Genomic DNA, 114011 nt, shown 5'->3' on the forward strand with positions numbered 1-114011 from the left:
ACCCGTGTGGGGAAGCCGTAGCGAAAGCGAGTCCGAACAGGGCGATCGAGTTGCACGCTCTAGACCCGAAGCGGAGTGATCTAGCCATGGGCAGGTTGAAGCGGAGGTAAGACTTCGTGGAGGACCGAACCCACCAGGGTTGAAAACCTGGGGGATGACCTGTGGTTAGGGGTGAAAGGCCAATCAAACTCCGTGATAGCTGGTTCTCCCCGAAATGCATTTAGGTGCAGCGTCGTGTGTTTCTTGCCGGAGGTAGAGCACTGGATAGGCGATGGGCCCTACCGGGTTACTGACCTTAGCCAAACTCCGAATGCCGGTAAGTGAGAGCACGGCAGTGAGACTGTGGGGGATAAGCTCCATGGTCGAGAGGGAAACAGCCCAGAGCATCGACTAAGGCCCCTAAGCGTACGCTAAGTGGGAAAGGATGTGGAGTCGCAGAGACAACCAGGAGGTTGGCTTAGAAGCAGCCACCCTTGAAAGAGTGCGTAATAGCTCACTGGTCAAGTGATTCCGCGCCGACAATGTAGCGGGGCTCAAGCGTACCGCCGAAGTCGTGTCATTGCAGCAATACTCCCAACGGAGGCTGTGATGGGTAGGGGAGCGTCGTGTGCCGGGTGAAGCAGCAGCGGAAGCTAGTTGTGGACGGTTCACGAGTGAGAATGCAGGCATGAGTAGCGATACACACGTGAGAAACGTGTGCGCCGATTGACTAAGGGTTCCTGGGTCAAGCTGATCTGCCCAGGGTAAGTCGGGACCTAAGGCGAGGCCGACAGGCGTAGTCGATGGACAACCGGTTGATATTCCGGTACCCGCTTTGAAACGCCCAATATCGAATCAGGCGATGCTAAGTCCGTGAAGCCGTTCCGGACCCTTCGGGGAAAGGAAAGTGGTGGAGCCGACGAACCAGACTTGTAGTAGGTAAGCGATGGGGTGACGCAGGAAGGTAGTCCAGCCCGGGCGGTGGTAGTCCCGGGGTAAGGGTGTAGGCCGAGGGGTAGGCAAATCCGTCCCTCATCAAGGCTGAGACCTGATGCCGAGCCGATTGTGGTGAAGTGGATGATCCTATGCTGTCGAGAAAAGCCTCTAGCGAGTTTCATGGCGGCCCGTACCCTAAACCGACTCAGGTGGTCAGGTAGAGAATACCGAGGCGTTCGGGTGAACTATGGTTAAGGAACTCGGCAAAATGCCCCCGTAACTTCGGGAGAAGGGGGGCCATCACTGGTGATCGGACTTGCTCCGTGAGCTGGGGGTGGCCGCAGAGACCAGCGAGAAGCGACTGTTTACTAAAAACACAGGTCCGTGCGAAGCCGTAAGGCGATGTATACGGACTGACGCCTGCCCGGTGCTGGAACGTTAAGGGGACCGGTTAGTGACCTTTCGGGGTTGCGAAGCTGAGAACTTAAGCGCCAGTAAACGGCGGTGGTAACTATAACCATCCTAAGGTAGCGAAATTCCTTGTCGGGTAAGTTCCGACCTGCACGAATGGCGTAACGACTTCTCGACTGTCTCAACCATAGGCCCGGTGAAATTGCACTACGAGTAAAGATGCTCGTTTCGCGCAGCAGGACGGAAAGACCCCGGGACCTTTACTACAGTTTGATATTGGTGTTCGGTTCGGCTTGTGTAGGATAGGTGGGAGACTTTGAAGCAGCCACGCCAGTGGTTGTGGAGTCGTCGTTGAAATACCACTCTGGTCGTGCTGGATGTCTAACCTCGGTCCGTGATCCGGATCAGGGACAGTGTCTGATGGGTAGTTTAACTGGGGCGGTTGCCTCCCAAAGGGTAACGGAGGCGCCCAAAGGTTCCCTCAGCCTGGTTGGCAATCAGGTGTTGAGTGTAAGTGCACAAGGGAGCTTGACTGTGAGACCGACGGGTCGAGCAGGGACGAAAGTCGGGACTAGTGATCCGGCGGTGGCTTGTGGAAGCGCCGTCGCTCAACGGATAAAAGGTACCCCGGGGATAACAGGCTGATCTTCCCCAAGAGTCCATATCGACGGGATGGTTTGGCACCTCGATGTCGGCTCGTCGCATCCTGGGGCTGGAGTCGGTCCCAAGGGTTGGGCTGTTCGCCCATTAAAGCGGTACGCGAGCTGGGTTTAGAACGTCGTGAGACAGTTCGGTCCCTATCCGCTGTGCGCGTAGGAATATTGAGAAGGGCTGTCCCTAGTACGAGAGGACCGGGACGGACGAACCTCTGGTGTGCCAGTTGTCCTGCCAAGGGCATGGCTGGTTGGCTACGTTCGGGAGGGATAACCGCTGAAAGCATCTAAGCGGGAAGCCTGCTTCAAGATGAGTATTCCCACCTCCTTGAGAGGGTAAGGCTCCCAGTAGACGACTGGGTTGATAGGCCAGATGTGGAAGCCCGGTAACGGGTGAAGCTGACTGGTACTAATAGGCCGAGGGCTTGTCCTCAGTTGCTCGCGTCCACTGTGTTAGTTCTGAAGCAACGAACAGTTGCTGGTTTCTAGAGCTAGAACATAACTACAAAGTGTGCTTGTTCGCTCGAAACCGATAGGGTTTCGGTGGTCATAGCGTTAGGGAAACGCCCGGTTACATTCCGAACCCGGAAGCTAAGCCTTTCAGCGCCGATGGTACTGCAGGGGGGACCCTGTGGGAGAGTAGGACGCCGCCGAACAATCTTTCAAAGGACCCTTGGTCCAGCGTTCAACGCTGGACCAAGGGTCCTTTTTGTTTTTCACCTTTTTACGCCGAAGCGCGGCCATGGGTTGGTTGCGCGAGAATGACTAGCGGTACCCCGAAGACAGGAGTCACACCCATGTCCAACTCTCCCGACGATCGTCCGGAGCGCGAGCCTCGGCGCAACGACGGCGGTGACAGGGGCGGCTACCGCGGGGGCCGTGACGACCGTGGTGGCGACCGTCCCCCGTTCCGTCGTGACGACCGTGGTGCCAGTGGCCGGCCGTCCAGCAGCGGTGGCGGCTTCCGTCGCGATGACCGTGGTGGGCGTCCCTCCGGCGGTGCCGGCGGCGGTGGCGGCTTCCGTCGTGATGACCGTGGTGGTGACCGTCCGTCGTACCCGCGTCGCGATGACGACCGTGGTGGGCGTCCCTCCGGTGGTGGCGGCGGTTTCCGCCGTGACGACCGTGGTGGTGACCGTCCGTCCTTCCCGCGTCGTGATGACCGTGGTGGCGACCGTCCGTCGTACCCCCGTCGCGATGACGACCGTGGTGGGCGTCCCTCCGGTGGTGGCGGCGGTTTCCGCCGTGACGACCGTGGTGGCGACCGTCCGTCCTTCCCGCGTCGTGATGACCGTGGTGGCGACCGTCCCTCGTACCCCCGTCGCGACGACGACCGCAGTGGATTCCGTGGCGGCCGTGACGACCGTGGCGGCGACCGCCCCTCGTACCCCCGTCGTGATGACCGTGGTGGTGACCGTCCCTCGTACCCGCGCCGTGACGACGACCGTGGTGGGCGTCCCTCCGGTGGTGGCGGCGGCTTCCGCCGTGACGACCGTGGCGGTGACCGTCCGTCGTACCCGCGTCGCGATGACGACCGTGGTGGGCGTCCCTCCGGTGGTGGCGGCGGTTTCCGCCGTGACGACCGTGGTGGCGACCGTCCGTCGTACCCGCGTCGTGATGACCGTGGTGGCGACCGTCCCTCGTACCCGCGCCGTGACGACGACCGCGGTGGGTACCGTGGCGGCCGTGACGACCGTGGTGGCGACCGTCCGTCGTACCCGCGTCGTGATGACCGTGGTGGGGACCGTCCCTCGTACCCCCGTCGGGATGACGACCGTGGTGGGCGTCCCTCCGGTGGTGGCGGCGGCTTCCGCCGTGACGACCGTGGTGGCGACCGTCCCTCGTACCCCCGTCGCGATGACGACCGCGGTGGGTACCGTGGCGGCCGTGACGACCGTGGCGGCGACCGCCCGTCCTACCCCCGTCGCGATGACGACCGTGGTGGCCGTCCTTCCGGTGGTGGCGGCGGCTTCCGTCGCGACGACCGTGGTGGCGACCGTCCCTCGTACCCGCGCCGTGACGACGACCGCGGTGGGTACCGTGGCGGCCGTGACGACCGTGGCGGCGACCGCCCGTCCTACCCCCGTCGCGACGACCGCGGTGGCGACCGTGGCGGGTTCCGTGGTGGCCGTGACGATCGCGGTGGTGACCGTGGTGGCTACCGTGGCCGCGATGACCGTGGCGGCGACCGCGACTTCCGCGCGGACCGCGACCGGGACCCGGTCAAGCGGCTTCCGATCGACGAGGACGTCACCGGCTTCGAGATCGACGCCGATGTGCGCCAGGAGCTGCTGAGCCTGCCCAAGGGCCTGGCCGAAGAGGTTTCCAAGAACCTCGTCATGGTCGCGCGGCTGATCGACGACGAGCCCGAGCAGGCGTACGCGTACTCGCGCATCGCCCTGCGCCTGGCCTCCCGCGTCGCCGCCGTCCGCGAGGCCGCCGGCTTCGCCGCGTACGCCACGCAGAAGTACAGCGAGGCCCTCGCGGAGTTCCGTGCCGCCAAGCGCATGACCGGCTCCGTCGAGCTGTGGCCCGTCATGGCCGACTGCGAGCGCGGCCTCGGCCGTCCGGAGCGGGCACTGGCCATGGCCGGCGAGCCCGAGGTGCAGAAGCTGGACAAGGCCGGTCAGGTCGAGATGCGTCTCGTCGCGGCCGGTGCCCGGCGGGACCAGGGGCAGCTCGAAGCCGCCATCGTGACCCTGCAGAGCCCGGAGCTGGCCTCCAGCTCCGTCCAGCCCTGGACCGCGCGCCTGCGGTACGCCTACGCCGACGCCCTGCTGGCGGCCGGTCGTGAGGACGAGGCGCGCGAGTGGTTCGCAAAGACCCTGGAGGCGGACAAGGACGGGTCCACCGACGCCTCCGACCGTCTCGCCGAGCTCGACGGTGTCGAGTTCGTCGACGCCTCGATCGACCTGTCCGACCTCGCCGATGACCAGGACGAGGACCAGGACGAGGACGACATCGACGAGGACGACGAGGACGACGACGAGGACGCTGCGGAGATCGCAGCGGCCGAGCGCGCCTCCGACGTCGCCGAGTACTACGACGAGGACGACGAGGAGTACGAGCCGCTGGAGCAGTCCGCGGCCGACGCCGACCCCGACGCCGAGGGCGACAAGGCCTGAGGCACGGTGACATGAAGAAGGGCGGTACCCCGACCGGGGTACCGCCCTTCTCCATGTCCGGAGGAGATCAGCCCAGGCCGCGCAGGACCAGGCCCGTGGCCGGTTTCGGTCCGAAGGACGTGGACTTGCGGGGCATGGTGACGCCTTGGCGGGCCAGGTCCCGTACGACTTCCTCGCGTACGGGATGCAGCAGCACCGCCGTACCGCCGTGCCGCTCGGCCATGGCCACGGTGGACGCGGCGTCGTGGATGTACGTGATCTGGTCCGGGGCGTCCGGGATGTGCCAGAGGGCGTCGAGCAGGGTCGCGTGCAGGACGGTGGCGTCCAGCCGGCGCCAGGCCTCGGGCCGGTCGTGGCGGACCGTGCTGTCGAGGAGCGCCAGATCGGGGTCGGTGACCAGGTGGAAGGCACCGTCACCGGCGAGGAGGAAGGCGTTGCCGCGTTCCGAGGCGTCCGCGAGGGCGTCCAGGGCCAGCGGGAGCGGTCCGTCGACCGGGCGGACGCGGAAGTGGCCGTCGAGGGCGGCGAGGGCGTCCGCCACCGGGAGGCGGCGCAGCATCCGGTGGATGGCGCGTACCTGGAGCGGGTAGCGGGCCGTGTCCACGAGGAGGACCAGGCCGAAGTCCCAGGCGGTGGGGGAGCCGTGCTCCTCCTGGAGGCGCAGGTACGTCGCCCAGCGGTGGTGGCCGTCGGCGATGAGGGCCTGGCGGTGGCTGAGGTCCGCCGTGACGGTGGCGAGTTCGGCCGGATCCGTGATGGCCCACAAGCGGTGCTGGAAGCCGTCCTCGGTGGTCGTCGACAGGAGGGGGGCGAGCCGGGCGGTCCGTTCGACGACCGCGGCCGCTCCCGTGCCGGGGTCGTCGCCCCGGTAGGTCAGCAGGAGGGGTTCGAGGTTGGCGGAGGTCGCCCGCATCAGGCCCGCCCGGTCGGTGACCACGTCCGGCATGACGTCCTCGTGCGGCAGGACGATGCCGGCGTCGGCGGCGGACAGGGCGAGGGCGCCGATCACACCGCGCTGGAGCAGGCCGGCCCGGCGCTGCTCGTACACGTAGAGCGCGGGCTCGGGGTCGGCGCTGAGGATGCCGTCGGCGAGCCAGTCGTGCAGAGTGCGCGCGGCCTGCTCGTTGCGCGCGGCCGGGGTACCCGCCTGGGGGAGGATCAGGCGGACGATGTTGTGCGGGTCGGCGGATTCGAGGTGGTCGACTCCGTCGGGGCGCACGACCACGTCGTACGGCGGCGAGGTGACGGCGGCGAGGCTGCCGACACGCTCAGGGACGTAGCGCAGGCCATGGAACGGGATCAGGCGCAGCCCATGCTCCGCGGTACCAGATGTGGTCATTGGTGCATGGTAAGACCCGTCTCGCCATGCGGGATGATCGGGGCAGTACGGAATCGGACAAGGTCGATCTCATGAGGAGCGGACAGGATGACCCGGCAGAACAGGACCAGTCCCGCGGCGAGTGAGCAGAGTCTGCACCAGGCCTACGACACCGCCCTCCTGGACCTGGACGGGGTGGTGTACGCGGGCGGTGAGGCCATCGCGTACGCGGTGGAGTCCCTCGCCGCGGCCCGGGCGGACGGGATGCACCTCGCGTACGTCACGAACAACGCGCTGCGGACGCCCGACGCGGTCGCGCAGCACCTGGGGGAGCTGGGCATCCCGACGGAGGCGGCCGAGGTGATCACCTCGGCGCAGGCGGTGGCCCGGCTGATCGCGGAGCAGGTGGAGCCGGGGTCGAAGGTGCTGGTGATCGGCGGGGACGGGCTGCGGGTCGCGCTGCGCGAGCGGGGTCTGGTGCCGGTGGACTCGGCCGAGGAGGAGGGGCTCGCGGCGGTCGTCCAGGGGTACGGGGGTCCCGACCTGCCGTGGGGACGGTTCGCGGAGGCCTCGTACGCGATCAACCGCGGGGTGCCGTGGTTCGCGTCCAACACCGACCTGACGATCCCGGGGGCACGGGGCATCGCGCCCGGCAACGGGGCCGCGGTGGAGGTCGTACGAATCGCCACGGGCGCGGAGCCGCAGGTGGCGGGCAAGCCGCTGCCCCCGATGCACCGGGAGACGGTGCTGCGGACCGGGGCGGAGCGGCCGCTGGTGGTCGGGGACCGCCTGGACACCGACATCGAGGGTGCCTTCAACGGGGAGGTGGACTCGCTGCTCGTGCTGACCGGGGTCACGGACGCCGAGCAGCTGCTGCGGGCCGAGCCCAGGCACCGCCCGACCTATGTGGACCGGGATCTGCGGGGGTTGCTGTCCGGGCAGCCGGAGGTGGAGCCGTTCGCGGAGGGCTTCCGCTGCGGCGGCTGGACGGCGGTCGCGACGAACGGTGGCGTGCTGGAGCTCAGGGAGAACGGAGAGACCGGGGAGAACGGGGAGACCGGACAGGGCGCGGAGAGCGGGGGGACGGGGGATCCGCTCGACGGGCTGCGGGCGTTGTGCGCGGCGGCCTGGACGGCGGCCGGCGACGGGGCCTGCACGCTCGACGCGGCGAAGGCACTGGCCAGGCTGGGTCTTTAGGGCCGTCCGGGGGACCCGACCGTGCGGAGGGTAGGTTAGCCTAACCTGCGTGTTGGTCGAGAGTCCCCCTGAACCCGAACGGAGCGCGGCGCCCGACAAGGGCGCCGACGCCGCCGTAGCCCGCCCGCGCCATGCCGCGCGCGCCGCCGGTCTGCTCGCCGCTCTCGCGGTGCTGGCACTGGTCGCCGTCGTGAGCATCGCCGTGGGCGCCAAGCAGATGTCCCTGGACGAGGTCTGGCACGGCCTGTTCGCCTACGCGGGAACGCCCAACGACGTGGTGGTGCGGGACCTGCGGATCCCACGCACCCTGCTCGGTCTGATGGTCGGGCTCGGACTCGGCCTGTCCGGTGCCGTCATGCAGGCGCTGGCCCGCAACCCGCTGGCCGAACCCGGCATCCTCGGCGTCAACGCCGGCGCCGCGGCCGCCGTGGTCTCCGCGATCAGCTTCTTCGGCGCGAGCTCGCTGAGCGAGTTCGTGTGGTGGGCCTTCCTCGGCGCCGCCCTCGTCTCGGTCCTCGTGTACGTGCTCGGCGGCAGCCGCAGCGCCACCCCGGTACGCCTCGCGCTCGCCGGTACGGCGGCCAGCGCGGCGCTCGTCGGCTACATCAACGCCGTGCAGCTGATGGACAGCAAGGCGCTGGACAAGCTGCGCTTCTGGACGGTGGGTTCGCTCGCCTCGGCCAACATGGACACCGTCCGACAGGTGGCCCCCTTCCTGCTCGTCGGCGCGGTGCTCGCGCTGGCGCTGGGCCGGCCGCTCAACGCGATGGCGATGGGCGACGACACGGCACGGGCGCTCGGTGCGCACCTGACGCGGACCCGGATCGGCGCCATGGTCGCCATCACCCTGCTGTGCGGTGCGGCGACCGCCGCGTGCGGGCCCATCGTGTTCATCGGGCTGATGGTCCCGCACCTCGTCCGCTCCTTCACCGGTCCCGACATGCGTTGGGTGCTCGCCTACTCGGCCGTCCTGTCGCCGGTCCTGCTGCTCGGCTCCGACATCATCGGCCGGGTCGTCACCCGGCCCGCCGAACTGCAGGTCGGCGTCGTGACCGCGCTCATCGGCGGCCCGGTCTTCATCTACCTGGTTCGGCGCAAGAGGATGGCCCAGCTGTGACCGCGACCGCGACCGAGACGTCGACCGGAACCGCGACCGACACCCCGCGCAAGGGCCGCCGGCCCGGACCCCGTCCGCTGCGCCTGCCCGGCGGGGTCTCGCTGCGCGTCGAACGGCGCGCCCTGGCCGTCGGCGTCCTGCTGACCGTCGCGACGCTCGCGATGTCCGTCGTCCTCATCGGCACCGGCGACTTCGAGATCGCGCCGTGGGACGTCGTACAGACCCTGCTCGGCAACGGCACCCCCGCCACCGACTTCATCGTCAACGACCTGCGGCTGCCGCGGGCCCTGGTCGCGCTGCTCGTCGGCGCGGCGCTCGGGATCTCCGGAGCCGTCTTCCAGTCCGTCTCCCGCAACCCGCTCGGTTCCCCGGACATGCTCGGCTTCGGATACGGATCGGCGGTCGGCGCGCTCGTCGTCATCATCCTGTTCAAGGGCGGCGCCACCGAGGTGGCCGTCGGCGCCCTGGCCGGCGGAGTGTTGGCCGGTGCCGCCGTCTACCTGCTCGCCTACAAGCAGGGCATCCAGGGCTACCGGCTGGTGCTGGTCGGCATCGGCGCCTCCGCCATGCTCATCGCCGTGATCCAGTACCTGATCACGAAGGCCCAGCTGATCGAGGCCACCCGGGCCATGGTGTGGCTGACCGGCTCGCTGGCCGGCCGGGACTGGGCGCAGGTGTGGCCGCTGCTCGCGGTGTGCGCGGTGCTCTTCCCCCTGGTCCTCGGGCAGGGCAGGGCCCTGCGGATGATGGAGATGGGCGACGACGCCGCGTACGCGCTCGGGGTGCGGGTGGAGCGGACACGGCTGCTGCTGATGCTCGCGGCGATCCTGCTCACCACCGCGGCGAGCGCGGCGGCCGGGCCCATCAGCTTCGTCGCCCTGGCCGCGCCGCAGCTGGCCCGGCGGCTGACCCGCTCGCCCGGCGGGAACCTGGTGAACGCCGCCCTGATGGGCTCGGTGCTGCTGATGGTGTCCGACTGGGCCTCGCAGCGGGCCTTCGGCGCCGACCAGCTGCCGGTGGGTGTGGTGACCGGCCTCGTCGGCGGTGTCTACCTGCTCTGGCTGCTCGTCACCGAGCGCAAGGCGGGACGTATATGAACCTCATGAGGAGTACCCAAGTGCAGCGGCTGACCGCGGAGAACGTGACCCTCGGCTACGACCAGCGGGTCATCGCCGAGAACCTGTCGGTGGAGATCCCCGACAACTCCTTCACGGTGATCGTCGGCCCCAACGCCTGCGGCAAGTCCACGCTGCTGCGGGCCCTGTCACGGATGCTGAAGCCGTCCACCGGGCGGGTGCTGCTGGACGGCCAGGCCATCGGGTCGATGCCCGCGAAGAAGGTCGCCAAGACCCTGGGCCTGCTCCCGCAGTCCTCGATCGCGCCCGACGGCATCACGGTGGCCGACCTGGTCTCGCGCGGCCGGTACCCGCACCAGGGGCTGCTGCGGCAGTGGTCGGCCGAGGACGAGCGGATCGTGAACGAGTCGATGGCCTCGACCGGGGTCGCCGAGCTCGCGGACCGGGCCGTGGACGAGCTGTCGGGTGGGCAGCGGCAGCGCGTGTGGATCGCGATGGCGCTGGCCCAGCAGACGCCGCTGCTGCTGCTCGACGAGCCGACGACGTACCTGGACATCCAGCACCAGATCGACGTGCTGGACCTGTGCGCGGAACTGCACGAGACGCAGGGGCGGACGCTGGTGGCCGTGCTGCACGACCTGAACCACGCGGCCCGGTACGCGACGCATCTGATCGCGATGCGGGGCGGGAAGGTCGTCGCGGAGGGGCCGCCGGCGGAGGTGGTCACCGCGGAGCTGGTGGAGAAGGTGTTCGGGCTGCGCTGTCAGGTGATCCCGGATCCGGAGACGGGGACGCCGCTGGTGGTTCCGGCGGCGCGCAAGGCCCGTGCGGTGGCCCCTGCGGGGGCTCGGGCGCAGTAGCTCCGGCCTGCGGACCGGGCAGGCCGTGCCGTGCCGGTGCCCTGCCGGGTGCGGCGCCGTTGCCGGGGGCGCCGCCCCCGGACCCCCGCGCCTCGAACGCCGGCGGGGCTGGGGGGTGCCGGAGGGTCCTGGCGGGCTGGGAGTGCGGGCTCGGGTGGGTGTGGCTAGAGCATGCTCTTGAGGCGGAGCAGGTCGCGGAAGCCGGCTTCGAGTTTGACTCGGCCCGTGGCCCAGGCCTTCGCGAACTTCAGCTCGCCCGCGACGAGGGCCACGAGGTCGTCGCCCGTCATCGCGAGCCGGATCTCCGCCTTCTTCGCGGGCGGGCCCGGGGCGACCGCGTCCACCCGGATCCGGCCCGCGTCGAGGCGGCCCGTGAACGTCTGGTCGAGGTCGGTGATGTGGCAGCTCAGGGAGCGGTCGAACGCGGCCGCGCCGCGCACGCCGTCGTCGGCCCGTGCGAGATTGCCGGAGAGGTTGTCGAGTGCTTCACGGCACTCCTGGATCGTAGCCATCGTGATCACGACCGTACCGCAGAGCCATGCGTGGTCGCGGAGCGCTTCGGGGTAGCGTCGGGGCATGACCGACGAAGCCGCCGACCCGCCAGTCGAAGCCGCCGCCGAGCCCGCCGAGCCCGCCGAGCCCGCCGGGCCCGCCGGGCCCGTGGCGCTGGGCGTCGTACGGACGCCCACCGGCCACGCCGGCGTGGACGCGCACCTGGCGCGGCTGGCGGACGCCGACCACCTCGCGGCGGACGGACACGTCGAGGTGTACGAGGATGTCCACCAGGGGCTGCGTGAGGCGCTGACCGCGCTGGACGCACCGCCCGTCCCCGGACCGTACGAAAACAGGAGCTGAACCGAACGTGGCAGGAGTGGCACGCCGCCGCCTGGACGCCGAACTGGTACGCCGCAGCATGGCCCGCTCGCGCGAGCACGCCGCGCAGCTGATCGCCGCGGGCCGGGTGACCGTGGGCGGCACCACCGCGACCAAGCCGGCCACCCAGGTCGAGACCAGCGCGGCCCTGGTGGTCCGCAAGGACGACAGCGACCCCGACTACGTCTCCCGGGGAGGCCACAAGCTGGCCGGAGCACTGGCGGCCTTCCAGCCGCAGGGGCTGGTCGTCGAGGGCCGCCGCGCGCTGGACGCCGGCGCCTCCACCGGCGGGTTCACCGACGTGCTGCTGCGCTCGGGCGTGGCCCACGTGATGGCCGTGGACGTCGGCTACGGGCAGCTGGCCTGGTCGCTGCAGAGCGACGACCGGGTCACGGTCAAGGACCGTACGAACGTGCGCGAGCTGACGGTGGAGCAGCTCGACGGGCTTCCCGTCGATCTGGTCGTCGGCGACCTGTCCTTCATCTCCATCGGTCTGGTGCTGCCGGCGCTGGTGCGCTGCTGCGCGCCGGACGCGGACCTGGTGCTGATGGTCAAGCCGCAGTTCGAGGTCGGCAAGGACCGGCTGGGCAGCGGTGGCGTGGTGCGCAGCCCGGAGCTGCGGGCCGAGGCCGTGCGCGAGGTCGCGGCGCAGGCGGCGAAGCTCGGACTGGGTGTTCTCGGCGTGACGGCGAGTCCGCTGCCGGGGCCGTCGGGGAACGTCGAGTACTTTCTGTGGCTTCGGGCGGGGGCACCGGCCCTCGACCCGGCGGATGTTGACCGTGCAGTGGCGGAGGGGCCGCAGTGACAGATTCATCGGGTACAGCGGGATCGGGTTCGACTTCGGGTTCTGGGCTTTCGGGGGAAGGGCGGACGGTCTTCCTGCTCGCGCACACCGGACGGCCGGCGGCCATCCGCAGCGCCGAGCTGGTGGTGCAGGGTCTGCTGAGATGCGGGCTGGGCGTGCGCGTCATGGAGCACGAGGCGGTGGACCTGCCGCTGCCCGCCGAGGTGGAGCTGGTCACCGAGTTCACCCCGGGCGCACTCGACGGCTGTGAGCTGCTCATCGTGCTCGGCGGTGACGGGACCCTGCTGCGGGGCGCGGAGTTCGCGCGCGCCTCGGGGGTGCCGATGCTGGGCGTCAACCTGGGCCGGGTGGGCTTCCTCGCCGAGGCCGAACGCGACGACCTGGACAAGGTCGTGGACCGGGTGGTGACGCGCTCGTACGAGGTCGAGGAGCGGATGACCCTCGACGTGATCGTGCGGACGAACGGCGACGTCGTCCACCGGGACTGGGCGCTGAACGAGGCCGCGGTCCAGAAGGTGTCCCCGGAGCGGATGCTGGAGGTGGTCCTGGAGATCGACGGGCGCCCGGTGACCGGTTTCGGCTGCGACGGGATCGTCTGCGCCACGCCGACGGGCTCCACGGCCTACGCCTTCTCCGCGGGCGGGCCGGTGGTCTGGCCGGAGGTGGAGGCGCTGCTGATGGTGCCGATCAGCGCGCACGCGCTGTTCGCGAAGCCGCTGGTGACCTCGCCGACCTCGGTCCTGGCGGTCGAGGTGCAGAACGGTACTCCGCACGGCGTGCTGTGGTGCGACGGGCGGCGCACGCTGGAGCTGCCCGCCGGGGCGCGGGTCGAGGTACGGCGGGGTGCTGTGCCCGTGCGGCTCGCCCGGCTGCACCACGCGTCCTTCACGGACCGGCTCGTCGCCAAGTTCGCGCTGCCGGTGTCGGGGTGGCGCGGCGCGCCGCACTGACGGACGGGGATCACGGGGCGGGGGCGGCCGCGGCCCTTCGAAGCGGCCCCGGGCGAACACGCCGTGCGGGTCGAGGGCGTCGCGCGGCCGTGCCCCGGGTCGCCGCGACGGCTCGGGAGAAGACGGTCGGCCTCGGGCGATTCGGGCCGGTCGAGGTCCGGCCGCTGGACGCGGCGGGCGCGAATGCCGCACTTGTCGCCCGCAAGCCGGACCGAGTGCGAAAAGGTCCCCGGCGCCTAGTCCCGTGACACGAGGGGGAGTTCGGCCGGGAGAGTATAAATAGCACATGTGTTCGGAGAACTCGGGACGGGTGACGTCACATGGCACCCATGAAACCTCGGTATCGTCGTCCCGTGCTTGAGGAGATGCGGATACGGTCGCTCGGGGTCATCGACGACGCGGTGGTCGAGCTGTCGCCCGGATTCACCGCGGTGACCGGCGAGACCGGCGCGGGCAAGACGATGGTCGTCACCAGCCTCGGGCTGCTGCTCGGCGGTCGCGCCGACCCCGCCCTGGTGCGGATCGGGGCCAAAGCGGCGGTGGTCGAGGGGCGCATCGTCATGCGCCCGGACGCCCCCGCCGCCGTACGCGCAGAGGAGGCCGGCGCCGAGCTCGACGACGGCGCCCTGCTGATCAGCCGGACCGTCTCCGCCGAGGGCCGCTCGCGCGCCCACGTCGGCGGCCGCTCCGTGCCCGTCGGCCTGCTCGGCGAACTCGCCGACGACCTGGTCGCCGTACACGGGCAGACCGACCAGCAGGGGCTGCTGCGCCCCGCCCGGCAGCGGCAGGCGCTCGACCGGTACGCCGGGGACGCCGTCGCCGTCCCCCTGGAGAAGTACGGCTCGGCCTACCGCAGACTCCGCGCGGTCGCCGTCGAGCTGGAGGAGATCACCACCCGGGCCCGGGAACGCGCCCAGGAGGCCGACCTGCTGCGCTTCGGACTGGACGAGATCGCGGCCGTGGAACCGGTGGCCGGCGAGGACGCCGAGCTCGCGGCCGAGGCGGAACGGCTCGGGCACGCCGAATCGCTGGCCTCGGCGGCGCAGCTGGCCCACGCCGCGCTCGCGGGCAACCCCGAGGACCCGGAGGCCATCGACGCCAACATGCTCGTCGCGGGCGCCCACCGGGCGCTGGAATCCGTACGCTCCCACGACCCGGCCCTCGGCGCGCTCGCCGAACGGATCGGGGAGCTGGGCATCCTGCTGTCCGACGTGGCCGGGGAACTGGCCGGCTACGCCGACGACCTCGACGCCGATCCGCTGCGCCTGGCCGCGGTCGAGGAGCGGCGGGCCGCCCTGACGCAGCTCACCCGCAAGTACGGCTCCGAGGGCACCGTGGACGCCGTACTGGAGTGGGCCGAACTGGGCGCGGCACGGCTGCTCGAACTGGACGGCGACGACGAGCGGATCACCGAACTGACCGCCGAGCGTGACGGACTGCGCGACGAACTGTCCCTGCTCGCACAGGCGTTGACCGACGCCCGGGTGGAGGCCGCGACCCGCTTCGCCTCCGCCGTGACGGAGGAGCTGGCCTCGCTGGCGATGCCGCACGCCCGCGTGACCATCGACGTCCGACAGACGGACGACCCCGACGGGGTGGAGGTCGACGGCCGCCCCGTCGCCTACGGCCCTTCGGGCACGGACGAGGTCGAACTGCTGCTGGCCCCGCACCCGGGAGCCCAGCCACGGCCGATCGCCAAGGGCGCCTCGGGCGGTGAGCTGTCCCGGGTGATGCTCGCCGTCGAGGTCGTCTTCGCGGGCTCCGACCCCGTACCCACCTACCTCTTCGACGAGGTCGACGCGGGCGTCGGCGGCAAGGCCGCGGTCGAGGTGGGCCGGCGGCTGGCGAAGCTGGCCAAGTCGGCGCAGGTCGTGGTCGTCACGCACCTGCCGCAGGTGGCGGCCTTCGCGGACCGTCAACTGCTCGTCGAGAAGACCAACGACGGCTCCGTCACGCGCTCCGGGGTCACCGTCCTGGAGGGCGAGGACCGCATCCGCGAACTGTCGCGCATGCTGGCCGGCCACGAGGACTCCGCCTCGGCGCGGGCGCACGCCGAGGAACTGCTGGCGGCGGCACGCGCGGACGCGTGAGCCGAACGACCGTGGGGGCCCGGAACGCTCGGCGTTCCGGGCCCCTCGCCGTCCCCGGGACGGCCTCGGGATCGTCCGTGTGGGTGAGGCTGAGAGGCGTGCTGCGGTATCTCGTACGGGATCCGCACCCGTATGGTCCCGGAACGCGCGTGCGGACTGGCATCCTTGGCGACGTCTCTGACTCCCTCACCCTGGAGCTTCGGCCCGTGAGCAGCTCCCCGGTCTCCACCTCCCTTCCGGCCCAGCCCTACGGCCGGCCGCCGCTGCGCACCGTGCACGTACTCGGCACCGGTGCGGGCGCGGGCAGCAGCGCGCACGTACGCTCGCTCGCGACCGGCCTCGCCGCGCGCGGAGTCCGGGTCACGGTGTGCGCGCCCGTCCAGGCGGAGGGCGAGTACGACTTCACCGGCGCCGGGGCGGAGTTCGCCCCCGACGCGGTCAGCGTGCTGCGGGCCGCCTGCGCCGGCGCGGACCTCGTGCACGCGCACGGCGTACGCGCCGGAATGCGCGCCGCGCTCGCCATACGGGGGCGCCGGGTGCCGCTGGTGGTGAGCTGGCACGGCGAGGGTCCGACGGCGGCCGGAGCGCTCGGGCGGCTCAGCCGGATGCTGGAACGGCACGTCGCCCGCGCCGCGGCGGTGGTGCTCGGGGCCTCCTCGGACCAGGTGGACGTCGCACGGCTGCGGGGCGCCAAGGACGCGCGACTGGCCCCGGTGGCGGTCCCGACCGACCCGGCGGGCGGTCCGGAGACGGCGGCCGACCCCGGCAAGGTACGGGCGGAACTCGGCGCGGTGGAACGGCCGCTGCTGATCGCCGTCGGCAGCCTGGTGCCGCACCGGGGGTACTCGGTCCTGCTCGACGCGGCACGGGAGTGGCGCGGCCTGGACCCGGCACCGCTGCTGGTGATCGCGGGGGAGGGGCCGCTCCGGGCGGAGCTCTCCCGGCGGATCGAGGCCGAGGGGCTGCCGGTGCGGCTGCTGGGGCGTCGCCGGGACGCGGCACAGCTGCTGGCGGCGGCGGACCTGGCGGTCCTGCCGAGCCGGTGGGAGGCGCGGGCGCTGCTCGCGCAGGAGGCCCTGCGGGCGGGCGTACCGCTGGTGGCCACGACGGTGGGCGGTGTCCCGGAGCTGGTGGGCGAGGGCGCGGTCCTGGTCCCGCCGGGCGAGGCGGGACCGCTCGCCTCGGCCGTGACGGACCTGCTGTCCGACCCGGACCGCCGGGCGGCGCTGGTGATCGCGGGGCGCGCGCAGGCCGCGACGTGGCCGTCGGAGGACGACACGGTCGCGCAGGTCCTGTCGGTCTACGACGAACTGATGGAACGGACCCGCCGCCGCTAGCCTCCCGGCGGGGCAGCGCCGTGCCGTGGCGCGCCGCCGCTCCGGGGGCGCTGCCCCGGCACCCCCGCGCCTCGATCGCCGGCGGGCTCCCAAGGAGCCCGCCGGCGATCGAGGCGCGGGTCCGGGCGGAGCCCGGGAACGGCGTCAGGAAAGGGTGTGGCGGCGGGCGCGGAGGGCCAGGCTCAGGGAGAGGACCGTCTCCGGGTCGTCCAGGTCCGTGCCCAGCAGCTCCGAGATGCGGGCCAGCCGGTTGTACAGCGTCTGCCGATTCAGGTGCAGCTCCCGTGCCGTCTCCGCCTTACGGCCCGCATGGGCCAGGTACGTCTCCAGCGTCGGCAGGAGAGGAGGCCGGGACGTCGTGTCGTGCGTGCGCAGCGGGCCGATCGCGCGGTCCACGAAGGCCGCCAGGTCGGGGTGTTCGCGCAGCCGCCACAGCAGCAGGTCGATGTCCAGGCGCCGGGCGTCGTACCAGGGTCGGGCCGGCAGGCCGTGGGCCGCCGTGGCGGTCTCCGCGGCGTGCCGCAGGCCCGCCGAGGCGGCCGCCCAGCCACCCGCCACGCCGACGACCACTGCCGGCGGGGCGTCGGCCCGGTCCAGGCCCGCGCGTTCGACTCCCGCCCGCAGCGCGGCCGAGACCCGGTCCGCCACCGCCGTACGCTCCGACTCCGCGCGCAGCGAGACCAGCAGCGGCACCCGGCCCTCGACCGGGCGGACACCCAGCAGGACCGGGACGCCGACCGACGACAGCTCCTCCAGCACCGCACGGGCCAGAACGGCCCAGTTCCCGGACGGCCCGAGGTCCGAGCCCAGCCGCATCACCACCGGCAGCAGCGGACCGCCGCCCGGCTTGAAGCCGAGGACGCGGGCCTGCGCCGGGGCGTCGTCCGCCGAGATCCGGCCCTCCGCCAGGTCCGTCAGGAAGTCGCCGCGGCCGCGCGCCGCCAGCTCCTCCTCCTGCCGCGCCTGCATCAGGACGACGGCCAGGACGCCCGCCGTGCGTTCGGCCGCCATCCGGTGCACCGGGAGCAGCGGCGCCGAGACCCCGACCAGGACGACCCGGGCCCGGACCGAGCCGGTGCCGTGGCCCCCGCCCGGGACGTCGACCACCACCGTGTTCGTGGCGGGTTCGGCCTCGCGCTGGCCGCGCAGGCCCTCCCACACCTGGAGCGGGTCCGCCCCCGCGTCCCCCGCCGCGCTGCCGGCGGCGTACAGGAGCTGCCCGTCGGGGGTCTCCAGGAAGACCGGGTTCCCCGTGAAGTCCGCCAGGATCCGCAGGACCTGGGGGATGCCCCCACCGCCCAGCAGGGCCTCCGTACAACGGCGGTGGACCTCCTCGGCCCGCTGGAGCAGGGCGTAGTGGTGGTTGACGATCTCGGTGTGGACCTCCTCCGTGACCGCGACGAAGGGGACCTCCCGGTGGAGTTGGACCAGGGGCAGCCCCGCCGAGCGCGCGGTCTCCACGATCGTGGCGGGCAGCCGGGTGAAGCGCGGGCCCAGCTCGACCACCAGGGCGGCGATCCCGCGGTCCGCGAGCCGGCGTACGAAGGCCCGCTGCTCGGCCGGCCGGGTGCCGAGCCCCAGGCCCGTGGTCAGCAGCAGCTCGCCGCCCTTGAGCAGGGAGGCGATGTTCGGGACCTCGCCCGCGTGCACCCAACGGACGGTCCGCCCCAGGCGGTCGGCGCAGGCCACCACCTCCGGCAGTCCGCCGCGCAGCCCCGGCAGTTCCAGTGCCCGCTGAACCGTGATTCCGCCCTGGTTTTCCATAGCGCGGGACGCTACCGGCACACCGGTGCCCATCGTCAGGCGGGCTGGATGTTGTGGTTGTAGCGGAAGACGTTGTCCGGGTCGTACTGCCGCTTCAACGCGCCCAGCCGCCGCATGTTCTCGGTGCCGAGCCCCGAGACCACCCGCTCCGCGCCCTCGTCCCCGGTGAAGTTGAGGTAGACCGCGCCGGTGCTCCACGGCCGGGCATCGGCGCGGACGTCCTTGACCCACTGCCGGCAGCGCTCGTCGTCGGCCGGGTCCTCCCAGATCCCGAACGGGTGCACCGCCCACGGCGCGTCGCGGTACGGCACCGGGTAGTCGGTCGGACCGGAGGCGATGGCGCCGCCCTGCGGGAAGACCAGGTGCTGGGTGCCGGTCGGTACCGGCATGGACTCGGCGCGGGTGCAGAAGGCGTCCACGAACGCGTCGGGACAGCCGGTCAGGTACTCGGCCGACCAGTAGTTCCGCATCCCCGGAGGGTCGTCGATCATGCACTGGAGATCGGCGTACGGGATGGCCGTGACGATCTCCGACTCGTGGGGGATCGCCAGCAGCGGCTGCGCCAGCTCCCGCATCTCGTCCTCGGGGCCCGCGTACGTCAGCAGAGCCCCGGCCAGCAGCCGGCCGACCAGGTGCGGCGGGACGAACTCCTCGGGCGGGCCGGTGAGGTAGAGCGCGGCGCCCGAGGCCTCGGGCGGTGCGGCCTCGATGACGTCCCGGTACGTACGGACCACCTCGGGCCCGCGCTCCGGCAGGTACAGCAGGAACGCGATCGACATGGCGGGCAGCTCGTGCAGCCGCAGGGTCAGCGAGGTGGCGATGCCGAAGTTCCCGCCGCCGCCGTGCAGCCCCCAGAACAGCTCCGGGTTCTCCTCCGCGGTCGCGTGGACCGGTTCGCCCTCGGCGGTGACCAGGTCCACGCCGAGCAGGTTGTCCACGGCCAGCCCGAACTTCCGGTCCAGCCAGCCGCTGCCGCCGCCCAGGACGTAGCCGCCGACGCCCGTGGTGGAGGCGCGGCCACCGGTCGTCGCCAGGCCGTACGGCGCGCAGGCCCGGTCCAGGTGGCTCATCGTGGCCCCGCCCCCGATGTGCGCCGCCCCGGCCGCCGGATGGACCGTCACCTCGTGCATCCGCCGCAGGTCCACGACGAGGCCGCCGTCGTTGAGGGACATCCCGGCCACGCTGTGCCCGCCGCCGCGCACGGCGATGTTCAGATCCAGTTCCCTCGCGAAACGCACGGCGGTCACCACGTCCGCCGTGCTCTCGCACTGGGCGATCACGGCGGGTCTGCGGTCGATCATCGCGTTGAAGAGGGTCCGGGCCTCGTCGTACCCCGGATCCTCCGGGGCGAAGACCTCGCCGGACAGGTCCTCGCGGAGCGCGGTCAGGGCCGCGCCCGCCTTCGACAGGGGAGCCATGGCTGCCCCCTTCCACCGGAGGGAGGGCATAGGACCCTTCCAGCGTAGGCGCGGACGATCACCGGGGCGCGGCGAGATCGGTCCGCGCCCCGGGCGCGCCGCTACCCGCCGTACGCGCCGCTGGCCGTCAGCCGCAGGGCCGTGTCGATCAGCGGAACGTGGCTGAAGGCCTGCGGGAAGTTCCCGACCTGCCGCTGGAGCCGCGGGTCCCACTCCTCCGCGAGCAGCCCCAGGTCGTTGCGGAGCGACAGCAGCCGCTCGAACAGCCGCCGCGCCTCGTCGACGCGGCCGATCATCGCCAGGTCGTCGGCCATCCAGAACGAGCAGGCCAGGAAGGCTCCCTCGTCGCCCTCCAGGCCGTCCACGCCGGCCTCGTCGCCCGCCGTCGGGTAGCGCAGGATGAAACCGTCGGGGGTGGACAGCTCGCGCTGGATCGCCTCGATGGTGCCGATGACCCGCTTGTCGTCCGGCGGCAGGAAGCCCATCTGCGGAATCAGCAGCAGGGAGGCGTCCAGCTCCTTCGACCCGTACGACTGGGTGAAGGTGTTGCGTTCCTTGTCGTAGCCCTTCTCGCACACGTCCTGGTGGATCTCGTCGCGCAGCTCGCGCCACCGCTCCAGCGGGCCGTCCGCGTCCCCGCTCTCGATCAGCTTGATCGTGCGGTCCACGGCCACCCAGGCCATCACCTTCGAGTGCACGAAGTGGCGACGCGGGCCGCGCACCTCCCAGATGCCCTCGTCGGGCTGGTCCCAGTGGGTCTCCAGGTAGCGGATCAGCTTGAGCTGCAGCAGCGAGGCGTAGTCGCTGCGGGCGAGCCCCGTCATGTGGCCCAGGTGCAGGGCCTCGGTGACCTCGCCGTACACGTCGAGCTGGAGCTGGCCCGCGGCGCCGTTGCCGACGCGGACCGGACGGGAACCCTCGTAGCCGGGCAGCCAGTCCAGCTCGGTCTCACCGAGTTCCCGCTCGCCCGCGATCCCGTACATGATCTGCAGGTTCTCCGGGTCGCCGGCGACCGCGCGCAGCAGCCACTCGCGCCAGGCGCGGGCCTCCTCGCGGTATCCGGTGCGCAGCAGCGAGGAGAGGGTGATGGCCGCGTCCCGCAGCCAGGTGTAGCGGTAGTCCCAGTTGCGGACCCCGCCGATCTCCTCGGGGAGGGAGGTCGTCGGCGCGGCCACGATCCCGCCCGTGGGGCCGTACGTGAGGGCCTTGAGGGTGATCAGCGAACGGATCACGGCCTCCCGGTAGGGCCCGTGGTACGTGCACTGCTCGACCCACTCGCGCCAGAAGTCGGTGGTCGACTCCAGGGCCGCCTCGGCGTCGGGGGTCTCGGGCGCGTCGCGGTGCGAGGCCTGCCAGCTGATGCTGAAGGCCTTCCGGTCACCCGGTCCGACGGTGAAGTCGGAGTACGTCGTCAGGTCCTCGCCGTAGGTCTGCGCGTCGGCGTCCAGCCAGACCGAGTCGGGGCCGGCGACGGCCACCGTGCGCCCGTCGACCCTGTGCACCCACGGCACGACCCGCCCGTAGCTGAAGCGCATCCGCAGCGCCGAGCGCATCGGCACCCGCCCGCTGATGCCCTCCACGATGCGGATCAGCTGCGGCGCGTGGTCCTCGCGCGGCGGCATGAAGTCGATCACGCGGACCTTGCCGCGCGGGGTGTCCCACTCCGACTCCAGCACCAGCGAGTCACCGCGGTATCGGCGCCGTGTGGCACGCGGGGCCTCGGTCCCGGCCGGGAACGACGGGCCGATCCGCCAGAACCCGTGTTCCTCGGTGCCGAGAATGCTCGCGAACACGGCGTGCGAGTCGAAGCGTGGCAGGCACAGCCAGTCCACCGCCCCGTCCCGACAGACCAGTGCCGCGGTCTGCATGTCCCCGATCAGTGCGTAATCCTCGATGCGCCCGGACACGTGCATCTCCAGTCGAACGGCCACGTCCGCCCCGAAGGGCGCTTGCATTGCGCGGTTGCGCGGTCTCCTGTGTGCAGGGATCTCCGCGTGAGCCCATGATTCCGTATATCGGCTCGGTTAGGCCGTCCGACGGACTGCCCGGCGGTGATGTGTGCAATATCCGAGCAGGATATGACGGCACCCTAGTGATCTCCGTGAGCCCTCGAAGAATGCGGCTGGGCCGAACGGGTGAGCAGCGGCTTCGCCGCCCCGGCGCACTCGGGCGCCCCCGGACGGAGCGGGCGCGCCGCGTGCCCGGAGGCGGACCCCGCCGGGCGCTGATAGGCTGGTACCCCGTGGACCGGTGGTCTGCCTGTGCGAATCAGGAGCCCCGAAACCGCAGCTTCGGCGCCCCCTGAGACCCTTCCGGATCGACGGTGACCGGCGCCGGACGCACCTCACCTCGCGACCACGGGAGCCCCCTCTTGGCGATGCCGCCCAAATCCATGACGACCAAGCACATCTTCGTCACCGGGGGTGTCGCTTCCTCCCTCGGCAAGGGCCTGACGGCCTCCAGCCTGGGTGCGCTGCTCAAGGCGCGCGGTCTTCGGGTCACGATGCAGAAGCTCGACCCGTACCTGAACGTCGACCCCGGCACGATGAACCCGTTCCAGCACGGCGAGGTGTTCGTCACCAACGACGGCGCCGAGACCGACCTGGACATCGGCCACTACGAGCGCTTCCTCGACGTCGACCTGGACGGCTCGGCCAACGTCACCACCGGCCAGGTCTACAACACGGTCATCGCCAAGGAGCGCCGCGGCGAGTACCTCGGTGACACGGTGCAGGTCATCCCGCACATCACCAACGAGATCAAGCACCGCATCCGCCGCATGGCGACCGACGACGTCGACGTCGTCATCACCGAGGTCGGCGGCACCGTCGGCGACATCGAGTCGCTGCCGTTCCTGGAGACCGTCCGCCAGGTCCGCCACGAGGTCGGCCGCGACAACGTCTTCGTCGTGCACATCTCGCTGCTCCCGTACATCGGCCCCTCCGGTGAGCTCAAGACCAAGCCGACCCAGCACTCGGTCGCGGCCCTGCGCAACATCGGTATCCAGCCCGACGCGATCGTGCTGCGCGCCGACCGTGACGTCCCCACCTCCATCAAGCGCAAGATCTCGCTGATGTGCGACGTGGACGAGGCGGCCGTCGTCGCGGCGATCGACGCCAAGTCGATCTACGACATCCCGAAGGTGCTGCACACCGAGGGCCTGGACGCCTACGTCGTGCGCAAGCTCGACCTGCCGTTCCGCGACGTCGACTGGACGGTGTGGGAGGACCTGCTCGACCGGGTCCACAACCCCGACCACGAGGTCAAGGTCGCGCTCGTCGGCAAGTACATCGACCTGCCCGACGCCTACCTGTCGGTGACCGAGGCGCTGCGCGCCGGCGGTTTCGCCAACAAGGCCCGGGTCCAGATCAAGTGGGTCACCTCCGACGACTGCAAGACCCCGGCCGGCGCGGCGGCCGTGCTCGGCGACGTGGACGCGATCTGCGTGCCCGGCGGCTTCGGCGACCGCGGCGTCAACGGCAAGGTCGGCGCGATCACCTACGCCCGCGAGAACAAGATCCCGCTGCTCGGCCTGTGCCTGGGTCTGCAGTGCGTGGTCATCGAGGCCGCGCGCAACCTCGCGGGCATCGAGGACGCCAACTCCACCGAGTTCGACGCCTCGACCGCGAACCCGGTCATCTCGACCATGGAGGAGCAGCTGGCCTTCGTCGAGGGTGCGGGCGACCTGGGCGGCACCATGCGTCTGGGCATGTACCCGGCGAAGCTCGCCGAGGGCTCCATCGTGCGCGAGGTGTACGGCGACGAGGCGTACGTGGACGAGCGCCACCGCCACCGCTACGAGGTCAACAACGCCTACCGCGGCGAGCTGGAGAAGAAGGCGGGCCTCGTCTTCTCCGGCACCTCCCCGGACAACAAGCTCGTCGAGTACGTCGAGTACCCGCGCGAGGTGCACCCCTACCTGGTGGCCACCCAGGCCCACCCGGAGCTGCGCTCGCGCCCCACGCGCCCGCACCCGCTCTTCGCCGGCCTGGTGAAGGCCGCCGTGGAGCGGCAGCAGTCCGCGAAGTGAGAGCCTGACCGCATAACGTAGGCAGCCGGGGCACGGATCGTGCCCCGGCTGTCGCGTTCTCGGGGAAGGTATCGGCCATGGCCATGGGCAACGACATCGTGGACACACCGGAGTCGTGGGAGGTCGTCGCCTCACGGACGCCGTTCGAGGGCGCGAAGACGGCCGTCAAGTCGGATCAGGTCCGGATGCCCGACAGCTCGGTGGTGCGCCGCGACTACCAGGTGCACCCGGGCTCCGTGTGCGTGCTCGCCCTCGACGAGGAGCAGCGGGTGCTGGTCCTCAAGCAGTTCCGCCACCCGGTGCGGCACCGGCTGTGGGAGCTCCCGGCCGGGCTGCTGGACGTACCCGGTGAGAACCCGCTGCACGCCGCCCAGCGGGAGCTGTACGAGGAGGCGCACGCCAAGGCGGGCGAATGGCGGGTGCTGGCCGACTTCTTCACCTCGCCCGGCGGATCCGACGAGGCCGTCCGGATCTTCCTCGCGCGGGATCTGGCGGAGGCCGAGGGGGAGCGGTACGAGGTCTCCGAGGAGGAGGCGGACATGGAGATCGCCCGGGTCCCGCTCGCGGACCTGGTCCGCGGCGTCCTGGCGGGTGAGCTGCACAACCCGGGACTGGTGACCGGGGTACTGGCCCTGGCCGCCGCCCTCGCCGCCGAGGGCGGCATCGAGGCCCTGCGCCCGGCCCTCGCCCCGTGGCCGGCCCGCCCCTACGAGGCGTAGTCCCCGTGATCGGAGTCCGGCGCGGCCCCGGCGCGGGCCCGCGCCGGGCCCGCGCCGGGGCCGCGCCGGGGCCCGCCGTGCGAGCGGCGCGTGAAAAATAGGTCCATCTGCTGATCCGATCGGGGGATGTGCCCGCCGCGCTCCACACGGGTCGTCGCTCTGCGTGAACTACGCTCGCAATCCGGTGGCAGGGAGAGGAGCGGATCCGTGGCGGATTTCGTCGGGCGGCGGCGTGAGCTCAAGGAGCTGCGCGAGGACATCGCGCGAACCGGGCTCGACACCCTCTCCGGCCGCAAGGCCAAGGCGCCCCGGGCCCGGGTGCTGCTCGTCGCCGGACGGCCGGGGTCCGGACGCACGGCCCTCGCCGAGGCCTTCGTGCAGGAGGTCGCCGAGGAATACCCCGACGGAGTGCTCCGCACCCGGCTCACCACCCCCGGCGGGGCCACCGTGGCCACCGAGCGGGCCGTCCGCGGCCTGCTGGAGCAACTGGGGCGGCCCACCCCGCCCGGAGCCGGTGAGGACGAGCTGAGCTCCGTCCTGCGTACCGCCCTCGAAGGCCGCAAGGCCGTCATCCTGGTCGACGACGCCGTCGACCCCGAGCAGGTGGACGCCCTGCTCCCGGACACTCCCGAGTGCCTCGTCGTGGTCACCGCCGAGGGCCCCCTCACCGGCATCCCCGACGTCCGGCCCTGCACCCTCGGCGGACTCGACACCCCCTCCGCCGTGGAACTGCTCGTCCAGCGCATCGGAGACACCCGGGTCACCGCCGACCCCCGGGCCGCCGAGGCCCTCGCCGAGGAGTGCGGGGGCCAACCCGCCGCCCTCGTCCTCGTCGGAGGCTGGCTCGCCGCCCATCCCAAGGCCTCCGTCGCCGACGTGGCCAAGCAGCTGCACGACATGCCCGCCACCACCGGCGGCCCGCTCGCCCGCGGCTTCCGGCTCGTCTACGAGTCCCTGCCGCAGCCCGCCCAACGGACCCTGCGGCTGCTGCCGCTCGCCCCGGCCGGCACCGTCGACTCGCACACCGCCTCCGCGCTGGCCGGCTGCTCCGTGGCCGCCGCCCAGTCCACCCTCGACGACTTCGCCGGGCTGGGGCTCGTCCGCCCCGCCCGCGACGGCCTCTTCCTGCTGCCCGGCTGCCTCGCGCCGCTGCTCCAGGCCCTCCTGGAGGCCAAGGAGCGCCCCGCCGAGGTCCAGCTGGCCCGGGCCCGGATGCTGGAGCGCACCGTACGGCTGCTGCACTCCTGCCGGGCCATGGCCGAGGCCGAGGAGCCCGGGGTGGACGCCGCCGTCGACGACGACCTGCGCGAACTGCTGGACGGCCTGCCGCGCGCCCTGCGGTTCCCCGACCGACGGGCCGCCGCCACCTGGCTGGACACCCGGCTGCCCGCGCTCACCGCGGCCGCCTCGCTGGCCGTGGCCGACGGCGGGCTCGACACCCTGGCCCGCCGGCTGGTCGCGGCCCTGGTCCGGGCGCTGGCGGACCACCGGGGCACGGCCGGGGCCGCCCCCGAGCTGTACGGCCTGCACCGCCTGGTCCTGGACGTGGCCGAGCGGCGCAACCTGCACCGGGAGCAGGCCGCCGCGCTGCTGAACCTGGCCGACGTGGACGCGGCGACCGGGCGGACACAGGAGGCCCTGGAGCGCTACCGGGCCGCGCTCGACGCCGGACGGGCCGCGATGGACCCGTACGCCACGGGCCGCGCGATGGAATCCGTAGGAGGTGCCTACCAGGAGCTGGCGGACTGGCACCGGGCCTCCGACTGGTTCGGCCGGGCGCTCTCCCATGCCCTCGCCCGGGGCGAGCGCGCAGACGAGGCCCGGCTGTACGGGCGGCTCGGGAACGTCCACACCTACGCGGGGCGGTACGGGGACGCGCTGCGCAGCTGGCGGGCGGCCGCCGCGGGCTACCGGAAGTTGGCCGACGTCCCCGGCCAGGCCAAGGCGTTGAGCGAGATGGCGCGGGTCCAGGAGTACGCCGGCCGCCCCGAGGAGTCGCTGCACACCTGCCGCGAGGCGGTGGAGCTGGCGCGCCGGGCCGGGGACCAGCGGCTTCAGGCCGCACTGCAGGTCCGGCTGGCCGACACGCTGGACAGATTGGGAGACCCCGCAGCTGCCAGGCTGCACCGCTCCGCAGCCGACAGATTGCTGGGAGATGACCCCGCAGCCTGCGAAATCCGTAGTGATTCCGACTGAGATTATTTGTTTGCAAGGCTAGACAGCGCGTCGTCCTTCATTAGACTGGCTTCACCACGACATCCCGTGGTGCATCCCGTTGCGCGTTCTTGTGGGCGGGTATGTATGGAAGTGCCCCCGAAAATCCCCTGAGCCAAGGACCGTGATCGACGATGAAGGTCGGCATCCCCCGCGAGGTCAAGAACAACGAGTTCCGGGTCGCCATCACGCCCGCCGGCGTGCATGAGCTGGTCCGCAACGGCCACCAGGTCTTCATCGAGCAGAACGCCGGTGTGGGTTCCTCGATCACGGACGCCGAGTACGTCTCGGCCGGCGCCGAGATCCTCGGTACCGCCGACGAGGTCTGGGCCACCGCCGACCTGCTGCTCAAGGTCAAGGAGCCCATCGCCGAGGAATACCACCGCCTCCGCAAGGACCAGACGCTCTTCACCTACCTGCACCTCGCGGCCTCCCGCGAGTGCACGGACGCCCTGCTGGAGTCCGGCACCACCGCCATCGCCTACGAGACGGTCGAGCTCGCCAACCGCGCGCTCCCGCTGCTCGCCCCGATGTCCGAGGTCGCGGGCCGCCTGGCCCCGCAGGTCGGCGCCTACCACCTGATGCGCTCGGCCGGCGGCCGCGGCGTCCTCCCGGGCGGTGTCCCCGGCACCCACGCCGGCGAGTGCGTCGTCATCGGCGGCGGCGTCTCCGGCTGGAACGCCGCGCAGATCGCCATCGGCATGGGCTTCCACGTGACCCTGCTCGACCGCGACATCAACAAGCTCCGCGAGGCCGACAAGATCTTCGGCACGAAGATCAAGACGATCGTCTCCAACGCCTACGAGCTGGAGAAGGCCGTCGTCGAGGCCGACCTCGTCATCGGCGCCGTTCTGATCCCGGGTGCGAAGGCCCCGAAGCTGGTCACCAACGAGCTCGTCGCCAAGATGAAGCCCGGAAGTGTCCTTGTCGACATTGCGATCGACCAGGGTGGCTGCTTCGAGGACTCCCGTCCGACCACTCACGCCGAGCCGACCTTCACGGTCCACAACTCGGTCTTCTACTGCGTCGCCAACATGCCGGGCGCGGTGCCGAACACCTCCACCTACGCGCTGACGAACGCGACGCTGCCCTACATCGTGCAGCTCGCCAACCTCGGCTGGGTCGAGGCGCTGCGTCGTGACCCCGCGCTCGGCCTGGGCCTCAACACCCATGACGGCCAGGTCGTTTACGGTCCCGTCGCCGAGGCCCACGGCCTGGAGACCCTGGAGCTGAGCACGCTGCTCGGCTGACACGTCAACGACTGACGTCAATCTCACGTATCCGGCCGGACCTTGCTCGCGAGGTCCGGCCGGTCGCGTTTGCGCGGCGCCCCCGGACCCCGCTCAACTCGCCTCGAACGTAACCCTTTAACCCTTTCGCGCACCCGCGAAACTTCGCAGCGACGGCTCGTGCGCCCTTGACAGAGTGGTGTTCGGTTGCCGACACATCGTGCCGGGTCCGGTGGATTGTGTTGCCGCTGAGTGGTGACACGCCATAGAGTCGCCAACCGTCGGCATGGTGCCACGCTGACCTATCGATAAGTGTCCTGGTCACGTCCGAGGAGGTAAGACGACTTGTGAATGAGTCGACATTTGCTCCTGGGGGTGGTCGAGCAGGGATGCCTGAGCGGGGCCAGGGCCCTACCGGGCTCGAAGCTGTCGGCTCCGTCGCAGTACGCACCTTCGCAAACCACCAGCACATGACGACGCCCCAAAAGAGCATGGACGGCCTAGACGTGAACTCCAGGGCCGGCGACCTGAGCGGCGAAAAGCCCGTGGGTTTCGCCGACTACGACAATGTGCCCGAGGGGCACTTCTACGACCCCGACGCGGAGTACGAACCGGACCCCGAGTACGCGGCCACTCTCGCCCCCGACGCTGCCCGTCAGCGCCGTGAGCGGATCGGCCCGACCGGACGCCCGCTTCCGTACTTCCCGATCCCGGGTCCGCTGACCGACCACGGTCCGGCGAAGATCATCGCGATGTGCAACCAGAAGGGCGGCGTGGGCAAGACCACGTCGACCATCAACCTGGGTGCCGCGCTCGCCGAGTACGGGCGCCGCGTGCTGCTCGTCGACTTCGACCCGCAGGGCGCGCTGTCCGTGGGTCTCGGCGTGAACCCGATGGAACTCGACCTGACGGTCTACAACCTGCTCATGGAGCGGGGCATGTCGGCCGACGAGGTGCTGCTCAAGACGGCGGTCCCCAACATGGACCTGCTGCCGAGCAACATCGACCTGTCCGCTGCCGAGGTGCAGTTGGTCAGTGAGGTCGCGCGCGAGTCCACCCTGCAGCGGGCCCTGAAGCCCCTGCTGGCCGACTACGACTACATCGTGATCGACTGTCAGCCTTCGCTCGGTCTGCTGACCGTGAACGCCCTGACGGCGGCTCACAAGGTCATCGTCCCGCTGGAGTGCGAGTTCTTCGCGCTGCGCGGCGTGGCACTGCTGACCGAGACCATCGAGAAGGTGCAGGAGCGGCTCAACCCGGAGCTGGAGCTCGACGGCATCCTCGCCACGATGTACGACTCCCGTACGGTGCACAGCCGTGAGGTGCTGGCGCGCGTCGTCGAGGCCTTCGACGACCACGTCTACCACACGGTCATCGGCCGCACGGTGCGCTTCCCGGAGACGACGGTCGCCGGTGAGCCGATCACGACGTACGCCTCCAACTCCGTCGGCGCCGCCGCCTACCGCCAGCTCGCCAGGGAGGTGCTCGCCCGGTGTCACGCCGAGTGAGTCTGCCCGGAGCCGACGAACTGTTCCGTACGACCGGGGGGATGGCGCTCCAGTCGTCCTCACCGCGGCGCGGGGTCGAGGAGTCGCCCGCCGCGGAACACTCGGCCACGTCGGCCGAGGGCACGGGGAGCGAGGGTCGCGGCCGGGAGGCCGCGGCCGCCGCGGACACCGGCGGGCCCGTCGTGGGGCAGCCCAGGCGGCCGCAGGAAGGTTCTGCCGGCCCGGCGGGCGGCATGGGGTCGGCCCCGGCCGGCGCGGGCCGCCGGGGCAAGGGGCAGGGCCGGGGCGCGAACCGGCGCCCCAGTGGCCGTGAGCGCCACGACGAGAAGATCACGGTCTACGTCTCCGCCGAGGAACTCATGGACCTGGAGCACGCGCGGCTGGTGCTGCGCGGGGAGCACGGGCTGGCGGTGGACCGGGGCCGCATCGTCCGCGAGGCGGTCGCGGTCGTCCTCGCCGATCTGGAATCCCGCGGGGACGCGAGCATCCTCGTACGGCGCCTGCGCGGCCGCTGACCGCCCTGCGGGCCCGCCTGCCGCCCTGCGGGCCCGCCCCTGCGGTCGTCTCCCGCCCTCCTGGCCGCCTGCGCGCCGCTGCCGGACCTGCTCCTGCGGTGGCGGGGGCTTCCGGACGAGGGCTCCTCACGGTCCGGGTGGGTGCGGCGCCGCGCGGTGGTCCACGGGGGAGCGCCGAGGAGCCCGTACGCTGCTTGATGGCCGCGGCCACGGCGCCCGGCACCCCACACCGCCCCCATGCACCTCCTGGACCGCGATGCCCTTCCCCGCCGAATCCGGCCGACCGACCCGGCGCGTCCTGGGCCGAGGCCCAGGCGCCCCCGACCCGGACCGGGGACCGGAGGCGTACGACGGGGGAGCGGACCGGGAAGGCCCTGGAGCCCCCGAAAGCCCGGAAGCGGCCGCGGTCCCCGAAACCACCGGGGTCCACGACGTCCCCGAGAGCTCCGAAGCCCCTGAGGCGCCCGCTGAGAGCCCCGCGTCGGCGCCGGGCGGTACCGAGCCGGAACGTTCCCCCAAGCCCGCAGACGGCCCGCAGGAGCCGCCTGGGCCCGACCCTTCCCCGACGGCCGGGCCGGCCGTGGGCCAGGACGGCGCGAGCCCCGCGGGCGGCGACGGGCGGTTCACCCTGCGGCTCGCCAACTTCGAGGGCCCCTTCGACCTGCTGCTCCAGCTGATCTCGCGGCACAAGCTCGACGTCACCGAGGTCGCGCTGTCCGAGGTCACCGACGAGTTCATGGCGTACATCCGTGCCATGGGGCCCGACTGGGACCTCGACCAGACCACCGAGTTCCTCGTCGTCGCCGCCACCCTGCTCGACCTGAAGGCCGCCCGGCTGCTGCCGGTCGCCGAGGTGGAGGACGAGGCGGACCTGGCCCTGCTGGAGGCCCGGGACCTGCTCTTCGCACGCCTGCTCCAGTACCGCGCGTACAAGCAGATCGCCGAGATCTTCGAACGGCGCGCGGAGGCCGAGGGCAGGCGGTACCCACGGACGGTCGGGCTGGAGCCGCACCACGCGGACCTGCTGCCCGAGGTCGTCATCAGCATCGGGACGGAGGGGTTCGCCCGGCTCGCGGTGAAGGCCATGCAGCCCAAGGCCAAGCCCCAGGTGTACGTGGACCACATCCACGCCCCCCTGGTCAGCGTCCGGGAGCAGGCCGGCCTGGTGGTGCGGATGCTGAAGGCGCGCGGGGAGGCCACCTTCCAGGAGCTCACCGAGGACGCCGAGGACACCCTCACCGTCGTCGCGCGCTTCCTGGCCCTGCTGGAGCTCTACCGGGAGAAGGCGGTCGTCCTCGACCAGGAGGAGGCCCTGCGGACCCTCACCGTGCGCTGGAGCGGTGGGGACGGTGACGGTATGCCGACCGTGACCGACGAGTTCGACCGGATCGTGGAGGCGAAGGATTGAACGGCGACGTGAGCGCGGTGGCCGCGCTGGAGCTGAAGCCGGCCCTGGAGGCCGTGCTCATGGTCGTGGACGAGCCGGCCACCGAGGCGCACCTGGCCAAGGTGCTGGAGCGCACCCCGCGCGAGGTCGCGCAGGCGCTGCGGGAGCTGGCCGACGAGTACACGGCCGCGCGTCGGGGCTTCGAGCTGCGGCTGGTGGCCGGTGGCTGGCGGTTCTACACCCGGGCCGAGTACGCGCCCGCCGTGGAGGGCTTCGTCCTGGACGGCCAGCAGGCCCGGCTCACCCAGGCGGCCCTGGAGACCCTGGCGGTCGTCGCGTACCGCCAGCCGGTCAGCCGATCGCGGGTCTCGGCGGTCCGCGGAGTCAACTGCGACGGGGTCATGCGGACCCTCCTCCAGCGCGGTCTGGTGGAGGAGGCGGGGACGGAACCCGAAACAGGTGCGATCCTGTACAGGACGACGAACTACTTTCTGGAGCGGATGGGCCTGCGCGGCCTGGACGAGCTCCCGGAGCTCGCGCCCTTCCTCCCCGAGGCGGACGCGATCGAAGCCGAGACGCAAGAAGGTGTGCCGTCGTTCGATCCGGACGCACCGGACACAGATGCAGACGACGACAAGACGACGGAACTTTGATGCGAAGCAGCGGCAACGGCAACGGTGGCGGCAACAGGAACAGCGGCGGCGGAGGCGGCGGGCGCGGTAACTCCCGCGGTGGCTCCTCCAACGGCGGCGGTGGCTACCGCGGGAGCGGCTCCGGCGGTGGCAGCGGCTCCGGCGGCTCCCGTGGCGGCAGCTCCGGCGGCGGCTCCCGTGGCGGTAGCTCCGGCGGCGGCTACCGGGGCGGCAGCTCCGGCGGCTCGCGTGGCGGTAGCTCCGGTGGTGGCTACCAGGGCGGCGGCTCGCGTGGCGGTAGCTCCGGTGGTGGCTACCAGGGCGGTGGCTCCCGTGGCGGCAGCTCCGGCGGCGGGTACCAGGGCGGTGGCGGCTACCAGGGCGGCTCCGACTCGCGCGACCGCGACCAGCCGGCCCCCCGCATCCGCAACCCGCGTCCCGAGGAGCGCCGCTACGACGTCGGCCCCGAGGGCGAGCGCAGCGGACGCAGCGGCCCCAAGGCGGGCGGCGGCGGTGCCCGTGGCGCCGCGGCACGCGGTGGCGCCAAGGGCGGTCCGCGTACCTCCAGGACCCCCGGCATCGGCGGCGCCGGCGGCCCGCGCAGCGGCCCCGGCAGCCGGAGCGGCCAGTCCCGTCCGCGTGAGCTGGACGCGCGCATCGAGGAGCGCGTGCGCGACCGGTACGCCGACAAGCCCGTGGTCAAGACCCCGAAGACCTTCCCGGGTGCCGAGGAGGAGGGTGAGCGTCTGCAGAAGGTGCTCGCCCGCGCCGGCATGGGTTCGCGTCGTGCCTGCGAGGAGCTCATCGAGCAGGCCCGCGTCGAGGTCAACGGCGAGATCGTGCTGGAGCAGGGCAAGCGCGTCCTGCCGAAGGACGAGATCAAGGTGGACGGCCTGACCGTCGCCACCCAGTCGTACCTGTTCTTCGCGCTGAACAAGCCCGCCGGCGTCGTCTCCACCATGGAGGACCCGGACGGCCGTCAGTGCCTCGGTGACTACGTCACCAACCGTGAGACCCGTCTCTTCCACGTCGGCCGGCTCGACACCGAGACCGAGGGCATCATCCTGCTCACCAACCACGGTGAGCTGGCCCACCGCCTCACGCACCCGAAGTACGGCGTGCAGAAGACGTACGTGGCCGCGATCACCGGCTCGCTGCCGCGCGACATCGGCAAGCGGCTCAAGGACGGCATCGAGCTGGAGGACGGGTACGCCCGCGCCGACAACTTCCGCGTCGTCGACCAGGTCGGCAAGAACTACCTGGTCGAGGTCACCCTCCACGAGGGTCGCAAGCACATCGTCCGCCGCATGCTGGCCGAGGCGGGCTTCCCCGTCGACAAGCTCGTCCGGACCTCCTTCGGTCCGATCGAGCTGGGCGACCAGAAGTCCGGCTGGCTGCGCCGCCTGACCAACACCGAGGTCGGCATGCTGATGCGCGAGGTCGGTCTCTAGGACGCAGGCCGGTCGCCCCACGGGCGGCCGGACCGAACACGGAAAACCCGCGGTGCCCTCGGGCATCGCGGGTTTTCTGCTTGTCGGGCACCCCGATCACTGTTTATAGTCAGTCTGACCATTAAACGTTCGAGGGGGTCGGCATGAGCTGGACCATGAGCTGGACCGAGGTGCTCGGCTTCGCCACCGGCGCCCTGTGCGTCTGGTTGGTCGCCCGGCAGCACGTGGCCAACTGGCCGATCGGCATCGCCAACAACATCTTCTTCATCGTGCTCTTCGCCCAGGCCGGCCTCTACGCCGACGCCGGGCTCCAGATCGTCTTCATCGCCCTCGCCGCCTACGGCTGGTGGTCCTGGACCCACGGGGGTGGACCAGGATCCGCCGAGGCCCTGCCGGTGCGCCGCACCGCGCGCACCGAATGGGTCGGGCTCGCCGCGGCGGGGGCGGTGGGGGTGCTCGCACTCACACTGCTGCTGAGCCGGGCCACCGACTCCACCGTCCCCTTCTGGGACGCGGCCACCACCGGCCTCTCGCTCGCCGCCACGTACGGGCAGTGCCGCAAGCTCGTCGAGTCCTGGTGGCTGTGGATCGCCGCCGACCTCGTCTACATCCCGCTCTACGCCTACAAGGGCCTCTACCTGACCTCCGCGCTCTACGTGGGCTTCCTCGCCCTGTGCGTGGTCGGACTCCTCGGCTGGCGGCGCTCGCTGCCGGCGCGGGACACCCGTACGACGGCGGAGGCGACGGCATGAGACGCCACGGGCACGGCCTGGTCCTCGGCAAGTTCTACCCGCCGCACGCCGGCCACCACCACCTCGTGCGCACCGCCCAGGACCAGTGCGAACGGCTGACCGTGCTGGTGTGCGCGGCCTCCGTCGAGTCGGTCCCGCTCGCCGACCGGGTCGCCTGGATGCGTGAGGCGCACCCCGGGGCCGAGGTCGTCGGCGCGGTGGACGACATCCCCGTCGACCTGCACGACCCGGACATCTGGGAGGCCCACATGGCGGTCTTCCGCGGCGCGGTCCCCGGGCGGGTGGACGCCGTCTTCACCTCGGAGGAGTACGGGAGCGAGCTCGCCCGCAGGTTCGGCGCCGAGGAGGTCCTGGTGGACCGGGAACGCACGCTGTTCCCCGTGTCCGGGACGGCGGTACGCCGGGACCCGGCCGGCTCCTGGGAGTTCCTCGGGCCGGCCGTCCGGGCCGCCCTCACCCGGCGGGTCGTCGTCCTCGGCGCGGAGTCCACCGGGACCACCACGCTCTCGCGGGCCCTCGCCGACCACTACCGCCGCCGAGGCGGCGTATGGGCCAAGACGGGCTGGGTCCCCGAGTACGGGCGCCGGTTCAGCGAGGAGAAGCTGGCGGCCGCCCGAGCCGCCGACCCGGCTGCCTCCTGGGCGGACGTGACCTTCACCTCCGAGGAGTTCCCGCTCATCGCCCGCCACCAGGACGCGGACGAGGAGCACGCCGCCCGGCTCGGCTCACCCGTGCTGTTCTGCGACACCGACTCCTTCGCGACCGGGATCTGGCACGAGCGGTACATGGGCGGCCGCAACGAGGAGGTCGAGCGGATCGCCGACCTCACCCGGCGGGACCTGTACCTGCTCACCGACCACACCGACGTGCCCTTCGAGGACGACGGACTGCGGGACGGGGAGCACCTGCGGCCCTGGATGACCGAGCGGTTCCGGGCGGAACTGGAGCGCACCGGAAGGCGTTTCCTCGTCGTACGCGGGGATCGGGCGGCCCGACTGGAGACGGCCGTCCGGGCCGTGGACGGACTGCTGGCCGAGGGCTGGCACTTCACCGACCCCCTTCCGGAGAACCGATGACCGCCGGCTATGACCCCTACGCCTTCGAGCCGTTCGCGGTGACCGTCGACCTGGCCGTGTTCACCGTGCGCGCCGGCGCCCTGCACGTGCTGCTGATCCGGCGCGGCCAGGAACCGTACGCCGGGGCCTGGGCGCTGCCCGGCGGGTTCGTCCTGCCGCGGGAGTCCGCCGAGACCGCCGCCCGGCGCGAACTGGCCGAGGAGACCGGCCTGCCGGAGCGGCTCGTCGCCGCGCTCCACCTCGAACAGCTGCGCACGTACAGCGAACCGGACCGCGACCCCCGGATGCGGGTGGTCTCGGTGGCCTTCACCGCCCTCGTCCCGGACCTGCCGGAGCCGGCGGCCGAGGGCGGCGGGGACGCGGCCCACGCCCGCTGGCTGGCCGTGGAGGACGTGTCGGAGCTCGCCTTCGACCACGCGGTGATCCTGGCGGACGCCCGCGAGCGGATCGGCGCCAAGCTGGAGTACACCTGCCTCGCCACCGGCTTCTGCCCGCCCGAGTTCACCCTCGGCGAGCTGCAGTCCGTCTACGAGACCGTCTGGAACACCAGCCTCGACCGCCCCAACTTCCGCCGCAAGGTCCTGGCGACGCCGGGCTTCGTCGAAGCCGTACCGGGCGCCGCCCGGCTGACCGGCGGCCGCGGCAAACCGGCCGCCCTCTACCGGCCCGGTCCGGCGACCACCCTCCACCCACCCCTGCTGCGACCGGAAGGATCCACCGGATGACCACCAAGCGAGCCGCCACCGGCGCCATGATCGGCCTGGCCCTGGGCGACGCCCTCGGCTTCCCGACCGAGTTCGACGACGTGCCCTCGATCCTGGCCAAGACCGGGCCCTGGCGAGAGATGCGCCTGCCGCGCCCGGCGATCGTCACGGACGACACCCAGATGACCCTCGCCCTCGCCCGCGGCATGCGGACGGCGGCCGAGCGGGGACCGGTCGGGCCGCTGCGCCTGACCGGCCCGGTCCGCGAGGAGTTCGTCGACTGGTACCACTCCCCGGAGAACAACCGGGCACCCGGCCGCACCTGTTTGACGGCCTGCGGGCTGCTGGACACCCCGGACCGGGACTGGCGCGACGCCAGCCAGATCGGCTCCAAGGGGTGCGGCGCCAACATGCGCGTGGTCCCGGTCGGGCTGGTGCCGGACTGGACCGAGGAGGAGCGGGCCGGCGCCGCACAGCTCCAGTCGGCCCTCACCCACGGGCACCCCACGGCGCTCGCCGCCTCCGACCTGACCGCACGGGCGGTGTACCTGCTGGCCGAGGGCACCGAGGTGACGGGGCTCGTCGGACGGCTGCGTTCGTACGCCCTGGAGAACCGCACCCGCTACCACGAGCGCTGGCTCGGCGACCTGTGGATGCGGACCGCGTCCGACGCCTCCCCGGAGTCCTTCATGGCCCGCGGCTGGGACGATTGCCTGGCGGTCCTGGACCGGCTGGCGGCCGCCCTGCGGTCCCCCTCCCCGGAGACCGACCCCTGCCTGGCCACGGGCGACGGCTGGATCGCCGAGGAGGCCCTCGCCACCGCCCTGCACTGCTTCCTGCTCTTCCCCGACGAGCCGCTCGCCGCGCTGCGCCGGGCGGCCTGCACGCGCGGCGACTCCGACTCCATCGCCTGCCTCGCCGGGGCCTTCGCCGGAGCCCACCTCGGCGCGGACGTCTGGCCCCGGGAATGGGAGGGCCGCATCGAGTACCGGGACGAACTCCTGGCCTTCGGCGCCCTCTGGGATGCTTGATCCATGCTGGACGCACTGAGTCTCGACCTGACCCCCGTCGTGGCGGAGCAGCCCGACCCGCTGCTCTTCGCCACGGTCTCCGGCGCGCACCTGTACGGCTTCCCGTCCCGGGACTCCGACATCGACCTGCGCGGCGCCCACCTGCTCCCGGCCCAGGACCTGCTGGGCCTGCGCGAGCCGGAGGAGACCCGCAGCCGCATGTGGGACCGGGACGACGTGGAGATGGACCTCGTCACGCACGACCTGCGCAAGTTCGTCCGCCTGATGCTCAACCGCAACGGCTACGTCCTGGAGCAGCTGCTCTCGCCGCTCGTGGTCCACACGACACCGGCGCACGAGGAACTGATCGCGCTGGCCCCCGGCGTGCTGACCTCCCACCACGCGCACCACTACCGGGGGTTCGCCGGCACCCAGTGGCGGCTCTTCGAGAAGGCCGCCGAACTCAAACCGCTGCTCTACGCGTTCCGGGCGCTGCTCACCGGCATCCACCTCATGCGGTCGGGCGAGGTGCAGGCCCACCTGCCGACCCTGCTGGCCGAGGTGCCGGAGGCGCCCCCGTACCTCGCCGCCCTGATCGAGGCCAAGGTGGCCGCCGAGCACGGGGGGTACGCGGGCCCGCCGCTCGGCGGCGTGCGCGCGGACATCGAGGCGCTGCACACGGTGCTGGACGAGGCCCAGGCCGGGTCCGCGCTGCCCGAGCAGGTGTCGGCGTACGACGCCCTCGACGAGTTCGTCGTACGGCGGCGCACGGCGCGCGACTGAGCTACCCGGCCGACGCGCGGCGGGTGCGGACCAGGAAGTCCTGCACCCGCGCCCGGTCCGGCTCCGCGGGCAGCACGGTGGAGGCCAGGGCCGAATCCGTCTCCTCCTGGAGGCGGGCCATCCAGGCGTCCACCTCCTCCCAGGTGAGCTCGCCGCGGCGGACCGCGAGCAGGCGGTCGCGGTGCGGGCCGGCGTCGATGGTCAGCCGGCCGGTGCGCAGGAGGTCACGGCAGGACAGCAGCAGGCGCAGCAGGTGCATGGCGTGCTTCCAGCGCGGGGCGCCGTGGATCCGGACGTCCGCGAGGAGTTTGCCGCGCTGGGAGGCCGCGTAGCGGCTGAAGCTGGTGTGGGCCCGGCGGGAGAGGAAGGCCCCGCGGAGGGAGAGCAGCTCCTCGCCGACCGGGGTGACCTCTTCCACCAGGGGGGAGTGCAGGCACTCCAGGATGTTGGGATTGGCCCGCAGGGCGAGTTCGCAGAAGCGCTCCAGCTCCCAGGAGAACTCCTCCTCCCGAGGGCCCTCCACGTGCGTGGGGGGCTTGTCGAGCCGCCAGAACAGGGGCGTCGGGGCGAGGTAGACACCGCGCAGGTCGGTGTCGCTCGCCTCCGTCGCCAGCCCGAACGCCCGGGAGCCCATCACACACCGGTAGACCGTGTGGTCCCGTACCAGCGTCAGATCGTCCATCCCGGGAGCGTAGGCGCCTGACCTGCCGCTATGCGAGTGAGATATTGCCGTCCGCCGCGACCTTGATCTTCTTCTCCGCCAGTCCCTTGGTGGCCGGACCCTTGGTCACCGCACCGTCGGCGATCGCGAACTTGCTGTTGTGGCACGGGCAGTCGATGCTGCCGTCCTCCACCTTGTTGACCAGGCAGCCCTGGTGGGGGCAGACCGCCGTGAAGCATTTGAAGGTGCCGGCCTTGGGCTGGGTGACGACGACCTTCTCCTCCTTGAAGACCTTGCCGCCGCCGACCGGCACGTCCGCCTTCTTGGTGAGGGCCTTGCCCGCCGTCCCCGCGTCCGGGGTGGCGGGCGCCGGGGCCGCGGGCTCGGCGGGCACCTCGTTCGGTTCCGCCGGGGAGGCCTTTTCACCGCCGCCTCCGCAGGCGGTGATCGCGCCGCCCGCCAGGGTGGCCGCGCCGATCGTCAGTACCGTGCGCCGGGCGGTGTGCGTGAGGTCGCTCATGAGTCTCTCCTCGCTTCGTGGCCGGATGGCGTGCAGCATCCTGGCCTGCGGCGGGCCTCAGGTGAAGCCTGCCGCGCCGGTTCATCGGCCCGGTTCCCATGGGGCCAGTGAGGCAGGGCTGCCGGGTGTGCGTACGACCTCCCACACGTGGATCACGGCTTCCCGGTTCAGTGGGCCGTGAACATGGGGGTAGCGCCCGCCGGAATCAGCGTCCCGGCGGACCTCGGCGGTCAGCGCGCCCTCGTCGAGCTCCACCGCGAGCAGGATCCCCGGTACCGCCCGGTAGTGCGCGTCGACGATCGCGAGTGCCGTGGGGCGGTCCGCCGAACAGTGGACGAACCCTTCGGCCTCCAGCGAGGGCGGGGCGTACGGGAGCTCGGGCGCGGCGGTCCAGTCGGCGAGCGGAACGATGTGGAAGATCATGCGGATGGTTCTACCGCAGGGGTCGTGGACGTGTGCGCCAGGTGGCGGCATTGTCGACAATGGGTGACATTGTCCGTGTCTCGAAGCCGGGTGCGAAGCACTCCGCGCGGCCCGGCCCCCCTGCGAAAGGCATGACGATGGCGGGTAACGACCTCGGCTCTCTGCTCGGCGGCCTCCTGGGAGGGAGCGGCGGCCAGGGCGGCAGCGGCGGCGCCGGCGGCAACGTCCTCGGTGCGCTGCTCGGCGCCCTCATGGGCGGCGCCGGCGGCTCGCATGCCGGCGGGAGCAACCCGCTCGGCGGTCTGATGGACATGCTGACCAGATCGGGCCTCGCCGACCAGGCCCAGTCCTGGATCGGCACCGGCGACAACCAGTCGGTCAGCGGCGCCCAGATCGCCGAGGCGCTGCCCGACGAGGCCCTGCAGAAGGCGGCCGCGCAGACCGGCGTGAGCCCGCAGGAGGCCGCCGACGAGATCGCGCGGGCGCTGCCGACGGCCGTCGACAGGCTGAGCCCGGAAGGACAGCTTCCGACCGGCTCGCTGGAGGAGATCATCCGGGCGCAGAAGTTCTGACCGTCCGGCAGCCCGGCAGGAGGGCCCGGCCGCCGTCCCACGGGATGGGCGGTCGGGCCCTCCTGTCGCGGGTGCTGGATACCCTGGCCGGACAGTCCGTCAGCTCGCCTTTCCGTCCCCTTGGAGTGCCTCGTGAGAACCGCCGTCGTCATCGGAACCGGACTGATCGGCACCTCCGCGGCGCTCGCCCTGTCCGCCCGGGGCATCACCGTCCACCTCGCCGACCACGACCCGGACCGGGCCCGTACGGCGGCCGCCCTCGGGGCCGGCACCGACGAGCCCCCGCACGAGCAGGTCGACCTCGCGATCGTCGCCGTACCGCCGGCCCACGTGGCCGCGACCCTCGCCGACCTGATCGGGCGCGGCGTCGCGCGCGCCTACGTGGACGTGGCCAGCGTCAAGGGCGGACCGCGCCGCGAGCTCGCGGCGCTCGGCGTGGACGTCACCGCCTACATCGGAACGCACCCGATGGCCGGCAAGGAGCAGTCCGGGCCGCTCGCCGCCACCGCGGACCTCTTCGAGGGCCGCCCGTGGGTGCTGACCCCCTCCCGGGACACCGACCACGAGGTGCTCAACCTCGCACTGGAGCTCGTGGCGCTCTCCCGCGCCGTACCGGTGGTGATGGACGCCGACGCCCACGACCGCGCGGTGGCGCTCGTCTCGCACACCCCCCAGCTGGTCTCCAGCATGGTCGCGGCCCGGCTGGAGGAGGCCGACGAGACGGCCGTGCGACTGTGCGGGCAGGGCATCCGCGACGTCACCCGGATCGCGGCCTCCGACCCGCGGATGTGGGTGGAGATCCTGTCGGCCAACCCGGGACCGGTGGCCGACGTCCTCGCCGGCATCGCCGCCGACCTGGAGGAGACCGTGGAGGCACTGCGCGGCCTGCAGTCCGCCGACGTGGAGAAGCGGCGCGGCGGCGCCGCCGGCATCGAGGACGTGCTGCGCCGCGGCAACGCGGGCCGGGTCCGCGTCCCGGGCAAGCACGGCGCGGCGCCCACCGTCTACGAGACGGTGGCCGTGCTCATCAGCGACCAGCCCGGCGAGCTGGCCCGCATCTTCGCCGACGCCGGCCGGGCCGGGGTCAACATCGAGGACGTACGGATCGAGCACGCGACGGGCCAGCAGGCCGGCCTCGTCCAGCTCATGGTGGAGCCCCGGGCGGTGGCCGGCCTGACCGCCGAGCTGCGCGAGCGGGGCTGGGCGCTGCGTCAGCAGTAGCGCGCGGCCCCCGCGGGCCCCCGGAACGCACGGCGGGGACGGGGGCCGTCCGGGGCCGGTAACCTTGGGGAGGGGCGCTTTGCCGCGCCCGGACACGTACGCGCAACCAGGAAGGTGCCCGCACCGTGGAAACCGCAGCTCCGTCCGCCGTGATCGTCGCCATCGACGGTCCCTCCGGCACGGGCAAGTCCAGCACCTCCAAGGCCGTGGCCGCCAAGCTCGGGCTGCGCTACCTGGACACCGGCGCCCAGTACCGGGCCATCACCTGGTGGATGATCACCAACGGCGTCGACACCGACGACCCGCAGGCCATCGCGATCGCCGCCGGCAAGCCCACCATCGTGTCCGGCACCGACCCGGCCGCCCCCACCATCACCGTGGACGGCCTCGACGCCGCCGGCCCCATCCGGACCCAGGAGGTCACCTCGAAGGTCAGCGCCGTCAGCGCCGTCCCCGAGGTGCGCACCCTGATCACCGACCTGCAGCGCTCCATCGCCGCCGAGGCGGCCCAGGAGGCCGACGGGATCGTCGTCGAGGGCCGGGACATCGGCACCACCGTCCTGCCCGACGCCGACCTCAAGATCTTCCTGACCGCTTCCGCCGAGGCGCGCGCCGCCCGGCGCAGCGGCGAGCTCCGCGGCAAGGAGGCCGCCGACCTCGCGGCCACCAAGGAGGCGCTGATCAAGCGCGACGCGGCCGACTCCGGCCGCAAGACCTCCCCGCTGGCCAAGGCCGACGACGCCGCCGAGGTGGACACCACCGAACTCACGCTCGACCAGGTGATCGAGTGCGTCGTGACGCTGGTGGAAGAGAAGCGGGCGGGCCGCAAGTGAGCCAAGCGCCCTCCCTCAAGGGTGCGGCGGTCGGCAGGCGCATCGGCATCGGGCTCATGTACGGGCTCTGGAAGCCGCGCGTACTGGGGGCCTGGAAGGTGCCCGCCTCGGGCCCCGTCATCCTCGCCGTGAACCACTCGCACAACATCGACGGCCCCATGGTCATGGGCACCGCGCCCCGGCCGCTGCACTTCCTGATCAAGAAGGAAGCGTACGTGGGCCCGCTCGGTCCCTTCCTGGACGGGATCGGGCAGGTCAAGGTCGACCGCGGCGGCCCCGACCGGACCGCGATAGGCCGCGCCCTCGGCGTGCTCGACAATGGAGGGGCCCTGGGGATATTTCCCGAGGGCACCCGGGGCGAGGGCGACTTCGCCTCGCTGCGGGCGGGCCTCGCGTACTTCGCGGTCCGCAGCGGCGCTCCCATCGTCCCCGTGGCCGTACTGGGCAGCGGGGACACCCCGGGGCGCGTCGTCAAGGGCCTGCCGGCCCTCAAGAGCCGGGTCGACGTCGTCTTCGGGTCGGCCTTCGACGCGGGCGACGGCAGCGGCCGCCGCACCCGTACCGCCCTGGACCAGGCCACCGTACGCATCCAGGACCGGCTGACCGCCCACCTGGCCGACGCCAAGCGCCTGACCGGGCGCTGAGCGAGACTTGAAACCAGTAGTGGAACCGCGCTGCGCGGGCACCACCGACCACCACGAACGACGAGGAACGGACTTCATGAACGACCAGCACGACCACGGAGCACTTGGCGACGCCGAGTACGCGGAGTTCATGGAGCTCGCCGCGGAAGAGGGCTTCGACATCGAAGATGTCGAAGGCGCGATCGAGGAGGCCGGTCACGGCCCGCTTCCCGTCCTCGCCGTCGTCGGCCGCCCGAATGTCGGCAAGTCGACCCTGGTGAACCGCATCATCGGCCGCCGCGAGGCGGTCGTCGAGGACAAGCCCGGCGTCACCCGCGACCGCGTCACGTACGAGGCCGAATGGGCCGGCCGCCGCTTCAAGGTCGTCGACACCGGTGGCTGGGAGCAGGACGTCCTCGGCATCGACGCCTCCGTCGCCGCCCAGGCCGAGTACGCCATCGAGGCCGCCGACGCGGTCGTCTTCGTCGTCGACGCCAAGGTCGGCGCCACCGACACCGACGAGGCCGTCGTCCGGTTGCTGCGCAAGGCGGGCAAGCCCGTCGTGCTGTGCGCCAACAAGGTCGACGGCCAGAGCGGCGAGTCCGACGCGGCCTCCCTGTGGTCGCTGGGCCTCGGCATGCCGCACCCGGTCTCCTCGCTGCACGGCCGCGGCACCGGCGACATGCTCGACGCCGTCCTGGAGGCCCTGCCCGAGGCCCCCGCGCAGACCTTCGGCGGCGCCGCCCTCGGCGGCCCGCGCCGCATCGCGCTCATCGGCCGCCCGAACGTCGGCAAGTCCTCGCTGCTCAACAAGGTGGCGAAGGAGGACCGCGTCGTCGTCAACGAGCTGGCCGGCACCACCCGCGACCCGGTCGACGAGCTGATCGAACTCGGTGGCATCACCTGGAAGTTCGTCGACACCGCCGGTATCCGCAAGAAGGTCCACCTGCAGCAGGGCGCCGACTACTACGCCTCCCTGCGCACGGCCGCCGCCGTCGAGAAGGCGGAGGTCGCGGTGATCCTGATCGACACGACCGAGAGCATCAGCGTCCAGGACCAGCGCATCATCACGATGGCCGTCGAGGCGGGCCGCGCGATCGTGGTCGCCTACAACAAGTGGGACGAGCTCGACGAGGAGCGCCGCTACTACCTTGAGCGCGAGATCGAGACCGAGATGCAGCAGGTCTCCTGGGCGCCCCGGGTGAACGTCTCGGCGCTCACCGGCCGGCACATGGAGAAGCTGGTCCCGGCGATCGAGACGGCCCTGGCGGGCTGGGAGACGCGCGTCCCCACCGGCCGGCTGAACGCCTTCCTCGGTGAGGTCGTCGCCGCCCACCCGCACCCGATCCGTGGCGGCAAGCAGCCCCGCATCCTGTTCGGTACCCAGGCGGGCAGCAAGCCGCCGCGGTTCGTCCTCTTCGCCTCCGGCTTCCTGGAGCACGGCTACCGGCGCTTCATCGAGCGCCGCCTGCGCGAGGAGTTCGGCTTCGAGGGCACCCCGATCCACATCTCGGTGCGGGTGCGTGAGAAGCGCGGCGCCCAGTACAAGAAGAAGAAGTAGCGGCCGGGCGAGGACTTCGGCGGACTCGGCGGGGTCAGTAGCCCCGGCGCGGAGCGGGCGGCAGGGCCGCCGGGATGTGGGTCATCCCGGTCTGGTGCTGCCGCCCGTCGGCGTATCCGGGGCTGCCCGCGTACGAGTACGCCGGCTGCGGCTGCGGGGTGTACGAGGGCTGCCAGCCGTCGACGCGCTGCCACGCGGAGCCGCTCCAACCGCTGCCGTACGACGTGCCGCTCGTGTACGAGCCTCCGTAGGAGAAGGCCGTGAAGCCGTGGTCCTCCTCGCCCGTACGGTCGCCCGGCAGCGTCCGGAAGGCGCGCAGGTACTCCGAGTACAGCGTGTCGTAGATGGGGGTGTGCGAGACGGCCGGAGCGGGGTCCCGGTCCCGTGCGGGACGCATCGCGGGGACGGTGCTCGGATAGGACGGGGCGCGGGAGGAGTCGTATGAATGCACGTACCAGCCAACGAAACCGGCGCGCTGCGGATGCGGGGTGACAGGGGAGGAAACACAGATCGCCGGGGGTGTGCGGGACGGACCGCACACCCCCGGCGCACGCCGCCCGGCCCCCTCGGCAGGGGGCCGGGCGGCCGTTTCGGGTCCGGCTGGATCAGGCGCCGGGCGTACCCGCCAGCGGCATCGCGGCGGCCACGAGCTTGCCCGCGGCGGCGGCCTTGTCGAGGGCGTCGCGCAGCAGGTCCTCGCGGGGCTGCTGGCCGATGGAGCCGACCGGGGCGGCGTAGATGAGCACGCGCTGGGTCTTGTTGACGGCGGCCCGCCAGCCGTCGGTGACCGACAGCGCCTGGTGGGCCTGCCACCAGGCGACCTGACCGCCGCCGTCGTTGCCCGGCTGCAGCACGGCGTGCAGCTGGCCCGCGGCGAGCAGGACCGACCAGCCGCCGAGGACGGTGGGGACCTCGGAGGTGTCGGTGACGGGGATGAAGCCCTGCTCGATGAGGAGCGGCAGGAAGTCGTCGCCGGGGCCGTCGCTGCCGGGGCGGGCGATGGGCGCGGTCGGCTCGACGACCAGGGCCGGGTGCAGCTCCCCGGCGATCAGGATCAGGCCGCTGGTGATACCGAGGACGGCCTGGCCGCCGGACACGTTCTGCGGGGCGGCGCCGGGGCCGCCGGCGGCGGCCGGGCTGTCGCCGGTGATGCTGCGGACGGCGCCCTGGAGCTGCTCCTCGGAGACCGAGACCACCTGCGAGGGGATGCAGGTGGCGTGGGCGAAGGCGAGGACGGCGGTCTCCTCGCCGACGAACAGCACGGTGCTGGTGCGGTCGTTCTCGGGGTCGCCCGGGGTGCGGCAGGAGGTGCAGTCGTAACTGCGCGGCGCGTCTTCGCCGACGAGCAGCCTGTCGGCTTCTTCGTCACCGATCTCGGCACGTACCTCATCACTGACGTCGAGCATGCGCGGCACGGGGTGGCTCCTCGGCATAGGTGCGGGTCCGGGAGGCTCCCGGCTCGCCGGGCTCAACGGCCGAGCGGCGGCCGGGGTCACGCCATTTGAGGGAACGGATTCGAACCTGGCCCCCGGAAGGGTGAACCGTCCGACCGGGGCTTCGCTTTCATGCCAACTGTTTTCAGGTTGTGCTCAGTTGATGCCCGGGTGTGGCCGTTTGAGGCGGTGTCGGCGGTCGGCCGACCGGGTGGGGCGCGGTGACCTGCCGCGTGGCGGGCGGATGGGGCCCGCACGGGGCTGCGTAGCGTGACCCGATGCCCAACCACCGGACCCGGCGGGCCGCTTCCGGCGGCGCCGTCGCCCTCGCCGCCGTGCTGGCGCTCGTACTGCCCCACGGCTCCGCGGCCGCGGCTCCGCCGCCTCCGGCGCCCGGGCCGGCCGGGGCGGCGCACCCGGGCTCGCCCGGGGTGATCGGCGACGGGCCGGGGGACTGCGGACCGGGCGGGGAGTGGCCCTGGGACTGTGTGGCCGACTGCGAGAGCGGTGGGCGGTGGGCGGTGAACACCGGCAACGGCTTCTACGGAGGGCTGCAGTTCTGGCAGCCGACGTGGGAGGAGTACGGCGGGACGGCCTTCGCGAAACGGGCCGACCTGGCCACCCGCGCGCAGCAGATCCGGGTCGCGGAGGAGGTCCTCGGCTCGCAGGGCTGGAACGCGTGGCCGGTGTGCTCCAAGCGGTACGGGCTGGCCGGGCGGATGCACACGGTGCGGGACGGCGACACGCTGGTGACGATCGCCCGCAAGCACCGCGTACGGGGCGGGTGGCGGGCGCTGTACGAGGCGAACCGGGACCGGATCGGGCCGAAGCCGGAGGCCCTCGTGGTGGGCATGCTGCTGGTCATCCCCACCGCGGAGGCCGCCACCCCGCCGCCGGCTCCGGCCGGGCCGAAGCCCGCGCCGGTCACCACCCCGGCCGGGGGACCGACGGCCCCGTCGTCCTCTCCGTCGCCGGCACGGTCGCCGCGCCCCTGACCGGGGCACACGGGGCACACGGGGCGCACGGGCCGTCCGCGCGTTGCGTGATGCCGTGAGGGCGCAGACCCTGGAGAGAACGAGCCGAACGGCTCGCTCGGATTCCGGTGGTGAGCCAGATGTTCCAGAGCGGACACGCACCCGCACGTGCCGCGGCCTGCGCGACGGCCGCGGTCCTGCTGGCCGTACCGGCGGTGGTGGGCTGGTCCTCGCCCGCCGGGGCGACCGCGTCCTCGGGCCCGCCGTCCGCCACGGTCCTGTTCCTGCCGACCGCGGACGGGCCGGCGGATCCCGCGGCGGCGAAGGAGCAGATCGAGAAGAACTGGACCGCCTTCTTCGACCCGAAGACCCCGACCGAGGAGAAGGCCGAGCTGCTGCAGCACGGCGAGCTGCTCACGGCGCTGCTGGACGGCTTCTCGGCCGGCGCCGAGGCGGCCAAGACCTCCGTCGAGGTCACCGACGTCACCTTCACCTCGCCCACCGAGGCCGAGGTGACCTACGACCTCAAGGTCGGCGGCGACACGGTGCTGCCCGACAGCAAGGGGGCCGTGGAGTTCGAGGACGGGGTCTGGAAGGTCTCCGTGAAGACCCTCTGCGCGCTCGTCGAGCTCAGCGGCGCCGAGGCGCCACCGCTGGTCTGCTGAGGCCCGCCCGGCCGCCTGCCCGGTTGCGCCCGCCCGCCCCGCCCGCTCGGGGCGCGGCCCGGCACGGCGCGCCGGCAGACTCTGGGGATGCTCGACACCTCCGCACGACTGCTGCGCCTGCTGTCCCTGCTGCAGGCCCACCGCGAATGGACCGGGGCCGACCTCGCCGACCGCCTCGGGGTCACCGCGCGGACGGTCCGGCGCGACGTCGACCGGCTGCGGGAGCTCGGCTATCCGGTGAACGCCAGCCCCGGGACCGGCGGCGGCTACCAGCTGGGCGCGGGCGCCGAGCTGCCGCCGCTGCTGCTGGACGACGACGAGGCCGTGGCCGTCGCCGTGGGCCTGCGCACCGCCGCCGGGAACGGGGTCGAGGGCATCGGGGAGGCTTCCGTACGCGCCCTCGCGAAGCTGGAGCAGGTACTGCCGTCGCGGCTGCGCCGTCGGGTGTCCGCGCTCAACGAGTTCACCGTACCGATGCTGCGCGGCGCCCAGCGGTCCACCGTGGACCCCTCGGTGCTGACCGAGCTGGCCTCGGTCTGCCGGGACGGCGAACGGCTGCGCTTCGGGTACCGCGACCACGAGGGGATCGTCAGCCGACGCACCGTCGAACCGCACCGGCTGGTGTGCACCGAGCGGCGCTGGTACCTCGTCGCCTGGGACCTGGACCGGGAGGCGTGGCGGACGTTCCGCGCGGACCGGATCGAGCCCCGGCCGCCGCACGGACCGCGGTTCACCCCGCGGCCGCCGCCCGCGGAGGATCTCGCCGCGTACGTCTCCGAGGGCGTCTCGCAGCGGGTGTACGCGGCCCGCGCGGTGGTGCGGTTGAAGGTTTCGGCGCAGGAAGCGGCACAGATCATCGGGCCGAGCGACGGGGTCCTGGAACCGGTCGACGAGCGGAGCTGTCTGCTGCGTACCGGGGCGGTGAACCTGGACGTTCTGGTGATTCACGTCATGCTGATCGGTTGTGAGTTCGAAGTGGTCGAGCCGTCCGAGCTGACGGATCGGATCAGGGCCGCGCGGGATCTCCTGGGGCGGGCCGTGGAGGCCGGAGAAGTGAAGGAAATGTAGCGGAGCTGAGGGGGATTCAACTGGTCTGGGCCAAGGGGATCATGGCAATCCCGGACAGGAATTCGGCCGTGTTCGGTGCCAATTCCAAACGGTCCGAACCCCGGGCGTGTCGCGGACCGGTAAACAATTCGCGGCTGTTGATATTCTGTGACACAAGCGTGACCCGGGACGGACGAACGTCCGGGCGTGGCGCTGACGAACGGCGAAGGCGGGCCAGGTCCGAGGACCTGGCCCGCCTTCGTACGGCGCGGGGGGAGGGGGTGCGTACCGCCCCCGCGGTGGTGCGTCAGCCGCCGGCGACCGGACGGGCCGCGGCGCCCCGGGCGGCGGCCCGTTCGGTGTGCGCCGGCCGGCGGCTGCCGACCGGGGTGACCGGGGTCCGCTCGGAGCGGATTACGTGCGGCCTGCCGGCCGGGTGCACGGCGGGCCGGGTGGTGGGGGAGCGCAGGGTGACGGCGCTCGCGGTGGTCGCGGCGGCGGTGTCCCTGACGGGCTGCGGGACCGGCTCCTCGGCGCCGCCGGTCGCGCCGCCCAGGGCGACCTCGGCGGCGGGCCGCAACTGCCACTTGCCGCCCGCCGAGAGCAGCGGGGTGAGCACGGAGACGACCGGTGCGGGCATCCGTCCGGTCTCGGCGCGGCGACGCAGCAGCTCGCGCACGTCGAAGACGTAGGCCTCGGTCCGGGCGATGAGCGGCTCGAACCAGGGGAGCGCCAGCAGGATCAGCAGACCCGCGGACCAGCCGAGCAGGACGTCGCTGACCCAGTGGGTGCCGAGGTAGACGGTGGTGGCGCCGACGCTCAGCGAGACGACCGCGGACACCACGGACAGCACCCGACGGGTGACCCCGGTGGACGCCAGGTAGGCCAGGATTCCCCAGGTCACCACGGCGTTGGCGGTGTGACCGGAAGGGAATATATCGCCACCGGCGAAGAGTTCGGCGGATCCGATCTCCGTGGCGTAGTGCGGGCCGAGCCGGCCGAGGCCGAGCTTCACGGACCCGACGGTGATGTTGAGCAGCAGCAGCGCCACGCCGAGGGTGATCAGCGGGCGGAGGGTGTGCTGCCGCCAGGAGCGCCAGCCGAGCCAGGCGGCGACCATGACCGCGGTGGGTCCGCGCTGGCCCAGTACGACCAGGTAGTCGAGGAAGGCGTGCAGCTGCGGCCACTGCTCGTAGGGCCGGAAGAACATGATCTGCCAGTCCAGGCGGACCAGCCAGGAAGTGGTCAGGACGGCGACCACGATCGCGAGATAGAACGCGAGGGTCGATCCCAGGAGTACGACGCGGTGCCGGCTCATCTGCGGGGTTTGCAGATGAGCCGGTCGCTCTGGTTCCCGGTCCAGCCGGGCGAACACCCGCTCCAGACGGGTCAGGATTTGGTCGGTACGCACTCAATCGACGTTACCGCCCGGCGATGGTCGGGCCGGGCGAATCACGGGCTTTGTGATGACCATGTGATGTGGAGTTGGTCTCACGTGGGACTTAATTCCCGCTATTTCGACAGCGGTTGGCGGCCTCTTGATCCACTGTTCCGGTAATTGTTTCGGTCACTTATCCGGACTTTATTGCCGTGGAGATCATTTCTTTTGCCGAACGATGGACCGGAATGATCCGTTCCGTGATGTGGGGGCTCTATGGAGGACCCGAGCCGTTCAGCCAGAACGCCCCGTAGACCGCGGAGGCCAGGGCCAGTGCGCCCACCACCGAGGCCGCCCGCCCGGTCCGCCACCGCGCCAGCGCCACCGCCGGCGGCAGCAACAGCGGGAAGGCGGGCAGCAGCAGCCGGGGCTTGGAACCGAAGTACCCGGACGCGCACAGCGCCAGCGCCACGACGATCCCGCAGTACACGAGCAGCGGCACCGGCTGCCGCTGCCGCACACACTTCCCGTACAGCCAGAGCACCAGCACGACCCCCGCGATCAGCCCCACCCCGGCGAGGAACGCCGACGAGGCCAGCTTCGCCCCGACGAAGGCCGCGAACGCCCAGCCGCCGTCGAAGCCGTTGCCCCAGCCGCCCTGCACGTCCAGGTAGCCCAGCGGACCGCCACCGGTGCGCGCACCGACCCACAGCACGTACGCCGCCGCGCCCGCCGGAGCGAGCAGCACCCCCGCGACCGTCCGCCAGGACCGCTCCCCGCGCCGCCAGGCCACCGCGGCGGCCACCCACACCGCCGCGACGACCGCCGCACCGACCGGGCGGGTCAGTCCGGCACCCGCCGCGAGCAGCCCCGCCGTCAGCCACCGCCCGCGCAGGGCCGCGTGGATCGACCAGGCCGCCAGGGCGGTGAACAGCGACTCGCTGTACGCCATGGACTGCACGATCCCGACCGGAAGCGCCGCCCAGAGGGCGACCGCGAACACGCCGGCCCGGCGGCCGTGGACCAGGTCGGCCACCGCGAAGATCCCCCAGGCCGCGGCGAACCCCGCGACCACCGACACCACCAGACCCGCGGAGCCGTACGAGAGCCCGGTCGGCGCCGACACCAACCGCTCCAGCCACGGCAGCAGCGGGAAGAACGCCAGGTTCGAGTGGACGTCCCCGTTCGGGAGCAGCACCTCGTACCCGTATCCCTCGGCGGCGATACGGGCGTACCAGAGCGAGTCCCAGCGGGCCGACAGCAGCGTGTGCGGGCTGCTGCCGACCACCGCGCCCCACACCGCGAGCACGGTCAGCCCGAGCAGCCGGACCGCCGCGAAGGCGGCCAGCGCGGGCGCGGCCCGGCGAAATCCAAGATCTTCCACAGGCATGATTATCGGTGGCGCCGACCTCGGGCCCCTCAGGGGCCGGAGCGGGGGCGACGAGCGGCTCCACGGAGAAACCACGGGACGTGAGCGCGCGTGTACACGGGGGAAGGGTGAGGGCGTGGGGAGTGGCATACGCCACACCGGGGCCGCCGCCGGGATGAGAGCTTGACCACGTGTCGGGCAGACGAACTCGCGTACGCTGACCGTTCACTCGCGTGTCGATGCCGGACCCCGTTGGACGCCGCACAGCGCACCACCCCCCGTGGCTCCAAGAGACGCTGGTCCGCCGAGCGCGAGGGATCACCTGGGAGGTACATGCATGTCGGGGACGAACGCGGCCGGGGTCCGGACCCCTTCCCCCTGGCACCGGCTCCACGCGGCTTCCGGTGGGGCCAACCGCTGGGTCGTCCTGGCGGTGCTCTGCGTCAGCCTGGTCCTCGTCGCGCTCGACGCGACGATCCTGCACGTGGCCGTACCCTCCGTCACCGAGGACCTGCGCCCCGGTTCGATCGAGCTGCTGTGGATCGTCGACGCCTATCCGCTGGTCTGCGCCTCGCTCCTCATCCTCTTCGGCACCCTCGGGGACCGGGTCGGCCGCCGCCGCATCCTCCTCCTCGGTTACGGGCTCTTCGGTGTGGCCTCCGCGATAGCCGCCCTCGCCGACAACGCGCAGGTGCTCATCGCCGCGCGCGCCCTGCTCGGCATCGGCGGCGCGATGATCATGCCCGCCACCCTGTCGATCCTGCGGCAGGTCTTCCCCGACCGGCGCGAGCGCGCGCTCGCCATCGGCATCTGGACCGCGGTCGCCGCCATCGGCGCGGCCAGTGGGCCCGTGCTCGGCGGCTTCCTCGTCCAGCACTTCTGGTGGGGCTCGGTCTTCCTCATCAACATCCCGCTGATGGCACTGATCCTGCCGCTCGGACGCTGGCTGCTGCCGGAATCGCGCGGTTCCGCCGACGGGCCGTGGGACGTGCTCGGCGCGCTGATGGCCGCGGCGGGTGTGCTCGGCGCGGTGCTCGGCGTCAAGCGGCTGGGCGCCGAACGCCGACTCCTCGACGTGGAGGCGCTGGTCCCGCTGCTGATCGGCGTGGTGCTGCTGGTGCTGTTCGTACGGCGGCAGAAGCGGCGCGAGCACCCGCTGATCGACATGCGGATGTTCTCGCGGGCCGCCTTCTCCACGTCGGTCGCGTGCATCGTCCTCGCCATGCTGGCCCTGGTCGGCCTGGAGCTGATCGCCGTCCAGTACCTGCAGCTCGTGCTGCACCTCAGCCCGCTGGAGACCGGCCTGCGGCTGCTGCCGCTGACCTTCGCCGCCATGGCCGCGGGCGCCACCGGGTCGTACACCCTGAGCCGGGTCGGGCCGCGCACGATGGTGTCGCTGGGCTTCGTCCTGACCGCCTTCTCCGTGCTGCTGCTGACGCTCATGGGTCAGCAGGACCGGCCGCTGCTGCTGACCATCGGCTTCATCCTGCTCGGCTTCGGGCTGCAGACCACGCTGTTCGCCGCGTACGAGTCGATGCTGAGCGAGGCCCCGGCGGCCACCGCGGGCGGCGCGGCCTCGATCGGGGAGACCTCGTACCAGCTGGGCGCGGGCATGGGCATCGCGCTGCTGGGCAGCGTGATGAACGCGGCGTACCAGCCGGGGCTCGTGGGCGTACCGGGGGTGTCGGCGGCCGATTCGGCGGGCGCCGCGCATTCTCTGGGCGAGGCCTACCAGATCGCCGCGCACCTCGGGGGGCCGGCGGGGGCGTCGCTGTACGAGGCGGCGCGGCAGTCGTTCGTGCACGGCCTGCACGTCACGTTGCTGGTCAGTGCGGGGTTGTTGGTGGCGGGGGCGGTGATGGCGCTGAAGTTGCCGCGGGTGATGGAGTGCGGGGCCGCGGCGGCGGACGAGGACGGGGAGTCGGCCGTCGGGCGGGTGCCCGCGCAGACCACGTGCGAGGCGCGACCGACCCCGGTCGAGCAGGCGGGCTGACGCCGGCGGGGCTGGATTGGTGCGGCGGGGCTGGAACGGTCGGGGCGGGGCGGTGGGGGCTGGATTTGCCCGGCCGGGGCGCATAGCTTCGGGCGAGCGCGAAACTCGCGCTGCCAGGTTCTGTCTCAGGCCGCCGGGAGGCCCAGTGTCCGCGTTCCTGCCCCATGATCCGCTCGGGCTCGACGAGCTCCTCGGGCCCGAGGACCTCGCGGTCCGGGACACCGTCCGTGCCTGGGCCGCCGACCGGGTGCTGCCGAACATCGCGCGGTGGTACGAGAGCGGCGAGCTGCCCGGGATCCGCGAGCTGGCCCGGGAGCTCGGCGGTATCGGGGCGCTCGGGATGTCCCTCCAGGGCTACGGGTGCGCCGGCGCCAGTGCCGTGCAGTACGGACTCGCCTGTCTGGAGCTGGAGGCCGCCGACTCCGGGATCCGCTCGCTCGTGTCGGTGCAGGGCTCGCTGGCCATGTACGCGATCTGGAAGTACGGCTCCGAGGAGCAGAAGCAGCGCTGGCTGCCCGGCATGGCCGCCGGCGAGCTGATCGGCTGCTTCGGCCTGACCGAGCCCGATGTCGGCTCGGACCCCGCGGCGATGCGGACCTACGCCAAGCGCGACGGCTCCGACTGGGTGCTGAACGGCCGCAAGATGTGGATCACCAACGGTTCCGTGGCGGCGGTCGCCGTGGTGTGGGCGCAGACCGACGAGGGGATCCGCGGTTTCGCGGTGCCCACCGACACCCCCGGGTTCTCCGCGCCGGAGATCAAGCACAAGTGGTCGCTGCGGGCCAGCGTCACGAGCGAGCTGGTGATGGACGACGTACGGCTGCCCGCCGACGCCGTGCTGCCGCTGGTCACCGGACTCAAGGGACCGCTGGGCTGTCTCAGCCACGCGCGGTACGGGATCATCTGGGGATCCATGGGCGCGGCGCGGGCCAGTTTCGATTCCGCGCTCGACTACGCGCGGACGCGGGAGCAGTTCGGCAAGCCGATCGGCGGTTTCCAGCTCACCCAGGCCAAGCTGGCGGACATGGCCCTGGAGCTCCACAAGGGGATCCTGCTCGCCCACCACCTGGGCCGGCGGATGGACGCGGGCACCCTGCGGCCGGAACAGATCAGCTTCGGCAAGCTCAACAACGTCCGCGAGGCCATCGAGATCTGCCGCACCGCGCGGACCATCCTCGGCGCCAACGGGATCTCGCTCGAATACCCCGTCATGCGGCACGCCACCAACCTCGAATCGGTCCTCACCTACGAGGGCACGGTCGAGATGCACCAGCTGGTGCTGGGCAAGGCGCTCACCGGCCTGGACGCTTTCCGGTGAGAGCCCTGCTCAGCTCTGGTTGAAGAAGTCGCGTGAGCGGCCGCCCGCCTCGCCACTGACGATCTGGGTGTCGGCCGGGGTCAGGAGGAAGACCCTGGTCGCCACCCGCTCGATCGAACCGCGCAGCCCGAAGGTCAGTCCGGCCGCGAAGTCGACGACGCGCTTCGCGTCACCCGGGTCCATCGACGACAGGTTGACGATCACAGGGACGCCGTCGCGGAACAGCTCGCCGATGCCCCGCGCGTCACGGAAACCGTCCGGGGTGACCGTCGCGATGCGACGGCCGTGCTCCACGGCCGACTCGGAGGCCACCCGCACCCGGGGGTCGGTGGCCCACTGCTCGCCGGGGCCGGCCACCGAACCCTGGGGGGCCTCCGCGTAGTCGTCGTCGTAGTAGCGCTCGTCGTCGCTGTCCTCCACGAGACCCAGCCAGGCACTCGCCTTGCGCACCGAACCCATGGACTGCCTCCTTTCACCGCGGTCAGTCTGTCTTCTCTCCGCTGCCCCTATGCTCGTCCATGATGCTGACAACGCGCCAAGTGGATAGTCGCCGCGCAGGGGTTTCGTGACGGTACTGGTGCAGAACATCCGTTGCACGGTCAAGGATCCTGGTGGCTACCGCTGCTGACTGAGTGAAAATACGACCGCCGCCGCCGTACGGGTGGGCGATGCGGACGTTCGGGTGAAAGGCGCGGGTCGATACGATGCCCGGCAAGCATGCGTACGACACACGGGGGAAGCGGCTTGTTCGGCATAGTGAGGCCTTGTACGCACCGGTTGGGAGAGCGGTTCAAGGCGGAGTGGATGGCCCATCTGTGCGGGCTGTGCCTGGCACTTCGGGGAGACCACGGTCAGTTCGCCCGGATCGTCACGAACTATGATGGGTTGCTCGTCTCCGTTCTGACGGAGGCTCAGTCGGGCATCGCGCCCGAGGCCCGGCGCACCGCGGGCCCGTGTCCGCTGCGCGGCATGCGCACCGCCTCCGTGGCCCAGGGCGAGGGCGCGCGGCTCGCCGCCGCCGTCTCGCTCGTGCTGGCCTCCGCGAAGGTGCGCGACCACGTGGCCGACCGGGACGGGCTGTTGGCCCGCGCCCCCATGGCCCTGGCCGCGCGCAAGGTGGCCCGCGGCTGGGACCGGGCAGGAGCCCGCACCGGGGCCTCGCTCGGCTTCGACACCGCCGTGCTCGTCGACGCCGTGGACCGGCAGGCGGGCATCGAGACCCTCGCGGGCCTCGGCACCTCCGTGCTCGTGGTGACCGAGCCGACGGAGACCGCGACGGCCGCCGCCTTCGCGCATACCGCGCGGCTGGCCGGACGGCCGGGCAACGCGCCCGCGCTGGCCGAGGCCGGCCGGTACTTCGGCCGCCTCGCGCACCTGCTCGACGCGGTGGAGGACCAGGGCGCCGACGCCGTCGCGGGCGCCTGGAACCCGCTCACCGCCACCGGGACCTCGCTCACCGAGGCCCGCAGGCTCTGCGACGACGCCCTGCACGGCATCAGGCTGGCCCTGCGCGAGGTCGAATTCACCGACTCGGGACTCGCCCACCGCCTGCTCGTGCACGAGCTGCGCACCTCGGTGGACCGGGCCTTCGGCACCAGCAGCTGCGGTCACACCGCCACGGCCTCCACCGGGCAGGGCGGCAACCCGTACGCGGGCGGGCCCACGGTGGACGGCCCGTACGGAGCGAACCCGTACGGTCAGAACCCGTACGGCGGCAACCCCTACGCGCCGAACGCGCCCCAGGCCCCCGGCGGCCCGGGCATGCCGCCGCCCATGGGGCCCGGCGGCGGTGGCGGTGGCGGCGGACTGCCCCCGCAGCGGCCGCGCCGCGGGCTGTTGGCGGGCTGCGCGGTGGCCATCGGGCTGTTCTGCACCTGCCAGATGTGCTGCACCGAGTACGAGGGCCCGTGGTCGCGGGAGCGACGCGAGCCCCTCTGTGACGCGGGCGACTGCTGCGACGGCTGCGAGTGCTGCGGCGACTGCGGATGCGGCGACTGCTGCTGCTGTCCCTGCGACGGCTGCTGAGGCCCTTTCAGATTCCACAGGTCCGGACGGCGTACGCGGGGATTCCCGTCCGGACCCGCGTGGAAGGGGTGAGCGGGATGAGCGACGACGCAGACGACCCGCACGCCGCATGGCGGGAATGGCACGAGCGCAGGGCGGCGGCCGTGTCCGCGCCCTACGGCCCCCTCGCGCTGACCGGAACCTTCTGGCTCGCCGACTACCCGGAAGGTCGAATTCCGGCCGTTCCCGTCGACCCGGACGACGGCAGCCTCTGGGCCGTCTTCGGCGATGCCGGCGCAGGCCTCACCCACCACCGCTTCCGCTTCCTGAAGCCGGGCATACCCGACGCGCGAGGCGCGATCACGGTCGAAATCGACCGTTCCCCGCTCCCTCCCTGCGCCTTCGTGGACCGCTTCGTCCGTCCTTTCCCGCCGCCCGGGAACACGCTGCCCTTCGAGGTCGTGGCGGGCGAGCGGAGGCTGAAAGCCGCTCTTGCGACCGGTATCCGACGCCAGGACACTCCCGACAGCGCTTGTCAGGGACACGGCCAAAATTCATGAGCCCGCCGTGCCTCCGGCTGCGCCTCACGGGCTCTGGCACCCCCACAACCGCCGGCCCCCGACCCTCTCCAGGAGGACGAGAAGTGAGGATCAAGCGCATGACCCGTACCAGGCTGCTCGCGGCGGCCACCGGCCTGGCCGCCGCCGCAGCGATCGCCGTCCCCACTGCGGCGAACGCGGACCCCCAGGACGGCGGCGGATTCAGCGCCGACCGACTCGCCTCGGCCGGCGCATCCGTCCTGCGCGCCAACGTCGGAGGCACCGCCTGGCACACCGACCCCGCCACCGGAACCCTCGTGGTCTCCGCCGACTCCACGGTCTCCGACGCCGGAATCGCGAAAATCAAGCGCGAGGCCGGAGCCGACGTCGGAGCGCTGCGCATCGAACGCATCCCCGGCAAGCTCACCAAACTGGTGTCCGGCGGCGACGCCATCTACGCCACCAGCTGGCGCTGTTCGCTCGGCTTCAACGTACGCAGCGGCAGCACGTACTACGCCCTGACCGCCGGGCACTGCACCGACGGCGCGGGCACCTGGTGGAGCAACTCCGCCCGCACCACCGTCGTCGGCTCCACCGTCGGATCCAGCTTCCCGACCAACGACTACGGCCTCATCAAGTACGCGAGCAACTCGCCGGTGCCCCCCGGGACCGTCGGCAGCCAGGACATCACCAGCGCCGTGAACGCCACGGTCAACATGTCGGTGACCCGGCGCGGGTCCACCACCGGAATCCACAGCGGCCGGGTCACCGGCCTCAACGCCACCGTCAACTACGGCGGCGGCGACGTCGTCTACGGCATGATCCGCACCAACGTGTGCGCCGAACCCGGCGACAGCGGCGGCCCGCTCTACTCGGGCACCCGCGCCGTCGGCCTCACCTCCGGCGGCAGCGGCAACTGCTCCTCGGGCGGCACGACCTTCTTCCAGCCCGTGGTCGAAGCCCTCAACGCCTACGGGGTCAGCGTCTACTGACGGTGACCCACGCGCCTCCGCCGCACCCCTGGACGTCCTCCCTCCTTCTGGGAGGATGTTCCGGGCGGCCATGTCCACGGGGGAGGCTGGTTACTGCATGAAACGAATCGGCGTGACCGGGCACCGAGCCATTCCGGACGCGGTGCTCGGCCATGTGGAGAGCGCCCTGCGGGCCGTACTGGGCGGCCACCGAGGACCGCTGGAGGCCTTCTCCAGCCTCGCCGAGGGGGCGGACCAGCTGTTCGCCGCCATCGCCCTCGAACACGGCGCCGACCTCACCGTGGTGATCCCCAGCGGGGACTACGAGGAGGCCTTCGAGGACCCCGAGGCCCTCGCCCGCTACCGGAGCCTCAAGAACCGGGCCACGCAGGAGGTCCGGATGGACTTCGCCCGCTCCACCGACGAGGCCTACTACGCCGCCGGCACCTACATCGCCGACTCCTGCGACCGGCTCGTCGCCGTCTGGGACGGGCAGCCCGCCCGCGGGCACGGCGGGACCGCCGAGATCGTCGCCTACGCGCGCACACTCGGCAAACCGGTCACCGTCATCTGGCGCGAGGGCGTGACCCGCGACTGAGCCACGCCCCCACCGTCAACTGCTGTGCCGGGCCAGCCAGTCCGTGTGCTGCGGAGACACGTACCGCTCGGTCTCGTACACCGACGACGGCCACTGCGACTCCGTGATGGTCGTCTGCATCACGACCATCATCGCCGCCAGATCCTGCTCGATCAGGGTGTGCGCCTCGATCAGCGGATGATGACGGCGCACCTCGTTCCAGGCGATCCCGGCCGCCGCCGCCGCGCTCAACAACGCGGTCAGCCTCGGCCCCGGACCCGAACCGAACGACCCCAGCAGCGCGAACAGCAGCGCCAGACAGGTCAGCAGCACGATCGTCCACGACCACAGGTTCGTCGCCCGCCGGGACACCTCCGTCCGCCGCCGGTACCAGTTGCGCTGCTCGATCAGCCGGTCCCGGACGTACGTCTCGCGCCGCGCCTGGTAGTCCATCCCGCGCAGCCGCTCCATCGCGCCGGTGATCTCCCCGCCCTCCGGCACCGCGCCGGCGACCCGCGGATCGTCCCAGCCCATCTTCCGCAGCTCGGCCAGACCCGCCTCCAGCCGGGTCCGGTACGTCGCCTCGGGCGCGGCGACCTCACTGCCGAACGGCGCCCCGTGCACCGCGTACCGCCAGGCCAGGGACTTGATGAACTCCGCCGCACTACGGTTGAGCTGCCACTGCGGGCGGGCCCGGCGCCGGGTCGCGCGCATGCCCACGCCCAGCACCCCCACGTACGCGAGCACGCTCAGCAGGCCGAAGAAGTACATCGAGCCCAGCTTCGGACCGGCGGGCAGAGCGGCCGCCGCCGCGGCCAGGACCAGCAGCAGCAACTGGGCCCGGGTGGCCTGCGTGGACTCCCGCTGCCGGGAGATCGCCGCCTGGTCGGTGTGGTGGAAGAGGGCCGGCAGGTCCTCGTTTCGAAAGGTCATGCTGTCGGTCACAGCGCCCCCCTGCTGTCGGGTGGCGGGCGGCGGGGGGTCCCGCGGTCGCGGAGCCCCCGCCGCCCTCCGTCGGATCAGACGGCGAGAGGCTCCAGGTCGCGGTGGACCCGCCGCTCGTCGCGCGCGTACCGGGTCAGACTGTGGTCCTCGCCGAGCAGCCGGGTCAGCTCGGACACCGCCTCCGCCCGCAGCCGGGCCGCCTCCTCCTTGCGACCCATCGAGTCCAGGCTGACCGCCATGTTGGAGCTGCTCGCCAGGGTCTCGGGATGATGCGCCCCGAGCGCCTCGCGCAGCCGCATCACCGCGAGCCGCTCCAGCTCCAGAGCGCCCTCCGGATCACCGAGGTCCGCCCGGGTGTTGGCCAGGTTGAGGTGCGCGAACACCGTGTGCGGGTGGTTGTCGCCGAGCACGTCCCGCATCCCCCGTATCGTCTGGCGCAGCATCGTCTCCGCCGTCTCGGCCGCGCCCGTGCCCCAGTGGAAGACCGCCAGGTTGTTCACGGCCGCCAAGGTGTACGGATGCCGCTCGCCCGGCACCTTCATGTACTCGTCCACCACCTCCTGCGCCAGGTCCCGCGCCCCGCCCGGATCCCCCGTCGCGAACAGGTCCGAGGCCAGGTTGAGCTCGCAGGACAACAGGTCCGGGTTGACGGAGGTGTACTTGGCCCGGTAGCGGGCCCGGGTGGCCGTCGTCAGCCGCAGGGCGTCCTCCAACTGGCCGGCCCGGCGCAGCGACACCGCCAGGTTCTTCGCCGCCGACAGGGTGCCGGGGAACGCCCGCCCCAGCGTCCGCTTGTACGTCTCGTACGTCCGGCTGAGCAACTGCACCGAATCCTCGTACCGGCCCACCTCACGCAGGTCGCGGGCCAGGTTCTGCGCCGAGGACAGCGTGTACGGGTGCTCCGGCCCGAGCACCTCCGTCCGCAGGTCGTGGACCTCCTGGTCGATCTCCCGGGCCCTGGTGTACTGACCCACGAGCCGCAGGTTCAACGCCAGGTTGTTCGCGGCGGCCAGCGTGCGCGGGTGCGCCTCGTGGAAGATCTGGCTGAAGCCCTCGTGCGCCTCGGTCGCCAGCTCCATCGCCTGGCCGTAATGACCCAGCGCGCCCAGCGTGTTCGCCAGACCGCTCATGGTCATGTACGTGTGCGGGTGCGAGGGGCCGAGCACCGCCTTCTGCCGCTCCAGCGTGACCTCGTCCAGCTCCTTCGCCTCCACGAACCGACCCTGCGAACGCAAGATGTTCGACAGGTGGAAGCGCAGGTAGAGGTACTGCAGGTCGTTGTTGCCCAGCATCTCCTTCCACGCCTCGCGCAGTTCCTCGCCGAGCGCGTACGCGGCCTTGAAATCGCCGCGCTTCCACAGGTACCGCACCCGGTCGATCAACAACCGGCGCGTCTCCGGCTCCTTGCAGTACCGGGCCTCCGACGGGGTCAGGTGCGACCAGATCGTGTTGAACCGCGGCCACGTCTCCGGGTTGTCGATCGGCTCGTCGTCGTCCGGCCGGGCCCCGGCCAGGATCCGGTGGACCGCGTGCCGGGCCTCGCGCTGCTCCTCCTCGCTCAGCTGCGCCCGGATCACCGCCTGCACCAGCCGGTGCACCTGGATGCTGTTGCTGACCTGGTCGACCTTGGCCAGCGCGAACCGGCCGATCTCCCGGATCACCCGCCCCAGCACCAACTTCTCCTGCAGCGAGGAGTCGTACGGCTTGAGCGCGTCGATCATCTCCTTGCTGTAGAGCAGGTTCGCGGAGATCGGTTCGGGCGCCAGGAAGGCACACAGCTGGAGCAGCCGCACGGCCGCCGGGGACCTCGACTGCAGCCGCTCGATGGAGATGTTCCAGGTGGCGGCCACCGGCTCCGGGTAACCGGGCGGCTGGTTCAGGGCCAGCACACGGGCCGCCTGCTGCGCCAACTGCTCAAGGTACGCGGACACCGGCGTCGCCGTCTCCGCGATCCAGGCACCCGCCTGCTCGACGGCCAGCGGCAGGTCACCCACCGCCACCGCCACCTGCTCGGCGTCGTCCTTGCCGAGCCCTGGCGCCCGACGCTGGAGGTGCTCGATGGACTCCTCCCGCAGGAACACGTCCACCGGCAGCGCGTCACCGTACTGCGACCAGGACTGGTTGCGGGAGGTCACCAGCACATGGCCCGGCCCGCCCGGCGGGAAGAACCGCTTGAGCGTCTCGGGATCGTCCGCGTTGTCGAAGACCAGCAACCAGCGGGACGAGGGGACCCCGCGCCGCAGCAGGTCGATCGCCTCCTGCGAGGCGGCCGCCATGTCCTCACCGGTCTGCGCGCCCAGCCGTACCGCCAGCTCCGCGAGCGCCGCGACCACGTCGTCGGTCTGCTCCGAGGAGATCCACCACACCAGGTCGTAGTCGGCCATGAACCGGTGCACGTACTCCAGCGCCACCTGGGTCTTGCCCACACCACCGAGCCCGAACAGGGTCTGCGGCTGCGGCAGCACCACGGCCATGCCCCCGCCGAGCTGGTCCCGCATCCGCTCCAGCACGATGCTGCGCCCGGTGAAGCCGGGGTTGCGGGGCGGCGCGTTCCAGATCTTCGGGACGGTCCCCGGGAAGCGGGGGCCGGGCTGCGAGGCGCTGCCCACGCTGTCGGGCAGCGCCATGGGCCGCTCCACCGCACGCAGCAGGGCGGTGGTGGCGTGCACCTCGTCGAGCCGGAAGAGGTCCACCGGGTTGCGGTCGATGTACGGCGTGGACAGCCGTACGTCGCCCACCCTCAGCGGCACCAGCTGGCGCCGGCCCCCGGTCGGGTCCTCTGCGGCCGCGCGCTCCCACACGTCCACGGCCCGGGCCGACTTGAGGTAGGCCGTGGAGAGCAGCACCACGGTCCGGGCGGCCGTGTCGATGCTGATGCCCGCGCCCCCGAGGGTGTCCCCGGCGACCGTTCCCGGTGCCCGCTCGGCCGAGACGTCCTTCGGCACGACCCGGAAACCGGCCCGGGTGAGCACCGACTCGATCCAGTCGGCCCACATCCGGTTCTCGGCGACGTACGACAGGAACAGGTCGGCGGGCAGGGCCGGGCGGCGCCGGGTGAAGGCGTCCCGGATGCGCAGCCGGACCTCCTCACCGATGACCGGCATGGAGGTGATGTGGCCCTCGGTGACCACGGCGGTGAGCCGTTCGAAGGCGGAGAGCAGGGAGTTGGTGAGCCCGGCCTCGTCACCGAAGGTGGCCAGGGTCTCCTCGTAGGCGTAGTAGGGGCGGTACGGGATCTCCACCGCGCCCCAGTAGGAGGTGAGCTCGTCCCCGACCAGGCCGTTCGGGAAGCGGTCGAACTTGATCCGGGCCAGGGCCCGACCGGCGTCGGCCTTCTCCTTCTCGCCCTCGTCGATGCGCATCGGGACCGGGAAGATCTTGATGCCGCGGTCGTTGAACCGCTCGTCGATCTGGCGGGCGACCGAGGCCGCGCCGTCGATGGACTGGTCGGACAGGGTGAAGCAGTCGACGAGGACGTCCGGGAGGTGGACCGTGCAGATGTCCGCGATGTCCGACAGGCCGGTGCGGCTGTCGATCAGGACGTAGTCGTAGTTCCGCTTCATGTCGGCGCGTAAGGCGTCGAAGAAGAGCCCGCCGCCGAGCCGGTCGTAGAAGTTGTCCCAGTCGAAGGTGGAGACGGTCGCCGAATACTCGCGGTTCTGCCGGCCGGCCGAGACGAAGTCCAGGGTGCCGCCGTCCGGGAACTCCCAGCCGTGGGTCTCCGGGGTGAGCGAGACGGCGTGCGGCTGTATCCGCGCGTAGTCCTTGTGCCAGTCGTCGGGCCGCTGCACCGGGCTGGTCGCCGCCCAGGCGTACTCGCTGATCAGATCGATGACCCCGGTGGTGGCCCCCAGCGTCGAGGGGTCCAGGAAGGGGTGGAAGAAGCGGTGCAGGCCCGGCGCCTCCAGGTCCCAGTCCACGGCGAGGACCCGCTTGCCGTTGGCCGCCAGGATCCAGGCGGTGTTGGCCAGCGCCATGGTGCGGCCCGTGCCGCCCTTGTACGAGTAGAAGGTGACGATGCGTCCGTCACGGCTGTCGCTGTCACTGCTCGCTGTCATCCGCGTCCCCCCGGTCGGTGTCGTTGTCGTCGTTGTCGTGGAGGCCGGCGCCCGCCGGCCCTGCCCGGTGCCGGTCGGAGTCGGGTGGGAAGGGGGCACGGGGCGCCATCGGCCCGGGCGGCCCGTTCATCCCCATCGGCCCCAGCAACCGGGGCCGTTCGATGGAGGTGTCGCCCTTGGGCGGATACGGCTGCGCGTGTCTGAGGAACTGCTGGGCGGCGGCCTCGACCACCTGCGGCAGGATCTGCCCGAGGGTCTCCACGTTCGCCACGCCGTTCGCGGCGGCCCGGCAGGCGGCCCGGCCCTGGCTCATCGTCTTGGGCATGGTGGTCTCCAGCCGGTCGGCCAGCTCGTTCTCCTTCGACCGGCTCTGATGGTCGTACCGGTTCCACGGCACGACCACGTTGACCCAGGGCCTCGGCTCCCGGTCGAAGGCGGCCAGGCGCCGGCGCCGCTGCTCGTCCTCCACCGCCCACCGGTCGACGATCAGGATCTCCGGCCGGGTGGGCAGCTGCTTGCTGTCGAGGTGTCCGGCCTCGTCGTCGAAGGAGGACATGGTGGTCTGGTAGTTGAGGTTCTTGACCAGGTCCTCGGCGACATAGGCGATGGGCCGCTGGGCGACCGGGTGGTACGGGTTCCACTCCAGCGCGGTGTCCCCGTAGTACTCGGGGGCGCGGCCCTCGGGCAGATCGTGCCGGGAGGCGGCGGCCACGGTCACGTGCAGGGTGCGGGCCGGGCTGCCGCTGGAGGCGAAGGCGCTCGGTACGTTGCGGTAGTCCAGCGGGCGGATGGGGTCCAGGTGGGCGGTCTCGGCGACCTGGACGATGCGCCGGGCGAGTTCGTACACGGCGTGTTCGTACTGCTCGGCGTAACCGCGCAGTTTGATCAGCCCGTACAGGCCGTCGGTGACGTAGCGCTCGCCGAAGGTGTTGTGGTTGAACTGCAACCGCTCGGCCGGTCCCGGGAGTTGCTCCGGCGGCACCGGAACCCATAACGCGGGCACGATGGCCTCGGCCTGCTTGTTGCTGACCGCGCCGTGCTGGACGGCGCGCTGCGCGAAGGCGAACCACTCCTTCCCGCACATCTCGCTCGCGAAGTACCGCGGCGAGAACAGGGGAACGAAGACGCGACAGTTGGCGAGTGCCCGGGCGAGCCGTTCGGACCAGCCCTCGCCGCTGCGTATCTCCCGGTCCATGAAGCCGACGTCGTACCCGGCGCGCAGGTCCGTCAGCGCCATGACATGCCCGCAGAGATCACGGAAAAGGCGCTCGACCCACATGTCCGGGTCGGGGCCCCCGGCCCCGAACCTCGGTGTATGTGCGTAACTGAGAAAAAAGTACGGCTCCCCTGATGCGGGCACACGACCCCCGTCCCGAAGATGCGAAGCGAAGAAACATCATTCCGGAGCTGCTTCGCCACATCCCCTCATCGTTCAGTCAATCAGCATCTGTTTTCGGTCATCCAGTCAAGGGCGTGATCGACGGCCTCCGGTAGGGAGAAGAGCATGGTCGACGCGCCTCCCACCCGCCCCCTGCGCACCCGTGAATCAGGGAACGCGTCACCGATCACCGCGAAATCGCTGTCATCCAGCGCGACGTCCTCGTATGCGGTCCACTCCCCCTCCTGCCGGTGCCTTTGCGGCCCCGGAAGGTTCACCTTCACCACACACTCGTACATGCGCAAGGGGGGCTTCGGAATTCGGTACTCCGCGAGATGGAAAGCGGTGCAGACCGAAAACCCCACATTGATCATGAGTACCTGCCCGCCCTCCCAGCACAGCTTTCCCAGGGGTGTCTCTTCCCCCAGATGGCTTTCCAGGCGATGACCTGCGCACAACCGCTCCGCGTCCGCCCCGAGGGCCGCGAAGGAGGTCTGCGGATGGGCGCTGCGCGCGGCGCCCGGCGCGGTGCGGACGGCCTCGGCGAGGGAGCCCATGCCGAGGCTCGGGGTGCTCGCCGGGTCGAAGGCGGCCATCCGCTCGCGGAAGGCCCGCACCCCGGCCTCGTCGAGACCGCGGGTCCGCTCCAGGTGCGCGGTGGAGGTCTTGGAGTTCTCCGGGGTGAAGGCCGGGACCACCAAGGTGCCGCGCGGCCCGAGGACACCCGTCAGCGCGTCGCGCAACAGCTCCGCGCGCAGGCCCGTCCCGCCGAGGGAGGAGTGCACCAGGAGCCGCATGCCGGGGCGAACCCCGGCCAGCCGTAACTGCACCGCGAGCCGCAGCCTGCCCGGCGCGGGGGCCGGCTCCGGGGCCGGCTCCGAGGAGGACGCGGGGGAGGGCGCCGGGGAGGGCGCGGTCACGCGTCGACCGTCTTCAGTTCGTAGCGCAGCTCCGCGACCAGGCTCTTGCCGGTGACGGTCAGCTCGGCCGCCTCGGTCAGCCGGTCCAGTGCCCGGTGGATCCGCTCCGCTCCGCCCGGTTCGGGCGTCGCCGTGGCCCGCCGGTACGCCTCCACCGCCACCCGCTCGTGCACGTCGGCCAGCAGCCGGGACACCGGGACCGGCCGCTCCCGCCACGGCGAGGGGTGCTGCCACTCACCGTCGAGCGCGTACAGGTCGGCCACCTCGGTCAGCGCCCGCAGCCGGGTCCGCCGCCGCCCGGTCAGCAGGGCCAGCGCGGTCTCCCGCACCCCCGCCGCGTAGGGCACGCCGAGCGCCCCCGGCCCGTGCCGCCCGGCCTCACCCCAGCCGCCCGACCGCGGGCCGCCCGCGAGCGGGGTCAGCGTGGTCAGCCCGGTGGCCGCCGCCCGGGCGAACTCCGGCACCGACTTGTGCAGCAGCGCCCACGCCCGGTCCAGCCTGCCCCGCCACTCCTCGGCCTCCCCGGCGCCGAGGCGCAGCCTGGGCGGGCGGGGGAAGCAGTTGCGGTACGGGTCGAGGTCCTCCAGGGCCACCGGCGCCGCGTCCGGCCCGGGCGACCAGGTGCGTACGGGCTGCCAGCGGGCGTCCCCCGCCGTGGGTCCGAAGCGGTGCTCGGCGCGACCGTCCCGTACGGCGTACCCCTCGTCGGTGACGTGCAGCGCGGCCCGGCCCTCCGTGCCCGGCTCGCCGAGCCGTAGCAACCCCAGGGTCGGCAGGTACACCTCGCCGTCCCGGTAGGCCACCTCGGCCGGCAGGTCCAGCCCGCCGCGGAGCACGGCCGCCACCGCCAGGGCGGTGAGCCTGCGCGCCGCCTCCGGGGCGTCCTGATTGCCGTCGCGGGCGGCGTCCAGGGCCGCCAGGATCCAGGTCCGGGTGAAGGGGTGGTCCAGTACGGCGTCCAGCGCGTCCGTGCCCGCCTCCCCGGCCCGCTCCACGGCGGTCAGCAACTCCCAGGCGTGCGCCCAGCCGGGGTCGGCGGCGAGGTCCGCGTGCAGCCGGGCCAGCAGGATCCGGGTCAGCTCCTCCTGGGAGCGGGCGAGTTCGGCGGGGTCGGACAGCTGTGGCGCGGTCTCCCGGGGCGCGGTGCGGCCTTCGACCCCGTCCACGAGTTCGCGCAGGTCGGTGCAGTAGACGGAGGGGTTGTCGAAGCCGTTCCGGTCGCGGTAGCGGTGGGTGTAGAGCCCGCCCCCGCACGAACGTACGACGGGGCAGCGGCGGCACGAGTCGCTGACGCCCGCGAGGCCCAGCTGCCGGGCGCGGACCCCGGGATGGGCCGCGACCTGGTCAAACGCGTGGTCGAAGACGTTGAAGCCGGTGGCGGCGGCCCCCTCGAAGGCGCTCTTGAGGGAGTCGACCTGTTCCAGGGCCCCGTCGGTCTCGACGACGACGAGGTCGGTGGGGGCGAGACCGAGCGACTCGGTGAGGCTGGGCCCGCCGCGCAGGGTGGAGAGCAGGGACTCGAAGAGCCGTACGGGCACCGGGCGTCCCCGTCGGTCCCAGTGGTCGAAGATCCGCAGCAGCCAGCGCGCGTACGCGTCGGGGGCGCCGTCGGGGCGGGCCGGAGGTGTCTCCCAGGTGGCGTGGGGGAGGAGGAAGTCCACGCGCGGGGGCTCCAGTTCGACCAGCGCGTCCAGCACGGCGACGGGGTCGTTGGCCACGTCCACGGTGCAGAGCAGACCTTGGTAGAGGTGGCGGTACGGCTCGGAGCGGAGCAGCGCGACGGCGGCCAGGACCAGCGGGTGGCTCGTACGGCCGTCGGCGAAGCGACGGTGGCGGTCGTTGGCGGCGCGGTCCCCGTCGAGGGAGATGCCGACCCGGACGCCGTACTCGTCGAAGAGGTCGAGGTAACGGGTGCTGAGCTGGAGCCCGTTGGTGTGGATCCGCAGGTCGAGGTCGGCGATGCCGTGGAGGGCCCGGGTGAATTCCTCGCACACGAGGCGGAGCCGGGCGGTGCCCGCCAACAGGGGTTCCCCTCCATGGAGAATCACCGTGACGGAGGGGAGTGCATGGTCACGGGCATGTTCGGCGAGCCTGGACGCGGTATGCGAAATAACCTCGGGGGAGATCACTTTCGGCCGGGCTCGCCAGCTCTGATCTGCGTGTTCGTAGACATAGCAATGATCACAAGCAAGATCGCATCTGCTGTGAACTTTCAGGACGATCTCGCGAAATGCGATCAGGCCGGTCATTCCACCAGTCTAGAGCGCGGAGTTCGGGTCAGAGCGCGGAGTTGAAGATCGGTGCCTGAACCGGACGAGCGGATTCGGCCGGCAGGACACGACCGAGCGTCGTCGCCGCGGCCGCGGTGTGGACGTCGATCTTGCCGAGCGGGACCCGGCGGGCCTTGACCGAGCTGGTCGCGGGGGATGCTGAAGTGTTCACGGCACCGTCCTTGGGGAAGCCATGTGGAATGGACATGTGAATGACAACGGCTACACGCTGCTGTCAAGCAGGGACTTTACTAGGACAGTCCCCCTTGGCAACACGAGACATGACGCCTGGTCAAGACTTCCCTGCATTGCGCGGCGGATTTCTCAAGAGGGCGGATTCGGCCGTTTGCCGCAAGGAAAGATCCTTTTCATGGCCGGGGGTTCCGGCTGCGATCGTGCCGGGACCGGACCTACGTCGCCCGCACCGTGCTGACCTGGTGTGATGCGAGGGCGTGTCCCTCAGGTCGGGAGTCGGGCCCGGCCTGCGCGGAACCGCCCGCGTACAGCAGGAGGAAGAGCACGGTGATCACTGCGGCGGCGCCGATCGCGCCGACGAGGTCCCCCTTGGCGCCGGCCCCGGCGGCGGCCCCGGTGTGCGTGTGGACGGCGTAGCCGGCGAGGAGCCCGACGGCGAGGACGAGCAGGTGGACGTCTTCGATGTGCAGGGTCATGGCGCGGCCTCCACGGCTCATGGGGCCCGCCCGGCGAGTGGTGGCGGGCCCGGAGGCGTGGACGGTAAGGGCGTCCCGTTCCCAACACCCGGAACTTCACTGCCCGCGTGGACGTGTTTCAGGTCCCTGCGGGGTCAACATCCCCTATGCGGGCTGCTGTTCGGTGAGGTCCGGTGTCGGCAGGTCGCGCAGCAGCCAGTTCAGTACGTCGGGCAGCGCGCGCAGGGCGGCGAAATGCGCGGCGGAGGGAACGATGTTGGTCGTGGCCCCGGGGATGCGGCGGGCCAGCCAACGGGAATGGCCCACGGGGGAGAACACGTCGAGCTCGCCGTGCCAGATCAGCACCGGGCAGCGGATGTCGGCCGGGTCGAAGCCCCAGGGGCGGCTGAAGGCGAGGACGTCGTCGATCCATCCGTACGCCGAATGGCGCAGCCCCTCGCGGTAGTTCCGTAGGAGCATCGACCGCAGACCGGCGTCGGAGACGATCATGCGGTCGTTGTCGGTCAGCTCCCGGCGCAGTTCGTCCAGCAGCCGGCCGGGGTCCTTGCGGATGCCGGCGGCGCGCGGGATCAGCCGGGCCGCCAGTTCCTCCGGGTCGTCGGTGGCGGTGGTGTACTCCCGCACGTTCGACGCGGCCATCCCGGCGAACCAGTCCAGGTCCTCCGCGTCCCGGGGGGCGAGGCCGACCATCGTCGCGGTCCGGGTGACCCGGTCCGGGAGGAGGGCGGCGCAGGCGAGTGCGCCGGCGGCGCCGCCGGAGCGGCCGGCGACCGCGAAGGTGTCCAGGCCGAGGGCGTCGGCGATGGCGGCCACGTCCTGGGCCACATCGGCGACGGTGCGGCCCACGTGGCGGTCGGAGCCGCCGTAGCCGGGTCTGTCGTAGGCGATGAGCTGCATCCGGCGCTGGTAGAGGACCATGCCCCGGGGGGCCGGGCCGAGGCGGCTGCCGGGCATGCCGTGCAGCAGAAAGACGGGTTTGCCGTCGGGGTCGCCCCAGCGCTCCACGGTCAGAGCGCGCCCGTCCGCTGTGCGCACCTGATGGCGCACGCGCTCCCTCCTTCACGGTCGATGTGGGTCGTCACCGCGATTGTGCGCGCTGGGGGAGGAGCGCGGTAGGGCGCACTTCCGGCGGAATTGTTGTGAATGCCTTCACGAGCCTGAAAAAGCCTTTCCTTCCCCCGCATATGCCCTGGTCAAGGGGGCGCGGCACGAAGCGGGCGTGAACGATGAGCGTGAACGACGGGCGTGAACGGATGCCCGGACGTCGTGAAAGGCCTTTTGGTGCGGCGGCTTCCGCTTTCGGTTGTCGAATTGGCCCGTCGGACCGACCGGGTGGGCCGAGTCCCGGTCGAGAAATGGGGGATTCCCGACCGTCGAAGCGAGAAGGCCGGCCGTCCCCCGCGTCTCAGACGCGGGGGACGAGCAGAGCCGCCGCCGAGCGGGCCTGCTCCAGGGCCCGGGCGCGGTCCGCGCCCCGCTGGCCCAGCACCACGCGGGTGCTCAGGCCGTCCAACAGGGCCAGCAGCTCCGAGGCCCGCGCGGGCACGTCCAGGGGTGCGAAGCGCCCCTGCTCCACCCCCTTGGTCAGGAGCGCCTCCAGGTCCCGCTGCCAGCTGTCGTCGATCTCCTCCTGGGCGGCCTTCAGCGGCTGGTTGGAGGCGGTACGGGCCCACAGCTCGATCCACAGCGTCCAGCGCGGGTCGCGGGGGCCCTCGGGGAGGTAGAGCTCCAGGAACTGGTCCAGCTTGCGCGTTGCCGTCACCCTGCGGCCCAGCAGCGCCCGGCGCTCCCCGGTGAGCTGCTCCTCGCTCCAGCGCAGGGCCTCCAGCAGGAGCCGGTCCTTGCTGCCGAAGTAGTACAGGATGTGGCCGCCGCTGGTTCCGAGCCGCTCGGCCAGCGCCGACATGGTGAGCGCGGCCAGTCCGTCCTCGGCGATGGCCGCCATGGCCTCTTCCAGCATCCGCTCCTGGGCGACCTGCCCGTCGCGCCGCCGTGCTGCTCCCGCCACCGCTCCCGCCCTCCGGATCTTCGTGGGCCGACCTTATCCCGGACAGGGTCTTGACGGGGTCGAGGTCCACCCCTCATCTTGAATGCCATTCAAGAAGTTAGAACGGCATTCAAGATCGCTCAAGGTCAGGGGTCCTCATGGGACAGCAGGAGACAGTCGACGTCGACGAGGTGTTCCGGGTCGAGACCCACGGGATCGACCCCATTCCCGACGCCGAACGCCACGGCAGCGCCAAGGACCTCTTCTGGCTCTGGTTCGGCTCCAACCTCACCTTCACCTACGTGATCAACGGCGCCCTCGCCGTCGCCTTCGGGCTCTCCTTCTGGCAGGCCACCGCCGTGGTCGTGATCGGCGGACTCTCCTTCTTCGCCATCAGCGCCGCCGGACTCAGCGGCATCCGCACCGGCACCGCCACCCTGGTCATCTCCCGCGCCACCTTCGGAGTCCGCGGCAACTTCCCGGCCGGCGTCCTCAACTGGGTGGTGAGCATCGGCTACACCATCGTCAACACCGTGGTCGGCACCCTCGCCCTGGAAGTCTTCTTCGCCGAGATCGGCTGGCAGGGCGGCACCGCCGGCCGCGCCGTCGCCCTCCTCGTCACCCTCGCGCTGACCTTCGCCGTCGCCATGTGGGGACACGCCACCGTGCAGTTCGCCGAACGCTGGATGGCCTACGTCCTCGCCGCCGGCTTCGGCGTCCTGCTCCTCTTCGTCATCCCCGGCACCGACACCTCCGCCCCGGCCGACGCCGCCCCCGGGCTCTCCGGCTGGAGCCTCGCCTTCGTGGTCATGCTCGCCGGCCCCTTCTCGTACCTGCCGATGCCCGCCGACTACACCCGCTACCTGCCCCGGACCACCTCCCTGAAGTCCATCACCTGGATGGGTGCCCTCGGCGGCTTCCTCTCCTCCGTCGCCCTCGGCGTCGCGGGCGTCGCCGCCGCCACCCAGACCGACATGACCGACGCGGTCGCCGGAGCCGAGAGCCTGCTGCCCGGCTGGTTCCAGCCGCTGTTCCTGGCCCTCGTACTCGGCGGCTCGGTCACCAACTCGATCATCACGCTCTACTCCTCCAGCCTGAACCTCCAGGTCCTCGGCATCCCCTGGAGCCGCGCCCGGGCCATCGTCATCAGCGCCGCCGTCACCGCCGCCGGCTCGCTCGCCGCGCTCTTCCTCACCGACTTCACCACCTCCCTCCTCTCCTTCCTCTCCCTGCTGATCATCGTGTTCGCCCCCTGGGGCGGAGTCTTCCTCGCCGACATGCTGCTGCGCCGCTGCCACTACGACGCCGACGCACTGCACGCCGGGAGCGCCGGCGCCTACTGGTACCGCTCCGGCTACCACCCCGCCGGCATCACCGCCCTGCTCACCGGAATGACCTTCGCCGCCCTGACCTGCGACTCCGAGCTGTGGACCGGGCCGCTGGTCGCCCCGCTCGGCGGCGCCGACCTCACCCTGCTCGGCTCGGTCGTCTCCGGACTCACCTACTGGGCCCTCACCCGCCGCCGGGTCGCGGCGTACGCCCCGGCCGCCTGAACGACACCGCACACGCAAGGGAGCACCCCCACATGGCACGCCACCCCATCCCCGCCGACCTGCTGCTCACCGGAGCCCGGATCCACACCGTCGACCCCGACCTGCCCGAGGCCGAAGCCCTCGCCGTCCACGACGGGCGGATCGTCTGGGTCGGCCCGGACGCCGAGGCCGCCGCCTGGGCCGGCCCCGACACCCGGCGGATCGACGCGGGCGGCAAGCTCGTCCTGCCCGGCTTCATCGACGCCCACAACCACGTCCGGCTCGGCTCCGACGCGGACTGCGTCCAGCTCGCCGGGGTGCGCACCCTCGCGGGCATCCACGAGCGGATCCTGGCCTGGCGGGAAGCCAACCCGGACGCCGACTGGATCGAGGCCGAGGCCTTCGACTACTCCGCCATCCCCGGCGGGCGGATGCCGTGCGCCGCCGACCTCGACCCCGTCACCGGCGACATCCCGGCGATCGTGCTCTCGTACGACGTGCACACGGCCTGGCTGAACACGGCCGCCATACGGCGCCTCGGGGTCTCGCGGGACCGCACCGACCTCCCCTTCGGTACGGCGGCGGTGGACCCCGAGACCGGCGAACCCACCGGATTCGTCAAGGACTTCGCCATCAAGGGACTCTCCCGCGCCGGCCACCGGGCCCTGCGCGAGCTGGGCGTGCCGTGGGCCTCACCGGACCGGCAGTACGGGCGACTCGCCAAGAGCCTCGACGACGCCATCGGCTTCGGCATCACCACGGTGGTCGAGCCGCAGAACTCCCTCGACGACCTCGAACTCTTCGAACGAGCCCGTTCCGAAGGCCGGTTGCGCTCCCGGATCGTCGCGGCGCTGTTCCACCCGCGCGGCACCGGAGACGCCGACCTCGACGAATTCGCCGACGCGGCACGGCGGTTCGCCGGGGACCGGCTGCGGGTCGGCCCGCTCAAGCTGTACATCGACGACGTCGTGGAACCGCGCACGGCCGCACTGCTGGAGCCGTACACCGGCTGCGGCGCGCACCGGGGCGAGACCTTCTACCCGGCGGAGGAGTTCGCGGACCTGCTGGCGAAGCTGGACGCGCGCGGCTTCCAGTGCTTCGTGCACGCGACCGGCGACCGCGGCATCCGGACCGTCCTGGACGCCGTGGAGCACGCGCGGACCCTGAACGGCCCGCGCGACGCCCGCCACCAGGTGGTCCACGTGGAATGCCTCGACCCCGCGGACGTACCGCGCTTCGCGGAGCTCGGCGTGATCGCGTGCATGCAGCCGAGGCACTGCGCACCGGAGATCGCGGGCCCCGGCCAGGACTGGGCGGAGAACGTGGGCGAGGACCGCTGGCACAAGGCCTGGCCGATGCGGAGCCTGCACGAGGCGGGGGCGGTACTGGCATTCTCCAGCGACTGGAACGTGGCGGAGATGGACCCGATGGTCGGCATCTACACGGCGGTGACGCGCCGCCCGCTGTCCGGCGACGGCCCGGCCTGGCAGCCGGCCGAGACGGTGGACGTGGAGACGGCCGTGTACGGCTACACGATGGGCTCGGCCCACGCCAACTTCCTGGAACAGGAGCGCGGTTCCCTCACGGTGGGCAAGGCCGCGGACTTCGTGATCCTGTCCCGGGACATCCTCACCGTCCCGGCGGACGAGATCCCGGGCACGGTCGCCGAGACGGTCGTGGTGGCCGGCGAGGTGGTCCACCAGGTGGCCTGATCACTGCCCTCTCCCCGTTGGACACCCTTTAGTGTGAGGCCACTTGGGGTGACCGCCCCGGGGGAGGTGGGGGAGATGGGCGTACTCGTCGAACTGGTGGCCCTGGCGCTCGTCGCGCTGACGGCAGGCACCCTGATGCGCAAGGCGGTCGCCCGCCGGGCGGAAGCCCGGACGGCGGCCGCCGTCGGCGTCGCCGCCGTCGCCGTCCCCTGCCAGGCCCGCTGGCGGCAGGGCGTCCGGCGGCGGTTCTTCGGCTACGGCAAACTGCGCACCGGCGCGGACGGTACGGGCGCGGTCTTCGCCGCCCCCCTGCGCCGGGCGGTCACCCTGCCCGTGGGCGGCCGGGCGGTCGTCCGCGACAGCTGGCGGCCGGGGCTGCGGGTACTGGAATACCGGGCTCCGGACGGGCGGCGGATCGACTTCCAGGTCTACGACGCCGAAACGGCCCGCACGGCCCGCCTGCTGGGCGTCCCGGACCCGGCGGACCTCGGCTAGCGGGTCCCCTGCGGGGTTGCTCGGTGGTGTTCAGCCGGACTCGGGCTGCCGGATGCCCTGCGGGCGGCTCGGTGGTGTTCAGCCGGACCTTGCCCTTGCCGGGCGGGGCGCCTCAATTGTCGGCGGGGCTGGGGGGTGTGGGTGGTGCGGGGCCCCGCAGGAGGGTCTCCTCGGCTCGGCGTGTGCGGGCATGTCTCGGCAAGGCGGCCGTGGTGACGCCTCGTCCTGCGGGGACCCTCCTGCGTGTCCCCGCCCCACGGGTGGGCTTCGACGGGGACGGCGTGAGGGGTGGGGGGACGGGGTGGGGTGTCCCCGCAGGACGAGCGCGCAACCCCGCCCCACAACCGAGACATGCCCGTAAGGCGCGAGCCGAGGAGACACCTCACCCCGGCCCCCCCCCCCCCCCCCCACCAACCACAGGCCCGCACATCAAGCCCCGCCGGCGTTTGAGGCGCGGCGCCGGGCGCAGCCCGAGTCCAGCTGCACACCGCCGAGCACCCGCAGGGACACCGCCGAGCACCCGCAGGGACACCGCCGAGCACCCCGCAGGGTCCCGGCGGGCGGCCGCACCGAGCCGTCAAGTGATCGAACAAGTGTTTCGCACGGGTATTCGAATTGCTCTATGGTGGAGAGCGGGGGAGGTGTTCATTCGAGCGAAGCAGGAGGCCGCGGGTGCCTGGTTTTACGCATCTGCACACCGTTTCGGGGTTCTCCATGCGCTACGGAGGCTCGCACCCCCAGCGGCTGGCGGAGCGTGCCGCCGAGCGGGGTATGGACGCCCTCGCCCTGACCGACCGCGACACCCTCGCGGGCGCGGTCCGGTTCGCGAAGGCGTGCGCGCAGGCGGGCATCCGGCCGTTGTTCGGAGTGGACATGGCGGTCCCGCCCGCGACGGGCCCGGCCGGGTCGGGGGGCCCGACCGGGCCCGGCGAGGCCTCCTACCGGCGGCGCACCCCCGTCAAGGGCGGGGCCTTCGTGGACGAGTCCGCCGCGCGGGCCGTTTTCCTGGCCCGGGACGGGGCCGCCGGGTGGGCCGAGCTGTGCCGGATGGTCACCGCCGCCCACGCGGCGGCCGCCGAGGTTCCGCTCGTGCCCTGGGGTGCCCTGCGCGGGGAGGGCGTCTTCGTCCTGCTCGGGCCCGACTCCGAGGTGGGGCGGGCGCTCGCCGCGGGCCGCCCCGACCGGGCCGCCCGGCTGCTCGCGCCCTGGCGGGAGATCTACGGCGACTCCCTGCGCCTGGAGGCCGTCCACCACGGCCGTACCGGCACCGGGCCCGGCTCGCTCCGGCTGGCCGCCCGTACCGTCGGCTTCGCCGTCGAGCAGGGCGTCCCGGCCGTGCTGACCAATGCCGTCCGCTACGCCGACCCCGGCCAGGGGCCGGTCGCCGACATCCTCGACGCGGCCCGCCGCCTGGTCCCCATCGACCCCCGCAACCCCGCGTACCCGCTCGACAGCGGCGAGCGCTGGCTCAAGGGCCCCACCGCAATGGCCGAGGCCGCCGACCGGATCGCGCAGGCGGCCGGCCTGCGCCCCGCCGACGCCCGGCGCCTGCTCGCGGAGACCCGGCGTACCGCCGAGGCCTGCCGCGTGGACCCCGAGGACGATCTCGGCATGGGTTCCGTGCATTTCCCCGAGGCCCGCCTCGTCGGCGCGGCCCACCGCAGTGCCCAGCGGGTCCTGGCCTCCCGGGCCTCGGCGGGCATGGTGCTGCGCGGGTACGCGGGCGACCGCGCCTACTGGGAGCGGATGCACCAGGAGCTCGACATCATCGCCTACCACGGTTTCGCCTCGTATTTCCTGACGGTCGCTCAGGTCGTCGACGACGTGCGCGAGATGGGCATCCGGGTGGCCGCCCGGGGGTCCGGCGCCGGCTCCCTCGTCAACCACCTGCTCGGGATCGCGCACGCCGACCCCGTGGCCCACGGCCTGCTGATGGAGCGCTTCCTCTCCAAGCGGCGGCGCGTCCTGCCCGACATCGACATCGACGTGGAGTCCGCCCGCCGGCTGGAGGTCTACCGGCGGATCATGGAGCGGTTCGGCACCGAACGCGTCGCCACCGTCTCCATGCCCGAGACCTACCGGGTCCGGCACGCCATCCGCGACGTCGGCGCCGCCCTGTCCATGGACCCCGCCGTCACCGACCGGCTCGCCAAGGCCTTCCCGCACATCCGGGCCCGCGACGCCCGCGCCGCGCTGCAGGAGCTCCCCGAACTGCGTGACGTACGCGGGGAGTCGTACGGGCGGCTGTGGGAGCTCGTCGAGTCGCTGGACGCGCTGCCGCGCGGGATCGCCATGCACCCGTGCGGGGTGCTGCTCTCCGACGACTCGCTGCTCGCCCGTACGCCGGTGGTGCCCACCAGCGGCGAGGGCTTCCCCATGTCGCAGTTCGACAAGGACGACGTGGAGGAGCTCGGGCTGCTCAAGCTGGACGTGCTGGGCGTGCGGATGCAGTCCGCGATGGCGCACGCGGTCGCGGAGATCCGCCGCGGCACGGGGCGGGAGCTCGACCTGGACGACCCGGCGCAGGTGCCGCCGGGCGACCGGGCCACGTACGAGCTGATCCGCTCGGCCGAGACCCTGGGCTGCTTCCAGATCGAATCGCCGGGCCAGCGGGACCTGGTGGGGCGGCTCCAGCCGGCGACCTTCCACGACCTGGTCGTCGACATCTCGCTGTTCCGGCCGGGGCCGGTGGCCGCCGACATGGTGCGGCCCTTCATCGAGGCCCGGCACGGGCGGGCCCCGGTCCGCTTCCCGCACCCGGACCTGGCCGACGCGCTGCGCGAGACGTACGGGGTGGTGGTCTTCCACGAGCAGATCATCGAGATCGTGCACGTCATGACCGGTTGCGGGCGGGACGAGGCGGACCGGGTGCGGCGCGGGCTGTCCGACCCGCAGTCGCAGCCGCGGATCAAGGTCTGGTTCGCGGCGAAGGCGGCCGAGCGCGGCTATCCGGTGGAGGTGATCGGCCGGACCTGGGAGATCGTGGAGGCCTTCGGCTCGTACGGTTTCTGCAAGGCGCACGCGGTGGCCTTCGCGGTACCCACCTACCAGTCGGCCTGGTTGAAGGCGCACCACCCGGCGGCCTTCTACGCCGGGCTGCTCACCCACGACCCGGGGATGTACCCGAAGCGGCTGCTGCTGGCGGACGCGCGGCGGCGGGGCGTGCCGGTGCTGCCGTTGGACGTGAACCGGTCGGCGGCCGCCCATCGTATCGAACTGGTGTCCGACGTCGAGGGGGTGTGGGGGCTGCGGCTCGGGCTGTCCGACGTCCACGGCATCAGCGGGGTCGAGGCGGACCGGATCGAGGCCGGACAGCCGTACGCCTCCCTGCGGGACTTCTGGGACCGGGCCCGTCCGGGCCGCCCGGTGGTCGAACGGCTCGCGCAGGTGGGCGCGTTGGACGCCTTCGGCGCCAACCGGCGGGACCTGCTGCTGCACGTGTCGGAACTGCACGGCGCGCAGCGGGCCGCAGGCGTACGGGGCCCCCAACTCCCGCTGGAGGGTGGCAGGTCCACGGCCTCCGTCGGGCTGCCCGACCTGACCGAGGCGGAACGGCTCAGCGCCGAGCTGGGCGTCCTCGGCATGGACGCCTCGCGGCATCTGATGGGGGACCACCACGCCTTCCTGGCCGAACTGGGAGTGGTCCCGGCGCGCCGGCTGCGCGACACCGAGCACGGGCAGACCGTGCTGGTCGCGGGGGCCAAGGCGGCCACCCAGACCCCGCCGATCCGTTCCGGGAAGCGGGTCATCTTCACGACGCTGGACGACGGGACGGGCCTGGTCGACCTGGCCTTCTTCGACGACAGTCACGAACGCTGCGCGCACACCGTCTTCCACTCCTTCCTGCTGCTGGTACGCGGTGTCGTGCAGCGCCGGGGCCCGCAGAGCCTGAGCGTGGTCGGCGCGGCGGCGTGGAACCTGGCGGAGCTGGTGGAACTGCGGGCGGCGGGCGGCCTGGACGCGGTCGCGGCCCGCCTCGCGGAGCCGGCCGAGCCGGCGGCGGTCGCCGGGGAGGGCGCGGCCGAAGGCGGGGCCGAGGTGGCAGGGCGGCCCTCCGGCCGCAGGATCCGCATGTCCACGGGGTACGAGATGAACCCCTGGGCCGACCTCCAGCCGCCCGGTACCGGCCCCGCGACCGGCCGCAAGCTGTGGCACTCCAGCCCGGGGAGCGCGGGATGACCGCCGCCGAGAGGGTCGTGATGTGCCTGCGCCCGTACCCCGCCGACGGGGGGCCGCTCGGGGCCCGGGAGTACGCCGGGGTGCTCGCGCTGCTCGGGGGCATCACCCCGGCCGTGCAGGCCGTGCCGCCCGACACCGTGCTCGCCGAGGTCCGGGGCGCGCTGCGCTACTTCGACTGCGACGCCACCCGGCTGGCCGCCCTGGTCCGGGTCCGGGCCCTCGCCCTGTACGGGGTGGACGCCGCCGTCGGCGTGGCCGGCAACCCCATGCTGGCCAGGGCCGCGGCCCGTGAGGCCCGGCCCGGGGAGACCCGGGTGATCCCCGGGGATCCCACCGCCGTACGGGAGTTCCTGGCGGGCAAACCCGTCACCGTCCTCGACGGGGTCGGGCCGAAGGCCGCCCGCACCCTGTGCTCCTACGGCCTCGATTCCGTCGGCCGGGTCGCCGCCGCCCCGCCCGCAGCCCTGCGGCGGATCCTCGGCGCCCGGCTCGGCCGCGAGGTGCACGAGCGCGCCCTGGGGATCGATCGGACCCCGGTCCGGCCGGGCGCGGCCGCCCGCGCCGTCGCCGCCGAGCGGCTCTTCGATCGGGACGAGCTGGATCCCGTACGGCACCGGCGGGCGCTGCTCTCGCTGACGGAGGAGCTCGGCGCGAAGCTTCGTACACAGGAACAGGGCCGGGGGCAGGTCTGCCGCACCCTTTCGCTCACCGTCCGCTGCGCCGACCGCACCACGCTCACCCGGACGCGCACCCTGACCGAGCCCACCGCGCACTCGGCCGCCCTGACCGCCACGGCCTACGCCCTCTACGCGGGCCTCGGCCTGCAGCGGGCCCGGGTGCGCGCGCTGTCGCTGCGCGCCGAGGACCTGACCTCGGCGGAACGGGCCGCGCGGCAGCTCAGCCTCGACCCCGAGGACGAGAAGGCCCGCCGGCTGGAGGCCGTCACCGACCGGGTCCGCGCGCGCTTCGGGCCCCACACCATCGCCCGTGGCGCGTTGGCCGCCTGACGGCTCGTCGGGTGACCTGTCGAGGGTCTGTACGGCGCCTTACAGGGGGGCGGCCGAGCGACGCGCGATTTTTTACCGACGCGTAACTTCCCTGTGTTGCTACTCACCCGTAATTTAGCGGCAGCAGCTCCCCCTTGTGATCCGGATCACGGGACGAACCCCCACCTCATCCCCTTGAGTCACCCGCGAGGAGATCACCCGATGCTGCCCTGGAGACGCCTGCTCCGCCCACTCGCCGTCCTCACCCTCACCGCCGCCGCACTCGTCGCCCCCACCGGAGCGGCGCAGGCCGCGTCCGCCCCCAGCAGCGGCTGGAACAACTGGTCCTGCAAGCCGTCCGCCGCGCACCCGCGCCCCGTCGTGCTCGTGCACGGCACCTTCGGCAACTCCTGGGACAACTGGCTCGGCTTCGCCCCGTACCTCGTGAACCGCGGGTACTGCGTCTACTCGCTCGACTACGGCCAACTGCCCGGCGTACCCCTCTTCAACGGGCTCGGCCCCATCGACAAGTCCGCCGGACAGCTCGACGTCTTCGTCGACAAGGTGCTCGCCGCAACCGGCGCCTCCAAGACCGACATCGTCGGACACTCGCAGGGCGGCATGATGCCGCGCTACTACCTGAAGTTCCTCGGTGGCGCCTCGAAGGTCAACGCGCTGGTCGGGCTCGCCCCCGACAACCACGGCACCACGCTGCTCGGATTCACCAAGCTGCTCCCGTACTTCCCCGGGGCCGAGGACCTGATCAGCACCGCGACCCCGGGCCTCGCCGACCAGATCGCCGGATCCGCCTTCCTGCAGAAGCTGAACGAAGGCGGGGACACCGTGCCCGGGGTGAAGTACACGGTCATCGCGACCAAGTACGACGAGGTGGTGACGCCCTACCGGAGCGGCTTCCTGGACGGGCCGAACGTACGTAACGTCGTCCTCCAGGACCTGTGCTTCCTGGACCTCTCGGAGCACGTCGGCATCGGGCTCACCGACCGGATCGCCTGGCACGAGGCGGTCAACGCCCTCGACCCGGCGCACGCCGAACGGACCACCTGCGCCTCGGTCTTCGACTGACCGGGCGCGGGCGGTCCGACACCGGCCCGACCGGTCAGCGGCCGTGGCGGCTCGTCGTCGTACGCGCGGTACGACGGCGGGCGGCCGCGAACAGCGCGGCCGCGCCGACGGCCAGGGCGGCGGCCCCGGCGATCGCGATCGTCGGGGTGGCGCTGTTGCCGCCCGTCTCCGCGAGGTTCTCCTTGGCCGCGGCCGGCGAGGAGGAGCCGGCCGCGATCGGGACGGCGGCGGCGTCCTTCGTGCCGTTCGTCTTCGGGTCGTTGTCGCCGTGGCCGTTGTGCTCCACGGTGGACCTGCCGGCGCCGTCGGAGATCTGCTGGTCGGTCGGGGCCGAGGGCTTGTCGACGGGCTTGTCGACGGGCTTCTCGCTCGGCTTGGAACCCGTCCCGGTGGTGGGCTCGGTGGTCGGAGCCGTACCGGAGTTCCCGCCGTTCCCGCCGTTGCCGCCCTTCCCGCCGTTCCCGCCTCCGGTGTCCTTGCCGAAGACCACGTCCGAGCAGGTGTAGAAGGCCTCCGGGCTGTCGGAGCGCTGCCAGATGCTGTAGATGAGGTGGCGGCCCGACTTGGCGGGGACGGTCCCGGAGAAGACGTAGTCGCCGTTCTGCATGCCCGGGTCGGTGACCTTCGCGAACGGCGCGGGCTCCAGGTCGGACCAGGCCAGGGGCTTCGTCGGGTCGTAGCCGTCCTTCGTCACGTACAGCTCGAAGGTGCCCTTGTGCGGGGCCGTGCCCTTGTAGCGGAAGGTGTGCGCCCCGGCGGACATCGGGCCTGCCGGCCAGTCGGCGCGGGCCAGGTCCAGCCCCCGGTACTTGTCGTTGCCGGCCGAGCAGAGCTGCCCGTTCGGGATCAAGGAGCGGTGGTTGCCGGCGGCGTTCGCGATGTTGACCGCGTTCCAGTCGTAGAACGGCTGCGTCCCGGCGGCGGCGACCGCGGCCTTGCAGGCGGCCGACTTCGGGGACTCCGGCCCTTCGGCGTAGCACGCGGCCACCCGGCTGACCGGGTCCGTCATCGATCCGTGGGCGACCGCGGGAGCCGCGGCGTACGCGGCCACCGCGAGCGGGGCCAGGCCGGCGGCGGCGATACGGGTCAACGTGACGGCGGTGCGGCGGCGTGCGGGCATGGGGGATCTCCTTCGGGCACAAGGCAGGGTGTGCCGGCGGAATCGGACTCCGCGGTGCGCCGCCCCCCGGCGGCGCCACAACGGGCCCTTCCTGTCCTGGCCCGGCCAAGCTAGCCGCCCCGACCACCGGTTCCGCGGCTTCGAGCCCACCGGAGCGGATCTTTAGGGTCCCCTTAAGCCAGGGACAAGCGCCGCCTCAGGAACCGGCGTCGCGGAGCCCCCGGGGTGTCTCGTCGGCCGTGAGCAGGTCCCGCACCTGCGCGGCCGTCCAGTTCCCGGCGGCGCCGGGGCAGGCCGCGAGGTAGTCGGCGATGTCCTGCTCCTCCCAGGGGCCGGATTCCAGGAGGCCGCCGGCCAGGTAGCGCAGGTACGCGCCCGACGGGGTGAGCACCTCGACGTCCCGCAGGCTCCACGGCGCGGTGAAGGTCAGCACGGGGATGCCGTCGATCGTGCCCGGGCAGATCAGGGTCTCGTACCGACCCGGGCCCAGTTGGTCACGGCCGTCCCGTAGGGCCGTGGTCAGATCCAGGTCCGCTCCCGGCTCCTCGTACATCTCCTGGGCGGCGATGTCGGACATCTGGCCGACCGTCACCAGGTGTGCCCGTGCGCGCGTGCGTCCGGGAGCCGTGGGGTCGTAGAAGCCCCGGCCCCCCGTCCACACGGGGGACTCCGTGGCGAAGTACAGGCGGCCCGTCAGCTCCACCGCGATCGAGCGCTCGGGGGCCCGGTGGTCCCGGCAGCCCGGGTAGGTGCGTGCCGCGCCGGGCGGGGTGCCGCCGGCGAGGTAGGTGGCGAGGCGGTCCATGTGCATGTTGGAGCCGTAGGAGGCGTACCAGACCCGCTCGGGCGTGGGGATCGACTCGGCGAGCGGGGTGGCGGTGCGGACGACCATGCGCGGCTCCTCGGGATCGGGAACGGGCGGGGGTTTCCACCCGGTCGCCGACCTGGCGACGGCGATCCGGAATCTCCCCTGTCATATGCCTATCGGGCCACTCGGGCCCGTGCGTATGGTGTGGCCCCGGACCATCCCGGGCCCGGCGCCCTCCCGGCTCCCCACGGGAGGGCCGCCGCGCGCCCCACGTCCCACGCCCACGCCCACGCCCCATGTCGTCCCGGGGCTACGAGAGGAGCGCGGACAGGCCCGCCGCGGACCGGGCCTGGTCGTCCAGCGCGTCCAGGGCCCGTACCGCCTGGGCCGCGGCCTCCGGGTCGCTCGCGGCGAGGCCGCTCTCGGCGAACTCGTCCTCGTCCAGCCGCAGCACGGAGCTCCCGTCCGCCGACACCCACAGGTCGAGGTCGAGGTCCTCCACGAGGATCTCCCCGCTCCGCACCAGGGCCGGTCGCGTGACGTCGCAGTACCAGCCCTTGAGGACACCGCCCGCGGTCCACACCTCCTTGACCGCGTACCAGCGGGTCCGCCAGAAGTGCTCGACGAACACGTCGCCGGGCTCGAAGCGCACGAAGCCGAAGTCCCGTACGCCCTCGGCCGCCCAGGGGGCGCGTACGGAGATGCGGTCGCCGTCGTCGGCGACCTGCGCCGCCGGGTAGCGGATCTTGGTCCGGCCGGCCTTGGTCAGGACGACGGTCAGCTGCGCGGTCACAGGGTCTCCAGTTTCTTCGTGTAGCGCGTCTCGGTCGCGCAGATCTCGTAGCCGAACGACGTGTTGATGGCGAGCATCGGCTCATTGCCCGCGTCGTTGCCGGTGAAGGACTCGGTGTACCCGGCCGCGCGGGCCCGGTGCAGGGCGACCGTCTTGGCGAGCTTGGCCAGTCCCCGGCCGCGGAAGGCGCGCAGGGTGCCGGTCATCGCCGAGCCGCAGCGGGTGGCGCCGTCCGTCTGCACCGCGCTGAAGGAGGCCACCACACCGTCCACCAGGGCGACGGTGGTGAGCTCCTTGTCGAGGGTCGGGTTGTTCCAGAAGCGCGCGAGCCAGTACTCGTAGTCGTCGAACTCCGCCGCCACATCGCCCGGTTCGTCGCGGGTCGCCTCGGCGTCGGTCTCGAAGAGCGGACGCGGGTCGGCGGCGAAGGCGGAGCCGGGACGCAGTTCCACCCCGGCCGGCAGGTCCTCGTCCCGCTGTGGCTCGGGCAGCGTGGCCGCCGCCAGGTCCAGGCGCAGGAAGTGTGCCGTGCGGCGGGGCCGGTAGCCGTGCCGCTCGGCGAAGGCGCGGTGGGCCGGCTCGTCGAGGACCCAGGCGTACGTGTCCACCGCGCCGTGCGCGGCGAGGTGCTCCTCGGCGGCGCGGAGCAGGAGGCGGCCGGCGCCGAGGCCGCGGTGGGCGGGGTCGACGTACGTGGTGAGGTACGACTGGCCGGGCTTCGGGCTGTCGTACGCGACGCCGGCCCGGGCGGCGCCGATGACGCGGCCGTCCGGGCCTTCGGCGACAAGGATGCGGTGGTGCTTCGCCGGGTGGGCGGAGGAGAGCTCGAAGCTCAGGCCCTCGGCACTGGTGATCGAGAAGGGCAGGGCCGCGCGGAGCACCCGCACGACGGACGCCGCGTCCGAGGGGTCGCCGGCGCGGACGTCACGGATCGATGCGGTCATGAGGCAGACGCTACGTGCGCCTTCGCGACGCGCGCCTCCCAATTAACCGTCGATGGGGGACAATCACCCGCGTGACCTCGACAAACCTGAAGATCACCATCGACGGCTCGGCCGGCTCGGCCGCCCCGTACGAACAGCTGCGCGCGCAGATCGCCGACCGGGCCCGGTCGGGGAAGCTTCCGGCGGGCTTCAAACTGCCGACGGTACGGGGCCTGGCCGAGGAGCTGGGGCTGGCCGCGAACACGGTCGCGAAGGCGTACCGGGCGCTGGAGGCGGACGCGGTGATCGAGACGCGGGGCCGGAACGGGACCTTCATCGCGGCCGCGGGCGACGCGGTGTCCCGGGAGGCGGCCGCGGCGGCTCAGGCGTACGCGGACCGCGTCCGCCGGCTCGGCCTGACGCAGGCCGAGGCGCTCGCCGCGGCGACGGACGCCCTCCGGGCCCGGTACGCGGCCAAGTGACCACCGCCGGCCGCATCCGGCCTCGCCCGACGTGGGCGGCGGGGCCGGAACGGTGGGTGAAGCACGCCGGACGTCAGAGGTACAGGCCCGCTTCCGAGCCGTGCGGCTGGGGCGGCAGGATCGCCGCCGGGCCCGTGCCGCGCCGTAGCGCGAACAGCTCCGCCAGGCTGGCGCCCTCGCGGGAGACGCCCTCGTCCGTGCCCAGCCAGTCCACCGCCTCCCGGTGGGTCAGCCGGCCGACCTCGATGCGGGCCAGGCAGCGCCCCGGCCGGACCACCGCGGGGTGGAGCCGTTCCAGGTCCTCGTTGGTGGTGACCCCCACCAGGACGTTGCGGCCCTGCCCCAGCAGTCCGTCCGTCAGGTTCAGCAGTCGGGACAGCGCCTGCCCGGCCGTGTGGCGGGCTTCGCCCCGGATCAGCTCGTCGCAGTCCTCCAGCAGCAGCAGCCGCCAGCGGCCCTTCGCCGTGCCCTCGTCCTCGCCGATCGCGATGTCCATCAGGTAGCCCACGTCGTTGAACAGCCGCTCCGGGTCCAGGACGCAGTCCACCTGGCACCAGTCCCGCCACGACCGGGCCAGCGTCCGCAGCGCGGAGGTCTTGCCGGTGCCCGGCGGCCCGTGCAGCAGGAGCAGCCGGCCCGAGATGTCGTCCGGGGTCACCTTCATCAGCCGGTCCATCGCCCCGGCCACCGGCGCCGTGTAGTTGGGCCGTACCTCCGCCCAGGTGCCGGCCGCGATCTGGCGGGTCGTCCGGTACGGGCCGCGGCGCGGGGAGACGTACCAGAAGCCCATCGTGACGTTCTCGGGCTGCGGTTCGGGCTCGTCCTGGACGCCTTCGGTGGCCTTGCCGAGCACGCCGGCGGCGAGTTCGTCACTGACCGCCGTCACGGTGACGTCCGCGCCCCGGCTCCAGCGCGAGACGAGCATGGTCCAGCCCTCGCCCTCGGCGAGGGTGGCGCTGCGGTCGCTGTCGCGCGCCGAGCGCAACACCGTGGCCTCCGGCGGCAGGAGGGTGGCCTCCGCCTTGACCCGCTCGATCGACACGCTGTGCGAGTACGGCTGCTCGCCCGACGCGAACCGGCCGAGGAAGAGCGCGTCGACGACGTCCGACGGTGAGTCGCTGTCGTCGACGTTGAGCCGGATCGGCAGCGCGTCCTGCGGGTTGGCTGACATGGCGCCCATGATCCGGCACACGATGGCCTCGTGCACCCGTGTTTCGCTGGATCGGGTGCCCAAGTTCCCTCTTCAAACGCATTCGCAGTGAAGGTTCGGGCCGTAACTCTGCCCTGAATATTCTTGGCATGGACACTTCCAGCGGACCTCGGCTGCTTGTACCACGGACTCAGGAGTAACCCCCACAAGGAGCCGCACACATGAGCATGAAACTGTCGCGCTTCGCTGCCCTGACCTCCTCCCTCTTACTCGCCGCGGGCGCCACCCTGTTCGGCGCGGGCCAGGCGGCCGCCACCGCCCGGGCCGACTTCGGCTACGTCGCCCTCGGCGACTCGTACTCCTCCGGCGTCGGCGCCGGCAACTACGACGGCGCGAGCGGCAACTGCAAGCGCACCACCCGCGCCTACCCGGCCCTGTGGGCCGCCGCCCATTCCCCCCGGACCTTCTCCTTCACCGCCTGCTCGGGCGCTCGTACGGGTGATGTCCTCTCGGGTCAGCTCGCCCCGCTCAACTCCGGCACCGACCTCGTCAGCATCACCATCGGTGGCAACGACGCCGGGTTCTCCGACGTCATGACCACCTGTGTGCTCCAGTCCGAATCCACCTGCGTCAACCGCGTGAACCAGGCCAAGGCCTACGTGGACTCCACCCTCCCCGGCCTGCTCGACCAGGTCTACAACGCCATCAGCAGCCGCTCGCCCGCCGCGCACGTCGTCGTCCTCGGCTATCCCCGCTTCTACAAGCTGAACGGCACCTGCACCACCGGCCTCACCGAAGGCGAGCGGTCCGCCATCAACGGCGCCGCCGACCACCTCAACACCGCCATCGCCAAACGCGCCGCCGACCACGGCTTCACCTTCGCCTCGGTCGCCGGCACCTTCACGGGCCACGAGATCTGCTCCGGCAACGCGTGGCTGCACAGCGTCAACTGGCTGAACATCGGCGAGTCGTACCACCCGACCGCGGCCGGACAGTCCGGCGGCTACCTGCCGGTCTTCACGAACGCCGCCTGATCGGCCGACTCCGCCCGCTCCGCCCGCTCCGTCCGGACCGCCTCGTCCGATCCGTCCGACCCGTCGGTCGCCGGACCTGCCGGACTCGCCGGGGCGCTCGTCGTCGCCGACGGTGACGGCGACGACGTCGCCGAAGTGCTCGGCCCGGGGGAGGGGGCCCCGCTCGTCGGGGTTTCCTCCCTGCACGTCACCGAGGTGGTCACCCACTGGGTGGCCACCTCCGCCGGTCCCCGCACCTCCAGCCGGACCGCGTCCTCGAAGGCCCCGTCCGGCGCGTGCGTGAGCTCGGTGTGCTCCAGCCGCCGGCTCCTCGGCCCGCCCTCCTCGTACGTGACGGACTGCCAGTCGGGTCCGGAGGTGCGTCCGCTGCGCGTGGCCCAGCGGTACTCCAGCACGACCGGGATGCGCTCCACCTCCACGGTGGCCGTGAAGGCGGGCGCGGACCCGGCCGGTGGCGGGCAGCTGCCGGTGTAGGAGGAGCGCACCACGTCCACGTACACCGAGACGTGCTGTCCCGCCGCGCCCGTGGCGGACGCCGACACCGGAGCCGACGGAGCCGTCGTCGGCGTCGTGGTCACGGTCCGCGAAGCCGTTGCCGAGCCCGTCGGAGAGCCGTTCCCGGCGCCCGTCCCGTCGCCGTTCCCGCGATCCTTGAACAGCAGCCACCCCGCCGCGATCAGAGCCAGCGCCATCAGCACGATGCCGACGGTCAGCACCAGCCCGGCGTTCCCCTCACGGGACGCCACCGGCGGCGGCGTCCCGTACGGAGCCGCGTGCACCGGCGCCGCCGGCGTCGGCTGCGCCCGGTACGGCTCGCGCGGGGTGTCCGTCCCCTGCCCGTGGTGCGCGACGACCGTCGGCGCGTCCGGCCCCGACACCGGCCCGTCGGGAGCCCGTACGGTCCCGCCCGCGCCCACCACCCGCAGCATCCGGGCCGCCTCCGCCGCGGGCAGCCGCTCGGCCGGGTCCTTGCGCAGCAGCCCCTCCAGTACGGGCGTCAGCGCCCCGGCCCGACGTGGCGGCGGCAACTCGGAGTCCACCACCGCCCGCAGGGTGTCCAGCGGGGTGGCCTGCCGGAAGGGCGAGACCCCCTCGACCGCGGTGTACAGCATGATCCCGAGCGCCCACAGGTCGGAGGCGGGTCCCGGATCGCGTCCCGACGCCCGCTCGGGCGCGAGGAATTCGGGCGAGCCGACCACCTCGCCCGTCATGGTGATCGAGGAGGAGCCCTCCAGGGTCGCGATCCCGAAGTCGCCGAGCACCACCCGACCGTCGTTGGCGATCAGGACGTTGCCCGGCTTCACGTCCCGGTGCAGCACCCCGCAGTCGTGCGCCGAGCGCAGCGCGGCGAGCACCTGTTCCCCGATGTGCGCGGCCCGCTGAGGGGTCATCGGCCCCTCGGCCTCCAGTACGTCGGCCAGCGAGAGCCCGCGCACCAGCTCCATCACGATCCAGGGCCGTCCGCCCTCGGAGGCCACGTCGTAGACGGTGACGACCCCGCGGTGCGAGACCCGGGCCGCGGCCCAGGCCTCCCGCTCCAGCCGCCGGTACAGCCGCTCCAGTTCGGTGGGTTCCAGCCCGGCCGGCGCCCGCACCTCCTTGACGGCGACATCGCGGGCGAGCACCTCGTCCCGGGCCCGCCACACGATGCCCATCCCGCCGCGGCCGATCGGTTCGAGCAGCCGGTAGCGGCCCGAGATGACACGATCGGAGTTCGATTGGTCACTCACGCGCGCCCCCGAGTGTGCTCCCGTGCGCCCGGGTGTCATCGGGCGATCACTCCAAGTTAGCGCAGTGTGGGCCAAGTGGCCCCTGTCGTGACGGGACTCGCGCGAGGGCCTTTCGCAGCGTGACGTCTGTGCGGAGAGTAATCGTCGACTCCGCTGAGTAATCGTCAACTCCCGGTCGCCACAGGGGTAATTCACACCACCGGGATACCCGGGGGCGACGCGGGGGCGATAGGGTTAACCTGCCCGGGCCGGGTGCCCTCGTACGGGTGGGGAGAGAACATGGAACAGATAGCAATGCGCAGCAGGCCGCCTCGCGTGCCTGCCATCACCTGCGGCAGCAGTGCGACCAGCTCGCGCCTCGACCGCCACCTCTCTGTGCTGGGCGGTCCCGCCGTCCCGCATCGGGAGACCGCCGAGGCGACGCTGCTGATGCGCGAGCTCACCTCCCGCGACCACACGCACCGCCTGCGGAGCCGGAGCGCGCGCGTCTCGCTCTTCGCGCCGCTGCGCCGTCTGCGTCGCACGCTCTTCGGCAGCCGCCGCTCGTAACCTGCCCCGTACCGCAGCCGTCGGCCCTCGGCCTCCGGCTCCCCGGCCCTACCCGATCACACCGTCCCGGCGCAGTTCCGAGATCTGTGCGTCCGCCATCCCCAGGCCGCGCAGCAGGGAGTCGGTGTGCTCGCCCAGCGCGGGCACCGCACCCATGTGCGGTGCCGCGCCGCCCGGCAGCCCGATCGGCGGCAGCAGGGCCCGCAGCGGACCGGCCGGTGTGTCCACCTCCCGCCAACGGTCCCGGGCCGCGAGCTGCGGATGTCCGGCCAACTGGGCCACGGAGTTCAGTCGCGCGCAGGCGATGCCCGCCGCCTCCAGCCGCCCGATCGCCTCGTCCGCACCGAGCCGGCCCAACGCCTCGGCCACCACCGCGTCGGTCTTCTCCCGGTTCACGGTGCGCGCCGCGTTCGTCGCGTACCCCGGATCGTCGGCCAACTCCGGCCGTTCCAGCACCTGTTGTGCCAGCCGCCGCCACTCGCGGTCGTTCTGCACCGACAGCAGCACCCGGTCCCCGTCGGCCGTCGCGTAGGCGTCGTAGGGGGCGATCACCGCGTGCGCGAGGCCGGTTCGTACGGGCTGCTCCCCACGGTGCATCGTGTGGTGCAGCGGATGGCCCATCCACTCGGCGAGCGCGTCCAGCATGGACACCTCCACCCTGCCGCCGCGCCCGGTGACCCCGCGGCGCAGCAGGGCGGCCAGGACGCCCGAGAAGGCGTACATGGCCGCCGCGATGTCGGCCGCAGGGATGCCCGCCTTGACGGGCTGTTCGGGGGTGCCGGTCACCGACACCAGGCCCGCCTCGCACTGTACGAGCATGTCGTAGGCGCGCTTGTGGGCGTACGGGCCCTCGGCCCCGTAGCCGGAGACGTCCACGGCGATCAGCCGGGGGTACCGCGCGCACAGTGCGGCCGAGTCGAGCCCGAGCCGGGCGGCGGCCCCCTGCGCGAGGTTCTGCACGAAGACGTCGGCCCCGCCCAGGAGCCCGTGCAGGACCTCCCGGCCGCGCGTGTCCTTCAGGTCGAGCGCGATCGACTCCTTGCCCCGGTTGGCCCACACGAAGTGCGAGGCGAGACCGTGCGCGGCCGTGTCGTAGGCACGGGCGAAGTCACCGCCGTCGGGCCGCTCGACCTTGATCACCCTGGCGCCCAGGTCGGCGAGCTGGCGGGTGGCGAAGGGGGCCGAGACGGCCTGTTCGACGGCGACGACGGTGATGCCGTCCAGGGGGAGCGGTTCGGTGGTCATGGGCCCTGCCTACCGGGTCGGACGGGCCGCTGTCACTACCGGCCGCGTGCGAACCTGCGCGTGGCCAACGGCACGAACAGCGCGAGCAGCACGCCCGACCACAGCAGCGCCCCCGCGACGGGATGGGCGGCGGGCCAGGCGGCGCCGGCCTCGGCCGCGCCCCCGGCGTTCCCGCACAGTTCGCGCACGGCGGTGGCGACCGCGCTGATCGGGTTCCACTCGGCGACCGCGCGCAGCCACCCGGGCAGCCCCGCGGTCGGCAGGTACGCGCTGGAGAGCATCGGCAGGACGAAGGTGGCGCTGCCGAGCTGGCCGGCCGCCTCCTCGCTGCTGCTCAGCAGGCCGAGGTACGTGCCCACCCACGCGGTGGCGAAGCGGAACAACAGCAGCACGCCGAGGGCGCCGAGCGCGCCGGACAGGCCGTTCTCGATGCGCCAGCCCATCGCCAGCCCCACCAGCATCAGCGGCACCATCGACACGCCGGTGGTCAGCAGGTCGGCGGCCGTCTGCCCGAGCGGTACGGCGGTGCGGCTCATCGGCAGGGTCCGGAACCGGTCCATCACCCCGCGGTGGGCGTCCTGCGCGGCCGTGAACATGCCGGTCATCAGGCCGTTCGCGGCGGTGGCGGCCAGCAGCCCGGGGACCAGGAACTCCCGGTACTCCGCGCCCGGCATGGCGAGCGCGCTGCCGAAGACGTAGCCGAAGAACAGCAGCATGGTGATCGGCATCGTCTGGGTGAGGACCAGCAACGCCGGGGCGTGCCGCGCCTTCTGGAGCCGGCTGGTGAGGACGGCTCCGCCGTCGGACAGCAGGGTGCTCATGCGGCGTACTCCTGATCGGCGGTGGCGGCCTCGACGGCGGTGCCGCGGGGTCGGGTGAGGCGCAGGAACACCTCGTCGAGGGTCGGCGGGCGCAGGCCGGCGTCCGTGACCGGGACCCCGGCGGTGTCGAGCTCCCGGATGATCCGCGGCAGGGTGAGGTCGGCGTCGAGGACGGTGACGCCGACGGTCAGTTCCCGCTCGTCGAGCACGGGCCGGCCGCCGGTGAGCCGGTCGAGGACGGCCGCGGCGCGCGCGAGCGCCCCGGGCTCGGCGACGGTGACCTCGGCGCGGGCGCCGATCCGGGCCTTCAGCCGGGCCGGAGTGCCGGTGGCGGCGACCCGGCCGCGGTCGACGACCACGATCTGGCCGGCCAGCCGGTCGGCCTCCTCCAGGTACTGGGTCGTGAGCAGCACCGTGGTGCCCTCGGAGCCCTTCTCGGCGAGTTCCCGCACCGCCGCCCAGATCTGCTCGCGGGCCGCCGGGTCCAGGCCGGTGGTGGGCTCGTCGAGGAACAGCACCCGCGGGCGGGTGACCAGGCCGGCGGCCAGGTCCAGGCGCCGCTTCATACCGCCCGACCAGGTGGCGGCCGGCCGGTCGGCGGCCTCGCCGAGTCCGAAGCGCTCCAGCAGCTCGTCGGCGCGGGCCCGGCCCGCGCGTCCCCGCAGTCCGGCCAGCCGCGCGAAGAGCCGGAGGTTCTCACGGCCGGTCAGGTCCCCGTCGACGGAGGCGTACTGGCCGGTGACGCCGATCGCGCGGCGGACGGCCGCGGGATCCCGGGTGACGTCGTGACCGGCGACGAGGGCGCGGCCGCCGGTGGGGGCGGTCAGGGTGGTGAGGATCCGGACGGCGGTGGTCTTGCCCGCGCCGTTGGGCCCGAGGAGGCCGCAGACCGTGCCCTCGGGGACGGCGAGGTCGAGGCCGCGCAGGGCGTGGACCTCCCCGTAGTTCTTCTCCAGGCCTTCACTAAGTACAGCGTACGTAGTCGTCATATGTGCCACCGTACCTCACTACGTACGGCGTACGTAACTAAGATGGTGGGGAGACGACGAGGTGATCTGAGCCATGACAGCCGGCGGGCGACCCGCTGAACCCGAAGTGATCTGGTCCCGCCCCCAGCGGGCCGGCCGCGGCCCCAGGCCCGCGCACAGCCGCGAGTCCATCGCGTCCGAGGCGGTGCGGATCGCCGACGAGGAGGGGATCGATGCCGTCTCCATGCGGCGCGTGGCGGCCGGGATCGGCGCCGGGACGATGTCCCTCTACAACTACGTGCCGCGCAAGGAGGACCTGTACGAGCTGATGGTCGACGCGGTCAGCGGGGAGTACGCGTTCCCGCCGCCGACCGGCGACTGGCGGGCCGACCTGCTCGCGCTGGCCCGTGGGACACGCGCGCTGATGCACCGCCATCCCTGGCTGCCGCGCCTGCTGAACCCCGTCTACGGCTTCGGCCCGAACGCCCTGCGCTACCTGGAGTACAGCCTGGACTGCCTGGCCCCGCTCGACGTACCGGACGGCGAGAAGCTGGAGCTGATCGCCGCCGTCAACGGCACCGTCGCGACCTTCGTGGCCGGCGAGTCGGCCATGGCCGAACGGGCCCGGACGCTGCCCTGGGACGAGGCGGAGGAACAGCGCGTACGGACGGCCTGGCTCGGCTCCCGGCTGGCCACCGGGGAGTATCCGCGACTGGCGGCGGCCCTCGTCGCCGGCGGTCCGGTCCCCGGGGCCGGGCTCGACATGGACACGGTCTTCGACCGCTCGATGACCCGGCTGCTGGGGGCCTGGGGGGCGTAGACCGCCCGCCCACCGTCCTCGGAGGAAGGTCGTCGCGGGCGGTGGTCCTCCTCAGAGGAGGGCGAACTGCCCGCCCGGGCCTTCCTCCTGGTGGTCCAGCACGGACGCCGGGCGCCGGGCCCCGGCCGGCGGCGGTAGCACCCCGGCCATGCGCAGCGCCTCGGTCGACAGCTCCGGACCGATATCGAACGCGGCCCGCTCCGGGGCCAGTTCCGCCAGCAGTGCCAACGTGGTCACCAGGGCGAGCAGCTCCGAGGTCCAGCTCTGCGGCCACTCGGCCGGCCCCAGCGCCGCCAGGCCCTCGGTGTCCGGGCCCCGGTGCGCGGTGCGGGCGGCGAACCAGGCCGGCAGCACCCGCACGCCCTGCGCCTCGTACTCCCAGGCCCCGGCGGGTACGGGGGAGACCGTCCCGCTCCCGAGGCCCAGCGTCTCGCTCCCGGCGTCGTACGCGAGCTCGCGCGGCCAGCCCGTGACCGCCGAGCGGACGTACGGCCGGCGCCCGCCGGGCAGCCGGGGCGGTTCGCCGCCGCGGGCCCCGCGCAGCTGCACGCCCAGCAGCCGGTGCCCCAGCTCCAGCCCGGCCCGCCAGTGCTCGGGATCGGCGGCGAGCGGGACCTCGTACCCGCGCGGAGCCGGGCGGCCCGCCACGAGGATCCAGGACAGGACGTCCTCGGGGGTGACCGGGCCGCCGTGGAGCGCGTCCAGCAGGGGCAGCAGGCCGGGCGCGAGATTCGGCTCGGCGCCGCCGGGGCGCCGGTGCAGGGGGCGGATCCGGCCGAGGCGGCCGACCGGGAGGTGTGCGGTGACCAGCGGATCCGGGGTCAGGGCGAGGAACAGCTGGTGCTCGTCCCGGACACGCCAGAGCTCGGGGCGGGCCGCGTCGATGAGCCGCTGGTCGGGCAGGAGCCACTGCTCGTCGAAGGGCTCGCGGAGCACCCGTACGGGGTCGGGGCAGGGCCCCGGGTCGTCGGTGAAACGGGCCGTGGCCGCCGACCGCTGCCCGGGCAGGGCGGCCGCCCCGGCGTCGGGTCGACGGCTGCGGCTCGGGCGGAAGAGCCGCTCCCGCTCGGCGCCTTCGGAGCCGGCCAGGGTGGCCCAGCGGGCGCGCAGGGCCGCCGGATCGGGTGCGGCCACCCAGTCCCGGCCCAGGCGCAGGCCGCCCACGGACCAGGGCATCAGATCATCGAGCAGCGGTACGTCATCGCTCACGCCGCCGATGGTAGCGACGGGATCCGATGGCCGGGCTGCGTCCAGGCCGGCGAGCTAGGCTCCTTGTATACGCATTCGTACGGTTTCGACCGAGGAGGCTGAGGAGGCGGTCATGAGCCAGTACGACGAATACACGACCCCGTCACAGGCCGAGGGCGAGCGCCTCGACGAGGACATGGACGAGGCCCAGCGCAAGCAGCTCCAGCACCCCCACACGATGCGGACCACGCCGTCCCAGGCGGAGGGCGAACGCACCAGGGAGGACGACGAGAAGTAGGCGCGCGGCGCCGCAGCACCGACAGGGCGTGCAGCACCGACAGGCCCGCAGGGCCGACACGGCCGCAGGGCCGACACGGCCGCAGGGCCGACAGGGATCGCTGGACCGCGACGGGGCCCGCCGGACCGTCCCCGGGCGTCGCAGGACGTCCCGGGGCCGCCCGAGGGTCGTCAGTGCGCGTCGACCGTCACCGTGAAGGAGAACCGGTCGCCGCGGTAGCGGATCCGGGCCACGTCCACCACCCGGCCGTCCTCGTCGTAGGTCACGCCCGTGTAGTGCAGGATCGGGCTCAGCAGCGGCACCTGGAGCAGCTCGGCCGTCTCCGGGTCGGCCAGCCGGGCCTCCACGGTGTCCGTGATCCGGCTGATGCGCACCCCCACGATGTCCCGCAGGACCTTCGTCATAGGCCAGCGTTCGAGATCGGCGAGGTCCACCGCCTCGGCGAACTCCGGGAGGACCGCGTTCTCCGCCCAGTTGGTCGGCTCCCCGCTCTCCCGGTCGTGGCGCAGGCGGCGGTAGGTGACCACCTCGGCCGTGCCGGGGAAGTGCTCCAGCAGCTCCCCGGACACGGCGGTGCGACCGTGCCCGAGGATCGTCGTACGGTCGCCCGACTGCTGGGCCACGATCGCGTCGACCGAGCCCAGCAGCCGGACCGGGGTGCTGCGCAGGGCGCCCGGCTCGATGAAGGTGCCGCGCCGCCGGTGCCGGCTGATCAGCCCCTCACCCTCCAGCTCCTTGAGCGCCTGCCGCATGGTCAGCACGCTCACCCCGTAGTGCCCGGCCAGCTGCTCCTCGGTGGGCAGGCGCAACGAGGCGTCCGGGGTGCGCCCCAGTATCGAGGCGCGCAGTGACTGCGACACCTGGTACCAGAGCGGCAGCTTCCGGTTCAGTACCAGCGAGTCGGGGGCGAAGGCGGTCACGGGTGGATCTCCGAAGGGCTGGACAGGGGTGACGTGCGGCGCACGCACCGTACGGCGCGTGCAGGGTACGGCGGATGCAGCGTATGCAGTGCAGGTCAGGCGCGGAAGTGGCGCTGCAGACCCTGCCACACGTCGTCGTACCCGCGCTGGAGGTGATCCGCGCCTGCCGCCTGCGCGGTGGCGGTGATCGGCCAGCGGGTCTCGAACATGAAGGCCAGGCCGTCGTCGATCTTCTGCGGCTTCAGCTCGGCCGCACTCGCCCGCTCGAAGGTCTCGTGGTCGGGTCCGTGCGCGGACATCATGTTGTGGAGCGAGCCGCCGCCGGGGACGAATCCCTCGGCCTTGGCGTCGTAGGCCCCCTCGATGAGGCCCATGTACTCGCTCATCACGTTGCGGTGGAAGTAGGGCGGACGGAAGGTGTCCTCGCCGACCAGCCAGCGAGGGGCGAAGACCACGAAGTCCACGCCCGCCAGCCCCGGGGTGTCGGAGGGCGAGGTCAGGACGGTGAAGATCGACGGGTCGGGGTGGTCGTAGCTGATCGAGCCCAGGACGTTGAAGCGGCGCATGTCGTACACGTACGGGACGTGGCTGCCGTGCCAGGCGACCACGTCGAGCGGGGAGTGGTCGTAGGTGGCGGACCAGAGGTTGCCGCAGAACTTGTTGATCACCTCGGTCGGGCGCTCGCTGTCCTCGTACGCCGCCACGGGAGCCTGGAAGTCCCGTGCGGCGGCGAGGCCGTTGGCGCCGATCGGGCCGAGGTTCGGCAGCTCGAAGGGCTGGCCGTAGTTCTCGCAGACGTAGCCGCGGGCGTCGGCGTCGAGCAGCTCGACGCGGAAGCGGACGCCGCGGGGGATGAGGGCCATGTCGCCCGGGCGGGCGGCGAGCAGACCCAGTTCGGTGCGCAGCAGCAGCCCGCCGCGCTCGGGGACGATCAGCAGCTCGCCGTCGGAGTCGCTGAACACCCGGTCGGTCATGTCGGCGTTGGCGGCGTAGAGGTGGATGGCCATGCCGGCGCGCTGGGCGGCGTCGCCGTTGCCGCCGAGGGTCCACAGGCCGGAGAGGAAGTCGGTGCCGGGGGCCGGCTCGGGCAGCGGGTTCCAGCGGAGCCGGTTCGGGTCCGCCACGGACTCGGTGAAGGGCGCCGAACGCAGGGCCCCGTTGTCGATCCGGGTGAAGGGCGGGTGCGCGGCCGAGGGGCGGATCCGGTAGAGCCAGGAGCGGCGGTTGTGGGTGCGGGGCTCGGTGAAGGCGCTGCCGCTGAGCTGCTCGGCGTAGAGGCCGAGGGGAGCGCGCTGGGGCGAGTTCCGGCCGATCGGCAGTGCGCCGGGGACGGCCTCCGAGCTGTGCTCGTTGCCGAAGCCGGTGAGGTACTCCAGTGCCTCGGCCGTCTTCCTGGCCTGCTCGCTCATGTGCTGCTCCCGCTCCGTCGAAGGAATCCTATGGTCGACAGTAGGATTCCGCGGCTCGCACGTCAACGGCGGACCTGTCCTCGGCCGCGAGATCGACGGGAAAGACCGGAAATGGGGCCGGAAGTCGAACCGGAAGCGCCGGGAGCGGCCGCGGATTCGGTCCAGGGGGATCCCAAAAGATGAACATTGCTCTACTCTCACGCGCATGTCGTGGACCCGCAGGTTCCCTGCCGTGCCGGCGGCGCTCCTCGCCGCCCTCCTCGCCCTCCTGTCCCTCCTCGTCGCCGCGCCGGCCGCCAGCGCGCACGAGGAGCGCCCGATCACCCTCCCGGACGGCTCCGGATCGGTACCCGAGTACCGCACCGCCGAGCCCGACCTGATCGTCTGCAAGACCGACCGGCCCGCCTTCGAGCGCCGGATATCCGCCTTCCCCGACGAGCTCAGGCAGCGCAACCTCGCCCTGTACGAGCGGTGCGAGAAGAGCGGCTACCGACACCTCCAGGAGGCCGTCGACGCCGTCGACCGGCCCGGGATGAACATCGCGATCCTCCCCGGCCTGTACGAGGAGGAGCCCTCCCTCCCCGCGCCGACGGGGGAGTGCGCCGCGCTGAAGGCCCCCCAGTCCTCGCTCGGGTACCAGATCCTGTCCTACGAGCAGCAGGTGCAATGCCGGCACAACCAGAACCTCGTCGCCATCCTCGGCAAGACGAACCTGCAGATCGAGGGCACGGGCGCGTCACGGCTCGACGTGGTCGTCGACGCCAAGTACCAGAAGCTGAACGCCATCCGGGCGGACAAGTCCAACGGCATCTACTTCCGCAACTTCACCGCCCAGCGCACCACCTTCAACTCGCTGTACGTGCTCGCGGGCGACGGCTTCGTCATCGACGACGTGCTGACCCGCTGGAACGACGAGTACGGCTTCCTGACCTTCGCCAGTGACCACGGGCTCTACAAGAACTGCGAGTCGTACGGGAACGGCGACTCCGGCATCTACCCGGGCAGCGCCTCGAACATCAACGACGGCCGCGGCTACGAGGTACCCCGGTACTCCATCGAGATCACCGGCTGCCGCAGCCACCACAACATGGTCGGCTACTCCGGCACCGCGGGCGACTCGGTGTGGGTGCACGACAACGAGTTCGACCAGAACATGGGCGGCGCCTCGATGGACAGCGCCTTCCCCGGCCACCCCGGACTCCCGCAGAACCACGCCAAGTTCGAGCGGAACCTGATCCACGACAACAACCAGGACTACTACCGCCACGTCGCCGACGGCACCTGCGCCAAACCGCCGATCGAGCGCGGCTACGAGCGGGGCGTGGTCTGCCCGCAGATCTCCATGCCGCCGGGCACCGGCATCATCACCGCGGGCGGCAACTGGAACCTGTACGAGAACAACTGGGTGTACGGGCACCGGCGCGCGGGCTTCTTCCTCAGCGCGGTCCCCGCCTTCATCCGAGGTGAGGAGGCGTGGTCGAAGCAGACCGACACCTCTCACCACAACCGGTACGCCGGGAACGTCATGGGCAAGGACAGGTCCGGGGCCGCCCGCCCCAACGGCATGGACGTGTGGTGGGACGGCCAGGGGCGCGCCAACTGCTGGCAGGACGGACCCGACGGCTCCACCCCCGGGACCGTCCCGCAGTGCGGCGACCGCCGGGGCGAGGTCTCGGGGGCGTCCGCCCGGCTGGTCGGCGAACCGGTCAAGCTGGTCCAGCTCCTCGTCTGCGCGGACTACAACGTCCAGGCACGCAAACTCCCGGCCGGCTGCGACTGGTACGGCGCGCGCGGGCTGGAGCGGGTGGAAACCCAGCTCGCGCTGGCCGTGGCCGCCGTGCTGCTGCTCGTCGGCGGGGTCCTGTGGTGGCGCCGCCTGCGCGGCTCCCGGCTGGGCACGGCGGCCTCGCTGGCCGGGCTCGCGGGCCTGGTCCTGGACGTGGCCGGCTCCACGATGTCCCTGACCGCCACCTTCGTCCCGGCGCTCGCCCTGCTCCTGCTCGGCCTGTGGTGGACGGGCGTCGGCCTTGCCCTGCGGGCAGGCCGCCCCTGGTTGGCCCGTCTGACCCTGCTGCTGGCCGGGCTGACCCTGCTGGACGCCTTCGACAAGGCCGTCCTGATGATCCCCTGGACCCCCCTGAGCCCCGCCTGGGTGCGGGCCCTGGTCGCCGTGGTCTGGGTGCTGTGGGCGGTGGTGGCCTCGGCCCGCCCGGGCACCCCGGCCCGGCCGTCCGGCCCGGGCGGCGACCCCGCGGGCGACCGCGAGCCGGTCCCCGCCGGCCCCGCACCGGCGCTCAGCGCGGCCGCCCCGGAACCCCCGGCGACCCCGACGACCCCGGATCCCGCGCCGTGACCCCCGCCCAGGCCGCCCCGACCACAGGAGGCCAGCCGTGACCGACCGGCCCGAGCACCGGTCCGACCCGCTCGACGACGACAACCGCTGCGACGCCTGCGCCGCGCCGCCACCCCGTGCGGTCCGCAGGCTCCGCCGAACCGCCCGCGCCGCGGCCCTGCTCGCCCTCGCCCTGCTCCTCGCGGGCGGCGCGGCGACGGGCTGCGGTGGGCGGGCCACCACCCACCACAAGCCCGGCACCAGCCACGAGCAGGCATCCGGCAGCGTGGGCACCCTGCTCACCGCCACCGATGCCGGCGGCCACCGATTCCGCGAGGTCCCGGCCGAGGGCGCGCCGGAGGTCCAGCTGACCGTCCGCCCGGACTCGGAGGACGGCTGGAACCTCCAACTGGCGGTGAAGAACTACCGCTTCACCCCCGACAGCACCGGCGGCGCCGCCCTCCCGGGCGCGGGCCACGCGCACCTGGAGCTCGACGGCCGCAAGCTGGCCCGGCTGTACGGCCCCTGGTTCCACCTGCCCGCGGCACAGGTCCCCGAGGGCGCGCACACCCTGACCGTCCGCCTCTACGCGGACGACCACACCGCCTGGGCGGTCGCGGGCAAGCCGGTCGAGGGCACGGCCCAGCTCAACGCCACCGCCACCGCCCCGGGCCAGGTGGGCGGACACAGCCACGGCGACACCCCACCGCCGACCCAGGCCCCGCAGCCGGAGCAGGCCGACCGCACGGTCACCATCACCGTCCGGGACGGCAAGGTCAGCCCGGCTCCCGCCCGCACCGAGCTGCGGCGCGGAGAGCGCGTGGCCCTGCGCGTCACGAGCGACCGCGCGGACACCCTGCACGTCCACGGCTACGACAAGGAACTCGCCCTGCCGGCAGGCCAGGAGGCCACCCTGACCCTGACGGCCGACCGCACGGGCCTCTTCGAGGTCGAGACCCACACGTCCGGCCTCGTCCTGACCCAACTCCTCGTCCGATGACCCCACCCCACCCCGAACCCACTCCCGCGCCCGAACCCACTCCCGCGCCTGGATACGAACCCACGCCTGGATACGAGCCCTCTCCCACGCCTGGATCCGAACCCGGGCCCGGGGCCGAACCCACGCACGGTGCCGGACCCGGGGCGGGGTCCGCATCCCGGGTGGCCCCCGGGCGGCCGGGCCGTGCCGTCCGCGGGGCGTCGCCCCGGGTGGGCCGATGGTGAGCCCGCTCGGGCCGGGCCTCGCCCCGGGCGCGGGTGAGGGGGGCCACGGCCAGGGCGTGGTCCTTCACCCGGCCGATCCGCTCACCTCGCTCGCGCACGGGATCGGGTCCCAGCACGATCTACCGATCTCACCCTTCTACGCCTTCGCCGGTGCCTTCGCCGCGCTGTTCGTCTCCTTCCTCGCGCTCGGCCTGCTCTGGTCCACCTCCCGCTTCCGCGGGGAGCGCTCGGGCCTCGCCCTGCCCGTCGCCCTCCAGCGGGTGGCCGACGCGCCGACCACCCGAACCGCCCTGCGCGCCCTGGGGCTCGCCGCCGCCGTGGCGGTCCTGCTCCACCTCCTCCTCGGTCCCGGCGACCCCGCGCACAACCCCGCCCCCGGCGCCGTCTACGTCCTCCTCTGGGTCGGACTCGTGCCCGCCTCCCTCCTCCTCGGCCCCGTCTGGCGCCTGCTCAACCCGCTCCGCACCCTGCACCGCCTGCTCTCCCGGGCCCTGCGCCGCGGTGGCCCCGGCCACCCCCTTCCCGCCCGGCTCGGCCAATGGCCCGCCGCCGCCGGACTGTTCGGCTTCACCTGGCTCGAACTCGTCGCTCCTGATCCCGCATCCATCACCACCCTCCTCATCGCCCTCACCACCTACGCCACCGCCCAACTGCTGCTCGCCGCCCGCTTCGGCGAGCGATGGTTCGACGAAGGCGACGCCTTCGAGGCCTACTCCACCCTCTTGGCCCGGCTCTCCCCCCTCGGCCGTCGCAGCGACGGCCGCCTCGTTCTCCGTAACCCCTTCCACGGACTCGACGCGACACCCGAGCGGCCCGGACTCGTCGCCACCGTCTGCGTCCTGCTCGGCTCCACCGCCTACGACGGCTTCTCCGACAACCCCTCGTGGATCAACGCCATACAGACCTCCCCCCTCGGCCGCATCCCCACGGCCACCCTCGGACTGCTCGGTTCCATCGCCCTCGTCGCCACCCTCTACTGCCTCTGCGCCGCGGCCACCCGCCTCGTCAGCGGCCCGCACCCCGGCCCGCTGACCGCCTTCGCGCACTCACTCGTACCGATCGCGCTCGGCTATCTCATCGCCCACTACTTCTCCCTCCTGGTAGTCGAAGGACCACGCACAGTAAGCATGGCGGTCGGCACTGACAACGCCCCCGAACCCGTGCCGCCCCTGGGTCCCGGCGGCCTCGCCGCCCTTCAGGTCATCGCCGTCGTCACCGGTCACGTGCTCGGCGTCGTCGCGGCCCACGACCGTTCCGTGCGCCTCTTCCCGCCCGCGAAAGCGGTCGCCGGGCAACTACCGCTGCTGGCGCTGATGATCACTTACACCGTCGGAGGGCTCAGTCTTCTGCTGAACTGAGACCCCCGCCGAACCGAGAAGCGAGGAGCGGCATGATGGACCCCGTGCCTCCCGCCCACTCCCTGCGCCGAACGCCGATCCAGCAGCGCAGCGCCGACCGGCTCGCCCGGATCCTCGACGCCTGCGCCGAACTGCTGGACGAGACCGGGTACGAGAACCTCAGCACCCGTGCCGTGGCCCTGCGCGCCGGCGTGCCGATCGGTTCCGTCTACCGCTTCTTCGGCAACAAGCGAGCCATGGCCATCGCCCTCGCCCACCGCAACCTCGACCGCTACGTCGACGGCATCGCGGACCGACTCGCCGACCTCCCGGCCACGCACTGGCGGCCGGTCGTGGACGCGGTGCTGGACGAGTACCTGGCCATGAAGCGCAGCGTTCCCGGCTTCGCGCTCGTCGACTTCGGTGTGCCCGCACCACCGGCCGAGGGGCCGGAGGCGGACCCCAACCACCAGGTCGCCGCCCGGCTGACGGAACTGCTCTCCGCGCACCTCGCCCTGACACCCGACGCCACCTTGGAGCGGGCCGTCCTCGTCGCGGTCGAGGCCACCGACGCACTGATACAGCTCGCCTTCCGGGCCGACCCGGCCGGAGATCCCGGGATCGTCGCCGAGACCCGCGCCATGATGCACGCGTACCTGGCCCGCGTGCTGGACTGACGCCCGCGGCGGTTCCACCGCCTCCCTCCCGGCCTCCGTCTCTGCTTCCGTCTCCGTCTCCGGCCTCCGTCCCCGGCCGACCGATCCGCCCCGCACACCCCTCCCCTCCATCCGTACCGGTCGGTATGCTCGATGCGTTCCGCGTGCCCGCGCCCGTGCAGCAGACCGCCGCCCCCTGGAGGGCCCATGTCCCGCACCGCCCTGCGTATCTGCCCCCTCTGCGAAGCCACGTGCGGCCTCACCCTCACCCTGGGGGACGGTGCGGTCACCGGAGCCCGCGGTGACCGCGAGGACGTCTTCAGCCGCGGCTTCATCTGCCCCAAGGGAGCGGCGTTCGGAGCCCTCGACTCCGATCCCGACCGGTTGCGGGGCCCCCTCGTCCGCCGCGACGGCCGCTTGCGGGAGGCCACGTGGGAGGAGGCCTTCGACGCCATCGCGGCCGCCGTCCCCGCCCGGGTCCAGGAGTACGGGCCCCAGTCGGTCGGCGTCGTCCTCGGCAACCCGAACGTCCACACCATGGCCGGCGCCCTCTACCCGCCCCTGCTCCTCAAGAGCCTCGGCACCCGCAACCTCTTCACCGCCAGCACCCTCGACCAGATGCCGAAGCACGTGTCCAGCGGACTGCTCTTCGGCGACCCCTTCGCCATCCCGGTCCCCGACCTCGACCGGACCGACTTCCTGCTGCTCCTGGGGGCGAACCCGGTCGAATCCAACGGCTCCCTGTGCACCGCCCCCGACTTCCCGGGCCGGCTCAAGGCCCTGCGCGCCCGCGGCGGCACCCTGGTCGTCGTCGACCCGCGCCGTACCCGCACGGCCGCGCTCGCCGACCGCCACCTCGCGCCGCGCCCCGGTAGCGACGCCCTGCTGCTGGCCGCCCTCGCGCACACCCTGATCGAGGAGAAGCTCGCCGACCCCGGCGTGGCGGCGGAACACTGCGACGGCATCGGGGAACTCGGCGCCGCGCTCGGGAGTTTCACCCCTGAGGCCGTCGCACCCGCATGCGACCTCACCGCCGCCGAGATCCGCACCCTCGCCCGCGAGCTCGCGGCCGCACCCACCGCCGCCGTCTACGCCCGGATCGGCAGCTGCACCGTCGAATTCGGCACGCTCGCGAGCTGGCTCGTCGACGTACTGAACCTCCTCACCGGCAACCTCGACCGGCCGGGCGGAGCGCTCTTCCCGCTCTCCGCCACGGCTCCCGCGGGGCGCCCCGCGGGACCGGGCAAGGGGTTCACGCTCGGCCGCTGGTCGAGTCGGGTCGCCGGCCACCCGGAGGTCAAGGGCGAGCTGCCCATGGCCGCGCTCGCCGAGGAGATCGAGACCCGGGGCGACGGGCGGATCCGGATCCTGCTGGCCATCGCCGCCAACCCGGTCCTGTCCGCACCTGACGGCGACCGGCTGGACCGGGCGCTGTCCGGGCTGGACTTCATGGTCTCGGTCGACCCCTACCTGAACGAGACCTCACGCCACGCCCACGTCGTCCTGCCACCGCCGCCGCCCTCGCAGAGCGCGCACTTCGACTTCGCGTTCAACGGGTTCGCCGTACGCAACCAGGCCCGCTACTCGCCCGCCGCCCTCCCCTTGGCCGATGGGCGCATGGACGAGTGCGAGATCCACGCGCGCCTGATCCTCGCGGTGTCCGGGCTGCACGGAGCGCCGCCGGAGGCGGTCGACGAGCGCGTCATCTCCGACGGCCTGGCCCGCGCCGTCGCCGATCCCCACTCACCGCTCCACGGCGGCGACCCGCAGGAGCTCGCCCGCCTGCTGACCGGCCGTACCGGACCCGAGCGGCGCCTCGACCTGATGCTGCGCACCGGCCCGTACGACCTGACGCTCGACGATCTGCTGCGGGCGCCGCACGGCATCGACCTCGGTCCGCTGCAGCCGCGGCTTCCGGGCGTGCTGAAGACCCGCAGCGGCAGGATCGAGCTGCTCCCGGACCCGATCGCGGGCGAACTCCCCAGGCTGCGCGCGGCGCTCGCCGACCGCCCCGCCGCCCTGGTGCTCGTGGGCCGCCGCCATCTGCGGTCCAACAACAGCTGGTTGCACAACGTTCCGGCCCTCACCGGAGGTTCCAACCGCTGCACCCTTCAGGTCCATCCGCAGGACGCGGATCGGCTCGGCCTCGTCGACGGAGGGCAGGCCAGGATCACCGCCGACGGCGGGAGCCTGGAGGTGCCCGTCGAGGTCACCGACGCCATCCGTAGCGGCGTGGTGAGCCTTCCGCACGGCTGGGGCCACGACCGGGCCGGCTCCCGGCTGTCGGTGGCCGCCGCGGTACCCGGCGCGAACGTCAACCAACTGCTCGACGGCACCCGCATGGACCGGCTGTCCGGCACGGCGGTGCTCAACGGCTTCCCCGTCGAGCTCACACCCCTGCCCTGAGCCGGTGCCCTGAGGTGGTGCCTGAGCTGGTGCCCTGAGCTGGGGTTTTGCTCGTATTGCTCACGCGATGACGTCTTGTTGGCGCAAGGAGGCGGCACCTACCTTCCCCACATGCTGACCTTCCTCGGCTTCGCCATGATCGCGACGTTCCTGGTCCTGATCATGATGAAGAAAATGTCGCCCATCGCGGCGCTCGTCCTCATCCCGGCACTCTTCTGCGTGTTCGCAGGGAAGGGCGCACACCTCGGCGACTACGTCATCGACGGCGTCGGCAAGCTCGCACCGACCGCCGCCATGCTGATGTTCGCCATCGTCTACTTCGGCGTGATGATCGATGTCGGCCTCTTCGACCCGATCGTCCGCGGCATCCTGCGCTTCTGCAAGGCGGACCCGATGCGCGTGGTGGTCGGTACCGCCGTCCTCGCCGCGATCGTCTCGCTCGACGGTGACGGATCGACCACCTTCATGATCACCGTCTCGGCCATGTACCCCCTCTACAAGCGGCTCGGCCTGAGCCTGGTGGTGATGACGGGCGTCGCGGCCACGGCCAACGGCGTCATGAACACCCTTCCCTGGGGCGGACCGACGGCCCGCGCCGCCACCGCCCTCAAGCTCGACGCCGCCGACATCTTCGTCCCGATGATTCCGGCGCTCGCGATGGGCCTGCTCTTCGTGTTCGTCCTGGCGTACGTCCTCGGCGTGAAGGAACGCCGCAGGGTCGGCACGCTGGTGCTGCCCGGCCAGGTGGAGCGGGAGACGGCCGAGGAGGAGCTGGTCCCGGCCGGCCCCGGTGCGTCCGGCGCGTCCACCCCTGTTTCCACCTCTGCCGTCACGGCCGCCTCTGCCTCTGTCTCCGGAGAGGGCGCCGGTTCCGCCGCGGCCCCCGCCGCCGCTTCCGCCTCCGCCGCGCACGGGGGCGGTGACGCCGCCACCCCCGAGGACGGCTTCCAGGGCCTGGACCCGCACCGGCCCACCCTGCGCCCCCACCTGTACTGGTTCAACGCGGGCGTCACCGTCGCCCTCCTCACCGCGATGATCATGGAGCTGCTGCCCATCCCGGTGCTGTTCCTGCTCGGCGCCGCCCTCGCCCTCACCGTCAACTTCCCTCACATGCCCGACCAGAAGGCACGGATCGCCGCCCACGCCGACAACGTCCTGAACGTCGCGGGCATGGTCTTCGCGGCCGCCGTCTTCACCGGTGTCCTCACCGGCACCGGCATGGTCAAGCACATGGCCGACTGGCTCGTCGGCGCCATCCCCGAGGGCATGGGCCCGCACATGGCCCTGGTCACCGGACTGCTCAGCCTGCCGCTCACCTATTTCATGTCCAACGACGGCTTCTACTTCGGCGTCCTGCCGGTCCTGGCCGAGGCCGGTGCCGCCCACGGGGTCTCCCCGCTCGAGATCGCCCGCGCCTCCCTCGTCGGCCAGGCCCTGCACATGTCGAGCCCACTGGTTCCGGCCGTGTACGTCCTCGTCGGCATGGCCAAGGTCGAGTTCGGCGACCACACCCGGTTCACCGTGAAATGGGCGGCCCTGACCTCCCTCGTGGTCCTCGCGGCAGGGATGCTTTTCGGCATCATCTGACGTCCGGCGCCCTCTGGCCGGCAAAAACTACCGACGCTAGTTTGTAGGGTGTTCGCGAGGTCGGTCGGATCTACGCGCTCGTGCGTGCTCGGGAGGAATGCCATGAAGGCCCACGACGGGATGTACATCGACGGCGCGTGGCGGCCCGCCGTCGGCAGCGATCTGATCGAGGTCGTGAACCCGGCCGACGGCCAGGTCATCGCCCAGGTCCCGGCCGGCACCGAGGAGGATGTGGACGCGGCGGTCCGCGCGGCCCGTGCGGCCCTCCCCGGCTGGGCGGCCACCGCCCCGGCCGAGCGGGCCGCCCTGATCGGGGCCCTCCGCGACGCACTGCTGGCCCGCACCGGCGAGCTGACCGAGACGATCACCGCCGAGCTCGGGTCCCCGCTCGGCTTCTCCAAGGCGGTCCACGTCGGAGCGCCGATCGCGGTGGCCACCTCCTACGCCGAACTCGCCTCCTCCTACGCCTTCGAGGAGCGGGTCGGGAACTCCACCGTGCTGCTGGAGCCGATCGGGGTGGTCGCGGCCATCACGCCCTGGAACTATCCCCTGCACCAGGTCGTTGCAAAGGTGGCGCCCGCTCTCGCCGCCGGCTGCACCCTCGTCCTCAAGCCGGCCGAGGACACCCCGCTGACCGCACAGCTCTTCGCCGAAGCCGTGCACGAGGCGGGCATCCCGGCCGGAGTCTTCAACCTGGTGACCGGTACCGGTCCGGTCGCCGGCCAGGCCCTGGCCGCGCACGAGGGAGTCGACCTCGTCTCCTTCACCGGCTCGACCGCGGTCGGCAAGCAGATCGGCGCGACCGCCGGCGCCGCCGTCAAGCGGGTCGCGCTCGAACTGGGCGGCAAATCGGCCAATGTCATCCTGCCCGGGGCCGACCTGGTCAAGGCCGTCGGGGCGGGCGTCGGGCACGTCATGAACAACAGCGGCCAGAGCTGCAACGCGCTCACCCGGATGCTCGTCCACCGGGACCACTACGAGGAAGCCGTCTCGCTCGCGGCCGCCGCGGTCGCCGACTATCCCACCGGCGACCCCCGCGAGGCCGGCGTCCGCGTCGGCCCGGTCGTCAACGCCAAGCAGCACGAGCGCGTCCGCGGGTTCATCACCAAGGGTGTGGAGGAAGGCGCGCGCCTCGTCGCCGGCGGGCCCGACGCGCCGCTGGAACAGGGGTACTTCGTGGCGCCGACGGTGTTCGCCGATGTCACCCCCGACATGACGATCGCCCAGGAGGAGATCTTCGGCCCGGTGCTGTCGATCCTCCGCTACGAGGACGAGGAGGACGCCCTCCGCATCGCCAACGGCACCGTCTACGGCCTGGGCGGCGCCGTCTGGGCCGCCGACGAGGCCACGGCCGTGGCCTTCGCGCGCCGTATGGACACCGGGCAGGTGGACATCAACGGCGGCCGCTTCAACGTGCTGGCGCCCTTCGGCGGCTACAAGCAGTCCGGTGTCGGCCGCGAGTTGGGCGCGCACGGCCTGGCGGAGTACCTCCAGACCAAGTCCCTGCAGTTCTGATCCCCTGACGGCCCTACCCGCCCGCCCTGCCGCTGCGGCCGTACGCTCCGTACGCGCCGTAGCCACGGCACCCGCCCCGCACCGGAAAGACGAGATGACGACCATGGTCCGCGCCGCTGTCCTGCCCGCCGTCGGAGCCCCGCTGGAGATACGGGACATCGTGCTGCCGGATCCCGGCCCCGGGCAGGTCCGGGTGCGGCTCGCCGCGGCCGGGGTGTGTCACTCCGACCTCTCCCTCTCCAACGGCACCATGCGCGTCCCCGTGCCCGCCGTCCTCGGTCACGAGGGCGCGGGCACGGTCCTCGCGGTGGGGGAGGGCGTCACGCACGTCGCCCCCGGTGACGGCGTGGTCCTCAACTGGGCCCCGTCCTGCGGAGAGTGCCACCACTGCACCATCGGCGAGGTCTGGCTCTGCGCCACCGCGCTCACCGGGGTCGGGGCCGTCCACGCGCACGACGCCCAGGGCACCGCACTGCACCCCGGGCTGAACGTGGCCGCCTTCGCCGAGGAGACCGTCGTCGCGGCCAACTGCGTCCTGCCGGCCCCCGCCGGGATCCCGCTCACCGAGGCGGCCCTGCTCGGCTGCGCCGTCCTCACCGGCTACGGGGCCGTTCACCACAGCGCCCAGGTCCGCCCGGGCGAGTCGGTGGCCGTCTTCGGGGTCGGCGGGGTCGGCCTGGTCGCCCTCCAGGCCGCCCGGATCGCGCAGGCGGGCCCGATCGTCGCCGTCGACGTGTCCCCGGCCAAGGAGGAACTGGCGCGGGCGGCCGGAGCCACCGAGTTCGTCCTCGCCTCCGACACCACCGCCAAGCAGATCCGCGCCCTGACCGGCGGGCAGGGCGTCGATGTCGCCGTCGAGTGCGTCGGCCGGGCCGAGACCATCCGGGGCGCCTGGGAGTCGACCCGGCGCGGCGGCCGCACCACGGTCGTCGGCATCGGCGGCAAGGAGCAGAAGGTCACCTTCCACTCCATGGAGATCTTCCACTTCGCCCGCACCCTCACCGGCTGCGTCTACGGCAACAGCGACCCGGCCCGCGACCTCCCGGTGATCGCCGAGCACGTCCGCGCGGGCCGCCTCGACCTCGGATCCCTGGTCACCGACCGCATCACCCTCGACGGCATCCCGGCCGCCTTCGATGCGATGCTCGCCGGCAAGGGCGGCCGCTCGCTGGTCGTCTTCCAGCCGTAGGACACACCGCTGCAGGGCACCGCTGCAGGGATCGCCGTAAGGGCACCGCGCGGCATCGCCGCGGAATGCTCCCCCGCCCTGCCACCGGGAGGGGGCGGGGGAGCCGCCTCGGTGGTGTCCGCGTGCGGTGGCTAGGCGGCGGGCAGCGCCTCGTACTGGAGGGCCAGTCCGTCGAGCAGCGCCGCCAGGCCCGTCTCGAAGGCGCCCTCGTCCACCTCGCGCCCGCGCTCCGCCAGCAGGTGGGCCTGGCCGAGGTGCGGGTAGTCCGCCGGGTCGTAGGCCGCGCGGTCGTCCACGAAGCCTCCCGCGAAGGAGGCCACCGCCGAGCCCAGGATGAAGTACCGCATCAGCGCGCCGATCCGGGTCGCCTGCGCCGCCGGCCAGCCGGCCTCCGTCATCGCCCCGAACACCGCGTCCGCCACCCGCAGCCCGGCCGGCCGGCGGCCCGGCCCGCGCGCCAGGACCGGCACGATGTTGGGGTGGTCCGCCAGCGCGTCCCGGTACGAGTGCGCCCATGCCTGCAAGGCCGCCCGCCAGTCCTGGCCACCGTCGAACATCGACAGGTCCACCCGCGCGCTCACCGCGTCCGCCACCGCGTCCAGGATCTCGTCCTTGGTACGGAAGTGGTTGTAGAGCGAGGGCCCGCTGACCCCGAGCGCGGCGGCCAGCCGGCGTGTCGACACCGCCTCCAGCCCTTCCGCGTCCACCAGGGCGCCGGCCGTCTCGATGATGCGGTCCCGGCTGAGGAGGGGCTTGCGCGGTCTGGCCATGCGCCACATAGTAGGGCCTGCCCGCCATAAACTACCGGTGCTAGTTAAAGGCGCCGATCCCGCCCCGGAGGTGCCCGGTGAATCTGGAGCTGAGCGAGGAGCAGGCCGCCGTCCGCAGGCTCGCCCGCGAGTTCACCGAGCGCGAGATCGTCCCGCACGCCGCCGAGTGGGACCGTGTCGAGAGCGTGGACCGGGCCGTCGTGAAGAAGCTGGGCGCGCTCGGCTTCCTCGGCCTGACCGTCCCCGAGGAGTACGGCGGATCCGGCGGCGACCACCTCGCCTACGTCCTGGTCACCGAGGAGCTCGGGCGCGGCGACTCGGCCGTGCGCGGGATCGTCTCCGTCTCCCTCGGCCTGGTCGCCAAGACCATCGCCGCCTGGGGCGATGAGGAGCAGAAGCGCGCCTGGCTGCCCCGCCTGTGCTCCGGCGACGCGCTCGGCTGCTTCGGCCTGACCGAGCCCGGCACCGGATCCGACGCCGGTAACCTCACCACCCGCGCCGTGCGCGACGGGGACGCGTACGTCCTGGACGGCAGCAAGATGTTCATCACCAACGGCACCTGGGCCGACGTGGTGCTGCTCTTCGCCCGCACCGGCGACGAGCCCGGCCATCGCGGGGTCTCCGCCTTCCTCGTCCCCACCGACACCCCGGGCCTGACCCGCCGCGAGATCCGCGGCAAACTCGGCCTGCGCGGCCAGGCCACCGCCGAGCTCGTCCTCGACGGTGTCCGCGTGCCCGCCTCCGCCCTGCTCGGCCCCGAGGGCAAGGGCTTCTCGGTCGCCATGTCCGCCCTCGCCAAGGGCCGGATGTCGGTCGCCGCCGGCTGCGTCGGCATCGCGCAGGCGGCCCTGGACGCGGCCGTCTCGTACGCCGCTCAGCGCGAGCAGTTCGGCCGGCCGATAGCCCACCACCAGCTGGTTCAGGAGCTCATCGCCGACATCTCGGTCGACGTGGACGCGGCCCGGCTGCTGACCTGGCGGGTCGCCGACCTCATCGACCGCGGGCAGCCCTTCGCCACCGAGTCCTCCACCGCCAAGCTCTTCGCCTCCGAGGCCGCCGTGCGCGCCGCGAGCAACGCCCTACAGGTGCACGGCGGGTACGGTTACATCGACGAGTACCCGGCCGGCAAGCTGCTGCGCGACGCCCGCGTGATGACCCTGTACGAGGGCACCAGCCAGATCCAGAAGCTGCTCATCGGCCGTGCCCGCACCGGGGTTTCCGCCTTCTGAGTACCCGTATGAGTACGCGTGCGGATGTGCTCCCGCGCCGTCCGCCCGATGCTCGGAGCATGAACGAGACACCGGTCAAGCAGCAGAGCACGGGGGCGTACTACGGCCAGGCCGTCGCCTCCTTCGGTATCGCCATCGGCGCCGTGGCCGTGGGGATCTACAACCTGGAGGCGAACGGCTGGGTCCGGGCCTTCCTCGGCATCGCCGTCCTCTACCTCACCACCTCGGCCTTCACCCTCGCCAAGGTGATCCGCGACCGCCAGGAGGTCACGCAGATCGTCAGTCGGGTGGATCAGGCCAGGATGGAGAAGATGATGGCCGAGTACGACCCCTTCGCGCCGAAGTAGTCGCACGCCGGGTACGCGGGGGGCCGGGTAGGCCGCGGACGGGTTGGCCGGGTGCGCCGCGTCCGGCCGCCGACCCGACATCGCTAAGCGCTTGCTCACCCTCCGGTAAGGTGGTCACTTCCACACGGTGAAGGGTGAGTGAGCGATGGGCAGCGCGGAGGATACGGTCGACGGCTACCGGCCGTGGTCCGAGGTCACCCCCGACGCCGCGCGGCGGCTGCTCGTCGCCGCCGTCGACGCCTTCGCCGAGCGCGGGTACCACGCCACCACCACACGTGACATCGCGGGCCGTGCCGGGATGAGTCCGGCCGCGCTCTACATCCATTACAAGACCAAGGAAGAGCTGCTCCAGCGGATCAGCCGGATCGGCCACGACAAGGCGCTGGAGATCCTGACCACCGCCGCCGACGGCCCCGGCAGCGCCGCCGACCGGCTCGACGCCGCCGTGCGGTCCTTCGTGCGCTGGCACGCGGCGCACCACACCACCGCACGCGTGGTCCAGTACGAGCTCGACGCCCTCGCGCCCGAGCACCGCTCCGAGATCGTGGCCCTGCGCCGGCGGAGCGACGCGGCCGTGCGCCGCATCATCGCCGACGGGGTGGCCGCGGGGGAGTTCGACGTCCCCGACGTGCCGGGTACCACGCTCGCCGTGCTGTCGCTGTGCATCGACGTGGCCCGCTGGTTCAACACGGACGGGCAGCGCACGCCCGACGAGGTCGGCGGGCTCTACGCCGACCTCGTGCTCCGCATGGTGGCCGCGCGGCCGGGCCCTCAGAAGTAGTAGCGCGACACCGACTCCGCCACGCACACCGGCTTCTCGCCGCCCTCACGCTCGACCGTCACCGTGGCGGTGACCTGTACGCCGCCACCCGCCTCCGCGACCTCCGTGATCACGGCGGTGGCGCGCAGCCGTGAACCGACCGGCACGGTCGCCGGGAAACGGACCTTGTTCGTCCCGTAGTTGAGGCCCATCCGCATGCCCTCGACCCGCATGATCTGCGGCACCAGACTCGGCAGCAGGGACAGTGTCAGATAGCCGTGCGCGATGGTGGAGCCGAAAGGTCCGCCCGCCGCGCGCTCCGGGTCCACGTGGATCCACTGGTGATCGCCGGTGGCGTCCGCGAAGAGGTCGACCCGCTTCTGGTCCACCTCCAGCCACTCGCTGGGCCCGAGCGGTGCGCCGATCCCGGCGTGCAGTTCCTCGGCGGACGTGAAGACCCTCGGCTCGGCCATGCCCTGTTCCTGTCTCTCGCGGACGACTGACGGACGAACGAATAAGCGCTTGCTCAGCATGCTGGGGGGTGTATGTGTATGTCAACGGACGTCCGACTACGCTCGGCCGGGTGCCGCAGATTCCCGAGAAAATCCACGAACTCACCGTCGGCCAGCTGTCCGCCCGAAGCGGCGCGGCCGTCTCCGCGCTCCACTTCTACGAGGCCAAGGGCCTGATCAGCAGCCGCCGCACCTCCGGCAACCAGCGCCGCTTCACGCGTGACGCGCTGCGCCGGGTGGCCTTCGTACGCGCAGCACAGCGCGTGGGTATCCCCTTGGCCAGCATTCGTGAGGCGCTGGCGCAGCTCCCCGAGGAGCGCACCCCCAACCGCGAGGACTGGGCCCGCCTCTCCGAGGCCTGGCGCGCCGAACTCGACGAACGCATCACCCGCCTGGGCCGGCTCCGCGATCACCTGACGGACTGCATCGGCTGCGGCTGCCTGTCGATGGAGACCTGCGCGCTGTCCAACCCGGACGACGCCTTCGGCGAGCGGCTCACCGGCTCGCGGCTGTAGCCACCGCCCGCGCCACCAGGTCCCGGGCCGCCGCGACCAGTTCGGCGTTCGACCGCGCCGGACGCCCGTCGGGCAGGTGCGTCACATCGCCTACGCCGGTCCGTGCGCCGGTGCCGCACCGCGCGGCCAGCCGCAGCACCGGCCAGGCGGCCGCGTCCCGCCCGTACAGCAGCACCGGTACGGGCGGCAGCGCGCGCAGCCCCGCCACCAGGGCCGGGTCGGCCGCCGCCAGCTCGACCGAGAGCCGCACCCGCCCGGGCTCGCGCACCGGCCAGGCCAGGAAACGGGCCAGCGGCTCCGGCCCGGCCGCCCCGCCCAGCGGTACCACCGCGTCCACCGCGACCCCCCGCGCGAGCAGGGCCTGCGCCAGCTCCGCGGCCCCCGGCTGCTCGAAGCGCACCACGGCCCGGTCCGGCAGCACCTGCCACGAGGCCACCCGCGCCCGCCGGCCCGCGGGATCGGGCTCGGCCGCGATCGACACCGGTACCGACAGCGCTGCGCCGACCCCTGCGCGCCGCAGCACCTCCAGCACCGGCCCGACCACCCGCGGGGAGAGG

98 protein-coding genes, 2 rRNA genes and 1 pseudogene (2 of these 101 cut by a window edge) are annotated in these 114011 nt (G+C 72.4%); 64 read left to right on the forward strand and 37 right to left on the reverse strand.

The genetic code is table 11. The annotated features are described in order from the left end of the window. The 4 genes and pseudogenes from ACWG52_RS28695 to ACWG52_RS28710 form a co-directional block, all read left to right on the forward strand. A 23S ribosomal RNA gene (locus ACWG52_RS28695) occupies positions 1-2412 on the forward strand; it begins 711 nt to the left of the window's first position. Between the two features lie 106 nt (positions 2413-2518). Continuing rightward, positions 2519-2635, forward strand: a 5S ribosomal RNA gene (gene rrf / locus ACWG52_RS28700). 156 nt (positions 2636-2791) lie between these two features. Then, positions 2792-3676: pseudogene (locus tag ACWG52_RS28705) on the forward strand (hypothetical protein); the annotation flags it as partial. Positions 3677-4255: 579 nt separating this feature from the next. Next, positions 4256-5104: a tetratricopeptide repeat protein gene (locus tag ACWG52_RS28710; RefSeq protein WP_389814556.1), complete on the forward strand. Its 849-nt coding sequence runs from the start codon at positions 4256-4258 to the stop codon at positions 5102-5104. 67 nt (positions 5105-5171) lie between these two features. Here the strand turns inward: ACWG52_RS28710 and ACWG52_RS28715 are convergent, their stop codons facing one another. After that, positions 5172-6443, reverse strand: a complete 1272-nt coding sequence (locus ACWG52_RS28715; RefSeq protein ID WP_389814262.1) for a DUF1015 family protein — start codon at positions 6441-6443, stop codon at positions 5172-5174. 87 nt (positions 6444-6530) lie between these two features. Here ACWG52_RS28715 and ACWG52_RS28720 point away from each other — a divergent pair, with 87 nt between their 5' ends. From ACWG52_RS28720 to ACWG52_RS28735, 4 genes are read left to right on the forward strand one after another with little or no spacing between them, the layout of a single operon-like run. Further along, positions 6531-7619, forward strand: coding sequence for an HAD-IIA family hydrolase (locus ACWG52_RS28720; protein ID WP_389814265.1), 1089 nt, complete (start codon positions 6531-6533; stop codon positions 7617-7619). 49 nt (positions 7620-7668) lie between these two features. After that, positions 7669-8736 carry a FecCD family ABC transporter permease gene (locus ACWG52_RS28725; RefSeq protein WP_390141717.1) on the forward strand — a complete coding sequence of 356 codons (1068 nt, stop codon included), beginning with the start codon at positions 7669-7671 and terminating at the stop codon, positions 8734-8736. Beyond that, positions 8733-9833 carry a FecCD family ABC transporter permease gene (locus ACWG52_RS28730; RefSeq protein ID WP_389814271.1) on the forward strand — a complete coding sequence of 367 codons (1101 nt, stop codon included), beginning with the start codon at positions 8733-8735 and terminating at the stop codon, positions 9831-9833. Before ACWG52_RS28725 ends, ACWG52_RS28730 begins: the two co-directional genes overlap by 4 nt. Positions 9834-9838: 5 nt before the next feature. After that, positions 9839-10672 (forward strand): ABC transporter ATP-binding protein, encoded by an 834-nt coding sequence (locus ACWG52_RS28735; RefSeq protein WP_389814274.1) that lies wholly within the window; start codon positions 9839-9841, stop codon positions 10670-10672. A 164-nt stretch (positions 10673-10836) separates the two neighbouring features. Here the strand turns inward: ACWG52_RS28735 and ACWG52_RS28740 are convergent, their stop codons facing one another. Continuing rightward, on the reverse strand, positions 10837-11184 hold the full coding sequence (locus tag ACWG52_RS28740) for an SCP2 sterol-binding domain-containing protein (RefSeq protein WP_033225008.1): 348 nt from the start codon (positions 11182-11184) through the stop codon (positions 10837-10839). Between the two features lie 64 nt (positions 11185-11248). On the opposite strand from ACWG52_RS28740, the gene ACWG52_RS28745 reads away from it, so the two are divergent. The 5 genes from ACWG52_RS28745 to ACWG52_RS28765 all read left to right on the forward strand — a co-directional run bounded on the left by ACWG52_RS28745 (position 11249) and on the right by ACWG52_RS28765 (position 16727). Continuing rightward, positions 11249-11527 (forward strand): hypothetical protein, encoded by a 279-nt coding sequence (locus tag ACWG52_RS28745; protein WP_453126345.1) that lies wholly within the window; start codon positions 11249-11251, stop codon positions 11525-11527. Between the two features lie 7 nt (positions 11528-11534). Continuing rightward, a complete protein-coding gene (locus tag ACWG52_RS28750; RefSeq protein WP_033224946.1) occupies positions 11535-12350 on the forward strand; it encodes a TlyA family RNA methyltransferase in 816 nt (271 codons plus the stop codon). Continuing rightward, positions 12347-13300, forward strand: a complete 954-nt coding sequence (locus ACWG52_RS28755; RefSeq protein ID WP_375945729.1) for an NAD kinase — start codon at positions 12347-12349, stop codon at positions 13298-13300. Before ACWG52_RS28750 ends, ACWG52_RS28755 begins: the two co-directional genes overlap by 4 nt. 365 nt (positions 13301-13665) lie before the next feature. Beyond that, a complete protein-coding gene (gene recN / locus ACWG52_RS28760) occupies positions 13666-15390 on the forward strand; it encodes a DNA repair protein RecN (protein ID WP_389814561.1) in 1725 nt (574 codons plus the stop codon). Positions 15391-15596: 206 nt separating this feature from the next. Continuing rightward, on the forward strand, positions 15597-16727 hold the full coding sequence (locus tag ACWG52_RS28765) for a glycosyltransferase family 4 protein (RefSeq protein WP_389814282.1): 1131 nt from the start codon (positions 15597-15599) through the stop codon (positions 16725-16727). A gap of 144 nt (positions 16728-16871) precedes the next feature. On the opposite strand, the gene ACWG52_RS28770 is transcribed toward ACWG52_RS28765, so the two are convergent. From ACWG52_RS28770 to ACWG52_RS28780, 3 genes are all read right to left on the reverse strand, one after another. Further along, positions 16872-18491 carry a PucR family transcriptional regulator gene (locus ACWG52_RS28770; RefSeq protein WP_266440763.1) on the reverse strand — a complete coding sequence of 540 codons (1620 nt, stop codon included), beginning with the start codon at positions 18489-18491 and terminating at the stop codon, positions 16872-16874. 35 nt (positions 18492-18526) lie between these two features. Beyond that, positions 18527-19909 (reverse strand): FAD-binding oxidoreductase, encoded by a 1383-nt coding sequence (locus tag ACWG52_RS28775; protein WP_389814285.1) that lies wholly within the window; start codon positions 19907-19909, stop codon positions 18527-18529. Between the two features lie 101 nt (positions 19910-20010). After that, a complete protein-coding gene (locus ACWG52_RS28780) occupies positions 20011-21822 on the reverse strand; it encodes a glycoside hydrolase family 15 protein (RefSeq protein WP_389814565.1) in 1812 nt (603 codons plus the stop codon). A 464-nt stretch (positions 21823-22286) separates the two neighbouring features. Between ACWG52_RS28780 and ACWG52_RS28785 the strand changes: the two genes are divergently transcribed. From ACWG52_RS28785 to ACWG52_RS28850, 14 genes are all read left to right on the forward strand, one after another. Then, a complete protein-coding gene (locus ACWG52_RS28785; protein WP_033224951.1) occupies positions 22287-23939 on the forward strand; it encodes a CTP synthase in 1653 nt (550 codons plus the stop codon). 83 nt (positions 23940-24022) lie between these two features. Then, positions 24023-24658 carry an NUDIX domain-containing protein gene (locus ACWG52_RS28790; protein WP_389814567.1) on the forward strand — a complete coding sequence of 212 codons (636 nt, stop codon included), beginning with the start codon at positions 24023-24025 and terminating at the stop codon, positions 24656-24658. Between the two features lie 126 nt (positions 24659-24784). After that, positions 24785-26854 carry a tetratricopeptide repeat protein gene (locus ACWG52_RS28795; protein WP_389814289.1) on the forward strand — a complete coding sequence of 690 codons (2070 nt, stop codon included), beginning with the start codon at positions 24785-24787 and terminating at the stop codon, positions 26852-26854. Positions 26855-27006: 152 nt separating this feature from the next. Continuing rightward, the gene (gene ald / locus ACWG52_RS28800) at positions 27007-28122 is read left to right on the forward strand and encodes an alanine dehydrogenase (RefSeq protein WP_030729941.1); all 1116 of its coding nucleotides are present in this window, start codon (positions 27007-27009) and stop codon (positions 28120-28122) included. 368 nt (positions 28123-28490) lie between these two features. After that, a complete protein-coding gene (locus ACWG52_RS28805; RefSeq protein WP_078851667.1) occupies positions 28491-29609 on the forward strand; it encodes a ParA family protein in 1119 nt (372 codons plus the stop codon). Then, positions 29594-30124 (forward strand): hypothetical protein, encoded by a 531-nt coding sequence (locus tag ACWG52_RS28810; protein WP_389814296.1) that lies wholly within the window; start codon positions 29594-29596, stop codon positions 30122-30124. Before ACWG52_RS28805 ends, ACWG52_RS28810 begins: the two co-directional genes overlap by 16 nt. A gap of 256 nt (positions 30125-30380) precedes the next feature. Further along, positions 30381-31532 carry a segregation and condensation protein A gene (locus tag ACWG52_RS28815; protein WP_389814299.1) on the forward strand — a complete coding sequence of 384 codons (1152 nt, stop codon included), beginning with the start codon at positions 30381-30383 and terminating at the stop codon, positions 31530-31532. After that, a complete protein-coding gene (scpB, locus tag ACWG52_RS28820; RefSeq protein WP_389814302.1) occupies positions 31529-32164 on the forward strand; it encodes an SMC-Scp complex subunit ScpB in 636 nt (211 codons plus the stop codon). Before ACWG52_RS28815 ends, scpB begins: the two co-directional genes overlap by 4 nt. Continuing rightward, positions 32164-33594, forward strand: coding sequence for a pseudouridine synthase (locus ACWG52_RS28825; protein ID WP_453126353.1), 1431 nt, complete (start codon positions 32164-32166; stop codon positions 33592-33594). Before scpB ends, ACWG52_RS28825 begins: the two co-directional genes overlap by 1 nt. Positions 33595-33737: 143 nt before the next feature. Continuing rightward, positions 33738-34346 (forward strand): nicotinamide riboside transporter PnuC, encoded by a 609-nt coding sequence (gene pnuC, locus ACWG52_RS28830; protein WP_389814308.1) that lies wholly within the window; start codon positions 33738-33740, stop codon positions 34344-34346. Next, a complete protein-coding gene (locus ACWG52_RS28835) occupies positions 34343-35422 on the forward strand; it encodes an AAA family ATPase (RefSeq protein WP_389814311.1) in 1080 nt (359 codons plus the stop codon). The genes pnuC and ACWG52_RS28835 overlap by 4 nt, the downstream gene beginning before the upstream one ends. Then, on the forward strand, positions 35419-36147 hold the full coding sequence (locus ACWG52_RS28840; RefSeq protein WP_389814313.1) for an NUDIX hydrolase: 729 nt from the start codon (positions 35419-35421) through the stop codon (positions 36145-36147). The genes ACWG52_RS28835 and ACWG52_RS28840 overlap by 4 nt, the downstream gene beginning before the upstream one ends. Continuing rightward, on the forward strand, positions 36144-37157 hold the full coding sequence (locus ACWG52_RS28845; RefSeq protein ID WP_389814316.1) for an ADP-ribosylglycohydrolase family protein: 1014 nt from the start codon (positions 36144-36146) through the stop codon (positions 37155-37157). The genes ACWG52_RS28840 and ACWG52_RS28845 overlap by 4 nt, the downstream gene beginning before the upstream one ends. Before the next feature lie 3 nt (positions 37158-37160). Next, entirely contained in the window at positions 37161-37919 is a 759-nt protein-coding gene (locus ACWG52_RS28850) for a nucleotidyltransferase domain-containing protein (protein ID WP_389814319.1), read from the forward strand. Position 37920: 1 nt separating this feature from the next. Here ACWG52_RS28850 and ACWG52_RS28855 read toward each other — a convergent pair whose 3' ends face one another. The 3 genes from ACWG52_RS28855 to ACWG52_RS28865 all read right to left on the reverse strand — a co-directional run bounded on the left by ACWG52_RS28855 (position 37921) and on the right by ACWG52_RS28865 (position 39523). Further along, positions 37921-38601 carry a nucleotidyltransferase domain-containing protein gene (locus ACWG52_RS28855; RefSeq protein ID WP_390139434.1) on the reverse strand — a complete coding sequence of 227 codons (681 nt, stop codon included), beginning with the start codon at positions 38599-38601 and terminating at the stop codon, positions 37921-37923. A 28-nt stretch (positions 38602-38629) separates the two neighbouring features. Next, complete coding sequence (locus ACWG52_RS28860; protein WP_375943377.1) at positions 38630-39100, reverse strand: Rieske (2Fe-2S) protein; 471 nt, start codon at positions 39098-39100, stop codon at positions 38630-38632. A gap of 81 nt (positions 39101-39181) precedes the next feature. Continuing rightward, positions 39182-39523 carry a DUF952 domain-containing protein gene (locus tag ACWG52_RS28865; RefSeq protein ID WP_161291926.1) on the reverse strand — a complete coding sequence of 114 codons (342 nt, stop codon included), beginning with the start codon at positions 39521-39523 and terminating at the stop codon, positions 39182-39184. 59 nt (positions 39524-39582) lie between these two features. Here ACWG52_RS28865 and ACWG52_RS28870 point away from each other — a divergent pair, with 59 nt between their 5' ends. The 5 genes from ACWG52_RS28870 to der all read left to right on the forward strand — a co-directional run bounded on the left by ACWG52_RS28870 (position 39583) and on the right by der (position 44333). Next, positions 39583-40095: a YidB family protein gene (locus ACWG52_RS28870; RefSeq protein ID WP_389814325.1), complete on the forward strand. Its 513-nt coding sequence runs from the start codon at positions 39583-39585 to the stop codon at positions 40093-40095. Positions 40096-40227: 132 nt separating this feature from the next. After that, on the forward strand, positions 40228-41316 hold the full coding sequence (locus tag ACWG52_RS28875) for a prephenate dehydrogenase (protein WP_033224973.1): 1089 nt from the start codon (positions 40228-40230) through the stop codon (positions 41314-41316). A 125-nt stretch (positions 41317-41441) separates the two neighbouring features. Further along, positions 41442-42149: a (d)CMP kinase gene (gene cmk / locus ACWG52_RS28880; RefSeq protein WP_351160899.1), complete on the forward strand. Its 708-nt coding sequence runs from the start codon at positions 41442-41444 to the stop codon at positions 42147-42149. A gap of 56 nt (positions 42150-42205) precedes the next feature. Further along, complete coding sequence (locus ACWG52_RS28885; protein ID WP_202506599.1) at positions 42206-42793, forward strand: lysophospholipid acyltransferase family protein; 588 nt, start codon at positions 42206-42208, stop codon at positions 42791-42793. Positions 42794-42869: 76 nt separating this feature from the next. Continuing rightward, the gene (gene der / locus ACWG52_RS28890) at positions 42870-44333 is read left to right on the forward strand and encodes a ribosome biogenesis GTPase Der (protein WP_375943367.1); all 1464 of its coding nucleotides are present in this window, start codon (positions 42870-42872) and stop codon (positions 44331-44333) included. Positions 44334-44367: 34 nt separating this feature from the next. Here the strand turns inward: der and ACWG52_RS28895 are convergent, their stop codons facing one another. Next, a complete protein-coding gene (locus ACWG52_RS28895; RefSeq protein ID WP_389814329.1) occupies positions 44368-44730 on the reverse strand; it encodes a hypothetical protein in 363 nt (120 codons plus the stop codon). Positions 44731-44938: 208 nt separating this feature from the next. Then, a complete protein-coding gene (locus ACWG52_RS28900) occupies positions 44939-45748 on the reverse strand; it encodes a hypothetical protein (protein WP_033224977.1) in 810 nt (269 codons plus the stop codon). A 296-nt stretch (positions 45749-46044) separates the two neighbouring features. On the opposite strand from ACWG52_RS28900, the gene ACWG52_RS28905 reads away from it, so the two are divergent. The 3 genes from ACWG52_RS28905 to ACWG52_RS28915 all read left to right on the forward strand — a co-directional run bounded on the left by ACWG52_RS28905 (position 46045) and on the right by ACWG52_RS28915 (position 48473). Then, positions 46045-46761, forward strand: coding sequence for a LysM peptidoglycan-binding domain-containing protein (locus ACWG52_RS28905; protein WP_389814332.1), 717 nt, complete (start codon positions 46045-46047; stop codon positions 46759-46761). Positions 46762-46880: 119 nt separating this feature from the next. Next, positions 46881-47405: a hypothetical protein gene (locus ACWG52_RS28910; RefSeq protein WP_389814570.1), complete on the forward strand. Its 525-nt coding sequence runs from the start codon at positions 46881-46883 to the stop codon at positions 47403-47405. An 87-nt stretch (positions 47406-47492) separates the two neighbouring features. Further along, the gene (locus tag ACWG52_RS28915) at positions 47493-48473 is read left to right on the forward strand and encodes a helix-turn-helix transcriptional regulator (RefSeq protein WP_390139430.1); all 981 of its coding nucleotides are present in this window, start codon (positions 47493-47495) and stop codon (positions 48471-48473) included. Between the two features lie 286 nt (positions 48474-48759). Here ACWG52_RS28915 and ACWG52_RS28920 read toward each other — a convergent pair whose 3' ends face one another. Together ACWG52_RS28920 and ACWG52_RS28925 are read right to left on the reverse strand one after the other, a co-directional pair. After that, complete coding sequence (locus tag ACWG52_RS28920) at positions 48760-49863, reverse strand: phosphatase PAP2 family protein (RefSeq protein ID WP_453126359.1); 1104 nt, start codon at positions 49861-49863, stop codon at positions 48760-48762. 241 nt (positions 49864-50104) lie between these two features. Beyond that, positions 50105-51220 carry a hypothetical protein gene (locus ACWG52_RS28925; protein ID WP_389814340.1) on the reverse strand — a complete coding sequence of 372 codons (1116 nt, stop codon included), beginning with the start codon at positions 51218-51220 and terminating at the stop codon, positions 50105-50107. Between the two features lie 316 nt (positions 51221-51536). Here ACWG52_RS28925 and ACWG52_RS28930 point away from each other — a divergent pair, with 316 nt between their 5' ends. Both ACWG52_RS28930 and ACWG52_RS28935 read left to right on the forward strand, forming a co-directional pair. Then, the gene (locus ACWG52_RS28930) at positions 51537-53192 is read left to right on the forward strand and encodes an MFS transporter (RefSeq protein ID WP_390166450.1); all 1656 of its coding nucleotides are present in this window, start codon (positions 51537-51539) and stop codon (positions 53190-53192) included. Between the two features lie 145 nt (positions 53193-53337). After that, a complete protein-coding gene (locus tag ACWG52_RS28935) occupies positions 53338-54510 on the forward strand; it encodes an acyl-CoA dehydrogenase family protein (protein ID WP_389814346.1) in 1173 nt (390 codons plus the stop codon). Between the two features lie 9 nt (positions 54511-54519). On the opposite strand, the gene ACWG52_RS28940 is transcribed toward ACWG52_RS28935, so the two are convergent. Further along, on the reverse strand, positions 54520-54969 hold the full coding sequence (locus ACWG52_RS28940) for a cell division protein SepF (RefSeq protein ID WP_389814349.1): 450 nt from the start codon (positions 54967-54969) through the stop codon (positions 54520-54522). 285 nt (positions 54970-55254) lie between these two features. Between ACWG52_RS28940 and ACWG52_RS28945 the strand changes: the two genes are divergently transcribed. The 4 genes from ACWG52_RS28945 (at position 55255) to ACWG52_RS28960 (ending at position 58622) form a co-directional block, all read left to right on the forward strand. Further along, a complete protein-coding gene (locus tag ACWG52_RS28945) occupies positions 55255-56535 on the forward strand; it encodes a DUF5685 family protein (protein WP_389814352.1) in 1281 nt (426 codons plus the stop codon). Between the two features lie 77 nt (positions 56536-56612). Next, positions 56613-57074: a DUF1684 domain-containing protein gene (locus ACWG52_RS28950; RefSeq protein WP_389814355.1), complete on the forward strand. Its 462-nt coding sequence runs from the start codon at positions 56613-56615 to the stop codon at positions 57072-57074. Positions 57075-57157: 83 nt separating this feature from the next. Then, a complete protein-coding gene (locus ACWG52_RS28955) occupies positions 57158-58045 on the forward strand; it encodes a S1 family peptidase (protein ID WP_389814358.1) in 888 nt (295 codons plus the stop codon). Between the two features lie 97 nt (positions 58046-58142). Then, positions 58143-58622, forward strand: coding sequence for a hypothetical protein (locus tag ACWG52_RS28960; RefSeq protein ID WP_389814361.1), 480 nt, complete (start codon positions 58143-58145; stop codon positions 58620-58622). Between the two features lie 15 nt (positions 58623-58637). Here the strand turns inward: ACWG52_RS28960 and ACWG52_RS28965 are convergent, their stop codons facing one another. The 9 genes from ACWG52_RS28965 to ACWG52_RS29005 form a co-directional block, all read right to left on the reverse strand. Then, entirely contained in the window at positions 58638-59534 is an 897-nt protein-coding gene (locus ACWG52_RS28965) for a DUF4231 domain-containing protein (RefSeq protein WP_386237503.1), read from the reverse strand. A gap of 86 nt (positions 59535-59620) precedes the next feature. Beyond that, positions 59621-63604 (reverse strand): FxSxx-COOH system tetratricopeptide repeat protein, encoded by a 3984-nt coding sequence (gene fxsT / locus ACWG52_RS28970; protein WP_390139424.1) that lies wholly within the window; start codon positions 63602-63604, stop codon positions 59621-59623. Next, a complete protein-coding gene (locus ACWG52_RS28975; protein ID WP_390139422.1) occupies positions 63588-64964 on the reverse strand; it encodes a TIR-like protein FxsC in 1377 nt (458 codons plus the stop codon). Before ACWG52_RS28975 ends, fxsT begins: the two co-directional genes overlap by 17 nt. 80 nt (positions 64965-65044) lie before the next feature. After that, positions 65045-65902: an aminoglycoside N(3)-acetyltransferase gene (locus tag ACWG52_RS28980; RefSeq protein ID WP_390166446.1), complete on the reverse strand. Its 858-nt coding sequence runs from the start codon at positions 65900-65902 to the stop codon at positions 65045-65047. Then, positions 65899-68151, reverse strand: coding sequence for a radical SAM/SPASM protein FxsBH, inactivated beta-hydroxylase extension form (fxsBH, locus tag ACWG52_RS28985; protein WP_390139420.1), 2253 nt, complete (start codon positions 68149-68151; stop codon positions 65899-65901). The genes ACWG52_RS28980 and fxsBH overlap by 4 nt, the downstream gene beginning before the upstream one ends. A gap of 28 nt (positions 68152-68179) precedes the next feature. Beyond that, entirely contained in the window at positions 68180-68344 is a 165-nt protein-coding gene (fxsA, locus tag ACWG52_RS28990; RefSeq protein WP_389814375.1) for an FxSxx-COOH cyclophane-containing RiPP peptide, read from the reverse strand. A gap of 238 nt (positions 68345-68582) precedes the next feature. Next, on the reverse strand, positions 68583-68843 hold the full coding sequence (locus ACWG52_RS28995; RefSeq protein WP_390139419.1) for a hypothetical protein: 261 nt from the start codon (positions 68841-68843) through the stop codon (positions 68583-68585). A gap of 144 nt (positions 68844-68987) precedes the next feature. Continuing rightward, complete coding sequence (locus ACWG52_RS29000; protein WP_389814381.1) at positions 68988-69890, reverse strand: alpha/beta fold hydrolase; 903 nt, start codon at positions 69888-69890, stop codon at positions 68988-68990. A 358-nt stretch (positions 69891-70248) separates the two neighbouring features. Then, positions 70249-70851, reverse strand: a complete 603-nt coding sequence (locus tag ACWG52_RS29005; RefSeq protein WP_389814383.1) for a TetR/AcrR family transcriptional regulator — start codon at positions 70849-70851, stop codon at positions 70249-70251. A 137-nt stretch (positions 70852-70988) separates the two neighbouring features. Here ACWG52_RS29005 and ACWG52_RS29010 point away from each other — a divergent pair, with 137 nt between their 5' ends. The 6 genes from ACWG52_RS29010 to ACWG52_RS29035 all read left to right on the forward strand — a co-directional run bounded on the left by ACWG52_RS29010 (position 70989) and on the right by ACWG52_RS29035 (position 80817). Beyond that, positions 70989-72383: a purine-cytosine permease family protein gene (locus ACWG52_RS29010; RefSeq protein WP_389814385.1), complete on the forward strand. Its 1395-nt coding sequence runs from the start codon at positions 70989-70991 to the stop codon at positions 72381-72383. Positions 72384-72415: 32 nt separating this feature from the next. After that, positions 72416-74074, forward strand: a complete 1659-nt coding sequence (locus ACWG52_RS29015) for an amidohydrolase (protein WP_389814388.1) — start codon at positions 72416-72418, stop codon at positions 74072-74074. A gap of 75 nt (positions 74075-74149) precedes the next feature. Further along, the gene (locus tag ACWG52_RS29020) at positions 74150-74569 is read left to right on the forward strand and encodes a hypothetical protein (protein WP_389814391.1); all 420 of its coding nucleotides are present in this window, start codon (positions 74150-74152) and stop codon (positions 74567-74569) included. Positions 74570-75241: 672 nt separating this feature from the next. Next, entirely contained in the window at positions 75242-78748 is a 3507-nt protein-coding gene (locus tag ACWG52_RS29025; protein ID WP_390140920.1) for a DNA polymerase III subunit alpha, read from the forward strand. Then, a complete protein-coding gene (locus ACWG52_RS29030; protein WP_389814397.1) occupies positions 78745-79755 on the forward strand; it encodes a DinB/UmuC family translesion DNA polymerase in 1011 nt (336 codons plus the stop codon). The genes ACWG52_RS29025 and ACWG52_RS29030 overlap by 4 nt, the downstream gene beginning before the upstream one ends. Positions 79756-79956: 201 nt before the next feature. Further along, the gene (locus tag ACWG52_RS29035) at positions 79957-80817 is read left to right on the forward strand and encodes an esterase/lipase family protein (RefSeq protein ID WP_375934152.1); all 861 of its coding nucleotides are present in this window, start codon (positions 79957-79959) and stop codon (positions 80815-80817) included. Positions 80818-80851: 34 nt separating this feature from the next. Here the strand turns inward: ACWG52_RS29035 and ACWG52_RS29040 are convergent, their stop codons facing one another. The 4 genes from ACWG52_RS29040 to ACWG52_RS29055 form a co-directional block, all read right to left on the reverse strand. Beyond that, positions 80852-81937 carry a lytic polysaccharide monooxygenase auxiliary activity family 9 protein gene (locus ACWG52_RS29040; RefSeq protein WP_453126369.1) on the reverse strand — a complete coding sequence of 362 codons (1086 nt, stop codon included), beginning with the start codon at positions 81935-81937 and terminating at the stop codon, positions 80852-80854. Between the two features lie 196 nt (positions 81938-82133). Beyond that, the gene (locus ACWG52_RS29045) at positions 82134-82829 is read right to left on the reverse strand and encodes a histone deacetylase (RefSeq protein WP_390140924.1); all 696 of its coding nucleotides are present in this window, start codon (positions 82827-82829) and stop codon (positions 82134-82136) included. Between the two features lie 226 nt (positions 82830-83055). Then, entirely contained in the window at positions 83056-83538 is a 483-nt protein-coding gene (locus ACWG52_RS29050; protein ID WP_371592515.1) for a DUF402 domain-containing protein, read from the reverse strand. Continuing rightward, positions 83535-84482 (reverse strand): GNAT family N-acetyltransferase, encoded by a 948-nt coding sequence (locus tag ACWG52_RS29055; RefSeq protein ID WP_390140927.1) that lies wholly within the window; start codon positions 84480-84482, stop codon positions 83535-83537. The genes ACWG52_RS29050 and ACWG52_RS29055 overlap by 4 nt, the downstream gene beginning before the upstream one ends. Before the next feature lie 71 nt (positions 84483-84553). Here ACWG52_RS29055 and ACWG52_RS29060 point away from each other — a divergent pair, with 71 nt between their 5' ends. Next, positions 84554-84943 (forward strand): GntR family transcriptional regulator, encoded by a 390-nt coding sequence (locus ACWG52_RS29060; RefSeq protein ID WP_030723177.1) that lies wholly within the window; start codon positions 84554-84556, stop codon positions 84941-84943. A 73-nt stretch (positions 84944-85016) separates the two neighbouring features. On the opposite strand, the gene ACWG52_RS29065 is transcribed toward ACWG52_RS29060, so the two are convergent. Further along, a complete protein-coding gene (locus ACWG52_RS29065; protein WP_386144760.1) occupies positions 85017-86114 on the reverse strand; it encodes a DUF5925 domain-containing protein in 1098 nt (365 codons plus the stop codon). A gap of 206 nt (positions 86115-86320) precedes the next feature. On the opposite strand from ACWG52_RS29065, the gene ACWG52_RS29070 reads away from it, so the two are divergent. Next, the gene (locus tag ACWG52_RS29070) at positions 86321-87127 is read left to right on the forward strand and encodes an SGNH/GDSL hydrolase family protein (RefSeq protein WP_352164108.1); all 807 of its coding nucleotides are present in this window, start codon (positions 86321-86323) and stop codon (positions 87125-87127) included. Here ACWG52_RS29070 and ACWG52_RS29075 read toward each other — a convergent pair. Continuing rightward, complete coding sequence (locus ACWG52_RS29075) at positions 87097-88857, reverse strand: serine/threonine-protein kinase (RefSeq protein ID WP_390166432.1); 1761 nt, start codon at positions 88855-88857, stop codon at positions 87097-87099. The two genes, ACWG52_RS29070 and ACWG52_RS29075, sit on opposite strands and share 31 nt — an antisense overlap. Positions 88858-89136: 279 nt before the next feature. On the opposite strand from ACWG52_RS29075, the gene ACWG52_RS29080 reads away from it, so the two are divergent. Next, positions 89137-89406 carry a hypothetical protein gene (locus ACWG52_RS29080; protein ID WP_030723188.1) on the forward strand — a complete coding sequence of 90 codons (270 nt, stop codon included), beginning with the start codon at positions 89137-89139 and terminating at the stop codon, positions 89404-89406. A gap of 48 nt (positions 89407-89454) precedes the next feature. Here the strand turns inward: ACWG52_RS29080 and ACWG52_RS29085 are convergent, their stop codons facing one another. Genes ACWG52_RS29085 through ACWG52_RS29095 form a run of 3 tightly spaced genes read right to left on the reverse strand, consistent with a single transcriptional unit; the run spans position 89455 to position 92461 of the window. Next, positions 89455-90651: a CaiB/BaiF CoA transferase family protein gene (locus ACWG52_RS29085; RefSeq protein WP_453126372.1), complete on the reverse strand. Its 1197-nt coding sequence runs from the start codon at positions 90649-90651 to the stop codon at positions 89455-89457. 35 nt (positions 90652-90686) lie between these two features. Further along, positions 90687-91472, reverse strand: a complete 786-nt coding sequence (locus ACWG52_RS29090) for an ABC transporter permease (RefSeq protein ID WP_389814418.1) — start codon at positions 91470-91472, stop codon at positions 90687-90689. Next, positions 91469-92461: an ATP-binding cassette domain-containing protein gene (locus tag ACWG52_RS29095; protein WP_390140936.1), complete on the reverse strand. Its 993-nt coding sequence runs from the start codon at positions 92459-92461 to the stop codon at positions 91469-91471. Before ACWG52_RS29095 ends, ACWG52_RS29090 begins: the two co-directional genes overlap by 4 nt. A 73-nt stretch (positions 92462-92534) precedes the next feature. Here ACWG52_RS29095 and ACWG52_RS29100 point away from each other — a divergent pair, with 73 nt between their 5' ends. Continuing rightward, positions 92535-93260, forward strand: coding sequence for a TetR/AcrR family transcriptional regulator (locus tag ACWG52_RS29100; RefSeq protein WP_390140939.1), 726 nt, complete (start codon positions 92535-92537; stop codon positions 93258-93260). A 51-nt stretch (positions 93261-93311) separates the two neighbouring features. Here the strand turns inward: ACWG52_RS29100 and ACWG52_RS29105 are convergent, their stop codons facing one another. Next, the gene (locus ACWG52_RS29105; protein ID WP_389814573.1) at positions 93312-94436 is read right to left on the reverse strand and encodes a type ISP restriction/modification enzyme; all 1125 of its coding nucleotides are present in this window, start codon (positions 94434-94436) and stop codon (positions 93312-93314) included. A 145-nt stretch (positions 94437-94581) separates the two neighbouring features. On the opposite strand from ACWG52_RS29105, the gene ACWG52_RS29110 reads away from it, so the two are divergent. Further along, the gene (locus tag ACWG52_RS29110) at positions 94582-94746 is read left to right on the forward strand and encodes a hypothetical protein (RefSeq protein ID WP_181382635.1); all 165 of its coding nucleotides are present in this window, start codon (positions 94582-94584) and stop codon (positions 94744-94746) included. Positions 94747-94916: 170 nt separating this feature from the next. Here the strand turns inward: ACWG52_RS29110 and ACWG52_RS29115 are convergent, their stop codons facing one another. Both ACWG52_RS29115 and hmgA read right to left on the reverse strand, forming a co-directional pair. Next, positions 94917-95666: a GntR family transcriptional regulator gene (locus tag ACWG52_RS29115; RefSeq protein ID WP_030723202.1), complete on the reverse strand. Its 750-nt coding sequence runs from the start codon at positions 95664-95666 to the stop codon at positions 94917-94919. A 95-nt stretch (positions 95667-95761) separates the two neighbouring features. Then, the gene (hmgA, locus tag ACWG52_RS29120; protein ID WP_161290146.1) at positions 95762-97075 is read right to left on the reverse strand and encodes a homogentisate 1,2-dioxygenase; all 1314 of its coding nucleotides are present in this window, start codon (positions 97073-97075) and stop codon (positions 95762-95764) included. Positions 97076-97280: 205 nt separating this feature from the next. Between hmgA and ACWG52_RS29125 the strand changes: the two genes are divergently transcribed. The 8 genes from ACWG52_RS29125 to ACWG52_RS29160 all read left to right on the forward strand — a co-directional run bounded on the left by ACWG52_RS29125 (position 97281) and on the right by ACWG52_RS29160 (position 109321). Beyond that, a complete protein-coding gene (locus ACWG52_RS29125; RefSeq protein WP_389814428.1) occupies positions 97281-99428 on the forward strand; it encodes a right-handed parallel beta-helix repeat-containing protein in 2148 nt (715 codons plus the stop codon). 157 nt (positions 99429-99585) lie between these two features. Further along, on the forward strand, positions 99586-100407 hold the full coding sequence (locus ACWG52_RS29130) for a cupredoxin domain-containing protein (protein ID WP_389814575.1): 822 nt from the start codon (positions 99586-99588) through the stop codon (positions 100405-100407). A 280-nt stretch (positions 100408-100687) separates the two neighbouring features. Next, positions 100688-101989 (forward strand): hypothetical protein, encoded by a 1302-nt coding sequence (locus ACWG52_RS29135; RefSeq protein ID WP_390140974.1) that lies wholly within the window; start codon positions 100688-100690, stop codon positions 101987-101989. A gap of 35 nt (positions 101990-102024) precedes the next feature. After that, positions 102025-102645, forward strand: coding sequence for a TetR/AcrR family transcriptional regulator (locus tag ACWG52_RS29140; protein ID WP_109780963.1), 621 nt, complete (start codon positions 102025-102027; stop codon positions 102643-102645). Between the two features lie 186 nt (positions 102646-102831). Next, positions 102832-105030 carry a molybdopterin oxidoreductase family protein gene (locus ACWG52_RS29145; RefSeq protein ID WP_389814431.1) on the forward strand — a complete coding sequence of 733 codons (2199 nt, stop codon included), beginning with the start codon at positions 102832-102834 and terminating at the stop codon, positions 105028-105030. 111 nt (positions 105031-105141) lie between these two features. Continuing rightward, a complete protein-coding gene (locus ACWG52_RS29150) occupies positions 105142-106617 on the forward strand; it encodes a CitMHS family transporter (RefSeq protein ID WP_390166429.1) in 1476 nt (491 codons plus the stop codon). A 102-nt stretch (positions 106618-106719) separates the two neighbouring features. Beyond that, positions 106720-108132 (forward strand): aldehyde dehydrogenase family protein, encoded by a 1413-nt coding sequence (locus ACWG52_RS29155; protein ID WP_389814436.1) that lies wholly within the window; start codon positions 106720-106722, stop codon positions 108130-108132. Positions 108133-108235: 103 nt separating this feature from the next. Next, the gene (locus ACWG52_RS29160; protein ID WP_390166637.1) at positions 108236-109321 is read left to right on the forward strand and encodes a Zn-dependent alcohol dehydrogenase; all 1086 of its coding nucleotides are present in this window, start codon (positions 108236-108238) and stop codon (positions 109319-109321) included. A gap of 131 nt (positions 109322-109452) precedes the next feature. Here the strand turns inward: ACWG52_RS29160 and ACWG52_RS29165 are convergent, their stop codons facing one another. Further along, positions 109453-110100, reverse strand: coding sequence for a TetR/AcrR family transcriptional regulator (locus ACWG52_RS29165; protein ID WP_389814439.1), 648 nt, complete (start codon positions 110098-110100; stop codon positions 109453-109455). 68 nt (positions 110101-110168) lie between these two features. On the opposite strand from ACWG52_RS29165, the gene ACWG52_RS29170 reads away from it, so the two are divergent. The 3 genes from ACWG52_RS29170 (at position 110169) to ACWG52_RS29180 (ending at position 112448) form a co-directional block, all read left to right on the forward strand. Further along, positions 110169-111320, forward strand: coding sequence for an acyl-CoA dehydrogenase family protein (locus ACWG52_RS29170; RefSeq protein WP_389814442.1), 1152 nt, complete (start codon positions 110169-110171; stop codon positions 111318-111320). 59 nt (positions 111321-111379) lie between these two features. Then, complete coding sequence (locus ACWG52_RS29175) at positions 111380-111667, forward strand: YiaA/YiaB family inner membrane protein (protein ID WP_033223882.1); 288 nt, start codon at positions 111380-111382, stop codon at positions 111665-111667. 145 nt (positions 111668-111812) lie between these two features. Further along, positions 111813-112448 carry a TetR/AcrR family transcriptional regulator gene (locus ACWG52_RS29180; RefSeq protein WP_389814445.1) on the forward strand — a complete coding sequence of 212 codons (636 nt, stop codon included), beginning with the start codon at positions 111813-111815 and terminating at the stop codon, positions 112446-112448. Here ACWG52_RS29180 and ACWG52_RS29185 read toward each other — a convergent pair. Next, a complete protein-coding gene (locus tag ACWG52_RS29185) occupies positions 112439-112900 on the reverse strand; it encodes a MaoC family dehydratase (RefSeq protein WP_453126379.1) in 462 nt (153 codons plus the stop codon). The two genes, ACWG52_RS29180 and ACWG52_RS29185, sit on opposite strands and share 10 nt — an antisense overlap. A gap of 110 nt (positions 112901-113010) precedes the next feature. Here ACWG52_RS29185 and soxR point away from each other — a divergent pair, with 110 nt between their 5' ends. Beyond that, positions 113011-113454 (forward strand): redox-sensitive transcriptional activator SoxR, encoded by a 444-nt coding sequence (gene soxR / locus ACWG52_RS29190; RefSeq protein ID WP_030723240.1) that lies wholly within the window; start codon positions 113011-113013, stop codon positions 113452-113454. On the opposite strand, the gene ACWG52_RS29195 is transcribed toward soxR, so the two are convergent. Continuing rightward, positions 113435-114011 carry the 3' portion of a 3-keto-5-aminohexanoate cleavage protein gene (locus tag ACWG52_RS29195; RefSeq protein WP_389814451.1) on the reverse strand. Its footprint extends 146 nt past the window's final position, so the window shows 577 of its 723 coding nt (coding positions 147-723); the start codon falls outside the window, past its right edge; the stop codon is at positions 113435-113437. The two genes, soxR and ACWG52_RS29195, sit on opposite strands and share 20 nt — an antisense overlap.

This window comes from Streptomyces sp. CLCI03, from assembly GCF_053615355.1.

What these genes read in the sequence shown, in the direction of transcription:
- ACWG52_RS29070 (WP_352164108.1), top strand. Translation starts at nt 86,321, where the DNA reads ATGAAACTGTCGCGCTTCGCTGCCCTGACCTCCTCCCTCTTACTCGCC.
- ACWG52_RS28835 (WP_389814311.1), top strand. Translation starts at nt 34,343, where the DNA reads ATGAGACGCCACGGGCACGGCCTGGTCCTCGGCAAGTTCTACCCGCCG.
- ACWG52_RS28940 (WP_389814349.1), bottom strand. Translation starts at nt 54,969, where the DNA reads ATGGGTTCGGTGCGCAAGGCGAGTGCCTGGCTGGGTCTCGTGGAGGAC.
- ACWG52_RS28915 (WP_390139430.1), top strand. Translation starts at nt 47,493, where the DNA reads ATGCTCGACACCTCCGCACGACTGCTGCGCCTGCTGTCCCTGCTGCAG.
- ACWG52_RS28720 (WP_389814265.1), top strand. Translation starts at nt 6,531, where the DNA reads ATGACCCGGCAGAACAGGACCAGTCCCGCGGCGAGTGAGCAGAGTCTG.
- ACWG52_RS29045 (WP_390140924.1), bottom strand. Translation starts at nt 82,829, where the DNA reads ATGGTCGTCCGCACCGCCACCCCGCTCGCCGAGTCGATCCCCACGCCC.
- fxsBH (WP_390139420.1), bottom strand. Translation starts at nt 68,151, where the DNA reads ATGACCGGCCTGATCGCATTTCGCGAGATCGTCCTGAAAGTTCACAGC.
- ACWG52_RS28895 (WP_389814329.1), bottom strand. Translation starts at nt 44,730, where the DNA reads ATGCGTCCCGCACGGGACCGGGACCCCGCTCCGGCCGTCTCGCACACC.
- ACWG52_RS28795 (WP_389814289.1), top strand. Translation starts at nt 24,785, where the DNA reads ATGTGCCCGCCGCGCTCCACACGGGTCGTCGCTCTGCGTGAACTACGC.
- ACWG52_RS29010 (WP_389814385.1), top strand. Translation starts at nt 70,989, where the DNA reads ATGGGACAGCAGGAGACAGTCGACGTCGACGAGGTGTTCCGGGTCGAG.
- ACWG52_RS28805 (WP_078851667.1), top strand. Translation starts at nt 28,491, where the DNA reads ATGCCTGAGCGGGGCCAGGGCCCTACCGGGCTCGAAGCTGTCGGCTCC.
- ACWG52_RS28740 (WP_033225008.1), bottom strand. Translation starts at nt 11,184, where the DNA reads ATGGCTACGATCCAGGAGTGCCGTGAAGCACTCGACAACCTCTCCGGC.
- ACWG52_RS28745 (WP_453126345.1), top strand. Translation starts at nt 11,249, where the DNA reads ATGACCGACGAAGCCGCCGACCCGCCAGTCGAAGCCGCCGCCGAGCCC.
- ACWG52_RS28850 (WP_389814319.1), top strand. Translation starts at nt 37,161, where the DNA reads ATGCTGGACGCACTGAGTCTCGACCTGACCCCCGTCGTGGCGGAGCAG.
- ACWG52_RS28775 (WP_389814285.1), bottom strand. Translation starts at nt 19,909, where the DNA reads ATGGCTCCCCTGTCGAAGGCGGGCGCGGCCCTGACCGCGCTCCGCGAG.
- ACWG52_RS29180 (WP_389814445.1), top strand. Translation starts at nt 111,813, where the DNA reads ATGGGCAGCGCGGAGGATACGGTCGACGGCTACCGGCCGTGGTCCGAG.
- ACWG52_RS29110 (WP_181382635.1), top strand. Translation starts at nt 94,582, where the DNA reads ATGAGCCAGTACGACGAATACACGACCCCGTCACAGGCCGAGGGCGAG.
- ACWG52_RS29145 (WP_389814431.1), top strand. Translation starts at nt 102,832, where the DNA reads ATGTCCCGCACCGCCCTGCGTATCTGCCCCCTCTGCGAAGCCACGTGC.
- ACWG52_RS28995 (WP_390139419.1), bottom strand. Translation starts at nt 68,843, where the DNA reads ATGACCCTGCACATCGAAGACGTCCACCTGCTCGTCCTCGCCGTCGGG.
- ACWG52_RS29155 (WP_389814436.1), top strand. Translation starts at nt 106,720, where the DNA reads ATGAAGGCCCACGACGGGATGTACATCGACGGCGCGTGGCGGCCCGCC.
- ald (WP_030729941.1), top strand. Translation starts at nt 27,007, where the DNA reads ATGAAGGTCGGCATCCCCCGCGAGGTCAAGAACAACGAGTTCCGGGTC.
- ACWG52_RS28860 (WP_375943377.1), bottom strand. Translation starts at nt 39,100, where the DNA reads ATGAGCGACCTCACGCACACCGCCCGGCGCACGGTACTGACGATCGGC.
- ACWG52_RS28825 (WP_453126353.1), top strand. Translation starts at nt 32,164, where the DNA reads ATGCGAAGCAGCGGCAACGGCAACGGTGGCGGCAACAGGAACAGCGGC.
- ACWG52_RS28780 (WP_389814565.1), bottom strand. Translation starts at nt 21,822, where the DNA reads ATGCACGTGTCCGGGCGCATCGAGGATTACGCACTGATCGGGGACATG.
- ACWG52_RS28865 (WP_161291926.1), bottom strand. Translation starts at nt 39,523, where the DNA reads ATGATCTTCCACATCGTTCCGCTCGCCGACTGGACCGCCGCGCCCGAG.
- ACWG52_RS28960 (WP_389814361.1), top strand. Translation starts at nt 58,143, where the DNA reads ATGAAACGAATCGGCGTGACCGGGCACCGAGCCATTCCGGACGCGGTG.
- ACWG52_RS29035 (WP_375934152.1), top strand. Translation starts at nt 79,957, where the DNA reads ATGCTGCCCTGGAGACGCCTGCTCCGCCCACTCGCCGTCCTCACCCTC.
- ACWG52_RS29040 (WP_453126369.1), bottom strand. Translation starts at nt 81,937, where the DNA reads ATGCCCGCACGCCGCCGCACCGCCGTCACGTTGACCCGTATCGCCGCC.
- ACWG52_RS29165 (WP_389814439.1), bottom strand. Translation starts at nt 110,100, where the DNA reads ATGTGGCGCATGGCCAGACCGCGCAAGCCCCTCCTCAGCCGGGACCGC.
- ACWG52_RS28790 (WP_389814567.1), top strand. Translation starts at nt 24,023, where the DNA reads ATGGGCAACGACATCGTGGACACACCGGAGTCGTGGGAGGTCGTCGCC.
- ACWG52_RS29140 (WP_109780963.1), top strand. Translation starts at nt 102,025, where the DNA reads ATGGACCCCGTGCCTCCCGCCCACTCCCTGCGCCGAACGCCGATCCAG.
- ACWG52_RS29015 (WP_389814388.1), top strand. Translation starts at nt 72,416, where the DNA reads ATGGCACGCCACCCCATCCCCGCCGACCTGCTGCTCACCGGAGCCCGG.
- ACWG52_RS29125 (WP_389814428.1), top strand. Translation starts at nt 97,281, where the DNA reads ATGTCGTGGACCCGCAGGTTCCCTGCCGTGCCGGCGGCGCTCCTCGCC.
- ACWG52_RS28815 (WP_389814299.1), top strand. Translation starts at nt 30,381, where the DNA reads ATGCCCTTCCCCGCCGAATCCGGCCGACCGACCCGGCGCGTCCTGGGC.
- ACWG52_RS28845 (WP_389814316.1), top strand. Translation starts at nt 36,144, where the DNA reads ATGACCACCAAGCGAGCCGCCACCGGCGCCATGATCGGCCTGGCCCTG.
- ACWG52_RS29160 (WP_390166637.1), top strand. Translation starts at nt 108,236, where the DNA reads ATGGTCCGCGCCGCTGTCCTGCCCGCCGTCGGAGCCCCGCTGGAGATA.
- ACWG52_RS28855 (WP_390139434.1), bottom strand. Translation starts at nt 38,601, where the DNA reads ATGGACGATCTGACGCTGGTACGGGACCACACGGTCTACCGGTGTGTG.
- ACWG52_RS28715 (WP_389814262.1), bottom strand. Translation starts at nt 6,443, where the DNA reads ATGACCACATCTGGTACCGCGGAGCATGGGCTGCGCCTGATCCCGTTC.
- ACWG52_RS29090 (WP_389814418.1), bottom strand. Translation starts at nt 91,472, where the DNA reads ATGAGCACCCTGCTGTCCGACGGCGGAGCCGTCCTCACCAGCCGGCTC.
- ACWG52_RS29065 (WP_386144760.1), bottom strand. Translation starts at nt 86,114, where the DNA reads ATGTCAGCCAACCCGCAGGACGCGCTGCCGATCCGGCTCAACGTCGAC.
- ACWG52_RS28910 (WP_389814570.1), top strand. Translation starts at nt 46,881, where the DNA reads ATGTTCCAGAGCGGACACGCACCCGCACGTGCCGCGGCCTGCGCGACG.
- ACWG52_RS28770 (WP_266440763.1), bottom strand. Translation starts at nt 18,491, where the DNA reads ATGGAAAACCAGGGCGGAATCACGGTTCAGCGGGCACTGGAACTGCCG.
- ACWG52_RS29185 (WP_453126379.1), bottom strand. Translation starts at nt 112,900, where the DNA reads ATGGCCGAGCCGAGGGTCTTCACGTCCGCCGAGGAACTGCACGCCGGG.
- ACWG52_RS29080 (WP_030723188.1), top strand. Translation starts at nt 89,137, where the DNA reads ATGGAACAGATAGCAATGCGCAGCAGGCCGCCTCGCGTGCCTGCCATC.
- ACWG52_RS29175 (WP_033223882.1), top strand. Translation starts at nt 111,380, where the DNA reads ATGAACGAGACACCGGTCAAGCAGCAGAGCACGGGGGCGTACTACGGC.
- ACWG52_RS28950 (WP_389814355.1), top strand. Translation starts at nt 56,613, where the DNA reads ATGAGCGACGACGCAGACGACCCGCACGCCGCATGGCGGGAATGGCAC.
- ACWG52_RS28930 (WP_390166450.1), top strand. Translation starts at nt 51,537, where the DNA reads ATGTCGGGGACGAACGCGGCCGGGGTCCGGACCCCTTCCCCCTGGCAC.
- recN (WP_389814561.1), top strand. Translation starts at nt 13,666, where the DNA reads ATGCGGATACGGTCGCTCGGGGTCATCGACGACGCGGTGGTCGAGCTG.
- pnuC (WP_389814308.1), top strand. Translation starts at nt 33,738, where the DNA reads ATGAGCTGGACCATGAGCTGGACCGAGGTGCTCGGCTTCGCCACCGGC.
- ACWG52_RS28870 (WP_389814325.1), top strand. Translation starts at nt 39,583, where the DNA reads ATGGGTGACATTGTCCGTGTCTCGAAGCCGGGTGCGAAGCACTCCGCG.
- ACWG52_RS29095 (WP_390140936.1), bottom strand. Translation starts at nt 92,461, where the DNA reads ATGACGACTACGTACGCTGTACTTAGTGAAGGCCTGGAGAAGAACTAC.
- ACWG52_RS29030 (WP_389814397.1), top strand. Translation starts at nt 78,745, where the DNA reads ATGACCGCCGCCGAGAGGGTCGTGATGTGCCTGCGCCCGTACCCCGCC.
- ACWG52_RS28885 (WP_202506599.1), top strand. Translation starts at nt 42,206, where the DNA reads ATGTACGGGCTCTGGAAGCCGCGCGTACTGGGGGCCTGGAAGGTGCCC.
- fxsT (WP_390139424.1), bottom strand. Translation starts at nt 63,604, where the DNA reads ATGACAGCGAGCAGTGACAGCGACAGCCGTGACGGACGCATCGTCACC.
- hmgA (WP_161290146.1), bottom strand. Translation starts at nt 97,075, where the DNA reads ATGAGCGAGCAGGCCAGGAAGACGGCCGAGGCACTGGAGTACCTCACC.
- ACWG52_RS29150 (WP_390166429.1), top strand. Translation starts at nt 105,142, where the DNA reads ATGCTGACCTTCCTCGGCTTCGCCATGATCGCGACGTTCCTGGTCCTG.
- ACWG52_RS28965 (WP_386237503.1), bottom strand. Translation starts at nt 59,534, where the DNA reads ATGACCTTTCGAAACGAGGACCTGCCGGCCCTCTTCCACCACACCGAC.
- ACWG52_RS29100 (WP_390140939.1), top strand. Translation starts at nt 92,535, where the DNA reads ATGACAGCCGGCGGGCGACCCGCTGAACCCGAAGTGATCTGGTCCCGC.
- ACWG52_RS29085 (WP_453126372.1), bottom strand. Translation starts at nt 90,651, where the DNA reads ATGACCACCGAACCGCTCCCCCTGGACGGCATCACCGTCGTCGCCGTC.
- ACWG52_RS29055 (WP_390140927.1), bottom strand. Translation starts at nt 84,482, where the DNA reads ATGACCGCATCGATCCGTGACGTCCGCGCCGGCGACCCCTCGGACGCG.
- ACWG52_RS28735 (WP_389814274.1), top strand. Translation starts at nt 9,839, where the DNA reads ATGAGGAGTACCCAAGTGCAGCGGCTGACCGCGGAGAACGTGACCCTC.
- der (WP_375943367.1), top strand. Translation starts at nt 42,870, where the DNA reads ATGAACGACCAGCACGACCACGGAGCACTTGGCGACGCCGAGTACGCG.
- ACWG52_RS29105 (WP_389814573.1), bottom strand. Translation starts at nt 94,436, where the DNA reads ATGCCCTGGTCCGTGGGCGGCCTGCGCCTGGGCCGGGACTGGGTGGCC.
- ACWG52_RS28925 (WP_389814340.1), bottom strand. Translation starts at nt 51,220, where the DNA reads ATGCCTGTGGAAGATCTTGGATTTCGCCGGGCCGCGCCCGCGCTGGCC.
- ACWG52_RS28905 (WP_389814332.1), top strand. Translation starts at nt 46,045, where the DNA reads ATGCCCAACCACCGGACCCGGCGGGCCGCTTCCGGCGGCGCCGTCGCC.
- ACWG52_RS28785 (WP_033224951.1), top strand. Translation starts at nt 22,287, where the DNA reads ATGCCGCCCAAATCCATGACGACCAAGCACATCTTCGTCACCGGGGGT.
- ACWG52_RS28840 (WP_389814313.1), top strand. Translation starts at nt 35,419, where the DNA reads ATGACCGCCGGCTATGACCCCTACGCCTTCGAGCCGTTCGCGGTGACC.
- ACWG52_RS29020 (WP_389814391.1), top strand. Translation starts at nt 74,150, where the DNA reads ATGGGCGTACTCGTCGAACTGGTGGCCCTGGCGCTCGTCGCGCTGACG.